119 protein-coding genes, 5 pseudogenes and 1 riboswitch (1 of these 125 cut by a window edge) are annotated in these 112,831 nt (G+C 70.4%); of the genes and pseudogenes, 67 read left to right on the top strand and 57 right to left on the bottom strand.

Features of this window, described 5'->3' with window-relative positions:
• The 4 genes in view from GKE82_RS25375 to GKE82_RS25360 are tightly spaced (at most 2 nt apart) and all read left to right on the top strand, a layout consistent with a single transcriptional unit that may run on beyond the window.
• Window positions 1-77 carry the 3' portion of a metalloregulator ArsR/SmtB family transcription factor gene (locus GKE82_RS25375; protein ID WP_154735702.1) on the top strand. 280 nt of this gene lie to the left of the window's left edge, so 77 of the gene's 357 nt are visible here — the last part of the coding sequence; the start codon falls outside the window, past its left edge; the stop codon is at window positions 75-77.
• Window positions 74-2,272 (top strand): cation-translocating P-type ATPase, encoded by a 2,199-nt coding sequence (locus GKE82_RS25370; protein ID WP_154735701.1) that lies wholly within the window; start codon window positions 74-76, stop codon window positions 2,270-2,272. The genes GKE82_RS25375 and GKE82_RS25370 overlap by 4 nt, the downstream gene beginning before the upstream one ends.
• Complete coding sequence (locus GKE82_RS25365; RefSeq protein ID WP_309233845.1) at window positions 2,245-2,877, top strand: cation transporter; 633 nt, start codon at window positions 2,245-2,247, stop codon at window positions 2,875-2,877. Before GKE82_RS25370 ends, GKE82_RS25365 begins: the two co-directional genes overlap by 28 nt.
• A 2-nt stretch (window positions 2,878-2,879) precedes the next feature.
• Window positions 2,880-3,572: an adenylate/guanylate cyclase domain-containing protein gene (locus tag GKE82_RS25360; RefSeq protein ID WP_154735700.1), complete on the top strand. Its 693-nt coding sequence runs from the start codon at window positions 2,880-2,882 to the stop codon at window positions 3,570-3,572.
• Here GKE82_RS25360 and GKE82_RS25355 read toward each other — a convergent pair.
• Genes GKE82_RS25355 through GKE82_RS25345 form a run of 3 tightly spaced genes read right to left on the bottom strand, consistent with a single transcriptional unit; the run spans window position 3,569 to window position 6,008 of the window.
• Entirely contained in the window at window positions 3,569-4,777 is a 1,209-nt protein-coding gene (locus GKE82_RS25355) for a cytochrome P450 (RefSeq protein WP_154735699.1), read from the bottom strand. The genes GKE82_RS25360 and GKE82_RS25355 overlap by 4 nt on opposite strands.
• Window positions 4,774-5,421 carry a class I SAM-dependent methyltransferase gene (locus GKE82_RS25350; protein ID WP_154735698.1) on the bottom strand — a complete coding sequence of 216 codons (648 nt, stop codon included), beginning with the start codon at window positions 5,419-5,421 and terminating at the stop codon, window positions 4,774-4,776. Before GKE82_RS25350 ends, GKE82_RS25355 begins: the two co-directional genes overlap by 4 nt.
• Window positions 5,418-6,008 (bottom strand): TetR/AcrR family transcriptional regulator, encoded by a 591-nt coding sequence (locus GKE82_RS25345; RefSeq protein WP_154735697.1) that lies wholly within the window; start codon window positions 6,006-6,008, stop codon window positions 5,418-5,420. The genes GKE82_RS25350 and GKE82_RS25345 overlap by 4 nt, the downstream gene beginning before the upstream one ends.
• 185 nt (window positions 6,009-6,193) lie before the next feature.
• Between GKE82_RS25345 and GKE82_RS25340 the strand changes: the two genes are divergently transcribed.
• The 6 genes from GKE82_RS25340 to GKE82_RS25315 all read left to right on the top strand — a co-directional run bounded on the left by GKE82_RS25340 (window position 6,194) and on the right by GKE82_RS25315 (window position 10,180).
• Window positions 6,194-8,023 (top strand): ParB/RepB/Spo0J family partition protein, encoded by a 1,830-nt coding sequence (locus GKE82_RS25340; RefSeq protein WP_196189465.1) that lies wholly within the window; start codon window positions 6,194-6,196, stop codon window positions 8,021-8,023.
• Window positions 8,016-8,183: a hypothetical protein gene (locus tag GKE82_RS25335; protein ID WP_154735695.1), complete on the top strand. Its 168-nt coding sequence runs from the start codon at window positions 8,016-8,018 to the stop codon at window positions 8,181-8,183. The genes GKE82_RS25340 and GKE82_RS25335 overlap by 8 nt, the downstream gene beginning before the upstream one ends.
• Window positions 8,184-8,307: 124 nt before the next feature.
• Window positions 8,308-9,285, top strand: coding sequence for an ArdC-like ssDNA-binding domain-containing protein (locus tag GKE82_RS25330; RefSeq protein WP_154735694.1), 978 nt, complete (start codon window positions 8,308-8,310; stop codon window positions 9,283-9,285).
• A gap of 122 nt (window positions 9,286-9,407) precedes the next feature.
• Window positions 9,408-9,608, top strand: coding sequence for a hypothetical protein (locus GKE82_RS25325; RefSeq protein ID WP_154735693.1), 201 nt, complete (start codon window positions 9,408-9,410; stop codon window positions 9,606-9,608).
• A 3-nt stretch (window positions 9,609-9,611) separates the two neighbouring features.
• Entirely contained in the window at window positions 9,612-9,977 is a 366-nt protein-coding gene (locus GKE82_RS25320; RefSeq protein WP_154735692.1) for a hypothetical protein, read from the top strand.
• Window positions 9,974-10,180, top strand: a complete 207-nt coding sequence (locus tag GKE82_RS25315; protein ID WP_154735691.1) for a hypothetical protein — start codon at window positions 9,974-9,976, stop codon at window positions 10,178-10,180. The genes GKE82_RS25320 and GKE82_RS25315 overlap by 4 nt, the downstream gene beginning before the upstream one ends.
• Before the next feature lies 1 nt (window position 10,181).
• Here the strand turns inward: GKE82_RS25315 and GKE82_RS25310 are convergent, their stop codons facing one another.
• Window positions 10,182-10,502, bottom strand: a complete 321-nt coding sequence (locus GKE82_RS25310) for a hypothetical protein (RefSeq protein ID WP_154735690.1) — start codon at window positions 10,500-10,502, stop codon at window positions 10,182-10,184.
• Window positions 10,503-10,551: 49 nt separating this feature from the next.
• Window positions 10,552-10,782 carry a DUF2188 domain-containing protein gene (locus GKE82_RS25305; RefSeq protein ID WP_154735689.1) on the bottom strand — a complete coding sequence of 77 codons (231 nt, stop codon included), beginning with the start codon at window positions 10,780-10,782 and terminating at the stop codon, window positions 10,552-10,554.
• 92 nt (window positions 10,783-10,874) lie between these two features.
• On the opposite strand from GKE82_RS25305, the gene GKE82_RS25300 reads away from it, so the two are divergent.
• Both GKE82_RS25300 and GKE82_RS25295 read left to right on the top strand, forming a co-directional pair.
• Window positions 10,875-11,177, top strand: coding sequence for a transposase (locus GKE82_RS25300; protein ID WP_154735688.1), 303 nt, complete (start codon window positions 10,875-10,877; stop codon window positions 11,175-11,177).
• Window positions 11,174-11,527, top strand: a complete 354-nt coding sequence (locus GKE82_RS25295) for an IS3 family transposase (protein WP_154735687.1) — start codon at window positions 11,174-11,176, stop codon at window positions 11,525-11,527. The genes GKE82_RS25300 and GKE82_RS25295 overlap by 4 nt, the downstream gene beginning before the upstream one ends.
• 424 nt (window positions 11,528-11,951) lie before the next feature.
• Here GKE82_RS25295 and GKE82_RS25290 read toward each other — a convergent pair whose 3' ends face one another.
• The 5 genes and pseudogenes from GKE82_RS25290 to GKE82_RS25275 form a co-directional block, all read right to left on the bottom strand.
• Complete coding sequence (locus tag GKE82_RS25290; RefSeq protein ID WP_196189050.1) at window positions 11,952-13,277, bottom strand: IS256 family transposase; 1,326 nt, start codon at window positions 13,275-13,277, stop codon at window positions 11,952-11,954.
• A gap of 96 nt (window positions 13,278-13,373) precedes the next feature.
• Complete coding sequence (locus GKE82_RS25285) at window positions 13,374-14,546, bottom strand: DUF4238 domain-containing protein (RefSeq protein WP_154735686.1); 1,173 nt, start codon at window positions 14,544-14,546, stop codon at window positions 13,374-13,376.
• Window positions 14,547-14,732: 186 nt separating this feature from the next.
• Window positions 14,733-16,664: a cation-translocating P-type ATPase gene (locus GKE82_RS25280; protein WP_309233844.1), complete on the bottom strand. Its 1,932-nt coding sequence runs from the start codon at window positions 16,662-16,664 to the stop codon at window positions 14,733-14,735.
• Window positions 16,665-16,775: 111 nt separating this feature from the next.
• A pseudogene (locus GKE82_RS31785) lies at window positions 16,776-17,057 on the bottom strand (cation transporter); the annotation flags it as partial.
• Window positions 17,058-17,077: 20 nt separating this feature from the next.
• On the bottom strand, window positions 17,078-17,431 hold the full coding sequence (locus GKE82_RS25275; protein WP_154735684.1) for a metalloregulator ArsR/SmtB family transcription factor: 354 nt from the start codon (window positions 17,429-17,431) through the stop codon (window positions 17,078-17,080).
• Window positions 17,432-17,523: 92 nt separating this feature from the next.
• On the opposite strand from GKE82_RS25275, the gene GKE82_RS25270 reads away from it, so the two are divergent.
• On the top strand, window positions 17,524-18,234 hold the full coding sequence (locus GKE82_RS25270) for a DUF3105 domain-containing protein (RefSeq protein WP_154735683.1): 711 nt from the start codon (window positions 17,524-17,526) through the stop codon (window positions 18,232-18,234).
• Here the strand turns inward: GKE82_RS25270 and GKE82_RS25265 are convergent.
• Window positions 18,231-18,833, bottom strand: coding sequence for an isoprenylcysteine carboxylmethyltransferase family protein (locus GKE82_RS25265; RefSeq protein ID WP_154735682.1), 603 nt, complete (start codon window positions 18,831-18,833; stop codon window positions 18,231-18,233). The two genes, GKE82_RS25270 and GKE82_RS25265, sit on opposite strands and share 4 nt — an antisense overlap.
• A complete protein-coding gene (locus tag GKE82_RS25260; protein WP_154735681.1) occupies window positions 18,830-19,282 on the bottom strand; it encodes a hypothetical protein in 453 nt (150 codons plus the stop codon). The genes GKE82_RS25265 and GKE82_RS25260 overlap by 4 nt, the downstream gene beginning before the upstream one ends.
• 91 nt (window positions 19,283-19,373) lie before the next feature.
• On the opposite strand from GKE82_RS25260, the gene GKE82_RS25255 reads away from it, so the two are divergent.
• From GKE82_RS25255 to GKE82_RS25240, 4 genes are all read left to right on the top strand, one after another.
• Entirely contained in the window at window positions 19,374-20,114 is a 741-nt protein-coding gene (locus tag GKE82_RS25255; RefSeq protein WP_154735680.1) for a hypothetical protein, read from the top strand.
• Window positions 20,115-20,180: 66 nt separating this feature from the next.
• The gene (locus GKE82_RS25250) at window positions 20,181-20,768 is read left to right on the top strand and encodes an isoprenylcysteine carboxylmethyltransferase family protein (protein WP_154735679.1); all 588 of its coding nucleotides are present in this window, start codon (window positions 20,181-20,183) and stop codon (window positions 20,766-20,768) included.
• Window positions 20,765-21,277 carry a TlpA disulfide reductase family protein gene (locus GKE82_RS25245; protein ID WP_154735678.1) on the top strand — a complete coding sequence of 171 codons (513 nt, stop codon included), beginning with the start codon at window positions 20,765-20,767 and terminating at the stop codon, window positions 21,275-21,277. The genes GKE82_RS25250 and GKE82_RS25245 overlap by 4 nt, the downstream gene beginning before the upstream one ends.
• Window positions 21,270-21,998, top strand: a complete 729-nt coding sequence (locus GKE82_RS25240; protein WP_196189463.1) for a cytochrome c biogenesis CcdA family protein — start codon at window positions 21,270-21,272, stop codon at window positions 21,996-21,998. The genes GKE82_RS25245 and GKE82_RS25240 overlap by 8 nt, the downstream gene beginning before the upstream one ends.
• 3 nt (window positions 21,999-22,001) lie before the next feature.
• Here the strand turns inward: GKE82_RS25240 and GKE82_RS25235 are convergent, their stop codons facing one another.
• The 10 genes from GKE82_RS25235 to GKE82_RS25190 form a co-directional block, all read right to left on the bottom strand.
• The gene (locus GKE82_RS25235) at window positions 22,002-22,610 is read right to left on the bottom strand and encodes an SCO family protein (protein WP_154735676.1); all 609 of its coding nucleotides are present in this window, start codon (window positions 22,608-22,610) and stop codon (window positions 22,002-22,004) included.
• Entirely contained in the window at window positions 22,610-23,170 is a 561-nt protein-coding gene (locus GKE82_RS25230; protein WP_154735675.1) for a TlpA disulfide reductase family protein, read from the bottom strand. Before GKE82_RS25230 ends, GKE82_RS25235 begins: the two co-directional genes overlap by 1 nt.
• Entirely contained in the window at window positions 23,167-23,664 is a 498-nt protein-coding gene (locus tag GKE82_RS25225; protein WP_154735674.1) for a hypothetical protein, read from the bottom strand. The genes GKE82_RS25230 and GKE82_RS25225 overlap by 4 nt, the downstream gene beginning before the upstream one ends.
• Window positions 23,652-24,866: a Tat pathway signal protein gene (locus GKE82_RS25220; protein ID WP_154735673.1), complete on the bottom strand. Its 1,215-nt coding sequence runs from the start codon at window positions 24,864-24,866 to the stop codon at window positions 23,652-23,654. The genes GKE82_RS25225 and GKE82_RS25220 overlap by 13 nt, the downstream gene beginning before the upstream one ends.
• Entirely contained in the window at window positions 24,863-25,558 is a 696-nt protein-coding gene (locus GKE82_RS25215; RefSeq protein ID WP_154735672.1) for an iron transporter, read from the bottom strand. Before GKE82_RS25215 ends, GKE82_RS25220 begins: the two co-directional genes overlap by 4 nt.
• Window positions 25,559-25,577: 19 nt before the next feature.
• Window positions 25,578-27,068 (bottom strand): PepSY domain-containing protein, encoded by a 1,491-nt coding sequence (locus tag GKE82_RS25210; protein ID WP_154735671.1) that lies wholly within the window; start codon window positions 27,066-27,068, stop codon window positions 25,578-25,580.
• A gap of 4 nt (window positions 27,069-27,072) precedes the next feature.
• Window positions 27,073-27,441 (bottom strand): copper resistance protein CopC, encoded by a 369-nt coding sequence (locus GKE82_RS25205; protein ID WP_154735670.1) that lies wholly within the window; start codon window positions 27,439-27,441, stop codon window positions 27,073-27,075.
• A gap of 102 nt (window positions 27,442-27,543) precedes the next feature.
• On the bottom strand, window positions 27,544-27,894 hold the full coding sequence (locus tag GKE82_RS25200; protein WP_154735669.1) for a hypothetical protein: 351 nt from the start codon (window positions 27,892-27,894) through the stop codon (window positions 27,544-27,546).
• Between the two features lie 49 nt (window positions 27,895-27,943).
• A complete protein-coding gene (locus GKE82_RS25195) occupies window positions 27,944-29,974 on the bottom strand; it encodes a heavy metal translocating P-type ATPase (RefSeq protein WP_309233843.1) in 2,031 nt (676 codons plus the stop codon).
• A gap of 39 nt (window positions 29,975-30,013) precedes the next feature.
• On the bottom strand, window positions 30,014-31,393 hold the full coding sequence (locus tag GKE82_RS25190) for a hypothetical protein (protein ID WP_154735668.1): 1,380 nt from the start codon (window positions 31,391-31,393) through the stop codon (window positions 30,014-30,016).
• 63 nt (window positions 31,394-31,456) lie between these two features.
• On the opposite strand from GKE82_RS25190, the gene GKE82_RS25185 reads away from it, so the two are divergent.
• Window positions 31,457-32,122: a thioredoxin domain-containing protein gene (locus tag GKE82_RS25185; RefSeq protein WP_154735667.1), complete on the top strand. Its 666-nt coding sequence runs from the start codon at window positions 31,457-31,459 to the stop codon at window positions 32,120-32,122.
• Window positions 32,119-32,736 carry a vitamin K epoxide reductase family protein gene (locus tag GKE82_RS25180; RefSeq protein WP_309233842.1) on the top strand — a complete coding sequence of 206 codons (618 nt, stop codon included), beginning with the start codon at window positions 32,119-32,121 and terminating at the stop codon, window positions 32,734-32,736. Before GKE82_RS25185 ends, GKE82_RS25180 begins: the two co-directional genes overlap by 4 nt.
• Before the next feature lie 7 nt (window positions 32,737-32,743).
• Here the strand turns inward: GKE82_RS25180 and GKE82_RS25175 are convergent, their stop codons facing one another.
• Together GKE82_RS25175 and GKE82_RS25170 are read right to left on the bottom strand one after the other, a co-directional pair.
• A complete protein-coding gene (locus GKE82_RS25175; protein ID WP_309233841.1) occupies window positions 32,744-33,616 on the bottom strand; it encodes a cytochrome c oxidase assembly protein in 873 nt (290 codons plus the stop codon).
• Entirely contained in the window at window positions 33,550-34,635 is a 1,086-nt protein-coding gene (locus tag GKE82_RS25170) for a M23 family metallopeptidase (protein ID WP_154735666.1), read from the bottom strand. The genes GKE82_RS25175 and GKE82_RS25170 overlap by 67 nt, the downstream gene beginning before the upstream one ends.
• Window positions 34,636-34,652: 17 nt before the next feature.
• Window positions 34,653-34,795: riboswitch (cyclic di-AMP (ydaO/yuaA leader) on the bottom strand.
• Window positions 34,796-34,827: 32 nt separating this feature from the next.
• On the opposite strand from GKE82_RS25170, the gene GKE82_RS25165 reads away from it, so the two are divergent.
• The gene (locus GKE82_RS25165; protein ID WP_154735665.1) at window positions 34,828-35,841 is read left to right on the top strand and encodes a hypothetical protein; all 1,014 of its coding nucleotides are present in this window, start codon (window positions 34,828-34,830) and stop codon (window positions 35,839-35,841) included.
• Between the two features lie 13 nt (window positions 35,842-35,854).
• Here the strand turns inward: GKE82_RS25165 and GKE82_RS25160 are convergent, their stop codons facing one another.
• Window positions 35,855-36,247: a BlaI/MecI/CopY family transcriptional regulator gene (locus GKE82_RS25160; protein WP_154735664.1), complete on the bottom strand. Its 393-nt coding sequence runs from the start codon at window positions 36,245-36,247 to the stop codon at window positions 35,855-35,857.
• A 52-nt stretch (window positions 36,248-36,299) separates the two neighbouring features.
• Here GKE82_RS25160 and GKE82_RS25155 point away from each other — a divergent pair, with 52 nt between their 5' ends.
• Together GKE82_RS25155 and GKE82_RS25150 are read left to right on the top strand one after the other, a co-directional pair.
• Window positions 36,300-37,733, top strand: coding sequence for a fenitrothion hydrolase (locus GKE82_RS25155; protein WP_309233840.1), 1,434 nt, complete (start codon window positions 36,300-36,302; stop codon window positions 37,731-37,733).
• 7 nt (window positions 37,734-37,740) lie between these two features.
• Window positions 37,741-37,899 carry a hypothetical protein gene (locus GKE82_RS25150; RefSeq protein WP_154735663.1) on the top strand — a complete coding sequence of 53 codons (159 nt, stop codon included), beginning with the start codon at window positions 37,741-37,743 and terminating at the stop codon, window positions 37,897-37,899.
• A 3-nt stretch (window positions 37,900-37,902) separates the two neighbouring features.
• Here GKE82_RS25150 and GKE82_RS31080 read toward each other — a convergent pair whose 3' ends face one another.
• The 3 genes from GKE82_RS31080 to GKE82_RS25135 form a co-directional block, all read right to left on the bottom strand.
• On the bottom strand, window positions 37,903-38,646 hold the full coding sequence (locus tag GKE82_RS31080; protein WP_154735662.1) for a CPBP family intramembrane glutamic endopeptidase: 744 nt from the start codon (window positions 38,644-38,646) through the stop codon (window positions 37,903-37,905).
• A gap of 114 nt (window positions 38,647-38,760) precedes the next feature.
• Complete coding sequence (locus GKE82_RS25140; protein WP_154735661.1) at window positions 38,761-39,615, bottom strand: M56 family metallopeptidase; 855 nt, start codon at window positions 39,613-39,615, stop codon at window positions 38,761-38,763.
• Window positions 39,616-39,634: 19 nt separating this feature from the next.
• On the bottom strand, window positions 39,635-41,035 hold the full coding sequence (locus tag GKE82_RS25135; protein WP_154735660.1) for a fenitrothion hydrolase: 1,401 nt from the start codon (window positions 41,033-41,035) through the stop codon (window positions 39,635-39,637).
• A 92-nt stretch (window positions 41,036-41,127) separates the two neighbouring features.
• On the opposite strand from GKE82_RS25135, the gene GKE82_RS25130 reads away from it, so the two are divergent.
• Window positions 41,128-41,562 carry a hypothetical protein gene (locus GKE82_RS25130; protein WP_154735659.1) on the top strand — a complete coding sequence of 145 codons (435 nt, stop codon included), beginning with the start codon at window positions 41,128-41,130 and terminating at the stop codon, window positions 41,560-41,562.
• A gap of 11 nt (window positions 41,563-41,573) precedes the next feature.
• Complete coding sequence (locus GKE82_RS25125) at window positions 41,574-42,212, top strand: cytochrome c oxidase assembly protein (protein ID WP_154735658.1); 639 nt, start codon at window positions 41,574-41,576, stop codon at window positions 42,210-42,212.
• Between the two features lie 53 nt (window positions 42,213-42,265).
• Here the strand turns inward: GKE82_RS25125 and GKE82_RS25120 are convergent, their stop codons facing one another.
• Complete coding sequence (locus tag GKE82_RS25120; RefSeq protein WP_154735657.1) at window positions 42,266-42,802, bottom strand: hypothetical protein; 537 nt, start codon at window positions 42,800-42,802, stop codon at window positions 42,266-42,268.
• A 9-nt stretch (window positions 42,803-42,811) separates the two neighbouring features.
• Window positions 42,812-44,977, bottom strand: coding sequence for a hypothetical protein (locus tag GKE82_RS25115; protein WP_154735656.1), 2,166 nt, complete (start codon window positions 44,975-44,977; stop codon window positions 42,812-42,814).
• Between the two features lie 303 nt (window positions 44,978-45,280).
• Between GKE82_RS25115 and GKE82_RS25110 the strand changes: the two genes are divergently transcribed.
• On the top strand, window positions 45,281-45,427 hold the full coding sequence (locus tag GKE82_RS25110; RefSeq protein ID WP_154735655.1) for a hypothetical protein: 147 nt from the start codon (window positions 45,281-45,283) through the stop codon (window positions 45,425-45,427).
• A gap of 205 nt (window positions 45,428-45,632) precedes the next feature.
• Here the strand turns inward: GKE82_RS25110 and GKE82_RS25105 are convergent, their stop codons facing one another.
• The gene (locus tag GKE82_RS25105; protein ID WP_154735654.1) at window positions 45,633-46,640 is read right to left on the bottom strand and encodes a site-specific integrase; all 1,008 of its coding nucleotides are present in this window, start codon (window positions 46,638-46,640) and stop codon (window positions 45,633-45,635) included.
• 209 nt (window positions 46,641-46,849) lie between these two features.
• Between GKE82_RS25105 and GKE82_RS25100 the strand changes: the two genes are divergently transcribed.
• From GKE82_RS25100 to GKE82_RS25080, 5 genes are all read left to right on the top strand, one after another.
• Window positions 46,850-47,410: a hypothetical protein gene (locus tag GKE82_RS25100; protein ID WP_154735653.1), complete on the top strand. Its 561-nt coding sequence runs from the start codon at window positions 46,850-46,852 to the stop codon at window positions 47,408-47,410.
• A 1,072-nt stretch (window positions 47,411-48,482) separates the two neighbouring features.
• Window positions 48,483-48,695, top strand: a complete 213-nt coding sequence (locus GKE82_RS25095) for a hypothetical protein (RefSeq protein WP_154735652.1) — start codon at window positions 48,483-48,485, stop codon at window positions 48,693-48,695.
• Between the two features lie 386 nt (window positions 48,696-49,081).
• Complete coding sequence (locus GKE82_RS25090; RefSeq protein ID WP_196189462.1) at window positions 49,082-49,645, top strand: RNA polymerase sigma factor; 564 nt, start codon at window positions 49,082-49,084, stop codon at window positions 49,643-49,645.
• A gap of 106 nt (window positions 49,646-49,751) precedes the next feature.
• A complete protein-coding gene (locus GKE82_RS25085) occupies window positions 49,752-50,318 on the top strand; it encodes a hypothetical protein (RefSeq protein ID WP_154735650.1) in 567 nt (188 codons plus the stop codon).
• Between the two features lie 304 nt (window positions 50,319-50,622).
• Entirely contained in the window at window positions 50,623-51,228 is a 606-nt protein-coding gene (locus tag GKE82_RS25080; protein WP_154735649.1) for a hypothetical protein, read from the top strand.
• A gap of 219 nt (window positions 51,229-51,447) precedes the next feature.
• Here GKE82_RS25080 and GKE82_RS25075 read toward each other — a convergent pair whose 3' ends face one another.
• The gene (locus tag GKE82_RS25075; protein ID WP_154735015.1) at window positions 51,448-52,683 is read right to left on the bottom strand and encodes an IS256 family transposase; all 1,236 of its coding nucleotides are present in this window, start codon (window positions 52,681-52,683) and stop codon (window positions 51,448-51,450) included.
• 338 nt (window positions 52,684-53,021) lie between these two features.
• On the opposite strand from GKE82_RS25075, the gene GKE82_RS25070 reads away from it, so the two are divergent.
• A complete protein-coding gene (locus tag GKE82_RS25070) occupies window positions 53,022-53,186 on the top strand; it encodes a hypothetical protein (protein WP_154735648.1) in 165 nt (54 codons plus the stop codon).
• Window positions 53,187-53,652: 466 nt separating this feature from the next.
• Here the strand turns inward: GKE82_RS25070 and GKE82_RS25065 are convergent, their stop codons facing one another.
• Window positions 53,653-54,306: a helix-turn-helix domain-containing protein gene (locus GKE82_RS25065; protein WP_196189461.1), complete on the bottom strand. Its 654-nt coding sequence runs from the start codon at window positions 54,304-54,306 to the stop codon at window positions 53,653-53,655.
• Window positions 54,307-54,990: 684 nt separating this feature from the next.
• Between GKE82_RS25065 and GKE82_RS25060 the strand changes: the two genes are divergently transcribed.
• From GKE82_RS25060 to GKE82_RS30260, 7 genes and pseudogenes are all read left to right on the top strand, one after another.
• Window positions 54,991-55,386, top strand: coding sequence for a hypothetical protein (locus GKE82_RS25060; protein ID WP_154735646.1), 396 nt, complete (start codon window positions 54,991-54,993; stop codon window positions 55,384-55,386).
• Window positions 55,383-55,556 (top strand): annotated as a pseudogene (locus GKE82_RS31780) (helix-turn-helix domain-containing protein); the annotation flags it as partial. The gene GKE82_RS25060 and the pseudogene GKE82_RS31780, both read left to right, overlap by 4 nt.
• Before the next feature lie 293 nt (window positions 55,557-55,849).
• On the top strand, window positions 55,850-56,452 hold the full coding sequence (locus GKE82_RS29435) for an ImmA/IrrE family metallo-endopeptidase (protein ID WP_309233839.1): 603 nt from the start codon (window positions 55,850-55,852) through the stop codon (window positions 56,450-56,452).
• Window positions 56,453-56,464: 12 nt separating this feature from the next.
• Complete coding sequence (locus GKE82_RS25045; RefSeq protein WP_154735643.1) at window positions 56,465-57,163, top strand: hypothetical protein; 699 nt, start codon at window positions 56,465-56,467, stop codon at window positions 57,161-57,163.
• Window positions 57,164-58,082: 919 nt separating this feature from the next.
• Window positions 58,083-58,382 carry a sigma factor gene (locus GKE82_RS25040; protein ID WP_154735642.1) on the top strand — a complete coding sequence of 100 codons (300 nt, stop codon included), beginning with the start codon at window positions 58,083-58,085 and terminating at the stop codon, window positions 58,380-58,382.
• A gap of 93 nt (window positions 58,383-58,475) precedes the next feature.
• A complete protein-coding gene (locus GKE82_RS25035) occupies window positions 58,476-59,801 on the top strand; it encodes an IS256 family transposase (protein ID WP_154732000.1) in 1,326 nt (441 codons plus the stop codon).
• A 142-nt stretch (window positions 59,802-59,943) separates the two neighbouring features.
• Window positions 59,944-60,075 (top strand): hypothetical protein, encoded by a 132-nt coding sequence (locus GKE82_RS30260; protein WP_255451166.1) that lies wholly within the window; start codon window positions 59,944-59,946, stop codon window positions 60,073-60,075.
• 402 nt (window positions 60,076-60,477) lie between these two features.
• Here the strand turns inward: GKE82_RS30260 and GKE82_RS25030 are convergent, their stop codons facing one another.
• The 11 genes from GKE82_RS25030 to GKE82_RS24980 form a co-directional block, all read right to left on the bottom strand.
• The gene (locus GKE82_RS25030; protein WP_230317257.1) at window positions 60,478-62,202 is read right to left on the bottom strand and encodes a type IV secretory system conjugative DNA transfer family protein; all 1,725 of its coding nucleotides are present in this window, start codon (window positions 62,200-62,202) and stop codon (window positions 60,478-60,480) included.
• Between the two features lie 14 nt (window positions 62,203-62,216).
• Complete coding sequence (locus GKE82_RS25025; RefSeq protein WP_154735640.1) at window positions 62,217-62,543, bottom strand: hypothetical protein; 327 nt, start codon at window positions 62,541-62,543, stop codon at window positions 62,217-62,219.
• 74 nt (window positions 62,544-62,617) lie between these two features.
• Window positions 62,618-63,742, bottom strand: coding sequence for a CHAP domain-containing protein (locus GKE82_RS27495; protein ID WP_196189459.1), 1,125 nt, complete (start codon window positions 63,740-63,742; stop codon window positions 62,618-62,620).
• A 14-nt stretch (window positions 63,743-63,756) separates the two neighbouring features.
• Window positions 63,757-65,436: a hypothetical protein gene (locus GKE82_RS25015; RefSeq protein ID WP_154735639.1), complete on the bottom strand. Its 1,680-nt coding sequence runs from the start codon at window positions 65,434-65,436 to the stop codon at window positions 63,757-63,759.
• A gap of 61 nt (window positions 65,437-65,497) precedes the next feature.
• Window positions 65,498-66,823, bottom strand: a complete 1,326-nt coding sequence (locus tag GKE82_RS25010) for an IS256 family transposase (RefSeq protein WP_196189050.1) — start codon at window positions 66,821-66,823, stop codon at window positions 65,498-65,500.
• Window positions 66,824-66,912: 89 nt separating this feature from the next.
• A complete protein-coding gene (locus tag GKE82_RS25005; protein WP_154735638.1) occupies window positions 66,913-67,569 on the bottom strand; it encodes a hypothetical protein in 657 nt (218 codons plus the stop codon).
• Window positions 67,570-67,835: 266 nt separating this feature from the next.
• Window positions 67,836-70,250 (bottom strand): ATP-binding protein, encoded by a 2,415-nt coding sequence (locus GKE82_RS25000; protein ID WP_154735637.1) that lies wholly within the window; start codon window positions 70,248-70,250, stop codon window positions 67,836-67,838.
• 47 nt (window positions 70,251-70,297) lie between these two features.
• Window positions 70,298-70,855, bottom strand: coding sequence for a hypothetical protein (locus GKE82_RS24995; RefSeq protein ID WP_154735636.1), 558 nt, complete (start codon window positions 70,853-70,855; stop codon window positions 70,298-70,300).
• 27 nt (window positions 70,856-70,882) lie between these two features.
• Window positions 70,883-71,341: a hypothetical protein gene (locus GKE82_RS24990; protein ID WP_154735635.1), complete on the bottom strand. Its 459-nt coding sequence runs from the start codon at window positions 71,339-71,341 to the stop codon at window positions 70,883-70,885.
• 26 nt (window positions 71,342-71,367) lie between these two features.
• Window positions 71,368-72,189 carry a conjugal transfer protein gene (locus GKE82_RS24985; RefSeq protein WP_230317256.1) on the bottom strand — a complete coding sequence of 274 codons (822 nt, stop codon included), beginning with the start codon at window positions 72,187-72,189 and terminating at the stop codon, window positions 71,368-71,370.
• A complete protein-coding gene (locus GKE82_RS24980) occupies window positions 72,189-72,392 on the bottom strand; it encodes a hypothetical protein (RefSeq protein ID WP_154735633.1) in 204 nt (67 codons plus the stop codon). Before GKE82_RS24980 ends, GKE82_RS24985 begins: the two co-directional genes overlap by 1 nt.
• Window positions 72,393-73,676: 1,284 nt before the next feature.
• Here GKE82_RS24980 and GKE82_RS24975 point away from each other — a divergent pair.
• Window positions 73,677-74,183 carry a hypothetical protein gene (locus GKE82_RS24975; RefSeq protein WP_154735632.1) on the top strand — a complete coding sequence of 169 codons (507 nt, stop codon included), beginning with the start codon at window positions 73,677-73,679 and terminating at the stop codon, window positions 74,181-74,183.
• A gap of 38 nt (window positions 74,184-74,221) precedes the next feature.
• Here GKE82_RS24975 and GKE82_RS24970 read toward each other — a convergent pair whose 3' ends face one another.
• The 7 genes from GKE82_RS24970 to GKE82_RS24940 all read right to left on the bottom strand — a co-directional run bounded on the left by GKE82_RS24970 (window position 74,222) and on the right by GKE82_RS24940 (window position 83,089).
• Window positions 74,222-76,054, bottom strand: a complete 1,833-nt coding sequence (locus GKE82_RS24970) for a hypothetical protein (RefSeq protein WP_154735631.1) — start codon at window positions 76,052-76,054, stop codon at window positions 74,222-74,224.
• Complete coding sequence (locus GKE82_RS24965; protein WP_196189458.1) at window positions 76,054-77,328, bottom strand: S8 family serine peptidase; 1,275 nt, start codon at window positions 77,326-77,328, stop codon at window positions 76,054-76,056. The genes GKE82_RS24970 and GKE82_RS24965 overlap by 1 nt, the downstream gene beginning before the upstream one ends.
• Before the next feature lie 194 nt (window positions 77,329-77,522).
• Complete coding sequence (locus GKE82_RS24960; protein WP_154735629.1) at window positions 77,523-79,322, bottom strand: thrombospondin type 3 repeat-containing protein; 1,800 nt, start codon at window positions 79,320-79,322, stop codon at window positions 77,523-77,525.
• A gap of 428 nt (window positions 79,323-79,750) precedes the next feature.
• A complete protein-coding gene (locus GKE82_RS24955) occupies window positions 79,751-81,148 on the bottom strand; it encodes an RNA polymerase sigma factor (protein ID WP_154735628.1) in 1,398 nt (465 codons plus the stop codon).
• Complete coding sequence (locus GKE82_RS24950) at window positions 81,145-81,369, bottom strand: hypothetical protein (protein ID WP_154735627.1); 225 nt, start codon at window positions 81,367-81,369, stop codon at window positions 81,145-81,147. The genes GKE82_RS24955 and GKE82_RS24950 overlap by 4 nt, the downstream gene beginning before the upstream one ends.
• Before the next feature lie 263 nt (window positions 81,370-81,632).
• Window positions 81,633-82,010, bottom strand: a complete 378-nt coding sequence (locus GKE82_RS24945; RefSeq protein WP_154735626.1) for a hypothetical protein — start codon at window positions 82,008-82,010, stop codon at window positions 81,633-81,635.
• 308 nt (window positions 82,011-82,318) lie between these two features.
• Window positions 82,319-83,089: a ParA family protein gene (locus tag GKE82_RS24940; RefSeq protein WP_196189457.1), complete on the bottom strand. Its 771-nt coding sequence runs from the start codon at window positions 83,087-83,089 to the stop codon at window positions 82,319-82,321.
• Between the two features lie 1,165 nt (window positions 83,090-84,254).
• On the opposite strand from GKE82_RS24940, the gene GKE82_RS27490 reads away from it, so the two are divergent.
• The 10 genes and pseudogenes from GKE82_RS27490 to GKE82_RS24895 all read left to right on the top strand — a co-directional run bounded on the left by GKE82_RS27490 (window position 84,255) and on the right by GKE82_RS24895 (window position 92,610).
• Window positions 84,255-84,794: a hypothetical protein gene (locus GKE82_RS27490; RefSeq protein WP_196189456.1), complete on the top strand. Its 540-nt coding sequence runs from the start codon at window positions 84,255-84,257 to the stop codon at window positions 84,792-84,794.
• 107 nt (window positions 84,795-84,901) lie between these two features.
• Complete coding sequence (locus GKE82_RS24930) at window positions 84,902-85,204, top strand: hypothetical protein (protein ID WP_154735623.1); 303 nt, start codon at window positions 84,902-84,904, stop codon at window positions 85,202-85,204.
• Window positions 85,205-85,366: 162 nt separating this feature from the next.
• A pseudogene (locus GKE82_RS24925) lies at window positions 85,367-87,523 on the top strand (replicative DNA helicase); the annotation flags it as partial.
• A gap of 37 nt (window positions 87,524-87,560) precedes the next feature.
• Window positions 87,561-88,165: pseudogene (locus GKE82_RS31775) on the top strand (DnaB-like helicase C-terminal domain-containing protein).
• Between the two features lie 287 nt (window positions 88,166-88,452).
• Entirely contained in the window at window positions 88,453-89,067 is a 615-nt protein-coding gene (locus GKE82_RS24920) for a hypothetical protein (RefSeq protein WP_154735621.1), read from the top strand.
• Between the two features lie 116 nt (window positions 89,068-89,183).
• The gene (locus tag GKE82_RS24915; protein WP_196189455.1) at window positions 89,184-89,987 is read left to right on the top strand and encodes a ParA family protein; all 804 of its coding nucleotides are present in this window, start codon (window positions 89,184-89,186) and stop codon (window positions 89,985-89,987) included.
• 3 nt (window positions 89,988-89,990) lie between these two features.
• Window positions 89,991-90,908 carry a ParB/RepB/Spo0J family partition protein gene (locus tag GKE82_RS24910; RefSeq protein WP_154735619.1) on the top strand — a complete coding sequence of 306 codons (918 nt, stop codon included), beginning with the start codon at window positions 89,991-89,993 and terminating at the stop codon, window positions 90,906-90,908.
• Window positions 90,909-91,414: 506 nt separating this feature from the next.
• Window positions 91,415-91,798, top strand: coding sequence for a single-stranded DNA-binding protein (locus GKE82_RS24905; RefSeq protein ID WP_154735618.1), 384 nt, complete (start codon window positions 91,415-91,417; stop codon window positions 91,796-91,798).
• A gap of 97 nt (window positions 91,799-91,895) precedes the next feature.
• Window positions 91,896-92,174 (top strand): hypothetical protein, encoded by a 279-nt coding sequence (locus GKE82_RS24900; RefSeq protein WP_154735617.1) that lies wholly within the window; start codon window positions 91,896-91,898, stop codon window positions 92,172-92,174.
• Window positions 92,175-92,229: 55 nt separating this feature from the next.
• Window positions 92,230-92,610: a hypothetical protein gene (locus GKE82_RS24895; RefSeq protein WP_154735616.1), complete on the top strand. Its 381-nt coding sequence runs from the start codon at window positions 92,230-92,232 to the stop codon at window positions 92,608-92,610.
• On the opposite strand, the gene GKE82_RS24890 is transcribed toward GKE82_RS24895, so the two are convergent.
• Window positions 92,607-92,879, bottom strand: coding sequence for a hypothetical protein (locus GKE82_RS24890; RefSeq protein WP_154735615.1), 273 nt, complete (start codon window positions 92,877-92,879; stop codon window positions 92,607-92,609). The genes GKE82_RS24895 and GKE82_RS24890 overlap by 4 nt on opposite strands.
• A 408-nt stretch (window positions 92,880-93,287) precedes the next feature.
• Here GKE82_RS24890 and GKE82_RS31770 point away from each other — a divergent pair.
• The 5 genes and pseudogenes from GKE82_RS31770 to GKE82_RS24865 form a co-directional block, all read left to right on the top strand.
• Window positions 93,288-93,638: pseudogene (locus GKE82_RS31770) on the top strand (relaxase domain-containing protein); the annotation flags it as partial.
• A 5-nt stretch (window positions 93,639-93,643) separates the two neighbouring features.
• Window positions 93,644-95,893, top strand: a complete 2,250-nt coding sequence (gene mobF / locus GKE82_RS24880) for a MobF family relaxase (RefSeq protein ID WP_196189454.1) — start codon at window positions 93,644-93,646, stop codon at window positions 95,891-95,893.
• Entirely contained in the window at window positions 95,890-96,393 is a 504-nt protein-coding gene (locus GKE82_RS24875) for a hypothetical protein (RefSeq protein ID WP_154735613.1), read from the top strand. Before mobF ends, GKE82_RS24875 begins: the two co-directional genes overlap by 4 nt.
• 54 nt (window positions 96,394-96,447) lie before the next feature.
• Entirely contained in the window at window positions 96,448-97,749 is a 1,302-nt protein-coding gene (locus GKE82_RS24870) for a hypothetical protein (RefSeq protein ID WP_154735612.1), read from the top strand.
• Window positions 97,750-97,785: 36 nt separating this feature from the next.
• Window positions 97,786-98,322, top strand: coding sequence for a hypothetical protein (locus GKE82_RS24865; RefSeq protein ID WP_154735611.1), 537 nt, complete (start codon window positions 97,786-97,788; stop codon window positions 98,320-98,322).
• Window positions 98,323-98,338: 16 nt separating this feature from the next.
• Here the strand turns inward: GKE82_RS24865 and GKE82_RS24860 are convergent, their stop codons facing one another.
• Both GKE82_RS24860 and GKE82_RS24855 read right to left on the bottom strand, forming a co-directional pair.
• Window positions 98,339-98,479, bottom strand: coding sequence for a hypothetical protein (locus GKE82_RS24860; RefSeq protein WP_154735610.1), 141 nt, complete (start codon window positions 98,477-98,479; stop codon window positions 98,339-98,341).
• A gap of 403 nt (window positions 98,480-98,882) precedes the next feature.
• Window positions 98,883-99,476 carry a TetR/AcrR family transcriptional regulator gene (locus tag GKE82_RS24855; protein WP_154735609.1) on the bottom strand — a complete coding sequence of 198 codons (594 nt, stop codon included), beginning with the start codon at window positions 99,474-99,476 and terminating at the stop codon, window positions 98,883-98,885.
• A 279-nt stretch (window positions 99,477-99,755) separates the two neighbouring features.
• Between GKE82_RS24855 and GKE82_RS24850 the strand changes: the two genes are divergently transcribed.
• Window positions 99,756-100,958, top strand: coding sequence for a hypothetical protein (locus GKE82_RS24850; RefSeq protein ID WP_154735608.1), 1,203 nt, complete (start codon window positions 99,756-99,758; stop codon window positions 100,956-100,958).
• 27 nt (window positions 100,959-100,985) lie between these two features.
• On the opposite strand, the gene GKE82_RS31075 is transcribed toward GKE82_RS24850, so the two are convergent.
• Window positions 100,986-101,888 carry a L,D-transpeptidase gene (locus tag GKE82_RS31075; protein WP_154735607.1) on the bottom strand — a complete coding sequence of 301 codons (903 nt, stop codon included), beginning with the start codon at window positions 101,886-101,888 and terminating at the stop codon, window positions 100,986-100,988.
• 92 nt (window positions 101,889-101,980) lie between these two features.
• Window positions 101,981-102,799 carry a prolipoprotein diacylglyceryl transferase gene (locus tag GKE82_RS24840; RefSeq protein WP_196189453.1) on the bottom strand — a complete coding sequence of 273 codons (819 nt, stop codon included), beginning with the start codon at window positions 102,797-102,799 and terminating at the stop codon, window positions 101,981-101,983.
• A 36-nt stretch (window positions 102,800-102,835) separates the two neighbouring features.
• Between GKE82_RS24840 and GKE82_RS24835 the strand changes: the two genes are divergently transcribed.
• The 11 genes from GKE82_RS24835 (at window position 102,836) to GKE82_RS29420 (ending at window position 111,024) form a co-directional block, all read left to right on the top strand.
• Window positions 102,836-104,986, top strand: coding sequence for a cytochrome c-type biogenesis CcmF C-terminal domain-containing protein (locus tag GKE82_RS24835; protein ID WP_154735605.1), 2,151 nt, complete (start codon window positions 102,836-102,838; stop codon window positions 104,984-104,986).
• Window positions 104,983-105,363: a BlaI/MecI/CopY family transcriptional regulator gene (locus GKE82_RS24830; RefSeq protein ID WP_154735604.1), complete on the top strand. Its 381-nt coding sequence runs from the start codon at window positions 104,983-104,985 to the stop codon at window positions 105,361-105,363. Before GKE82_RS24835 ends, GKE82_RS24830 begins: the two co-directional genes overlap by 4 nt.
• A gap of 3 nt (window positions 105,364-105,366) precedes the next feature.
• Window positions 105,367-106,314 carry a M56 family metallopeptidase gene (locus GKE82_RS24825; RefSeq protein WP_154735603.1) on the top strand — a complete coding sequence of 316 codons (948 nt, stop codon included), beginning with the start codon at window positions 105,367-105,369 and terminating at the stop codon, window positions 106,312-106,314.
• A gap of 46 nt (window positions 106,315-106,360) precedes the next feature.
• Complete coding sequence (locus GKE82_RS24820; RefSeq protein ID WP_154735602.1) at window positions 106,361-106,702, top strand: hypothetical protein; 342 nt, start codon at window positions 106,361-106,363, stop codon at window positions 106,700-106,702.
• Window positions 106,703-106,775: 73 nt separating this feature from the next.
• A complete protein-coding gene (locus GKE82_RS27485; RefSeq protein WP_154735601.1) occupies window positions 106,776-107,321 on the top strand; it encodes a DUF305 domain-containing protein in 546 nt (181 codons plus the stop codon).
• Entirely contained in the window at window positions 107,285-107,431 is a 147-nt protein-coding gene (locus tag GKE82_RS31765) for a hypothetical protein (RefSeq protein ID WP_375337066.1), read from the top strand. Before GKE82_RS27485 ends, GKE82_RS31765 begins: the two co-directional genes overlap by 37 nt.
• 10 nt (window positions 107,432-107,441) lie before the next feature.
• Window positions 107,442-108,140 (top strand): adenylate/guanylate cyclase domain-containing protein, encoded by a 699-nt coding sequence (locus GKE82_RS31070; protein WP_154735600.1) that lies wholly within the window; start codon window positions 107,442-107,444, stop codon window positions 108,138-108,140.
• A 36-nt stretch (window positions 108,141-108,176) separates the two neighbouring features.
• Window positions 108,177-108,467, top strand: coding sequence for a hypothetical protein (locus GKE82_RS24800; protein ID WP_154735599.1), 291 nt, complete (start codon window positions 108,177-108,179; stop codon window positions 108,465-108,467).
• A gap of 399 nt (window positions 108,468-108,866) precedes the next feature.
• Window positions 108,867-109,394, top strand: a complete 528-nt coding sequence (locus GKE82_RS24795; protein WP_154735598.1) for a class I SAM-dependent methyltransferase — start codon at window positions 108,867-108,869, stop codon at window positions 109,392-109,394.
• A gap of 1,042 nt (window positions 109,395-110,436) precedes the next feature.
• The gene (locus GKE82_RS31760; RefSeq protein WP_154735738.1) at window positions 110,437-110,688 is read left to right on the top strand and encodes a M23 family metallopeptidase; all 252 of its coding nucleotides are present in this window, start codon (window positions 110,437-110,439) and stop codon (window positions 110,686-110,688) included.
• A gap of 39 nt (window positions 110,689-110,727) precedes the next feature.
• Window positions 110,728-111,024: a hypothetical protein gene (locus tag GKE82_RS29420; protein WP_230317253.1), complete on the top strand. Its 297-nt coding sequence runs from the start codon at window positions 110,728-110,730 to the stop codon at window positions 111,022-111,024.
• 34 nt (window positions 111,025-111,058) lie between these two features.
• Here GKE82_RS29420 and GKE82_RS31755 read toward each other — a convergent pair whose 3' ends face one another.
• Window positions 111,059-111,505, bottom strand: a complete 447-nt coding sequence (locus GKE82_RS31755) for a CHAP domain-containing protein (RefSeq protein ID WP_375337061.1) — start codon at window positions 111,503-111,505, stop codon at window positions 111,059-111,061.
• Window positions 111,506-112,282: 777 nt separating this feature from the next.
• On the opposite strand from GKE82_RS31755, the gene GKE82_RS24770 reads away from it, so the two are divergent.
• Entirely contained in the window at window positions 112,283-112,528 is a 246-nt protein-coding gene (locus tag GKE82_RS24770; protein WP_154735596.1) for a molybdopterin-dependent oxidoreductase, read from the top strand.
• Window positions 112,529-112,831 lie beyond the last annotated feature (303 nt).

The following is a 112,831-nucleotide window of genomic DNA, read 5'->3' as shown; positions in this document are numbered from 1 at the left end:
GCATGGTCCTCTACTCCCTCACCGGGGTCGGGGAGAGCCTGCTCGACGACGTGATGGCGCCCGAGGTGATCGCATGACCCCCACAGCGACGCCCTCGCTGGCCGAAGCGCCCGATGCCCGCCGGTTCGTCGTCGCCGGCATGGACTGCGCGTCGTGCGCGCAAACGGTTCAGAAGGTTGTCGCAGGCCTGGACGGGGTCGACGACGCGCAGGTGTCGTTCGGCAACTCGACGCTCCTGATCCGCGGTGACGTTTCGCGCGACGCTCTGTCGAGCGCGGTCCGCCGGGCGGGCTACGAGGTACATGACCCGGGAGCACCCCGGCAACCGGCGGTCCCGTACTGGCGACGCAACCGGCGCACGGTCTCCACGACCGCCTCAGCAGCCCTCCTGATCGCCGCCGTGATCGCGTCACTGGCGGGCGCCGCCGAGAGGATCTCGGACGCCGCGTTCCTCGCCTCGATGGCTGTGGGCGGATGGCCGATCGGACTGTCCGCCGTCACGGCGTTGCGCCGCCGCGTCCTGGATATGAACGTGCTGATGGCCATGGCAGCCGTCGGCGCCGTCGCCATCGGCGACTTCGCCGAGGCGGCCTGGGTGCTCGTGCTGTTTGCCATCGGGACCACGCTCGAGACATTCGCGCTTGACCGCAGCCGCCGCGCAGTGGAGGGCCTCATGGACCTCGCGCCCCCGGAAGCCCGCGTCGTGACCGACGCCGGCGACGAACTGGTCCCCGTCGAGTCCGTCGCAGTCGGATCGTTGGTGCTCGTCCGTCCCGGAGAGCGACTTCCGCTCGACGGCGTCGTCGAAGACGGGCGCAGCAGCGTCGACGAATCACCGCTGACGGGGGAGTCCGTCCCCGTCGACAAGGAGCTCGGCGACCAGGTTTTCGCCGGGACCCTCAACGCGCAGGGAGCCCTCACGGTGCGCGTCACGGCGCCGGCGGCGGGCAGCACACTTGCCCGGATCGCCGAGCTCGTCGCCGAAGCACAGGGCAGCCAGTCGCCCGCCGAGCGTTTCGTCGACCGGTTCGCCCGCTTCTACACCCCGGCGGTCTTCCTCGCAGCCGTCCTGCTGACGGTCATCCCGACCGCTGCGGGGGCCGACTTCGACACGTGGCTCTACCGGTCGCTCGCGCTCCTGATCGTGGCCTGCCCGTGCGCCTTGGTCATCTCCGTCCCCGTCAGCGTCGTCTCCGCCATCGGCGGCGCCGCTCGCCGAGGAGTGCTCATCAAGGGCGGCCAAGCGCTGGAGGACCTCGGCCGCGTTCGCGTCGTCGCGCTGGACAAGACCGGGACCCTGACCAAGGGCCACCCGGAGATGGCCAGCATCACCGCCACCTCAGGTCTCTCTGAGGACCAGGCGCTGCAGCTGATGGCATCGGTGGAGCGGGGTTCTGAGCATCCGCTCGCCGCGGCACTGCTGCGAGCGGCGGACGCTCGAGGACTGCGAGCCCTCCCGGCGGCCGACTTCGCGGCGGTGCCCGGGCGCGGCGCCCACGCCACCATCGACGGACGTGCCCTCTGGGCCGGCGGCCCGCGCATGGCCGCCGACAACGACGCGGCGATGCCTGCCGCGTTCGACGAGGCAGAGCAGCGCGGCGAGACCGCGGTCGCGCTCGGCGAAGCGGACCGGGTGCTCGCCGTCTTCGGCCTCGCCGACGAGCTGCGACCCGAGTCCCCGGGCGCTGTCGCCCGACTGTCCAGTGTGGGAGTCACGCGTGTCGTCATGCTCACCGGCGACAGCGAGCGCGTTGCCCGCGCCGTCGCAGAACGAACCGCCATCAGCGAATGGCGCGCCGGGCTGCTGCCGCAGGACAAGCTTGAGGCGATCCGCGAGCTCGGAAGTGACCAGGCCATCGCGATGGTCGGTGACGGTGTCAACGACGCACCGGCGCTCGCCGGCGCAACGGTCGGCGTCGCCATGGGCGCGGCCGGCAGCGACATCGCGCTGGAGTCAGCCGACGTCGCCTTGATGGGCGACGAGCTCGACCGCCTGCCCGAAGCGATCGAACACAGCCGCCGAGCGGTGAAGATCATGCGGCAGAACGTGATCGTGTCGCTGGCAACCAAAGCGGTCTTCGTCGTCCTGGCGCCACTGGGCCTCGTCTCGCTGGTCGCCGCCGTCGCCGTCGACATGGGCGTCTCGCTGCTCGTCACGCTCAACGGCGTCCGCCTTCTTCGCGTCGCCGGTCAGCGAGCGGCAACGAACACCCCGGCGCAGAACAACGAGCCGTGCGCCGACGGGTGCTGCTCGCCGTCCACTCAGCCATGAACGCCTCGTCCCACGCGACCGAGGCGCTCCGCCGCCGAGGCCTCGCGCTGGCCTGGTTCATCGTCGTCTGGGACGTCATCGAAGGCGTCATCGCGATCACCGCCGGCCTCGCTGCGGGGTCGATCGCACTGATCAGTTTCGGCATCGATTCAGCGATTGAGGTCGTCGCCGCGAGCATCGTCATCTGGCAACTCAGCGGAGGCGCAAACGCACGCCAGAAGCCGGCCCTTCGCCTGATTGCCTACACGTTCTTCGTGCTGGCCGCCTACGTCGGCTTCGAAGCCACCCGTGACCTCATCACGGCCGACAAGGCAGGCGAGTCGCTCGTCGGAATCGTGCTGAACCTCGTCGCCCTCGCCGTCATGATCCCCGTAGCCGTGGCGCAACGCCGGACAGGACAGGCGCTCGACAACCCCGTCCTGGTCGCCCAAGCCCAGGAGACCTGGCTCAGCAACTACCTTTCCATCAGTCTCCTGACCGGACTGAGCCTGAACGTCCTCTTCGGCTGGTGGTGGGCCGACCCCCTAGTCGCGCTGCTCATCGCCGCCATCGCCATCCACGAAGGACGCGAAGCCCTCGAGGAATCACACAATCGAGAGCGCTGAACGTGTACCAGACCTTCGTATTCGCCGACCTCGCAGGATTCACCGCCATGACCGAAGCCCACGGCGACGAGACGGCCGCCGAGATCGCAACCACCTTCTGCGCCGAACTCAACCGACTGCTCCCACCCGGCGGCGAAGACCTCAAGTCCCTCGGAGACGCCTGCATGGTTCGCATCCCACACGCCGCCGATGCCGTGCTCTTCGGGCTACGGCTCGTCACCGAAGCCGCAGCCGACCGGCCGTTTCCGCAGGTACGCGTCGGCATGCACACCGGTCCAGCAGTCCGGCGAGACAACGACTGGTTCGGCAGCACCGTCAACATCGCTGCCCGAGTCGCCGCGCTTCCAGAAGGCGGAGAAGTCCTGCTGACCGCAGCGACCCGCGACGCAGCCGGACCCGCGACCAGCGTGACGTTCGACGACCTTGGACCCCGCGCTCTGCGCAACGTCCGCGCCCCGATCGGGCTGCTGCGAGCCCTCGTCGCACCAGGCCAAGGGAGTACTGGAAGCCTCACGCTGGATCCGGTCTGCCAGATGCGCCTTCCCGACGGCGCTGCGCACGTCCGGCTGCCCGGGATCCATGAGACGTTCTGCTCGCAAGCGTGCGCCCGGGAGTTCTCTACGCACGTCCCGGCTGAACCCGCTGCCGTCGGCGTGAACAACCACGCCCGACGCAGCCGGCGCGGTGGAGGCTAGCTCGCCACCGGCAGCGTCCGCAGGCCACGGAACACCGCGCCCGAGCTCCACTGAGGTTCGTCGGACACTCGCAGCCGAGGCGCGCGCTCGAACAGCGATGCGAGTGCCAGCTGCGTCTCGAGCCGGCCCATGGCGGCGCCGACGCAGTGGTGGATCCCGCCGCCGAAGGTCGCCGGTTGCGGTCGCTCACGCAGGATGTCGAAGACGTCAGGATCGGCGTATGCGGCGGGGTCGCGGTTCGCCGCGCCAAGACAGAGGTAAAAAGCCTCGCCGCGCCGGAACGTCTCGCCGCCTACCTCGACGTCCTCGAGCGCGGCCCTGGTCGTGAACTGGACCGGCGCGTCGAAGCGCAGTGCTTCCTCGACGGCGTACCGGACTCGCGACGGATCCTCGCGAAGGAGCGCGACCTGCTCAGGGTGCTCGAGTAGCGCCTTCGTGGCATTACCGATCAGATTTCGCGTGGTGTCAAACCCTGCGCCGAAAAGCGAGAACGCCGTCGCCAACAGCTCGTCCTCGTCGAGGCGGTCGCCCTCGCATTCCGCCGCTATCAACTGGCTCAGCAGGTCCTCGCCCGGGACCGCACGCTTGCGCTGCAGCAGTTCCGAGAAGTAGTCCTCGTACTCGACGATCAGTCGCTCCGCATGGTCGAAGGCCTCCGCCCCCGGAAGTGCTTCGAACATGATGCCCCAGTCCGTGAACCGCGTGCGGTCCTTCTGCGGTACGCCGAGCAGATCACCGATCGTGTCCACGGTCAGCGGCCGCGCGAAGTCGGCAACCACATCAAAATCCCCGAGGCCTAGCGCCCGATCGAGGTGCTCGTCGACCAGTACCTGGATTCGCCCCGCGCGCTCGAAGAACGCCCGCTTGGTGAAGACCTGCTGGACGAGACCGCGAAGCCTGCCGTGATCCGGCGGGTCCATGAACAGAAACCAGCGCAGACGACTCTGCAGCAACCGGCTGCGCTCGAGCTCCCCCGCGCCCCACAGAGCGCGCTGGCGTTCGTGGTAGAGGTGTCCGAAGCGCGGGTCGCGCAAGACGCTCACAACATCCTCACGGCGCGTCATGACGCAGGTCCCGTCGGGGAGGCGCAGCCGGGGATCCTTGGCGCGGAGCACCGAATAGTCCCCGTAGGGATCGGGGCTGCCCGCGATGATCCGACCAATCGCTGCGGCGACCTCCTGGTCGGGGGAGGGAGGCGTGGTCATGACCGCACCGACCGCAGAACTTCGAAGCTTCCCCAGACCGTCCGCAGGCGCAGCGACCGCTGCGGTGTCTGGAACCCTGCGGTTTCAATCAATCCGGGCACCAGGCCGGCGACATGGTCACGCGTCGTCGCACGACCGTCCAGCAGCTGAAGGCCGGCGAACGCAAACCGCATCAGCGCATCGTGGGCAGGTCCCCAATCGGCGACATACAGCGCGCCGCCGGGACGAAGAACGCGGGCTGCCTCACGCAGCGCGGCCAGCTTATCCTCGGGATGGAGATGGTGCAGCAGCAGGGACATAACGACGACGTCAGCCGTAGCAGCGTCGACCGGAAGGTCCGTCGCCAACCCGACACGCCAGTCCACCAAGTCGGCGTCCGGCTTCAAGCGCGCCAGGTCAAGGACGCGCTCGTCGCCGTCGACCCCGATGACTGACGCGACGCGGGGGCCCGCCAACGAAATGGCCAGGGTGCCCGTCCCGGCACCGACATCGACCACAGGTCCTTCCGCTACATCGGCAAGGACCCACGTAACGAGCTGTGACCGCCAAGCCGACTCGCGCATAGTCAGCGCGATCGCGCTGTCATAGGCCCTAAGGAACGGAAGCCGCCCGGTCGCCGGAACGTAACGCTGCTCAGTGCTCACGATCGTGTCCTGTCAGGTTGCGCGACAAGTCCGTGAAGCACCGGGTCAAGCGTGGCGGCCGCAGCCCGGCCCGGTGGCCAGCCGTGCCCGGTGCGTAGATGGATATAGGTCCAGCCGACGAGGTTGAACAAGACCGTCGCAGTCTCAAGCGCGTTGACCTCGCGCAACGTGCCGTCGGAGGCCCCGTCGTGCAGAAGCTTCTCCAGCGGCTCAGTGAAGACCGTGCGGGTCAGCACCTCCTCCTCGCCAGGACGGTGAAACACCGCGTCGGTCTGGGCACGAAGCGCGACCAGCATCGCCATGTTCTCCTCCGCTGACGCACACAACGTCTGCAGCGCCAGCCCGAGACGTTCGGCCCCGCTGCCGGTGGCCGTCAGCACCGGCCACATGGCCGCGCGGTAGGACTCCGTCGCGCGGGCGACAAGCTCCGCCAAGAGCCCGTCCTTCGTCGTTCCGCGACGGTGCAACGTCACGCGTGAGATCCCCGCCTCCTCCGCGATTCGCTCAAGCGTCGCACCCGCATATCCGTGTTCTGTAATCACGCGGCGGGCTGCCTCGACAACCTGGGCATGCTCTGCTGGACTCATGCGTCAATGTTACACGTATGTTGCGTAGATGCAACGTACTGTTGCGTCGCAGCCAGGGCGAACAGACGCCGCCTCAGCCCGGGCGGCAGTCCGATCCCGCCCACTGTTGCACGGGCTCCGCCCGTGCTGGTGGTTGGGGAACGGACCGCCACCCGGGCGGTCCACCGACCCGAAAGGGAGTGGGCATGAGCCCCCAGAACACCAGCACCCCCGCCGTCGAGCAGGCCACCGTGGCGATCGCCGACGTGCACCGCGCCGACGGCTTCAACCCGCGCACCGACGTCGTGCGAGACGACGACTTCACCCGCTTGGTCCTGACCATCAAAGAGCGCGGCGTGCTGCAGCCGATCCGCGTCACCGCCCACCCGCACGGCGGCTACGAGCTGCTCGCTGGCGACCGCCGGCTCACCGCCGCCCACGAGGCCGGTTTGACGGAGATCCCCGCGATCGTCGTCACCGAGGCCCAGGACGAGGAGGACCGCCTCGAGGACGCGCTGATCGAGAACGAGCTGCGCGTCGACCTCACCGCCCTGGAGCGCGCCCGCGCCTACCAGCGCCTGCGCCACGGCGGTCGCACCGTCAAGGCCATCGCCCTGCGGTTCGGGCGCTCCCAGGCCTACGTGCGCACCCATCTGCACCTCCTGGAACTCCCCGACGAGCTGCATGCCGGTTTCGCGGACGCCACCATCCCCGTGAGCGCTGTCACGGGCCTGCGCAAGCTCGCCCAGGCCTCCCGTACCGCCGCGGTCGCGTTGGCCGCCGAGGTCTGCCGCTCTCAGCAGCAGGACGAGGAGCCCTGGCGTTGGGAGGACGCCGTCGAGCATCCGCTCGACGTCCTGCTCAGCCTCCCGTCCCTCCCGGCCGGCGTCTACGACGCCAACGGCCAGTGCCCGCTCGAGCAACTCGACCTCAGCCCCAAAGCCATTAAGGGCCTGGACCGGATCGAAGCCCTCACCGGCAGCCGGCCCGCCGGGCTGACGTTCACCCGCGCCTCCTTCCAGACCGCCGCGGCGCTCAACGCCACCCTCGGTGAGGACTACCGCGGGCTGATCCTCGGCGCTGACGTCGCCGCCCAGCTCGCTGCCGACGCCATCGCCGACCACGTCAAGGACCTCAAGGCCCAGCGCCAGCGCACTGCCGAGCTCGCCCAGCAGGCCGCGACCGACGCGGCCAGCGAAACGCCGAGCCCGGCGCAGGGAGAGCCCGACCCGGCCGCCGCCGAGGCCGAGCGCAAGGCGCAGGCGGCCGCGGAGCGCGAGCAGCAGGCCGCCGAGCGCGAAACGGCGTGCGCGTTCAACGACCGGCTCGGCCGCGCGATGGTCGACAAGCTCTCCAGGGTCAAGCTCGATGTCGACGCCCTGCGCGTCGTGACCACGATCGACCTGGCCGCTGACCTCGGCGACCTCGCGCTGCGCGGTGCCCGCTACGGCTTTCCCGGCTGGGTGACCGAGGAGACCACCAAGGGCGGCAAGCTCAAGCGCACCTACCTGCCCAACAGCAGCGAGGCCGCCGCTCGCGCGCGCGACTACCTGAAGGGCGCGAACACCCCTGGGGAGCACGCCGGTCGCTGCATCGCCCTCGTGGTCATGGCGTGGTTCGCCGACGAGCGCGCCGTCGCCCAGAGCAACCGGTCCTTCAAGACCGTGCGCCCGAGCGGCACCCCGTGGGCCGCGGAGATCCCGGAGATCCTCGAGCGCTACGCCGAGACCGCGCTCCCCGGCGACGAGCGCCTGCAGCAGCTCATCGCCGAGCGCACCCGCCAGCGCGCAGAGGCCGCCGCGAACGCGGCCCGACGGGACGAGGCCCGACAGATCGTCGACGCCGTGACGACCGTCGAGGACCCGGCCACGGTGACGGCCGAGCAGCTCGACGCCGCGCAGGCCGCGATGACCGACGCGTTCCCCAGCTACTCGATGGAGCGCTACGACGCCGAACGCAAGCTCAAGCAGCTCCGCGAGCACCACCAGACCGGCGACCCCGCGCAGGCGACCGTGCAGCCCGGCAGCGATGGCTAGCCGAACGACGGTCGCTGCGACCGAGGGGGCCGTCGTGCGGCGGCCCCTGCAGTTCGTCGTCTACGCCCCGAACCACCGGACCGTCCTGGACGTCTTCGACGACGAGGACCCCACCGTAGGGGACCTCGAGAACGACGAGCTGGGGGAGAGGAGGAGCTAGGAGGCCGGCCCGGGCGCCGCGCCGACCCCCTTCCGAGAATGGCACGCCCTACGGGGCGTGCTGTCGGTCGGGGATCGGTCCGCCACCCGGGTGGGCCACGAGCCTCACAAAAGGACCAAACCCCATGGCCAAGAACAGCAAGCGCACCCGCCAGCCGCTGACCGAGGAGGAGCGCGCCGCCCGCCGCGAGCGCGACCGCAAGCTCGCCCAGGACGCCGTTCAGCAGCTCACCAGCACCGACGGCTGGAAGGCCTGGCTGAAGACCCGCGGCGCCTTTCGCGCCTACAGCCTCAACAACCAGCTGCTCATCGCGCTGCAGCGCCCCGACGCCACTCGCGTCGCGGGCTTGAAGCGCTGGCTGAGCCTCGGGTACTGCGTCCGCAAGGGCGAGCGGTCGCTGCTGATCTGGCAGCCCGTCCCCCCGAACACCAAACAGCTCAAGCAGTGGCGCGACGCCGGCGCCGACCCCGCCACCAAGCCGCGCACCCGGTTCAAGCTCGGCCCCGTGTTCGCGCGCGAGCAGGTCGACCCGCTCCCCGCACCCGCACAGCCCGCACCACTCGACCCGCCCATCGCCGACCTCACCGGCGAGGACCTCGCCGACGCCTGGGCACCCCTCACCGACCTCGCCGCGACCCTCGGCGTGACCGTCACGACCACCGACGCCATCCCCGGGGACGGGCGCTACACGCCCGCCCTGAAGACGATCGAGATCGCCCGCGACATCAGCGTCAACCAGCAGGTCGTCGCGCTCACCCACGAGCTCGCCCACGCCCTCGTGCGCGAAGACCGCCGCGACGACGACCCCACGCTCACCTACGCGCGCGAGGAACTCGTCGCCGAGTCCGTCGCCTACATCGTCGCCCGCGGCCTGGGCTTCGACCCGGCCGCGAACTCCATCCCATATCTCGCCGCCTACAGCGAACAGACCGGCCCCGACGCCTGGCAGCAGATCGCCGCCCTCACCGACCGCCTCGCCGCCCGCATCGAGAACGCCCTCCACACCGAACCCGGGCAGCCCGGATCGAGCGCCGCCGCCGTGCCCGCGATCACCCCGACCTCCGACGCCCACCCGCACGGCCGCGAAGCGATCGCCGCCTGACCAACCTCCAACCACGCGCGGCCGCCCGCTCCCGCCGGGCAGCCGCGCACCCACCTCCGGCCCGCCGACAGCGGGCGGGAAGGAGTGGCGCCGTGCGCCAGCAGATGCCACACTCGACAGCAGTGGACGACCTCACCATCCTCGACCTCCACGGAGACCTCGAAGGCACATTCGTGCTCGAGGAGACCCGCGCCGACGGCGCGCTGGTCATCCGACGCGAGCCCACGCTCGCCCAGGTCGAGACCCGCCACGGACTGACCCCGGTGCCCGCCGCCGAACAGCCCGCCTGGTTCAGTGAGCTCCCCACCGACGACGAAGGCTGACCCGTGCCGGACCCGATCCTGCCCGTCGTCTTCGACGACGAACTCCTCACGCCCGACCTCGCCCGCCTCACCGACCCCGCGCGCCTCGCGCTGCAGATCGAACGCCGCGACGCCGCCCGACTCGGCGGGATCCCCAGCAGTCGCCTACGCCGCTGCCGCCAAGACGGGCCCGACCGCCTCCCCGGCTGCGCCAAGGTCTACGTCCCCGAAGGCAGCACTGACCGCTGGGCCCTCGTCCTACGCCTCGAGCGCCGCGCCGACGGCACCCACGTCCTCTTGGCCATCGCCTACGGCGCACGCCACCCCACCGGCACCACCGCCAGCGTCTACCGCATCGCCCACGCCCGACTCACCCGCAACGACCAGTGACCGACCACGAGCGAGCGCTCCGCGACCTCACCGCGTCCGCCACCATCTACCTCACCGCCGTCGACGCCCCTGACGTGCTCGACCACACCACCCCCGAGCAGGCCCGCAACGACCTGCTCTACGCCGTCGAACGCGCCGAAGCCACCTTCGACCAACCGCCCCGCCCGGCGACCACGACGCACCCACGCCGCCGTCGGCGCTGACCTACCCAGCCCGGCCGCGCGACAGCACCGCGCGCAACCGCACCGCAAACGCCTCCGGCGCCTCAGGCAAGACCTCGACAAGCGCCAACACCCGCCGGCTCTCATCGACCCCGAGACCCAGCTCCGCGCTGGCCCGAGCCGCCCAACGCACCGCAGCCCGCTCGTACCGCGCGTCCTGCTTCTCCGCCATAACCACAAGGATCCGCAACGCGTCCTCAAGGCCGATCCGAGGGAGGGCCCGAGCGGCCGCGTCGATCTGCGTCATCGAGCGCATCAGCAGCGCTCGCCGGAAGAGTGCGTAATCGCTTCCGGCGTTTCCCATCCCGCGCAGCGTACACGAACATCTGTTCGCATTCGCTCAAGCGGGGTGATCAGCCGGGCGGGGGGTAGGGGTCGGTCTTGCTGATCGTGTCCTTCTGCCGGATCGCGCCGTGCCGGTCGTGAACGACCAGCTCGCCACCACCCGAGTTGCGAATCAACGGGTGCGCGGCCCGGATTGCCTGCGCCTGCGTGTCATGCACCGAACTCGCACGCTCAGAGCCCGCACGTCGCACGCTCCAACCCGTCCCGTCCTTACTCTCGACGACCCAGTAGTCCGCCATGCTCAGCCCCCTCAGCTCGATGAGGCAGGCTGGGTTTGACGGAGACTTCGAATGCCCGGATCCGTCCCGGGGAACGAGGAGTCTTCAGGCTGATGTCACGTCCGAGGAAGTATCCCAAGGAACTGCTTGATCGCGGCGCCAGGGTGGTGATCGAGAGCAACCGGCCGATCGCCCACGTGGCCCGGGACCTGGGCGTGCCGTCGGAGACGCTGCGCAAGTACGTGCGCCAGCTCGAGGCCGACGAGGGCTTGCGTCCGGATCTGCCGACGGCGGCGGAGCGGGAGGAGATCAAGGAGCTGCGCAAGGAGGTCTATGAGCTGCGTCGGGCGAACGAGATCTTGAAGGCGGCGAGCGTGTTTTTCGCGACCGAGCTCGATCAAGACCGACCGAAGTGAGCGCGTTCATCGACGAGCACCGCGCCCGTTTCGGGGTCGAGCCGATCTGCAGGACCTTGGGCGTGTCGGCGTCCGCCTACTACCACCGCGCGACCGGCCAGCGCTCCCAGCGGGTCGTGGATGACGAGAAGCTCCTGGCGCTGATCGAGGAGGTCGCCGAGCGCAACTACGGCGCCTACGGCTACCGCAAGACCTGGCTGACGCTCCGACGCCACGGCGTCCAGGTCGGCCGCGACCGCGTCCGTCGTCTGATGCACCAGCACGGCCTGCAGGGCGCCAAGCGCCGCGGCAAGCCCTGGCGCACCACGACCGCCGACCCGACGGCCGAGGAGGAGTCCGGATCTGGTTGAGCGCGACTTCAGCGCGACGCGCCCGAACGAGCTGTGGGTCGCGGACTTCACCCCCCTGCAGAGTTCGAGACTCTGCGCGACGAGCAGTACGTTCAGATCTCTCCCTCACCAAGTGAAGAGGGAACCTATTAACCCGGTCTCCGCGGAACCCAGCCCGCCTCACCGGCGAACGTTGTAGCGTGCTCGGTCAACGCCGTGCTCCGCCTCCAAGCGGGGGCGCTCAATCCTCCAAACGGCCGGACGGGCCGGAACGCAACGGACCGAGAGGTCGGCTGACAAGACGGCCAGAGACTGCTGCACCCGGAACCTGCGCTGCTTTGGAACGGGCGCGTTGCTCAGCGAGCGCGTCAGCTCGCTCACGCTGAGCGGCGTTGGGAGGAGGATGTCCCGGTCGCCGTGGAACTTCTCGGCGGCGGTTCGGTGATCAGTGAGCGGGTGCGAGCGTAGCGGCCGGCTCGGGGGTCGTGGTGGACATGGTCGGCGAGGCGGTTGCGGAGCGTCGGGCGGCGAGGTCGCGCTCGACGGCGATCGTGAGTGTGGCGAGGTGGTCGACGCCGATGATTTTCCGGAACTGCTGTTCGGCTTCGAGCATGCCGGCGGCGGTCCATCTGAGGCACATGTCGCCGGACTGCCAGCGCTTCACGTTCCTGGAGGTGCGGCGGACGAACTCGATCATCGACTCGATCGGGTTCGTCGAGGCGAGGGTGCGGCGGAGTTGCTCGGGGCAGCCGAGGCGCTGCAGTGTGAGCGTCTCGGGGAGGCCTTCGCGCAGCGACGCCGCGGCTCCGGGATGGGAGTGGGCGAGTTCGTCGGCGAGCCGGTTGAGGCCGTCGAGCGCGAGCTCGTAGTTGGACTGCTTCCAGGCGGTGCGCAACCTGCGCTTGACGAGGTCGCGATCGGCCTCGGGGAGGTGGTCCAGGACGTTCCTCTCCTTGTGGCGGATGCATCGCTGGACGGGGACCGGGCCGAGGACCTGGTCGACCGCCGCGCGCAGCGCCTTTCCGCCGTCCAGGACGACCAGGACGCCCTGGTCGAGGTCCAGGCCACGGTCGACGAGGTCGGCGAGGAGGTGCCGGGCGACCGTCTGGTTCTCGGTGCTGCCGTCCCAGAGGCCGAGCGGGACCTTCACCCCATCGGTCGTGACCCCGAGGGCGACGACGCAGCAGCGGCCTTTGAGCTCGATCCCGTCGAGCATCAGCGCCGCCAACCGCACGTCGCCCAGGTCGCGCGACATGAGCGCGCGCAGGTGCTCGGTCGTGCGCCCGACGAACTCGCGGCTGACCGCGCTCTTGGAGGTCGACCGCTCGGCCGCGGTCACGTGCTCGCCGACCGGCTCCCGGGTGCGCGCGAACCGTCGCGTGGAGACGCCGGCGAGCATCTGCTCGAGCACGACCCGGGTGAGTGGGTCACGGTCGGCGAAGTGCGCGTAGGTCTGAAGGCGGATCTCGCCGCTGCCGTCAGCGGCCCGCACCCGCGGGCGTTGCACGCCGACACGCCGGCCGCCCAAGGTGACCTCGCCCGGTTCGTGGCCGTGGCGCACCGCGACGCGGTCCGGGTCGCGTCGGCCTTTCGGGCCGACGACCTCGGTGACCTCTTCTTCCATCAGCGTGTCCAGCACGCCGAGCCCGACGCCGACGCTCAACGCCAGCAGCCCGTCCTTGGCGGCATTGACGAGCTCTCCGAGCGCCTCCTGCACAGCGGGCGGCAGCGCGAGCTCGCGGCCGTCGGGGTCCTGCTCTACGTTCCTCACGGCGGTTCTCCTGTCTCGGATGGACTTCAAGCACCCGTCACGCTCCCAACGGGAGCGGACGAGGCGGGAGAACCGCCGCCTACAAAGTTCTACGAGCTACGGGACAACCTCGTTGGGAGCGTCGGTCGGAATAACGATGTAGTCCCACATCTCGCCCGATGGGTGTTCGACCTGGGCTGGCCAGCCTCGTGCTGCGTTCTCATCCCTAAGTGAGAGGTCGCCAGGGTCAGGCTCGATAAGGGCCACCTCGCAGTAGGTCCGCGGCCGGGGTACCTGCGCAGGACTGCGTCGTGCGCTCGCCCGCACGGCCTCGAGCGTGGCTTGGCGTAGGGCGAAGAGATGACGGTCCGCCCAACCAAGAGTTCGCAGGTTGCAGACCTCGACCTCGTGCGCCGCCGCATCCTGAAAACGAAGCCCGCATCGTTTGCCGCGCGGGCGCACAAGCAGGCAGTAGCTGTCGCTCAAGGGGAAGATCGTCTCCGAGGAGTCGGAACCGAAGATGGTCTCGGCCTGCCACGGGAACGGTGGGGTCGGGTCAACGATGGCCATCCCTCGATCGGAGGTAATGAAGCCGCCAGTTGGCGCGTGGAGCAGAGTCCAGTCGCAGAAGATCAGCATCGGCATCGCCTCCACCGCGAGGCGTAGCGCCTCACCGAATACTCCACCTTCGGCGGTGGTGATTCGGATCCGCCCGTGCCGGATCGCGTCAAGCGTGTCAAGTCGCAACCGCTCAATCTCGGCGTGACTTTCGTTCGGGTACTCCGAGCGCCGACGCTCGGCGAAGCCCGCCGCGTCCGAAAACTCCGAGCTGGCGTAGGTTCTGAAGGCGGCGTTGGCAGCCGCCTCGACTTGTGCCGCTGCTGCGGGCGTACGCATTGTCTGAACTGCGAGGAACAACGCCACTGTCGCTCGATCGCCGATGCCGAAATCATCGGGCGATTCGCAGAGCCGCAGTAGCGCCGGGGCCGCCTCCTCCTCGATGAGCGCGAGGTAGCCCTCATTGCGGTTCGAGAGATTGCCCTTCTCGTCGCGAACGCGGTACAGATTGCGTCTCGACGCCGCCTCACGGGCGTCGACACGCATCGGCGCCCGTCGGGTGGTGATGTCGCTCTGGAACAGACGGTAGTTGCGACCGTCCTGTTCAGCGAACCCCCGGAGTGTGAACTGCGGAACGAAATGCTGACGCTTCGCGGATGCTTTCTCCAAGAGCTCGAAATCACCGCTCGTGCTCAGTTCCTGAATGCGCCTCAGCAGTGGGCTGGCGCGCATCGCCTCCACGATGTCGTCGAAGTCGCCGATGCACTTGACGTTAGAGACATCCGGTTCAGCTCGCGCTTGCTCCGAGCCGACGGCAGCACGCTACTCACGAGGTTCGGGTCCGACACCGTCGTGCTCCTATGCCCACGGGCGGCACGTCGACAGCTTCGCTCCTCGCCGGCCCGTGATGTACGGCCATTAGCTCCGGATGCCGACGGCAGGCCTCACTTCCTGCGAACGGTCCGACCCGGCACAGTGATCTGGGCACGCCCGGTCGTCCTTTTCGCCGGCCTCGAGCGGCCTCTCGACAACGGTGAGCGCAGCAGCGGCGGACGCGCCCGGGCCACGGAAGAGCCGGAGGCTGTTCGCCGTCACGCCGATCGAGCTCACCGCGTCTTCGAGGACTGCGAGCCACAGCGGTATGAGCCCGATCGGTGCGAGGACGGTGAAGGCGCCGTTGACGAAGATCGAGGCGAAGATGTTCTGCTTGATCATGCGCTGCCCGCGGCGCGAGAGGCGGACGGCTTCGGCGACCTTGCCGAGGTCGTCGGCCATGAGCGCGATGTCGGCCGCGTCGAGGGCGGCATCGGTGCCGGCGGCGCCCATGGCGAAGCTGACGTCGGCGGCGGCGAGCGCGGGGGCATCGTTGATGCCGTCGCCGACCATGCCGGTGGCTCCGTGATCGAGGGCGAGCTCGTGGATGGCGGCGACCTTGTCCTCGGGCAGGAGGCCGGCGCGGTACTCGATGCCGAGCTGCGTGGCGATACGCCGGGCGGGGGCCTCGGTGTCGCCGGTGAGCATCACGAGGCGCTCGATGCCGACCTCGCGGAGTTCGGCGAGCGCGGCGGCGGCGTCCGGCCGGATCGCATCCGCGAGGCCGAAGACGGCGCAGGCTCCGTGCTCGTCGCCGAGGATGACGGGTGTCTCTCCGGCGCGCTCGAGCGTCGCGAGGTGCTGGGCTACGGGGGCGAGGCTGACGTCACGCTCGTCGAAAAGCCGAGGGCTGCCGATGAAGTAGGCCTTGCCGTCGACGACGCCTTCCGCTCCGCGTCCGGCGATCGAACGGAAGCCTGTGACCTCGGGGAGGTCGGCATCCCCGGCGGCGGAGAGGATGGCGTGGGCGAGCGGGTGCTCGGAGCGCCGTTCCAGAGCGGCGGCGGTGCGAACGGCCTCGTCTGCGTCGATGCCGGACGCGGCGATCACGCGCTCGACGACGGGCCGGCCTTCGGTGAGGGTGCCGGTCTTGTCGAAGAACAGAGCCGTGAGTCTGCCGGCGGACTCGAGCGCCTCGCCGCCCTTGATCAGGATCCCCCGGCGGGAAGCCGCGCCGATTCCGGAGACGATCGACACTGGCGTGGAGATCACCAGGGCGCAGGGGCACGAGACGATCAGGAGGACAAGCGCCCGGTAGAACCAGGTCGAGAAGTCTTCGCCCAGGAGGGGAGGGAGGACTGCGACAAGGGCCGCGGCGGCGAGGACGATCGGCGTGTAGATCCGGGCGAAGCGCTCGACGTACTGCTCGATCGGCGCCTTGGACGCCTGCGCCTCCTCGACCATGCGCGTGATGCGCTGGAGGGTCGAGTCACCGGCGGACCTCGTGACCTCGACGACCAGGCCGCCGGCGCCGTTGAGGGTGCCGGAGAAGACCGACTCGCCCTCGTGCTTCTCGACGGGAACGCTCTCGCCGGTCACGGCAGATTCGTCGAGGGTCGACGCCCCCTCGGTGATCCTGCCGTCGACCGCGACCCGTTCCCCAGGTCGGACGATGACGATGTCGCCGAGCTGAACGTCGGCTGCAGCGCGCCGTACGTCGCGGCCGTCGACTCCCCGCACGAGGACGTCGCTGGGCGCAAAGCGTGCCAGGGCACGGACGGCGCCCTTGGTGCGTCCGACGGCGTAGACCTGCAGGGCGTTGCTGACCGAGAACAGGATCACGACCAGCGCGGCCTCGGCCCAGGCACCGAGGATGGCCGCGCCGACGACCGCGAGGCTCATCAGGACGTTCATGTCCGCGACACCCGCGCGCGCCGAGCCGAGCGCTGCGCGGTAGATGGGGAGGCCGCCGACGGCGCTCGCTGCGAGGTAGGTGGCGGCGTAGGCGGTCTCCGGTGCACCCGCGGCCCAGAGCACGACGCCGACGAAGAACAGCGCGAGCCCGGCGACCGTGCAGCGCACGCGGGGCTGGGACCAGAACGGGTCAGGTTGCGCATCGGCGGACGCCTCGATGCCGAAGCCCGCATGCTTGACGGCGGCCTCGATGTCATCTCGCCCGAGGTCGGACGAGTGCTCGGTGTCCAGGCGGCCGGCGGCGAAGTTCACGGTCGCCCGCGAGACCCCGGGCAGTCGGCCGACCTGCTTCTCGATCGTCACCGCACAGCTCGCGCAGTCCATCCCAGTAACCCGCACGACCGTGCGCTCGGTGGCAGCAACGGACCCCAGCTCCGAGAGAATGGGCTCGTCGACCGGTGCCGCGCAGCAGGCATCGGTGCACGGCTCGGGCTCCGCGGCCGGCGGGCCAAACATCGGGAGCGACGGGCCGCCGCTCATGCCTGAACGGGCTCCGGGAGCGTCGCGTCCAGCAGTGCCCGACCGACGGCGGTCAAGGAGTACATGACCATCTTTCCGTCACGGCGCGAGGACACCAGCTTGGCTGCCTTCAGCGAGCGGACGTGGTGTGAGACCAAGGTGTCCGAGCGCTCGACGATCCATGCGAGATCGCAGACGCAGAGCTCTCCGTCGGCGTCGCGGAGCGCGGACGCGATCAAGAGCCGGGTCGGATCGGCGAGGCCCTTTGCGCGCTCCGCGGCGGACTCCGCGTCGTCGGCCGTCGGGCGCGTGGCACGGAGCGCCTCGGCGCGCTCGAGGTCGAGACACAGCAGATCGCAGGAGTCGCTCATACGGACATCCTAATGCATGTTCGACTGTGAGTGCGTGGCGGAAAACTATTCTGAGTAGTAGAAACGGCGTGGCGACGGTAGTGTGCCGCGCCGTGTCCAGTCGTCAGGAGCAGAAGGAAGCGCGCCGACGCGAGCGCGAGGAGGGTGCAGCAGCCGCTGCGGCTGCGGAGGCCCGCCAGCAACGGACCCGGCAGGTCGCCGGGATCGCTGTCGCCGTCATCGCCGTCGGGGGAATCGCCACCGCCGTCATCCTCGGGGGCGCTGGGGGAGGCGGCCCGAAGGCCACCGGGAGCGGCGTCGCCGCCGTCGCGATCCCCGCACAGAAGACCACCGACCTCGCCGAGGCCGCAAAGCTCGCCCGGTGCGAGCTCCGGGAGCAACTGCCGAACGAGGGCAGCGACCACGTGCAAGGAGCGGTCGACAGCTACAAGACCAACCCGCCGACGTCAGGCCCGCACAGCGTGACGCCGGCGCAGGACGGCGAATACTCCCCGGGCAATGAGCCCGAGAAGGAGAACACGGTCCACACGCTCGAGCACGGGCGGATCATCTTCCACTTCGCGCCCGGAACATCGGCGGCGGACCAAGGCAAGCTGTCCAGTCTGTACGGCGAGGACTTCAGCGGCGGCAACGGCTACCACCAGGCCGTGATGCAGAACAACACCAGGATGCCGTTCAAGTTCGCCGCAGCCGCGTGGACAAACTACGTCGGCTGTCCCGGACCGCTCGACGCCGCCACCATCGACACCCTCCGCGCCTTCCGCGCGAAGTACGTCGACAAGGGACCGGAGCTCGTCCCCTAGGACCGTCTCATCGTCCCGATGCCCGGCAGGAAACGGCCGGCCCGCGAGGCGTACTCGCGATAGCGGTCGCCGTGCTGGGCGAGAAGGTGCGGCTCCTCGACGACCCGGACCTGCAACTCGACTGCAAACACCAGCAGCAGAAGCGCCGCGAACGCCAGGATGCCGGGCACCAACAACGCCAGTCCGAATGCGCTCAGCAACAACGCGCTGAAGAACGGGTTGCGGATCGTCCCGAACACACCATCGCGGACGAGGTCGGTCTGCTCGGTGGCCTCGACACCCACCCGCCAGGTCGCGCCCATCGCCTGCTGTGCGGCGACCGAGCCGATCCATCCGCCGAGGAACAGCGCAAGTCCCAGCCAGCGCGCCCCGGCGATGTCGAAGGCGTTCGACGCGCCGAGAAGCGCGGCGACCGGGGCGGCGAGACCAATCACCAGCGCGACGGCGAACAGCACCCCGCCCAGCCAGGCCGCGGACCCGGGCCGACCGGTGATGCCGCGCCAACCCGCGGTCCCGGTCCGGCGCTTGAGTAGCACCGCGCGACCTGCGAAGACCACGAGCAGGTACCCGAGGAACAAGACGAGAGCGAGCGCGCTCATCCTGCCGCCTCCGCGCCGGCCGGCGGGATGCGGACGTTTCCGTCGAGCGGGAACACCACGTCGAGCAGACGGCCGTCGTAGATCACCCCGACGTGCGTATCCGTGCCGAGCGCGACCAAGCGCCGGCCGACCTCCGGGGAGAATCGGAGCTCCTCCTGGTCGTCGACCCTGGACACTGCGCGGACATCGGCGCCGGTCGCGACCGGCCTTGATCCGACCACCGCGATCCAGCATTCCCGGCCGGACGGATGGTCGCGCGTGCGGACCGCGATCCGGCTAGTTGCGGCGCGAGCCTCGGTCTCCGACTGACACAGCGCCCGAGGGGCCGCACGCTTCCAGTCCACGACGACGAGCTTGTCCGAGCGCAGATCACGCTCGGGCGCGTCGTCGCCACACCCCGAGAACGCGAGAACGGGCGCCATCGCCGCGGGGAGGAGGAGTCGTCTCATGCACAAATGTATATCGCAACAGACGTTGGAATGTATGCGGAGCCGGTTCGCAACCGGTGAACGCGAGTCTATCTCCTAGACTGCGTAGTAGATGACCGGAAGGCTGGAGATCGAGCGCGCGTGGGAGGTCGACCGTTCGCGCGAGACGCCGGGTGAACCGTGGGTCGCCTATGGCTGGCTGCTCGGCGCCGCTCACCGGCTCGGCCACGACGAGATCAGCATCCTCGTCTCGGGCTTCCGCGTCTTCGAGCACCTCGGGCCGGCGCTCGGCATGGTCGAGGCGCGAGCGCTGTTCGAGCCGCCGCACCGCTACGCATTCGGCGGCGTCGTCGTTCAGGGCGTCTCGTGGCGCGGAGGGTTGAGCGCGCGTGGGCCGGTCCTGATGGTCGGTGGCGACACCGACCGTCTGACCGCCATCGAGGACGCCGGGGTTCCCGCGGTCGCCGCGGTCACCGCCGACCCTGCGGCGCTCGAGCTGTGGTGCCGGGTCCATCGGCCGCTCCCGCTCGGGTCGACGCGTCCCGTGCTGGAGGTTGCCCGAGACCCACTGCCTGCCGTCGTGATCGCGGCGATCCGCGCTGCGACCGACACGGTGAACGGGAGCGACATGACGCTCGGTCCTGTTCTGGCCCGACGGCTGGCCGGTGCGCTGATCGCGCTGCGCGCTCGCGATCTCCGCGTGCATCCCGAGGATCTCGCGACCTTCCTCATGACGCTGGGCTGGGAGGGTCGACTGGTGCTCGATGGCGTGGCGATCGGACGTCGCGTGTGGAACGGGGAGACGCCGAGGCATGATCCTTGGCGGCTTGGTCGGGACTCCGCGGTCGGGTGACCGCGCTCTACGCGCCCCTATCTCCTATGCTGCATAGTACATGAGGTCCCGACCGACACCAGCCCGATGATCGCGATCGGCATTGGCATCGTCGTCTACGCGGTGCTCGCGTCCTTCGTGTTGTGGCTCCGACGTCGAGGAACGGACGACGGGTCGGTCAGCCTCGCTGCGGTCATCGCGACGTGGCTGACCTATCTGGTGCATGCGGACACCGTGGTCGCCGCCGCCTTCGTCGACCCGTGGCGGATCCCGGTGGACGAGCACGCGGCGCTGGTGGCAGGCGTCGCGGTGGGCTGCGCCGGCGTCGTCCTCTTCGTGATCTCGAGCAGAGCGCTCCTGGTCGGGGCGGAACTCGCCGAGCTGCGTCCGTGGCGGCTGGTGACGAGTGGCCCGTACGAGCGGTGTCGTCACCCTCAGGACCAGGCCTGGATGATGCTGCTGCTCGCCGTGGCGGTGATCGGACGCTCTGCTGTCGCCGTGGCGGTCGTCGTGATCTTCTTCTGGTTCCTGACTCGGCTGTGGGAGCGGGAGGAGCAGCAGCTGAGCGAGTGGTTCGGTGACGATTGGGACACCTACCGTGCGACGACGCCGGGCTTTGCCGTGTGGCGTCGAGAGACGCCCGCCCGCGCGGTCTCCCACACGCATCCCGGATGAACCGTGCGGCGACGACGCGCCCGCGGCTGGCGACGATCGTCGCCGTCCTCGTCGCGCTCTGGCTGGCAGCCTGCGGTGGCGGCACTCCTCAGGGAGGGGACGGCATCCGCGGTGGGGGGACCACGGCCTTCAAGGCGCACCTCGCGACGCTGGAAGGCACGCCGGTCGTCGTCAACCAGTGGGCGTCGTGGTGCACCCCGTGCCGACAGGAGTTCCCGTACTTCCGCGACCAGGCGAAGAAGCGAAACGGGGAGGTGGCGTTCGTCGGGGTGAACTCGATGGACAGCACCGACGACGCGGCGAGCTTCCTGCGCGAGAGCCCGCTGCCGTTTCCGCAGTTCGCCGACCCGGACGCAGACATTGCCCGGACGTTCCGGGGCGGCCGCGCGTGGCCGACCACGGCCTACTACGACGCGAGCGGCGAGCTCGTCTTCACCCACCAGGGCGCCTACCGCAGCGAGGCCGACCTGGCGGCGGACATCCAGCGGTACGCGATCGACGGTGGTTGAGTCCCCGAGCATCGCGCTGGCGTTCCTCGCCGGCCTCGCCTCGTTCCTCTCGCCGTGCTGTCTCCCGCTCGTGCCGGGTTATCTGGCCGCCGTCTGCGGCCAGGGGCCGGACGACCGGCGGCCTACGCGCGCCGCGATGCTGAACAGCCTCCTCTTCGTCGCGACGTTCTCGTTCGTGTTCATCGCGTTCGGGCTGAGCGCGACCGCGCTTGGAGGGTTCCTCTTCGACAACCAGCCGCTGCTCAACAAGCTCGGCGGCGGCGCGATCGTCCTGATGGGCCTGTTCTTCATGGCGGCCCCGTTCATCACGCCGCTCAACCGGCAATGGCAGGTCGACGGTCTCACGGCACGGGCGGGCACCGGCGGCCCGATCGTGGCCGGCGCCGCGTTCGCGATCGCCTGGACACCGTGCGTCGGTCCGACCCTCGGGGCGATCCTCGGGTTGGCGGCGACCACGAGCGGCACGGCGGACGGCGCCGCGCTGCTCGCGGTCTACTCGGCAGGGCTCGGCATCCCGTTCCTGCTGTCGACCCTCGCCTACGAGCGGCTGGCGCGGACCTTCGCCTGGTTCGCGCGGCACCACCGCGAGGTTCAGGTCATCTCCGGCCTGTCGCTCCTCGCGATGGGAGTGCTCGTCTTCACCGGGGAGCTGTTCCGCGTGAACATCGAGATCCAACAGGCGCTCGACGCGCTCGGCCTCAACTTCTGGAAGAACATCTGAGCATCACCGCTCGCCCTGCAGGCGCCGGATGTCCGCGGTGATCCCGGCGCTGCTCGTGTCGGTGAGCGTGTATCCGACCCGCTGGAACCCACGGCGGTCGATGAGCACGAGGCGGGCGTGGTGCTCGGTCTCGGCCGTCTGGGGCTGGATGAAGAACCCCTTGTAGACCGGTGCCAGGCGAGCAGCGTCTCCAAGAAGGAATCGCGTGCGGCCGAGCATCCGCTGTTCGAGCAGGAAGCGGCGGGCACGCGTGGGTGTGTCCGTCCGCGGGTCGGCTGAGATGGCGATGCTGGGAATGTCCTCTCCGAGGTCGTCCAGCGCGTGGCGCATCAGCTGCAGCTGTGGTCCGCAGCTCTCGTCGCACGTCGAGTAGACGAACGTCGCGAGCACGACCTCTCCGCGCAGGCCGGCCATGGTGACCTCGGCACCGTTCTCGTCGGTCAGCCGGAAGTTCGGTGCGCGGATGCCGGGCGGTAGCTCGGATCCGGTGAACGCGCTCTCCGTCAGCCCGGCGTTGGGATCCTTGCGGTCGCCGACGAGCAGCGATCCGACGAGGACGACGTTCAGCCCGAGGAAGAGGAAGCCGATGACGATCTTCAGGCGGGGGGACATCAGGCGCCACCTCCCGCGCGACGCACCGCGTCACGGAGGAAGGCGTCGTCGGTCTGGCCGCGGCTGATGGCGACGACTCGTCCGTCTGGGTCGATCACGAAGGTCTCCGGGAGGTTGCGGGTGCCGAACTCCGCGGCGAGCTCGGTCTCGACGTCGCGGATGACCGGGAAGGTCAGCCGCAGGCGTCGGACGAACCGCTTGGAGTCGGTGATGGCGTCTTGGTAGGTCACGGCGAGCACCGTCCCGCGGTTGGTCGACGTGAGTTGGTCGTGGATTCGCTGGAGGGCCGGCGCTTCGACTTCGCAGGGTGCGCACCAGGAGGCCCAGAAGTTCACGACGACGACCTTGCCGCGGTAGTCGCTCAGGGATCGGCTGCCCAGGCCCTCGAGACGGGGAAGCTCGCGCGCGGCGCCGGGTGCCACCGGGCGCTCGCCGCGCTGCACGGCGTCGTCCAGCGTCGTGTCCGGTGACTGAAGGACCAGGCCGTAGACGAGCAGGCCGACGAACGCGGCGGCGAGTGCCGGCCACAAGGCCCGGGTGAGCCGCGCACGCGCGGTCATCCCGTGGGATCGTCGCGGCGACGGCGCATCCGGTTGACCGACCACCCGATGATCGCCAGGCCGCCGACGGCGGTGGCCGGGTACAGCCAGCCGGGTGGGCCGTCGCCCTGCTTGAGCAGCGGCGCGACCGCGAGCTGGATCGTCCCGGCCGAGCCGACGAGGGCGACGGTGAACGACTTGCGCTTCCAGTCGCCTGCCTCTTCGAGGGGGATCTCGACGTCGATTCCATCGCCCAGGCGCTTGCCCGTGTAGGTGCGGCCGCTCATCGTGATCGTCACGCGGGCGTCGAGGTCGGGGCTGCCGCTGGCTCGACGGATGGGATAGGCCGTGATGTCCACCGCCTTCCGGCCGTCAATAAGGCGGATCTCGCCGGCGGCGACGCTGAGCGCGTAGGCGGAGTTCTTCGTCGAGCCGACGAGCGTGCCGCCATGGGCGGCGGCGGTCACGGGCAGCACGCCGAGCACCGTCGCGGCGAGCGCGATCAGTCGTCCCATCCGCCGAGCCCGGGGCAGGTGCGTCGGGTGCGGGGCGGCACGAGGTAGTTCGCGCGACTGCGGGTGCTGAGCCATTCGTTGATCCCGTTGTTGATCTGTGGGGTGACGCGCTGGTCGGCGGCGACCGCGCGGGCGGCGGCCATCGCGCGCCGTGTCGCGACGAAGTCGTCGATGTCTCGCTGCAGCGAGACGAAGTGCACGAGCGGGTACCGGCCGTCGAGGCCGTTGAAGTCGCGGCGGATGATCAGCGGCCGGTCGTTTCGGCGGGCGGCGATCATCGACTGCGCGTGACCGACCAGGCCGTGCTCGCGGGCGGCCGCCGCGACGTCCGCGGGTGGGCTGAACCCCGCGCCCGGGTCGCGGACCTGCGCGATCGAGGTCTGCGGGGAGAACATCCGAGCGGCCCGCTGCTCGATCGTGAGGCTGCCGTACCAGGTGCTGAGCGCCAGGGCCAGGACGCTCACGTGCATCGTCGTGCCGCCGGCCCATGCGCCGTCGGCGATGGTGACGTCGGACTCCAGCGCCTGGTTGCGGCGGAACCCGGACGTGAACCCCATGAACAAGGGGGCGGTCCGTTCTGGCTGCCCCGCCGGGATGCCCTCGACCTTCCCGGAGAGACTGCGAGGGATCCCGGGGGCGGTGAAGCCACGCCGAGCGGCATCGACGACGAAGGGCGAGCGGATTCCCCGGCGGATCGTGCGCTCGGCGGTGTTCAGCACGCCGCGGCGGTCCGAGGCGAGATGGATGCATGCCGCGAAGGTGTCGAGGTCGGGCACCTCGTCCGGCGTCAGCGCGACCGGCTTGGGGATGGGAGACGCCTGCTCGAGCCCGGCGAACCACCGCGGTCCCCACCCGACCGTCATCAGCAGGCCGTCGGGGCCTGCAGGGAACTGCTCCTCCAAGGTTCGCAGCGCGTCCTCCAGGGCTGCGGCGGACGCCACCGTCGGCGTGCCGTCGAGGCGCAGGTGGAGCAGCCGGTGGTGCCGTGGGGCGCTGCGGTTGCCCGAGGCGTCGGCGGCGAGGAGGGAGTCCCAGGCGAACTGCTGCCCGGGACGTCCGCCAGGCAGCGCCCGGACCCGCGGGACCGGCGTCGACGAGGACCCGCAGCCGACCCAGCCGGCACCACCGGCCAGCGCGAGCGCGCCGGTGGTGCCGGCCTGCAGGAGCCGGCGTCGGGTCAGCGCTGGGCGCTCGTCGCTCACAGCGGCCCGAGGGTCTTGCCGTCGAACTTCACCTGCTGCGTGATCTTCCGCGTGGTGGTCCACGCCTTGGCGACCGCGCGGTGGCGGCCGACGCGGGGCGGCCCGATGGTGAGCTGCACGTCGTAGGCGCCCGGCTTGCCGAGCTTGACGTTCTCGCCGTAGTGCAGGCCCATCCCGCGGCCGACCATCGGATAGAGCGGGCCTTCGAACGCCGTGGCTCCGGCGCGGTCGGTGATCCGGACCGTGACGGTCGCATCGGGCAGCCGGACACCGGACTGCTGGTCGGCGAGGGTGACCATGAGGTGGGCGTCGTCGGTGCTCGCGGGCTTCTGCTCGCGCAGGGCGTCGCCTTCGGAGACGAAGAACCGCTCGGGGGGCATGGCGTGGAGCTCGGTCTCCAGGTCGCCCTGCTCGGAGGTGGCGAGCGTGACCATGCCTTCCATCTCCGAGGCGGCGCTCGTGGCGGCGGCGTCAGTCTCGGTTGCGCCGGTCGTCGATGTTCCTCCGCCGGCGGTGCCGGAGTGCTGGCTGTGCTTGCCACCTCCGGCGCTTGCGGGCGCCGCGGAGGCCTGGGTGCTGGTGCCGCCGCCCGGGAGGTCGGCGGCGTTGTCGTCGGCGGTCGTGCCGCAGGCTCCGACGACGAGTGCGATGGCCGCGAGGGCGGCGGGGACGGTGATGTGGTGCGGTCGCATGTGTGGTTCTCCGTTCAGGTCAGGCGCCGAGCGCCCGGCGCAGCGGCGGGATGCGCCGGATCACCAGGAGGTCGAGCAGGATGAGGGCGATCAGGGACAGCCCCAGGAGGGGGAGGAACACGCCGAGCCCGGCGGTGATCGCCAGGACGCCGATGCCCAGCCGACGGTCCGCGGGCCGCCGTGGAGCGCCGATGCCACGAGGGCGCCGCTTGCGCCACATCACGACGCTCGTGGCCATCGTGAGCAGGAGCGCCAAAGTCGCCGTGAGGGTCAGGAGCTGGTTGACGAGCCCGAACTGCCGGCCCTCGTGCAGGGCGATCCCGAGGTCCATCGTCTTGGCGTAGATGCCGAACTCGGCGTACTCGTAGTCGCTGATCGGCTCGGCCGTGTACTGGTCGATGTAGGTGACGCGCTGGTCCGTCGCCTTGACGTTGGGCTGTGCATCGCCGTCGGGCATGGCGGTCAGCGTGTAGGCGCCCGCGGAGTCCTCCGGGAACGAGACGACGTAGCCGTCCGCGAGTCCCATTGACTCCGCCTGGCCGACGATCGCGTCCAGCGGCGCGCCGTCGGCCGGGTTCCAGCGCAGCGTCCGGTCGCCGTCAGCGCTGGGGGAGCGGAGCACCGGCAGCTTGCCCATCGACCACGCCGCCGGCCGGCCCTGCGTGATGTCCTCGATCGTCTTGGACGCCGCACCGTCGTAGGTCCCGGCGGGGTACGACAGCGAGCGGTCCGTCGCGAACGAGGTCGCCCGCTCTCCCCAGACCCCCGTCCACGCGAGCCCGGTGAGGAGGAAGAAGAGGAAGACGAACGAGAACAGCACCGCCGTGGTCGCGTGCAGGTCCCGCCAGAACGTCCGTCGGTCCCGGCCTCCCCGCGGGCGTTGCATCGCGGTTCGCCAGCTGCGCTTCCGCCCGCGGGGCCACCAGAGGTACATCCCGGTGATCAGCACGACGACGGTCCACGACGCGGCGAGCTCGATCACGCGATCGCCCCACTTGCCCTCGTCGTCGAACAGTCGTGCGGAGAGGAGCGTTCCGTGCAGCTCGAGCGCGAGCGCCGTGAGCGTTGCCCCGTCGTCACGCGAGCCGGTGACCTTGCCCGAGTACGGGTTGACGTAGACGGTGACGTCGCGTCCGTCGGCGTCGAACGCCTCGAACTCGGTCGCGCGGTCGCGCGCCGCCAGCGGCGTCATGCCGAGCACGAGTCCCTCGTCGCCGAGGTAGCGCTGCGCTGCGTCGCGCTGACGGTCGTAGGACACGGTGGTGCCCGACGCGGACGGCGTGACGTCGCGGAGGTTGCCGTAGGCGATGGCGTCGATCTGCGGCTTGAACAGGTAGACGATCCCGGAAAGGCACAGGATCACGAGGACCGGAATGACCAGCAGGCCGGCGTAGAAGTGCCAGCGCCAGACCGTGCGGAAGAGCCGGCCCTGCTCGGCCGACCGCAGCTCAGTCCCGCGGGCTTCGAGCGCCGGGTCCAGAACCTCGCCGGGGGTGTCGGTGACGGACATGCCTCTAGCGGACGCGGAAGTTGAACGAGCCGCGGAGCGTGTGACCGTCGGTGTGCCGCATAGTCCAGCGCGCCGTGTAGGAGCCCTTGGCGAGCTTGCTCACGCGGACGCGGAGCCGGCGGCTGTTGCCGGGGTCACGCTCGGCGCGACCTCGCTGGTAGGTGCGCCCGCGGGGGCCGGTCACCTTGATCGTCCCGGCGCGGATCTGGGATTTGAACGTCACGCTCACGAACCCGACCTGGGAGGCGCGGACGGTCTTGCCGGCCGCCGGGAAGGTGGCCTGGACTTCGGTGTGGGCGATCGCGGCGGCGGGAACGAGCAGCGCGGCGCTGATCGCGGCGGTGCCGAGAGCGGCACGACGACGAGTGGTCATGTGGAGGGTCCTCCTGCGCCGCGTGCGGCGCGAGGTCGAAGTGGGGATGGCGCGCCCGGGGCCGGGCAGCGGGGACGGTGGAAGTCGACCGCGACGGGGACGTCAGGCGGGGCGCGGCGGTGGCCGCATGGCCAGCGACGAGCAGGCCAGGCTGCGGACGGCCCAGTGCACCGGTGCGCGCCGGGGGAACCGCTGCGTCAGGCGCGTACGACGGCGTGCGGGGCGTCGGGCGGTCGCGGAGCGCAGGCGGTCGAGCAGCTCCTCGCCGGGAAATCTGCCGCACAGCAGGAACGCCAGAAGCAGGAGGGCCGGGGCGAACGCGACGACGGCTCCGTGGTCGCAGACCACCCCCGCGGCCACGACCGCGGCGAACACGGCGACCCGCAGCAGCGTGGGCCACCAGGTTCGGCGCGGGAGCGGTCGTGGCTGCAGGTGGTGGAGACGTTCGTCCACAGGCACAAAATACTACGCGCAATAGTATTCCGCGACCCGACCCGTGCGCTCAGGTCTTCTCGCGGTAAGCGAGGAGGCGCAGGGCGTTGCCAACGACGATCAGCGTCGAGCCCTCGTGGACGAACACCGCGGGGCCGATGCCCAGCCCGAGGAGCGTCGCGGGGATAAGGATCGCGACGATCCCGAGGCTGACGATCAGGTTCTGCCGGATGATGGCGTTGGTCGTCCGGCCGAGCCCGACGGCGAACGGCAGTCGGCGGAGATCGTCGCCCATGAGCGCGATGTCTGCGGTCTCGAGCGCCACGTCGGATCCGGCGGCGCCCATCGCGATGCCCACGGTCGCGGACGCGAGTGCCGGGGCGTCGTTGACCCCGTCTCCGACCATGCCGACGGTGCCCTGCTCGCGCAGCGTCGTGATCTCGGTGACCTTGTCTGCTGGCATCAGGTCGCCGCGTGCCTCGTCGAGCCCGACCTCGGCGGCGATCGCCTGTGCGACGCGCTGGTTGTCGCCGCTCAGCATGACCATGCGAGCCACGCCGAGCGTCCGCAGCTCGTCGACCACCTCGGGCACGCCGTCTCTGGCGGTGTCCATCACGCCGATGACCCCGAGGTACTCGTGGCCGTGGCGGACGACCATGGTCGTGCGGCCCGCTGTCTCGAGGCTGTCGACGAAGGCCTCGATCTCGGGTGGTGGGGAGGGGCCGTCGATCTCCGCGAAGAGGTCGAGCTTGCCGACGTGGATCGGGGTGCCGTCGAGGGTGGCCCGCACGCCGCGCCCGACGATGCTCTGCAGCTCGGTCGCCGTCGCAGGCGCGTCTGTCAGGCGCGGGGCGGCGCCGCGGGCGATGGCCCGGGCGAGCGGGTGGTCGCTGAGGCGCTCGACCGCCACGGCGGCCCGCAGGAGACGGTCCTCGGTGATGCCCTGCGCGGTGACGACGTCGGTGAGTCGCGGCCTGCCTTCGGTGATGGTCCCGGTCTTGTCGAAGGCGATCGCCTGGAGCGAACCGAGGATCTCGAGCGGACCCCCGCCCTTGACCAGGATTCCGCTGCGACCGGCGCGGGCGACGGCGGAGAGCACGGCGCTGGGCGTGGCGATCGCCAGCGCGCACGGGCTGGCGGCCACCAGGACCGCCATGGCCCGGTAGAAGGCGTCGCTGAAGTCCTCGTTCGTGAGGACCGGGGAGACGATCAGGCCGAGGACGAAGAGGATCACCGCCGGCACGAAGTAGCGCTCGAAGCGGTCGGTGAACCGCTGGGTCGAGGACTGTCCGGTCTCCGCTTCGCTCACGAGCTGGACGACGCGCGCGAGCGTGTTGTCGGCGGCGCGGCGGGTCACACGGATGTCCAGCGCGCCGCTGCCGTTGATGGTGCCGGCGAACACGCGGCTCTCCGGCGCCACGCCGTCAGGCGCTTCCGCGGCACGCGCCGGATCGTCCACCGGCTGCTTGTCGACCGGCACGCTCTCCCCGGTGATCGGGGCCTGGTCGACGCTGCTGGTCCCGCGCAGGACGAACCCGTCGGCCGGGATTCGCGTGTCCGGGCGCACGATCACGGTGTCGCCGACCGCGAGGTTCTCCACGGCGACCTCGACCTCGAGGCCGTCACGCCGAACGAGGGCGCTCTTGGGAGCCAGTTCGGCGAGCGCCTCGATGGCCCGCTTGGCGCGGCCCAGCGCGTAGTGCTCGAGCGAGTGCCCGAGGCTGAAGAGGAACAGCAGCAAGCCACCCTCGAAGAACTTGCCCAAGGCCGCAGCGCCCGCCGCGGCGACGAGCATCAGGAAGTCGATCTCGAAGCGGCCCGCGCGGACGCTCTGGTACGCCTCACGGACGGTCAGCGACCCACCGAAGGCGTAGGCGGCGATGAACAGGCTCGTCGGCAAGGCGCTGTCCACATCGCCCACGTTCTCCAGGAGCCAGCCGCCGAGGACGGCAGCGCCGGCGAGGAGCGCGAACACGATCTCCGTCCGCGCCCCGAAGACGTCGAGCACGCCGTCGTGATCATGGCCGTCGTGCCCGTGACCGTCGCCGGGCTGGTGGCGGTGGTCATCGGTCGGCGGTGGGGAAGTCAGGCTGGTGGGCACCCCGTGAGCGTAAACTACTACGTTACATAGTAATGAGTCTCAGCACCGTTTGAGAAGCACCCACGATGGGGTCATCGCGACCGGCCTGCTCGCACCGGGTTCGCCTCCGGCCGTCGGCCGGACCGACCGGTCGAGAGCGGCGAGTCGTCGGATCCGGTCGGTCGCGGCGAGAATGACGAGCCCTTCGGTCGGTCCGCGGTACAGGCGGATCGCGGTGGCCCGCACGCCGAGTTCGCGCGCCACTACCGGGACCTGCCGGTGCCCCTCGACCGTGATCGGGCGGCAGGCGTCGAACCGGTCGGCGGCGCGCGCGATCATCTCGAGATCGCGCTCGATGGCCGTCTGGGCGCGCAGCGACGCGCGAACTCCGGTCAGGCGGTCGACCTGGGCGGGGGTGGCGAGAACCGTCACGCCGAGGACCGCGGCCGCCGCCAGGAGCACTGCGGGACCGTCGCCTCGGCCGACGCGTCCGACAGCACCGCTGACGAGCACGATCAGGACGACCGACGGCAGGAGCAGGTACCTCCCGATGACCGGGGACCCGGCGAGCACGAGGCCAGCGAACGAGACCACGCTCACCGCGCCGAGGGCGACCAGCGCCGCAGTCTGGCGGTCAGGTCGCGGCCGGCCGAGGAGGAGCGTCGCGAGGACGCCGCCGGCCAGCACGGGCTCCCTGACGATCTCTCCGATCCGCCGCGGTGCGGTCGTCACGAGTGCTCCCAGGCCGGTGTCGCGACCGAGCGCCTCGACGTTTGCCCGGGTGCCCGTCAGCGACCACAGCGGGTCACCCGTGACGACCAGGTCACAGAGCAGCCAAGCGGCGACCGGACTCGCCGCGACGGCCAAGACGACGCGCGGGGCCCGGCCGTCCCGCCACACGATCCAGAGCACATGGGCCGCTGCGAGGGCCCACGCCTCCGGGCGGATGAGCCCGCCGACGGCGAGGGCGACCGTCGCGTGGTGATCGGGCGCGTCACGAGCCACGCACCAGGCGGCAGCGAGGGCCAGGGCCACGAACAGCACGTCCAGATAGCCGCGCGTGCCGAAGGAGAGCAGTGGCACGGAGGTCAGGACCAAGCACGCTGACAGCACGCCGGACCGCCGTCCGCCGACTGCGGCGGCGCACGCGAACGCGGCGACGGCGAGACCGCCGAGCGTCAGGAACGAGAACACCCGCAGTCCGGTCGCCGCATCGTCTCCCAGTGGCGTGAGGACCAGTCCCAGGATGAGCGCCAGCGGCTTGGGTGTCGGCGCGAGCGGCACGACGAACTCCGGGGTGCTGCCGTGGGCGACCTGGTCGCCCCAGAGCAGGCCGTAGGCCGCGTCGTAGTTGACCGAGCCGCCGTCGAAGAGGAGCCAGAGGGCGCCGGCGACGAACGCCGCCGCCGCGGTCGCGCGGGCGATGGGGCGGGCGTGCACGGCGCGGCAATCTACTACGCTGTATCGGAGATCAGCGCGCTCACGCCCTCGCACAAGGACCCAATGAGCACCAACCTGAAGATCAGCGGCGCCCTCGTCGCATTCGCCCTCGCCGTCATCATCGGCCTCGCCATCGCGAGCGGGGACTCCGACGAACCCGCGGCCGCAAAGCCCTCACCGCAGGCGACGGCGTCGACCCCGGTCGTCCGCGCGGACACGCACAAGCTCGACGTCGCGGCCGACGGCAAGGTCACGCTCGTCGAGTTCCTGGACTTCGAGTGCGAGGCCTGCGGCGCGGTCTACCCGCTGATCGAGGAGTTGCGCCGGCAGTACGACGGCCGGCTGACCTTCGCGATCCGCTACTTCCCGCTGCCCGGACATCGCAACGGCAAGATCGCCGCGCAGGCCGTCGAGGCCGCGTCCAAGCAGGACAAGCTCGAGCCGATGTACAAGCGGATGTACGAGACCCAGAAGGAGTGGGGTGAGTCCAAGGACTCCAAGAAGGACGTCTTCATCGGCTACGCCGAGGACCTCGGGCTCGACATGACGAAGTTCCGCGCGGACCTCGAGTCGCCCGAGACGATCGCGCGCATCGAGAAGGACATGCAGGACGGCGCAAACCTCGGCGTGGTCAGCACCCCGACCCTGTTCCTGAACGGCGAGATGATGAACCTCGAGTCCGCGGAGCAGCTGCAGGCGGACATCGAAGCGGCCTTCACCGCCGAGTGAGCACGCAGCCGGCCCGCAACGCCCCGGCGTTCCTCGACCGGATCGTCGGCTGGGTCCTCCTCGTCCCGGGGGCGATCGCGCTCGTCGCGGCGATCGTCCTCATGGTCGAGAAGGTCCGGGTCCTCGAGGACCCGACGCACGTGCCGGCGTGCACGATCGACGCGGTGCTGGCCTGCGGGTCGGTGCTGAGCTCCGACCAGGCGGAGGCGTTCGGGTTTCCCAACCCGCTGATCGGGATTGCCGGCTTCGGCGTCCTCGTCGCGTTCGGGCTCGTGCTGGTCACGGGCGGCCGGCTGACCCGCGCGGTCTGGCTGACCGCGCAAGCCGGTGCGACGTTCGCGGTGGTCTTCGTCCACTGGCTGATGTTCCAGAGCGTCTACCGCATCGAGGCGCTGTGCCCCTATTGCATGGTGGTCTGGGTGATGACGATCTCGATCTTCGTCTACCTCACCCTCGCGAACGTCACGTCGGGACGGCTTCCGATCCCGGCGCGTCTGGAGGGACCGGTGGCGCGCCTCACGGGCCTGCACGGCGTGGTGCTCACCGTCTGGTTGCTGCTCGTGGCGGCGGTCGTCGCGCAGGGGTTCTGGGACTACTGGATGGACAAGCTCTAGGGGTTGTTCATGGGCCGTGGCGTTCGGCGCGCTCGTCGGCCCGGTCCGCCTCGCCCAGCGCGCGGATGATGAGGAAGGCGAGGGCGATCCCCATGACCACGGACTGCTCGATCGCCATGATGGCGCCGGCCAGGGTCTGGTCGTCCAGCGCACTGAGCCCCCAGTAGCGCGGGCCGTCGGCGTACACGTCGTAGAGCGGTCGCGGCGCGAAGGTCAGGAAAATCCCGAGGATCCCGACCAGGACCTTCGTCACCACCATGTAGACGACCGGCCCGAGCCCGCCGAGCGCGTGGCGTGAGCGGATGGGGGACAGCAGGTGCCACCAGTACAGGATGCCGCCGAAGGTGAACGACAGGTGTTCGAGGATGTGGATGGTCGACGACTCGACGGCGGCGTCGTAGAGCGCCGGGATGTGCCAAATCCACATGACGCCGACGTAGAGCACGATCGCGAAGGACGGGCCCGCCCACCAGCCCGCCTGACGCTCGAGGGGTTGCAGCAGCCGCGTCACCGGACGCAGCAGCACCTTGGTCAACCCGAGGGTCAGCAGGATCGGGACGATGTCGAGCAGCAGCACGTGCTGCACCATGTGCATGGCGAAAAGCTGCTCGCCCAGCGGATCCAGCGGGGAGAAGAGCGCGGCGCTGAGCGCGGCAATCCCGGTCAGGAAGACGAGCAGCCGCCAGGTGGGCGCGTCGCGTGGCCCGGACGGTGTGCGACGGACCGCGCGCCAGCGCCACAGGTAGCCGCCGAGCAGCAGGAGGACCAGCAGCAGCGGGCCGGGCGTCGCCGACCACGAGGCGTCCGGTGCGGTCAGCTGAAGCTGTCCCAGCGGCGCAGCTCCGGCAGCGGGTCGATGCCCTCGCCGCCCTCGTACCACCCTGGGGCGGTCCACAGCTCGAAGTGCAGGTGGCAGCCGGAGGCACGGCCCGAGTCTCCGACGTAGCCGATGCGCTGGCCGGCGCGGACCCGGTCGCCCTTCTTCACGAGCGCGCGATCGCGCATGTGCATGTAGGTGTACGAGGCGCCGGTCTTATCCTGTAGCACGACGTAGTTCCCGGCACGGGACTGGACGGCCTCGAACTGCACGGTCCCGGGACGTGCGGCCACGAGCGGCACGCCGCAACGGGCGAACATGTCCTGCCCGCCGTGGCCGCGGCCCCCGCCGAAGTCGTTGGTGGCCGACTGCCCGAGGTCGTGCTTGCCGCGGATCGGGAAGATCGCGTCAAGGACCTGGACGGCCCCGGAACTGGCCTGCGACGCCGTCGGCTGCCCGGCCAGGCGCAGCACGTAGCGGCCCGCCGTCACCACCGACCCACCGACCGTCCCGTCCCAGCGAACCTCACCCTGGCCAGCGTCCACCGGCCAGGACCGGACGACCTGGCCGGAGTCCACCCGGACGGCCTCGACGGTTCCCGCAACGGTCGCCGTGTACTGCAGCAGCATGCGCTTGCGCGACCCGGCGATGAGCGCCTGGCCGGGCGCGAGGTCGGTCGTGGCGCCGGTGACGTCCGCCTGGGGGACCGGCGAGGTGAGGATGCGCAGCCGCTGCGTACGGCTCGAGCCGCCGGCCGGGCTGACCAGTCGCAGCGCGCCGCTGCGGGCGTCGCGTGGAACGGTCACCTTCAGCGACGTCGCCTCGGCGGATGACGGTGCGGTGGCACGGTCGTCCTTGGTGCCCTTGCCGCCCTGGAAGATGACGCGGGTCACGCCGTCCATGCCGGTACCGGCGATCGTGAGCGTCTGGCCGCGCCGGCAGGCCCAGCTCTCGCCCGACGCGCAGGACGCCGCGCTCGCGGCGGCCGGGTCCGGGATCGACGCACCTCCGGTGCTCGAGGCGCCGAGCGCGCCCGAAGGCACGAGGAGCAACACGGTGGGGGCCAGGACGGCGAGGGACAACCGGCGGTAGGTCAACGCGAATCTCTTTTCGTCTGCCTACGGGGTTAGCTGACGGACTCGCGCGGAAAAGTCGCGCTACGACACTGGGTCGATTCGCCCCCGGAGTGGGTCCCCCGCTCGCCTCGACCCCGGGGTCTCGACGATTCGGCGCTGCTATGACGGCGCGCATCATACTACGATGCGTCGTAGACAATGCGCCGACACCTCCTCATCCTCGGACTCAGTGCCGCGACCCTCGCCGGCTGCGGCGGAGATTCGTCCTCCGACGGCGCGTCCGTCGAGCCCCGCGGACCGTCGTCCGCGGCCCTGCGTGCGAAGCTGGCCGAGGCGACGTCGGTCGATCTCGCCCGCTTCCCCAAGCCGGCCGGAAAGACGCTCAACGAGTTGAGCCAGTCCCTCGACGGGACCGGGCCGCAGGTCGCGCTCGGGACGAGCGTCTTCCCCGACGCCCGGACGCGACTGGCGTTCGGGCTCATCGACGAGCAGACCGGGTTCGTCTACGCCCCGTCGGTCGTCTACCTCGCCAAGGGCGAGAGCGCCCGGGTGCTCGGACCATTCCCGGCGCCGGCAGACCTGCTGGTGACGGACCCACCGTTCCGCTCACGGCAAACGGCCAGCGAGAAGGACCCGTTCTCCGCGATCTACGACTCGCGGGTCACGGTCGACGGACCGGGGACCTACAACGTCCTCGTGGCGAGCGACATCAACGGGAAGCTCATCGGCTCCGGCACCCAGATCAAGGTCGTCGACGCGAAGGCCGATGCCGTGCCCGACGTCGGGGAGCGCGCGCCGAGCGTGAAGACCGACACCGTCGCTTCCGCCGGGGGCGACCTTGCGGCGATCGACACGCGGCTCCCGCCGGACGACCAGCACGAGGAGAGCCTCGACGACGTGCTCGGCAAGAAGCCAGTGGCACTCGTCTTCTCGACCCCGCAGCTGTGCGAGTCACGCGTCTGCGGCCCGGTCGTCGACATCGCCGCGCAGCTCAAGTCCACCTATGGCGATCGCATGACGTTCATCCACCAGGAGGTCTACGTGGAGAACTCGTTCGACAAGGGGCTGCGCGAGCCGCTCAAGGCCTTCAACCTGCCGTCGGAGCCGTGGCTCTTCACGATCGACGCACGTGGACGCGTCGCCGAGCGGCTCGAGGGGTCGTTCGGCTTTCGGGGCTTCGAAACCGCGATCAAGAAGGCGCTGGAGGCCTGAGCCGGCTGCGCCGTCAGGCGCTGGGCTTCTTGCCTGCGAGCCGGCGCAGCTCCTTGCGCCGCTCGGGGTCCAGCTGCTGGATCGAGCGCGCGAAATGCACCAGGACCGTGTCGCCGTAGGCGTCCACGAGATCGGCGACCTCGCCCGCGGCGCGGCGCTCCTCGTAGTCGTCCTGCGACATGGCGGCCGAGTAGTGGTCGGTCTTGCCCGAACGACGACGGACGAGCAGTTCCTTCTCCGCGAGTCGGCTCATGACGGTCATCACGGTCGTGTAGGCGCGGGTCTTCTCCGCGCGGGCGTTCAGCCCGTCGAGGACGTCGCGCACGGTGGACTCCCCGCGGGACCAGATCTCGGCCATGACCTCGCGCTCGAGCTCGTGCAGTTCGGGGAGTCGCTCCTGGGACACGCGCGGAGTCTACCGCGCCGCCAGGAAACACTACGCTGCGTAGTATTGACGGGTGCTCGTCCGCTCTCGTCTGCGCGTCCCCGCCTTGCTCGCGGTCGTGCTGCTCCTCCTGCTGCCCGCCTCGTCGGCGGCCCACGGTCTCGTGATCCGGGCCGACCTTCCGATCCCGGAGTGGCTGTTCGGCTTCGGCGCGGCGGTGGTGGTGATCGTGACGTTCGTCCTGCTCGCCGTCGCCTGGCGGACACCGCGCCTCGAGGAGCCGCCCACGCGCTGGCTGGCGGAGCCGGTGGCCCGAGCCATCACCAGCCGCGGTGTCGAGGTCGTCGCCGGCACCCTCGGCGTGCTCGCGCTGGCGCTGGTCGTCTGGGCGGGCGCGACCGGGACGGAGACGCCGGCGGCGAATCTCGCGCCGACCTTCGTCTACGTCGGCGTGTGGCTCGGCTTCGTACCGCTGAGCATCGTGTTCGGGGACGTCTTCCGCCTCTTCAACCCCTGGAGAGCGATCGGTCGCGGCTTCGGCGCGCTCACCGCACGCCTGGAGATGCCGGAGCCGCTCACGTACCCGGACCGGCTGGGCAACTGGCCCGCGGCGGCCGGCCTGCTGGCCTTCGCCTGGCTCGAACTCGTCGCCTCCAACGGCGATCTCCCCACGAACGTCGCGACCGCCACCTGCATCTACACCGCATTGCAGCTCGTCGGCATGTCGCTCTTCGGCGTGCGCCAGTGGTGCGACCGCGCCGAGGCGTTCGGCGTCTACTTCAACCTGCTCTCCCGCATGTCACCGTGGGTCCGCGACGGCCGACGCATCGGGATCCGCCGGCCTCTCGCCGGTCTCGCGAGCCTCCCGGTCGGATCCGGAACGGTCGCGCTCCTCGCGGTGATCATCGGCTCGACCTCGTTCGACGGCTTCAGCGGCGGCGCCACGTGGCAGGACTGGACGCGGTGGCTGCTCGATCTCTTCGGTGGACTGGGGCTGAGCGCGCGCTACGAGCTCGAACTCGCCTACGGCGTCGGGCTCGTCGGCGCGGTGCTGGTCGTCGCGGGGTTCTTCCTCCTCGGTTCCGCGCTGACGCGTCGCGCGGCCGGTGACGCCCGGAGCGCGGCAGAGATCGCACGCCTCTTCGTCCATGGCCTGGTGCCGATCGGCGCGGCCTACATCGCCGCCCACTACGTCAGCCTCCTTCTCCTGCAGGGGCAAGCCCTCGCGTTCCTCGCCAGCGACCCGCGCGGCGACGGGTCGAACATCCTGGGCACGGCGAACTGGGGCATCGACTACGGCTGGATCAGCCCCGAGGCGGTCTGGTACGTCCAGGTCGGCTCCGTCGTGATCGGGCACGCCGCGGCCCTCGCGGTCGCGCACGATCGCGCGCTCGTGCTCTACCGGGAGGTCCGGCGTGCGACCCGTTCGCAGATCGGGATGCTCGTCGTGATGGTCGGGTTCACGATCCTCGCGCTCTGGCTGCTCTCCGAAGCTGCGAAGGGCTGAAGCGCCCATGGTCCTCGCCCACGTCGGCAACTGGCTCGCGTCGCTGATCTACCTCGCACCTGTCGTCATCCTCGTCGGCGCGCTCGGCGTCACGCGTCGGCGCGACCTGGACGATGAGGCCCGCGACTGGGACGAGGACGACGACGACCTCCTGAAGCTGGACTGAGCGTCAGACCCGGGCGCTCGCCGGGATCGGACCCTCGCCCTCCCGAGGCGAGCTCCGGACTCCCTTCGTGGCCACCAGCCAGACGGTCAGCAAGGTGAGCGCCCCCAGTGGGAGCCCGACCGCCTCGGGGGCGTCGAGATCGGCCGCGAAGCTGAAGGCCAGCATGTTGTTCACGACATGTAGTGCGATCGGGGCGGCGAGCGACCCGGTCCGCTCGTACAGCACGCACATCAGCGCGCCGAGCAGGGCGAGCAGCGGGATCAGCGGAAGCACGTCCGGGTCGCCGAGATGGACGGCGCCGAACAGGACACCGACGAAGAGCGCCGCACCGGCGGGACCGAGGCCGTTGCGAGCAGCCCGGTAGACGAAGCCGCGGAAGAAGAACTCCTCCACGACCGGCGCGATCACGACCACCATGACCGCCGCGGCCACCAGGCCGGCGCCACCGCGCTCCGCTCCGAGACGCTCCAGCGTGTCCTGGCTGCCACCGTCGCTGATGAGCAGGCCGTACACCCAGCTTGCGCCGTAGAACACCGCCGCGCCCAGGGCGACCGCCGCGGCGAGTCGCCGTCCGGTGATGCGGACCAGGCCGAAGTCCGCTGCGCGCGGTGGGACGTGCCGCAGCGAGAGGGCGAGCAGCAGCGGTACGGCGATGAACAGCAGGTCCTGCCACAGGGTGGCGAGGAGCACACCGTTCGCGGAGAGCTCGCCGCCAGGCTCGCTCGCGCCGGTCGCTACGACGATCACCGCGCCTCCCGCGCCGGCGAAGGCAAAGGTCGCGAGGGGTGCGATGACGCACCACCACGAAGGCCACGAGTCCCGGTTCACCAGGACCAGCGTACTACTACGGTGAGTAGGAGATCAGCTCGAGCTGATACGGCGCCGTCGCGGCCAAAGTGCGACCACGCCGATCGCGCCGGCGACGCCGGCGATCACGGTCGGGTGGAGGTGGCCGTCGCAGGAGATCCCGGGCGCGCACGCCGTGCTCGTAGTGATCAGCACGGACGCTGCGACGAGGCTCACCACCGCGATCGCGATCCGCAGGAGCTCGGACGCCGGGAGCGCGCGTCGGCGCCGTCCCAGCAGCCCGTCCACGCGTGCCTCGTGCACGCCGCCGCCCGGCCATGTCTCGCCTTCCAGAAGGGCGCCGGCAAGGTCCTGGGGGCTCGCGGTTAGGAGCGCAGCACGGTCCGCGGCGAGCTCCCGGCGGACCTCGCAGGCGTCGGCGAGGCGGCGGGCGCTGCCGACGGCGAAGCCCTCGACGAGCGCGCGGGCGAGCATTGCGCGCGCGGGGTCGCGGCGTCGGGCGTGATGGCGCTCGTGCTCGAGGACCGCCGCGAGTTCCTGCGCGGTGAGCGCACTGATCGTCCCGGTCGAGAGGAGGACCTTGGGGCGGAGCACGCCGACGCATCCGACGAACGGCCGGTCGTCCTCGATCAGGCGCACCTGGTGACCGCCGACGACCTCAGGCTGCGACCCGCGTTCCATGGCGCGCAACAGCGCGTGGGCCTCGCGGGTGCAACGGACCAGTTCGCGGCCGGCGCGGATCAGCACGACGCCGCCCGCGGTGGCCAGCGCCGCGGCCAGGATGCGTACCGCCGTCGACGGATGGTGGAACGCGACGGCGTCGAGCGCGAACGCGACCGCCGCGCAGAACGAAGCGAGGAGCAGGACCGCGGCGGCGCCGGGACGGAGGAGGACGCGCGAGCCACGCACACCCCGAACTGTACGGGGTCTAGGTGCCGACCGCGGACAGCAGCCAGAGGCCCAGACACGTGTACCCGACCATCACGGCGAGCATCCAATACTGGGAGCGGACGGCGTCCTTGTGGCTGCGGAAGATCACCAGCGAACGGTCGTGGGCGAGGACCAGACCGGCGACGTGACCGAGGAGCAGGGCTCCGACCTGCACGTACCAGACGACCGAGGTGGAAACCGCGTTCAGGTCGATGCCCGCCGTCGCCGTGCCGAAGTAGTCCGATCCGTTGGTCAGCGGGTCCGAGACCATGAAGCCCAGCGCCTGACCCTGGAAGACCAGAAGGCTGAAGTAGTGGGCCAGGAGGTAGGCGAGCGCGATCGGGACGAGGCTGTGCGCGAAGCGCTCCGCCAGCTTCGCGCGGTCGATGCCGGGGCGGATTGACGCCATCCCGGAGATCGCGACGCGGTACAGCCCGATGATCAGGGCGATGCAGAGCGCGATCCCGAGCGTGTCCACGCTGGCCCGCCCCGTCTCGGCGCCGAGGCCGAGGTCACCGATCGACGAGCCGAGGTCGGGGGCGAAGCTGGTCCACAGGCCGCCCTGCGACGCCCCGTCGAAGCTCGTCGTCCCGATCATCACGCAGAGCACCGCGAGCGTCCCGCGCGGCGTCGCAACCGCCGCGAGCCCCGCGAGCAGGGGTTGCGTGGTCACCCGTCGGCCTTCCCAGCGCAGTGGTGCCATCGCGGCGATGAGCGAGAACGCCACGGCGAACCCGTCCGCCTGGTTCGACCACGTCGCGATCCCGTAGCGGCGCATGCCCCAGAGCTGCGCCGCGAAGTACCCGATCGCGAGCACCGCGATGACGCGTGGCTCGTCGCCGAACGGCGCCACCAGCTCCACCCAGGCGAAGAGCACGATCGTCGCGGCAGCCGGGAGACGCCCGGCGCGGACTGGATACGGGCGATCCGGTCGGGACTCCGGGAACCCCAGCGCCTTGGCGGTCGTCCGCCACGGGTTGATGACGCGGAACACGTCGCCCAGGAGCAACGAGAGCAGCGGCACGGCGACCCAGAAGGCGACGTAGACAAGGGTCGGCGCGATGTTGCGCCCCGGATCCTGCTCGCCGAACAGGCCGGCGACGACGACGAGGACGAAGACGGCAATGCCAAGCACGCCGACCGTCGCGGCCGGCCAAGTCGGCAACGTCACGCCCTTCGTGCCGGCCGGGCGTTCCCGCTCGAGGCGTGGCTCGCTCCAGCCGATCGAGAGGCCGATGAACGAGACCACGAGCACGACCGCTGCGGTCCATGCGAACAGCCACTGGGGTACGGGCAGGTCGAGCCGGCCGACGAGGCCGTGGGCGGAGGCGGTTCCGGGGAGGACGAGCGCGAGCCCGAGAACGAGCGTCACTGCCGCGCCGACGCGTCTGACGGTCACCGGGCAAATCTACTATGCAGTGTCGTTGATCACGTGACGGGCGGCGTTGGCGCGACATCCCGATTATCTACTACGTATCGTAGGAATTAGCCGTGAGGTCGTCGCCGGACATCCGACTCATCGCCATCCTCGGTGGGCTGGCACTCATCATCGGGGGCTACGCGATTCTCGTGCCTCCATCGGAGCGCGCGGCGGCGCGGGCCGAGAGACATGTCGTTGGCGACGCCGAAGAGTCCCGCGTCGCGACGCGGAGAGCGGTCCTCGTGGTCCGGGGATATCGGCTAGTCGGCGGCTCCAAGCGCATTCGCGTAGTCGAAGGCGATCGAGTCGTGCTGAAGATCGACGGCGATCGGGACGAGGTCGCGCATCTGGACGGGTACGACCTGAGCGCGCCCATCGGGCCAGGACAGTCCGGTCTCATGAGGTTCGACGCGACGCAGCGCGGGAGCTTCGCGCTCGAGCTGGAGGGGGCCGCCGAGCAACTCGCCGAGATCCAGGTCCAGGCCCGGCCCGAGCCCTCACGCTGAGGGCCGACGACATGCGCAACATCGCTTCCGGACGGGCGCTCTGGTGGGTGGCGCTGATCGCCGGTCTAGTGCTGGGACTTGCGCCCGTCACCCAATCGGTCGCTCCGCACGTCCTGCAGCACGTCATCCTCATGATCTTCGTCCCGCCCGCACTGGTGCGGGTCGCTCCGGTCATCACGTCGGGGTCACAGCTCGGCGCAGCCAGCGGCGTCGGGCTCGTGCTCGCCGGGACGCTTGCCATCTACGCACTTCACACGCCTCCGACCTTCGAGCTGGACGTTCGCAACGCCGCTGTCGGACTCCTCGTCCACGGAGGACTGATCGCCGCAGGCCTGCTGCTCATCGTCCCGGTCGCCGGCAGCCGGTCGGTCCGAGGGATGGCAGCCGTCGGCCTCGTCGCTCTCGCCGAGCTGGGGGTCGGTGCGCTCGGGATGTGGCTCGCCTGGATCCCCGAACTGGTCTACGACGCACCCGTCGGTGACCGCGCGTTCGGCCTGGATCCGCAGTCTGATCAGGCGGCCGCCGGCGCCATCATCCTGGTCGTCGCGGAGCCGCTGTTGGCGATCGAGGTGGCCACGCTGTTCTTTCGGGCGCTGCGGGAGAGCGACGAGGCAGAAGAGCACGCGGACTGGTCCGCGCCGGCGGACTAGGCCGGAGCGCAGTCGACGGCGTCCCTCGATCAGGGTCTCGATACCCCGACGATTCAGTAGCTCGTCCACTCCGGGTCGACGGGTCGCTCACCCCTCGAGGCGGCCTCGAACTCGGCGTACATCCCCATCAATGTCGGCTCGTCGATACCACGCTCCTCCAGCTTCGCCCGAACGTGCCCTTGGAGTCGGCCGTCCACATCGTGGAAGAAGCCGATCAGCTCTTCCAGCTCAGAGACGAGCTCTTCCCGGCCCGTGGTCGTGCCCATCTTCAGGATCCGGCGCCGCCAGAAGTGGTGGATGAGGTCGTTGCGACGCTGGACTGCTTCGAGCAGGACTTCCGCGTGCTCGAAATCGTCACCGATCAGGTCTCTGACGGAGCCGACATTTGTGCCGAGCGGTTGGCGGAACAGCTTGGAGAAGACGTCATCGACGTCGAACGGCCGCCTGTGCCGGTGGCGGTCCGCTCTCGCGATCAACAGGACGTTGACAACCGCTGTCTCGAGCGTCTGCGCGAGGTAAGCGGCGAGACCGAACTTTGCGTAGACCTCCCGAGTCTCCCAGTCGTGATCGTCGACGATGTACCGGTCCATCGGGGCTCCCTAGTCGGTGGTTTGGGCGCGCGCCACCCGGATCGAGCGCACCGTGGTGTCGTGCAGGAACCCCAACACCACGACGTCGACGTCTGGCGACTCGGCGACTCGCTGCGCCAGCGCGTCGTCCAGGTGCGCGCCGAGCTCGTATCGGCCCTGGTCCGGGACGACCATCGCCACGAGCACGATCGGCCACGGGTGGTCCTGGAACTCAAAGCGCAGGCGTTGGACTTTCTGACGCGACTGGGCGCGGGGGACCGCCTCCTCGATCGCATCCCAAATATCGGCCATGGCCGTCCCGGCGCCGCTCATCAGCGCCACGCTCGCCAACATCCACCCGTCCGGGCGCCGCGCGTCCAGCCGGGTGAGCGCCGCGCGAGAACGATCGTCCAACGGCATTCGCGACTTCGGGGCCGGGGTCTCCCGCAAGCCGCGCTCGTAGAGCATCCACGCGTCCAACGGACCGGTCAGCGATGCGAACCGGACGCGGGCCGCCGCGTCTTCGTCCTCGAAGTACAGGCCACGATTCAGGAAGTGCATCCACCAGTCGAGCTCGTCCGAGGCGAGATGACGGGCGAGCTCGTTCAGTCGCGCGCGGCGGCGCAGGAACAGGATGAGCTGCGCCGGCCACTCGGTCGTCGCGCAGACCTGCTCGAGCTCGTGAAGCGTCAGGACCCACGGAGGCGCGCTGCCCGCGGCGAGCAGCTCCGTTCCCTCGAGTTGCCACACGACGGGAGCCACCGCCGAGAGGTCGTCCAACGTCACCGCGACGGTATGGACCTCCCGAACATGACCGGCGAGCGCGATCGGCCGTCCGGCCTCGTCGACGAGTCGCCCGTCCAGGACGGCCGCCCGAGCACGCGCCGACTGCTCGACGGCCTTCGTGAAGTTCTCGGCAAGGAAGCCGCGCAGGGCGTCGCCGCCGCGGCGGGCAGACGGCCTCATCGTCGCGCTCTTGGCCTCGACACAGATGACCGTGTCGTCGAGCTGCAGGATCGCGTCGACCTCGCCGATCCTGCTGCCCGTGGCATCCACGATGTAGGCGTTCCGCACATCCTGCGTCGGGCGCAAGACTCCCGCGAGGAGCCCTGCTGCACGCTGCTCGAGCCAGCTCCCGCGGTGCTTGGCGTACGACTTCCCCTTCACTACCGATTCGAACAACGACCGCAGGGCCCAGAGATCGTTGCCGGGAACCGTCGGCATGTACTCGCCACCACCCAGATCGATGAACGGCTTCCACCGCACCATGTCGGTGGCCTGAAACCAGTCGATGTCCGTCGCCTCGCCGAGCTTCAACGAGAGCGCCTCCAAGTAGCAGCGCGCGTGCTCGACGCTCACGCCGGAGGCGCTGGCGAGCCGCTCCGGCGTGAGCACCAACGCTTCGCCTTCGGTCGACCACGCCCAGACCATCGGCAGGAACTGCGCCTGCTGCTCGATCGGCTGGTCACGCCACGGGCCTCCGACGTGGGAGTCGGCCCAGTCATACACCGGGTGGCCGGGGCCGAACGCTCGATCGTCTGCCAGCGCGTTCGCGAGACGATCGGCTGCCCACCCGCCGGCCTCGACAACCCAACCATCCGCGCACGCGATCGCCTCGTCCACGCCCAGACCGACCTCTGCGCGCAGACGGGCCTCGAACCGCTCCTCACCGAACAGGCCACGAAGGGTCTCGTGCTCTTGCCAGACCCAGCCAGGGGCGCGCAGCATCAGGTCTTGCGCTGCGGCCCGGCCGCGGGCGGCCGATACTCCGCTGACCGGTGATCCCGCGCCGAGCGCACGGCGCAGCGACTCGAGGAAACATGCGTCGCCGGTGACCTCGCGAACCTGCGTCGTGAACGCGCCGTCCAGGACCCTTGCGCCGTTGGGCGCGCGCGCCGAGCGCGCAAGGAGCGCCGCAGCCGTCATCTCCACCACGTACGACGAGCCTGGCGTTTCGCTCTCCGAGTAGGACTCGGGATCAAGGGCCACCTCGCTGCGGATGAGCGCGCCTAGCGCGTGCACGGTGTCGACACCGTCGAGCAACTCGTCCAGGGCCCGGCGGCGCTCGGCGATCGCCACGACGACGTCCTTGCCGGCAGCGATCTCCTCGAGCAGACGCATCGCGCGCTCCATCCCGAGAACGAAGTTCGTCGGGAGTCCGGCGAGCGGATCGTCGGGCGGATCGGGAGAGGGCACCGACGCAGAGTAAGAACGCTCTCGGACCCCGCGCTCCCGTCTTCTCCCAACAGGCGCCCAGGCACGCCCAGGGTTCGGTTCCGGGCGCACCCGACCCGTCGGTACGCACGATGGAGGAGCTCTGAGCCCGGGTGGGCGGTCCGACCCTTCCCACTGTGGCACTCCCTCTGGGCGTGCGGGTGGTTGGGATCGGACCGACACCCGGGCGGTTCCCAGACCCGAAAGGGAGTGAGCATGAGAACTGCGCCTCCCGACCTGATCGCAGAGGCGCTGACGTCTCCCAACGGGCTCCCGCGTGCGCGCATGAACGCCGCGCTCAACGAAGCCCTAGCCGCCGCGGACGACGCCGCACAAAGCGGTCGCGAGAGCCTGCTCGAGTTCGACGGCCACTGGCGAACGGTCGACGTCGAGCGCTTCGGCTCATTGGGCCGGCTCGTATCGGGCGAGTGACGACAGAGCCATCAGGACGACCCACCAGAGGAGGGGCCGGTCCGGGTGCTGGCCGGCTCCCCGAGCGACGGCCGCAGTAACTAGCGTCCGTCGACGTACTCGGCAACCTCCGAGATAGGACGCACCTTGCGCTGTCCCACGAGGGCGGCAGCGCGGGCCGCGGGGCTATCTGAACTCAGAGTCGGTCAGGAGTAACCGCCGGCGCCTACAGGACGGTTGCGGTTCCGGCCTTCCCTTCGCCCGCGTGGATGTACTCGGCGAGGGTCCGTTGATCAGCGTGTCGCGTCGTCGCGGCGATCACGTCCGTGCGGTGGCCGTCGCGCGCGGCCTGCGTCGCGTAGCCAGAACGAAGCGAGTGTCCGGCGAACTCGCGGGGTTCTTTCCCGACAGCTCCCGCCCGGCGCTTCAGGATCAGTGCGACGGACCGGTCCCCGAGCGGGCCGAGCACGGTGCCAGACTTGCTTAGCCGACGGAAGATTGGGCCACGGACGATCTTGGCGTGCGCGATCCACGCGCGGAGCGCCTCTACCGGGCACGGGTTCCCACTGTCGGCATACGCCAGGAGAAGAGTTGCTCCATGGCCGGCCTGGTCGGTCTTGGAGCGCGGGAGCTGAACGAAGAGGCCGTCCGGGGAGGAACTGAGGTCCTCGGCGAGGAGAGAGACAAGTTCTGTTCGCCGCAATCCGAGCGCGAATCCGACGAGCAGCAGTGCCCGGTCGCGGAGTCCTGCGGGCGTCGAGACGTCGATCCCCGAGACGATTTCGAGCAACGGATGACGTAGGAGCGCGGTCTTCTTCTTGGCTGGCGCACCGTGTTGCCGAGCGATTCCCTCGAGGACCGTCAGAACATCGGGGTCTGCCGTGGGGGTCGCGTGGCCACCTTGCCGGTGCGCCCGAGCGATCGCGGCGGCGCGGCGCCGTACGGTGTTGACGCTCCGGCCGCTGCGCGCGAGCGCGGTTAGGTGCAACGCGACCACGGCTGGAGCGGCAGGAAGCGGGTCGAGGCCGAAGCGAGCCGTCCACGTGGCGAACTGCTCCCAGTCGCTGTTATAGGCGCGGATCGTGTTCGAGCTGATGGACGCCGCCTGATACTTGCGCGCGGCGTCGGCCAAGTCGGCGAGTTCCAGGCGGAGCGCTTCGCTGAGATCGGAAGAAACACCAGCGATAGGAGCCAGCAGCGCCGCGTTCTCTGCTCGGCGTTGGAGGCCGCTCATCGCTGGCGCTTGGTCTCGAGGTCGACCGCACTCCAGAGCGATCCGGCGTATACCTGCGCCATCGTCTGACCGTACGCAGTAGCGCCGGGGCGATACACCGCGCAGCAGGACCCGAGGGCTCTGGCGCGCGCAAGCCAGGCGGCCGCGTCGCGGCCCGTGAGGTCCTCCAAAGTGTCGGGATCGCCGGTCCCGCCCCAATCGACCTCAGCGTGGTCGCCGGCGACGGTGAGCTTGGCAAGAGCGGTGGCCGGGGTCGTTCCACGCCGATACCGGGCGAACCCTCGCGAGAGCAGAAGCTCGTTGATGAGATCTCCGAAGCAGCATCGCTCAGAGACGACGTGGCCGAGCAGCGAGCCCTACGCGCAGCGGCCGAAGGCCACGCCGAACGGCTGGCCGCTGATCTCGCAGACCAGCGGACAGCACTCGATGAAATGCGCAGGCAGATCAGTGACTTGAAGGGCGAGGCGGCGTCGGCGCGCGCTGATGCCGACGCAGCGCGCGCGGCAACGCTCGCCGCAGAGAACATATCCGCATCGACGACAACGGAGCGCGACGCCGCCGCGCTCCGGGTCAACGAGCTCGAAGGCGCTCTGTCCGGCGAGCGCCACACGAGCGCCGAGCTCCGGGGCCGCGCCGAAGCCGTTGCCGGTGAGCGCGACCGCCTGTTGATCGAGCGCGACAAGGCGGCCGAGGAACTTGCGCGCCTGAAGACCGCTGTTATCGAGAATCCGCTCCGCCGCGAGGTGGCGCCTGACTCGAAGCCCGACTAGCCCGTCCACGCTGACTAGCGGTCCGAGCGGCTACCGGCACGCGCGATGGATTCGTCGCATCGAGTTGCCCCTTGTCGTCGCGCGAGCTGACCGTTGTCGTCGCGATGGCGACCCGAAGCGTCGCAATGGCATGAACGCCTGCGATTCCTGGCGGGCGACGACCGAGGCGGCTTCATAACACCGCTCGATAATGGTCGTTATGACGCCTTAGACCTGCGGCTGCCCGTCGTTACATCCGCCCTTCGCGGACACGCAACAGTTGTACGCCGGCGAGCTCTGCAGCCTTCAGGCCGCGGCCTATCCTGCGGGTGCCCTGGCAGCTGAAGCGACCCGACCACAGATTAGGGAAGGCTTGGCGGATCGCATCGAGAGCAGCGCTCACGCACCCGGAGTCGCGCTCCGCTGCTTGATGGAGGAGGCCCGTGGTGTGTCCTTGGTCGGGTACCGCGTGTGGCCGATGCCGAGACATTAGCGTCGGCTAGCCATACACAGACTCTACCCGGCGGAGCGGGCGCTGATCCAGATACGGGACTACTGGAGGCGACGGAGCCTGCGCCTCCATAAGCGCGCTCAGTTCGCCGACCGGCTTTCCAGCGAGTGACCTTGCCAGCGCATCGTCGCGCCCGTCAGCTCCGGGATCGGCGATCCGACCTTCGAGAACGTGGAATTGGCTCGCTTGGCTCAACGGACCCCAAAAATACCGATTCTCGTAGGCAACGATCGGAGCGACGATCGTGTCACCTACCTCGACTCGCTGGCTGTCCTCGAACCGGAGCGGAACCTTGCGACCGTTCTGTTTGACCCAGCCCGCTGCGATGGTGGACCAACGCTCTGGTACTTCCGGGGCTCCGGTTGCGCTCCAAAGGAGCCGATCCACTCTGAAGGTAAGACTTCGGCCGATGGGACCCTCATCCTGAGGCAGGTCGGGCTGCGGGGTAGCAGGCAATTCGCGCTGCGAGACGGCCGTGAGCACGGCCACGTGATCTGCGTATGAGCGCCAGTCGCCGAGTGAGGAGTCCGGGAAGATTCCAGACCCTGAGGCCGCGATCGGCGCGTTACCACGCTCCCCGCGGTGCCCTTGACGCTCGACAGCGGTGGCTTCCCGTACGGGGTCGGCGTGAACTGGACGTCGACGATCACGCACACGCCGTTGCCGACGTTTCGCACCGGAGCCATCGCGGCTGCCACCCGGCCCGATTCCGTGTGGTGCATGCCGGCGGAGATCGTGGCGGCGTCCTGCGGCGTCCCGATCTTCGCGTACTCGCGCGCGACCTCCTCGACGTAGAGCCCACGCGGAACCGACGCCAAACGGATCAACGAGGCGGTCTCCAACGCCTGCTGAGCGATGTTGCGCTGCGCGAACGCCGTGCGCACCGACAAGACCGCGACGAGAACGACGACCACCGAGAACAGCACGCCGACGATCTGGAACACCTCCGACCACCCGCCCAACGTCAACCCCAGCCACTCAGCCGGCTCCGACGGAGCGCCGGACGGGGGGCTCGCGGCGGCCGCGATCACTGAACCTACGCGCTCACCCATCGCGCCATCGTCCCATGCGCCTCTGACCCAACAGCCACGAGACGGTGCCCGGGCTGAAAGCCCGGAGCCCATCAGCGGCGACGCGCCAAGAGCGGTCACGCGGCTGTGGTCCGCTCGATGGTAGTGGTGATGCTCGTGCACGACGACGCACGTCTCTTGGCTGAGACCGCAACGGACCCGGAAGCCTTCGGGCGGTTCTACGACCGCTACGAGGAAGCCGTGCTCGTCTTCATGCTGCGGCGCACCCGTGACCCGGAGGTCGCCGCTGACCTCACCGCGGAAGTGTTCGCTGGCGCACTCGCTGGAGCGGCGGACTTTCGCTACACCGGGGCGCCGCCAGCCGCGTGGCTGTTCCAGATCGCCCGCAACGTCTTGGCCGACAGCTATCGCGCTGCGCGCGTGCAGAACGACCTCCGCCAGCGCCTGGCCATGCGTCCGCTCGAGATCCACGACGAGACAGTCGATCGTCTCGAACAACTTATCGCGCAAGACGACGGAGCGATCGCCCTTCGCCTGCTGCGCCACCTCCCCAGTGAGCAGCGCGCGGCGATCGTCGCGCACATCCTCGAGGACCGCTCCTACGACGAGCTCGCGACCGAACTCGACTGCTCTTCCAACGTCGTGCGCAAGCGCGTTAGCCGGGCCCTCTCGGCCCTACGCCGCGAAATGAAGACCGGAGGCCACCATGTCTGAGAACTACCTTCCGCAGCTTCGCTGCGACCTCGTCGCAGCCGCGCGCGCGGCCACCCCGCGCACAACGCCGACGACTCCCCGGCGCTGGGCCATGCCGCGGGCCGCGATGGCGACCGCAACCGCCGCCGCCTGCCTGGCCGCGTCGATCGCGTTCTTCATCGGCGCCGGCAGTGACCCGACCGCAACCGCCAACAATGTGCGGTCCGGCGAGACCCTCCTGCGCTCGCAGTTCGCCGTCTTCGGAACCGCATCAGAGGCCAGCGAGCCCGGCAACCTGCTCACGCCGGAACGCCTCGGACGCCTCGCCCTCAAGGACGCCAGCATCCAACGACTGGCCGTCCCCGTCGGCGTCGTCTGGGTCGGCGCCGACGACGAGCGCATCTGCATCGCGGCCCAGCTCAACACCACCGCCGCCGATCGAGGCGCCTGCGTCCGGACCGCCCAAGCCCTCGACACCGGCGTCTACACGCTCGGCCAGGACCGAGGGACCAGCCAGGCCGAAGTCGCCGCCCTCATCCCCGACGGAGTCACCGCCGTGACCTTCGTGCTCGCCAACGGGGACCGCCAGGCCGCCGAGGTCACCGACAACGGGGTCTTCGCAACGCTCCCCGCCCTTCCCGAGCGGGTCACCTTCCAGGACCGAGACGGGGCCCAGCGCAGTGTGCGCCTGTAACCGCTCGAGACCCTCAACGTACAGCCGCACGTTCCGGCTGCCCGCCGACGAATAAGAAGGCGGCGCTCAGCACAGTGAACATTGATCCGGAGGTTGGATAAGGGCTTCCGGACCATAGGGGCTGAGCGCCGCCCCGTCGGTTCATAGCGGTTTTTCGCGACCTGGGTTGACGCTGCAGTCGACGCCGCACTAGGTTCGGTCGTGGATAAGGGCATCGACCGCACCCGCGGTCGGCCGCAATACGTGCACGATCGACAGCCCCAGGGAGGGGACTCGAGCGTGCACCGCACATAAGGAGTTCCCCTTGGAAACAGGCCATCCTCGCCTGGCCATCGGCGCGTTCGCGCTTCTGGTCGGCGTGCTCGCCGCGCTCTGCGCGCTGGCGTTCTCCGGTGGCGGCACGAATGCCGCCACCGCCGCAGGTGACACCACGCAGTCGTCCGAGTCGTTCGGGGTCCTGCGCTCGCTGCCCGACGCTTCGGCGACGGGCGCGTTCGCCCAGTCAGACCGTGTTGCTCCGGGCATCGCGACCGCGCCTGTTCACACTGTGAACGCGCTCAACGGCGACCGCTTCGCCGTCGCAGCGACCACGGACACCGTCTGCGTCCAGACGACCCATGCCGACGGCAACTACGCCACGGGCGCGTGCGGTCGCATCGCGGACGCCCAAGCCAACGGGTTCTTCCAGTTCTCGCGGCCCGCACCGGGCACCGCGAAAGCCGGTGAGGTACGTCTGGCCGCTCTGGTACCCGATGGCGTCCAGAACGTGAGCGTCACGCTCACGACCGGGAAGTCCGTAGACATCCCCGTCGCGCAGAACATCGCCGCGGCCGATCTCGACGCCGCGCCCGCCACAGCTCGCTTCACGCGCGCCGGCGAACCGACCGTCACCAAGTTCCACGGAGGCTGACCCATGACGATCGATCACTCTCCTGCCGTCGCCGACCGACGGACGCTGGAGTCAAGTCGCGTGTTGTGGTGTAGCTCGCTCGTCGGGTACATCGCGGCGTGTCAGGCCGTGTGGAGGGGGCTCTTCTCCTCTCGGATCGCGTTGGGGGTGTCGCTGAGGTGAGCCCGGAGGGCGAGCCGAGGCGAGACCCCCAACGCGTGCAGCCTCCAGCGGAGGGGGTCAGGCCGCAAGGCTCGCGACCTCCAGGTCGTGGACCTCGTCGGCGTCCTCGATGGGGCCCGCCAGGACGACCGCCATCGACTCTTCGGAGAGGTAGCGCCGGCAGGTCAGCCACTCGTCGTTCTGCTCGATCAGGACGGCGCCGCAGAGCCGGATCGCGGACGCGTCGTTGGGGAAGATCCCGACGACATCCGAACGCCTGCCGATCTCCTTGTTGACCCGTTCCAGCGGGTTGGTCGAGCGCAGCTTGCTCCAGTGCGCTTTCGGGAACGCGTAGAACGCCAGGAGGTCCTCTTCGGCAGCATCGAGCAGCTCGCAGACCTTCGGAGCGACCGGTGCGAGGCGATCGAGCAGTTCGCCGACGCGGCGGCGCGCCTCGGTGCCGTCGGCGGCCTGGAAGACCTCGCGCAGGCCAGCGCTGATCAGGCCGCGCTCGTTGCGGCGGCAGTGGCCGTGCATGTTGCGGACGAAGTGCACGGTGCAGCGCTGCCACGGCGCGTCCAGGACCTGCGCGATCGCCGCCTTCAGGCCTTCGTGGTGGTCGCTGATCGCGAGCTGCACCCCGTGCAGCCCACGGGCTTTCAGCGAGCGCAGGAACGCCACCCAGAACGGGCCCGACTCGACCTGGCCGATATCCAGGCCGATCACCTCCCGCACCCCGTCCTGATTGACCGCGTAGGCGACCACCAGCGCCTTCGAGACAACCCGGCCGCGCTCGCGGACCTTGACGTGCTTGGCATCCAGCCACAGGTACGGATAGGCGTCCGTGAGCTCGCGCTCACGGAACTCGGCCACCAGCTCGTCCAGATCACGACAGAGCCGGCTGACGCGGTCCTTGCTCATCGCCCCGATCCCCAGCTGCTCCACCAGCCGATCGACCTTGCGGGTGCTGACGCCGTTGACGTAGGCCTCCATCACCACGCTCACGATCGCCTGCTCACACCGGCTCCGAGGCTCCAGGAAGCTCGGGAAGTACGACGGCCCGGACCGCGTCCTGGGGATCGCCAGCTCGATGCTCCCCACCCGGGTGTCCCACGCCCGCTGGCGGTACCCGTTGAGATTCGCGACGCGGTCCTCGGACCGCTCACCGCGGCCCGCCCCGGTCAGCTGCGCGACCTCGGCCTCCATCAACTCACGCACGACCAGCGCGACCGCGTCGCGCAACAGATCTCCGTGCTCGCCGCTCATCGCTCGCGCAACGACATCGGCAGGGGTCATCATCCGGTCCTCGGCCATCGTGGTGCTCCATTCATCGATCCTGTGGAAGGGACCGACGAGCATGGACACCACGGTGGTCGGACTACGTCCGGACCCGGTGTCCTCCTACACCACTTCTACCGACGTGACCGACGCTGGCCTCAACGCTCGTAATCCTGATCGCTGTCCTCAGCGTCTCTCTCACGACGTTCCTCACCCAGGCCGAGCCCGCCTCGGCCTGGACCTACTACGAGAAGTGGGCCGGGCACGTCGGCCCGATCTACGCCGGGAACAACCGCCGCGACGGGACCTACCGTGGCAACATCGGCCGCCTCGACGGGTACTCCACGGGCACGGCGTACTCCGGCGTGTACGTCGTGAACTCCTCGAACGCCCGGATCTCCGCGGATGCCTACTGCAACTCGCCGGGATGCTCGGTCTACATCAACTGGTACGGCCCGTATCCGAGCGGATTCGCGTCGATCCACAACCACGGCAACGCCAGCCCCAGCTACTTCGACTCCTGGGTCTACTGGGGCTAGCAACCGAATCGTATGTCGGGCCGGCGCTCGTGAGCGCCGGCCCGTTGTAGCTCGCGGCTTAGGCGGCGAGGGCCAGGCCGAGGGCCAGGCCCAGTCCGAAGGTGGTCGCTGCGAGACTCGCGATTCCCACCAGCAGCCCCAGAAGCGCTACGCTGGACGGAGTCATCAGTCGCGTACCTCCTCGAGGTCGTGATTTCCGGCCTCCCGAGTTGGCGCTCGGGGGGCCGCTTGCTTGTTGGGGTTCTTCGTTTCGTTCTCCATCGGTTCGGGGTCCTAGGATCACTGTATCCGCCGTCGTGCCACTTCCGACAAAGCTGTGATCTCGTCTATTACGTCGGCGAACTCCGGTCTTTGTAAGGGCCGGTTCGGGCACTCCGCTGCATCCTTCGGTATCCGGCACGACCCACCGTAGGCGCGCGCACGAAAGGACTCGTACCGCCGCCTATTAGTAGTCGCAGAGAAGGGGTTAGAAGACCTCGAAACGCTGCCCGGGAGACTGCTCGGCGGGGACGTCGGCTTCGGCGGAGCGCTCGCGCAGTGGGCGGCGACGGCCGAGCCTCCGGTAGCCGCGGGGACCGTCGAGCTCCTGCGAGATCAACGCCGCGAGCTCGCTGAGCGTCGTCGGTGGCGGCTCCTCATCGAACGGGGCTCGGCGGTAGCGCGCCCGCCGCTCCGCGTCCCGCCACTCGAGTTCGTCCAAGGCCACCGCGGTGCTCTGCCCATCCGCCACGGACATGGACGGCGGAGGCTCACCGTCTCGCGCTGCGCGGGCTCGTGCAGCGGACTGACGGGCCGCTCCGGTCGCGCCACCCGCACGACGTCGACCGCCATGGCCCAAGCGCCAGCCCGCCGGCGTGGTCCGGTACGTGCGCTTGAACGCAGCGGCGAACGAGGTCGGCGAGTCGAAGCCACACGCACGAGCGACCACCGCCACCTTCACCGACGGCTGCTCCTCCAGCATCCGGCGCGCCTCCCGCATCCGCACACCGCTCAGGCGCCGCCGCCACCCCTCGCCCTCGAGCGCCCGCCTCAAGGTCCGCTCATGCACGCCGAGTTGTTCGGCCGCGATCGCCGCAGTGATGCTGGGGTCGCCGAAGTTCTCCTCGATCCAGCGATCCACTCGCCGAGAGAGGACCTCCGACGGGGAAGGGCTCATGGGTGGTCGGGCTGAGGCCACACCCCATGAGTACACGCCGTCCGCCTGCCCGCCAAGACCGATTCAAAGAGACATGGTCGGGGTGCACTACGTGCACCCCGGCGAAAACACTTTCAACCGGCAAACCTCAACGCGCCAGAGGCGCCGGCCGGGAACCGTGGTGTCATCGCGCAGTCGTTCGCGCCTAGAAGTCGACGGTGGACTCCACACGCTCGCCGCACGGGTGACGAGTCGCTGGTGACGTCGTCCCGCACCCGTAGCGTGGGAGACGATGCAGCTACAGACCATCCTCGCCGCCCTCCCCGGCGACGAGCGGAGCGCACATGCGCGCCGCAGGCCTGGACGTCCCGGAGTTGCGCGCGCTCTTGAATCTCTAGGAGGGCCCCATGGCACGGATCTTGGCGTTATACGCCCGAGTCGCCGCTGAGGACGAGGTTCGGCCCCGAACCGCGGGGCGGTATTTTCTGCTGGTATATTCTCGGCATGGTCAGTCGAGAAGCCGTTGCCGACAGCATCCAGCCCATCGCGGCAGCCCTGTCGCATGCACACGAGAACGCTGTCGCTCATCGGAAGGCGATCGCTTCACTGCCGACGTCCGCCACCCTTGACCCGCGTCTCGCGCCCAGCCAGGACGGCACCGCGGAGTGGGTGCGCTTCGCAACTGACGCCTCCCCGCACGTCGACACGATCGGCACCCCAGACCTCACCGCGCACCCGCTCAGTCGCATCTGGACGATCCCCACGCCCGAAGGCAGCTTCAGGCTGCAGCTCAAGTCCGACATCGACGACGTTCGCGCTGAGCAGCGCCAGACCGAGCTGCTTCCGCGTTCCCCCGCCGAGAACCGCACGTCGCTCGTCCTGCTCACCTGGGCCACCGGCTCCCCTCGGCTCGTCGCGCTCGAGCGCGGCGTCGTCCTGTGGTGGATCGACGTCGTCGCGCTCGCGACCGCCGCGCCCGTCGAGGCGATCCGTACCACCGCCCGGCGAGGCGTCCGTAGCCGTACCGAGCGCCAGGAGACCGGCGAGCGCCGAGAGACGTCGTGAGCCTCAACCCGCTGCTCCTCCGCACCAGTAGAGAGGCGCTGGGCCTCACCCAGACCGAGTTCGCCGTGCGCGGCGGATTCGCCCAGGCCGAGATCTCTCGGTGGGAGAAGGGCATCCGCGACCCCACGCCCGAGCAGATCGAGCGGCTCGCCGCCGCGGCCGAACTACCTGTCGCGCTCCTCACCAGCGAGAAGCGCGTCGGACAGCCCGTGCACCGCTCGCAGAAGCGCGAACGCCGCACAGTGAGTAAGACCGTCAACGCGCGACTCGAGATCGCTCGATTCGCGCTCGAGGACCTCCTCGACACGGTCGACCTCGACGAACCCCCGCTCGCCTTCGCCGACCCCGACGAGCTCATCGCCCAGAGCCCGGAGACCGCCGCAACCCTGCTGCGCCGCGCATGGGGTGTCGGTTCCGGACCGCTCCCCCTATCGGCGAACTCATCGAGGCCGCCGGCGGCGTCGTGGCCCCGGTCAAGTTCGGCTCGACCGACATCATCGCCGCCTACTCGCGAATCCGCGGCCAACAGCGCTGGTTCTGGGCCAACACGCAAGCCACGGATCCCGCACGACTGCGCTTCTCCCTGGCACACGAACTCGGCCACGCCGTGCTGCACTGGGAACGCATCGCAGATCCGGTCGTCGTCGATGCCGAAACTGAAGCCCACCACTTCGCCAGCGCGTTCCTCATGCCCGCGGACGAGATCAAGCGTCAACTCAACCGCGTGACCCCGAACCTTGCGAATCTGACCCGCGTCGCGACCCAGTGGCAGGTGAGCGTCCAGGCGCTCGTCATGCGCGCCAAGCAGGTCGGCTCGCTGTCCGCAGCCGAGCACGCCGGCGTCTGGCGCATGCTCAACGCCCGCGGACTTGCGAAAGCGGCGCTCGTCGACGTTCACCCCGAACCTCCTGGTGTCCTTGCGTCGCTGCTCGCTCTGCACCGCGAGGAGCACGGGCACGACGACGCGGCGATAGCTGAGATGACCGGGCTGCCGCTGGCACGCCTACAGGACCTCATGCCGTCCCTCTTCCCCATCCGGCAGACCCGCCGGCTCCGCGCCGTCTAACCGGAGCGCCCCGTGCTCGACGTCACGAATCGCTCGCCGGACCCTGACGTGGGCGAGGCGAGCGCACACGGAGATCTTGGACCGATGGCTGCTACCGCTGGCGCCGTGGTCGTCGCCGGCGTCGCAGCGATCGCGTTCGACGCGGTCGCCGCAGCCCTAGCGTTTCTCGCCGCGATCATCGTCGCAGCGATGACCTGGGTTGGGACAGAGCGACGACAGCGGGAAGCCCTCGCGGCCGATGCCGCCAAGCAGGAGCGGCAGCTCGCTCACGATCGTGCGCTGACCGACGTAGCAGACATTCGGGCGCTGCTCGACGAGGCCGCCGTCAGCCTCCACATCGCGTTCTACGCGCTCATGAACGCGCAGGCCGCCCTGACGAGCTTCGGGACAAAGCTCCACACCACAGCCCCAGAGGCTGGGGAAGCAGTCACGGACGCCGGCACGACTCTCGACTCGGTCGCAGCACGTCTGGCTGTACGCCTCGGCCGGGACCACGCGGTTGCGGCTGCCTTTATCCGCGCTGACGAAGCTCTCTTGGAGGTGAACCGTGCGTTGGGACTCGTGTTCGGCGACGAAGCGGGATCCCCTCAGGGCGCCGAGGAAATGAAGAAGGTCCGCGACCGCATCCGCGATGCCGCCAAGAGCTTCGGAGAAAGCCGAGCCGCCTTCGAGGCGGCCGCGATCGCCTACGTCGGCACGCGCCTGGACTGAACCCATCTCACCGCCGCCGAGGCAGGTCGTAGCCCTGCCGCCGGAGCCTGGTGACCCGCATGCTGACGGCCGCGGATGTGAGGTCGAGCGTCTCGCCGATCTCCGCGAGCGACGCGCTGGCCGCCCACATCTCGACAAGCGGTCCGCATCGGCTGCGGCGGTGCCAAACGTGTCCTGCGGACGCCGAGGCGACGCACGCGGTCGTCCGCCAACCGATCCCAGGCCTGGCAGCGTCCGCCTCGTGCGACGCTCCAGGCGCCACGTCTGCTCACCCATGGGGCCGCTGCACACGGTGTACACCCGCCGCGTGCGCTGGCCTCTTCCGCTCGCGCTCGAGCGGTGTCTACCGAAATCTTCGTCGTAGATCCCACCTCGACGAGCGGCGACTCGTTGGCGACGGGCCCGCCGTTGCCCTTGATCACCAGCTCTTCTTGTTGACCTCGCGCGTCAAGGCTCAAGTCGCGCAAGCGCATCGAGCCGTCCTTGATCTCGCTCGACCGGACCGCGCCGGCTCGGATCTGCCGGTCATCGACGCGGAGCGAGAGAGCTGCGTTTCGAAGTCCCGTCGGGTGTCGGCGTAGGTCGCATGGCAATGCTCGAACGCCAGCCTTCGTGCCTGATAGGTCGCTGTGGGCAGGCGCCCGAAACTGGGCTTCGGTATGTGCGGGAACAGCCGGGCTTCGAGTGGATGCGTCTCGTAGCGCGCAGACTCTGCCCCGAGGCAGCGCCGTCGACGGCGCGCCGACTCTGACGGCTCCCGGTCGCAGCAGGTGGACATCGCCTGCGCTCGGACTTTGCCGGCAAGACGCCAATCCGCCGCGCCCAGTCCTCGCGACTGGGCGCGTGCGTTCGACGCCGTCCCGGCTTCTTCCGCCTGGTCAACGACCACCCGCCAGCGAGCGGGAGAACGGAGAACCAGATGCCTCTGGCGACGCGCGACGCGCAGCTCACTGCCGCCTACCGGGCCCTCGCCGACGACTTGCATCGTCTGCTCGAGCGCAAACTCAACATCGACGCCCACCTCGTCGAGGACGGACTAGCCTTCGCGTGGCACCGAGCCTACGAACTCGAAAACGTGGACCTCACCGACCACCAACGCCTCGGCGGCTGGATCTACATCACCGCCCGACGCCGCGCGCTTGAGCTCCACCGCCGCCATACCGACCCTCGGCTCTGCCTTCTCCCTATGCAGCTCGCGAGGTTGTCCCGTAGCTCGTAGAACTTTGTAGGTGGCGGTCCTTCCCGCCTCGTCCGCTTCCGTTGGGAGCGTGGCGAGTGCGAAGTCATCCACGACGAGGAAGGAAGAACCGCCATGAGGAACGTAGAGCAGGGCCGCGACGACCGCGAACTTGCGCTGCCCCCGGCTGTGCAGGAAGCGCTCGGCGAGCTCGTGAACGCTGCGAAGGACGGGCTGCTGGCCCTGTCGGTCGGGGTCGGGCTCGGCGTGCTGGACACACTGATGGAAGAGGAGGTCACCGAGGTCGTCGGACCGAAGGGCCGACGTGACCCGGACCGTGTCGCGGTTCGTCACGGCCATGAAGCGGGCGAGGTCACGCTCGGCGGCCGGCGCGTCGGCGTGCAACGCCCGAGGGTGCGGGCCGCCGACGGCAGCGGCGAGATCCGTCTTCAGACCTATGCGCACTTCGCCGACCGCGACCCGCTCACCCGGGTCGTGCTCGAGCAGATGCTCGCCGGCGTCTCGACCCGGCGGTTCGCCAGGACCCGCGAGCCGGTCGGCGAGCACGTGACCGCGGCCGAGCGGTCGACCTCCAAGAGCGCGGTCAGCCGCGAGTTCGTCGGCCGCACGACCGAGCACCTGCGCGCCCTCATGAGCCGCGACCTCGGCGATGTCCGGCTGGCGGCGCTGATGCTCGACGGGATCGAGCTGAAAGGGCGCTGTTGCGTCGTCGCGCTGGGCGTCACGACCGACGGGGTGAAGGTCCCGCTCGGCCTCTGGGACGGCTCTACGGAGAACGCCACGGTCGCCCGCCATCTGCTCGCCGACTTGGTCGACCGCGGCCTCGATCTCGACCAGGGCGTCCTCGTCGTCCTCGACGGCGGCAAGGCGCTCCGATCGGCGGTCGACCAGGTCCTCGGCCCGGTCCCGGTGCAGCGGTGCATCCGTCACAAGGAGAGAAACGTCCTGGACCACCTCCCCGAGCAGGATCGCGACCTCGTCAAGCGCAGGTTGCGCACCGCTTGGAAGCAGTCGAACTACGAGCTCGCGCTCGACGGCCTCAACCGGCTCGCCGACGAGCTCACGCGGTCGCATCCCGGGGCGGCCACGTCGCTGCGGGAGGGCCTCCCGGAGACGCTGACCCTGCAGCGGCTCGGCTGCCACGAACAGCTGCGCCGCACGCTCGCCAGCACGAACCCGATCGAGTCGATGATCGAGTTCGTCCGGCGCACCTCGAGGAACGTGAAGCGCTGGCAGTCGGGCGACATGTGCCTCAGATGGACCGCCGCCGGCATGCTCGAAGCCGAGCAGCAGTTCCGCAAGATCATCGGCGTCGACCACCTCGCCAACCTCACCCTCGCCGTCGAACGAGACCTCGCCGAACGCCGCGCGACAGCCACGCCACCGACCCCGTCCACCACGACCCCCGAGCCGGCCGCTACGCTCGCACACGCTCACTGATCACCGGACCGCCACCGAGAAGTTCCACGGCGAACGGGACATCCTCCAGCTCGCGGACCGCTCCCCTAGCCCTGAGCAGCACGCGCTCGCGCGCGAGGCCCTCGAGGAGATCGAGTCCGCTGTCAGCGACCGGCAGCTCGAGGTGCTGCGGCTGCTCGGCGAGGGCTACGAGCCCGCCGACATCGAACGGATCACCGGCCAGTCCAAGCGCACCGTGCGGCGCCTCGTCGACGAGGGACGCGCCCGCGGCCGAGCCGCCCGCCGGAACCGCTGATAGCGAGTCCCGCGAGATCGCGGACGTCGCGGTCTCGCCGTCGGGCCTCGACGACGTCGACGGGCACTCCGCACAAGCAGGCGAGGTGCCGAGAATCCCGGCACCATCGCAATGCCGCCGCGAACAGCTGTGCGTCAAGCACGCGCGCACGCGCTGCTCTTGCGGCGATCTCCAGATCCCACGTCACGCCCTGCGGCCAGTCGAGCGCCTGGTCCGCGAGCGCTGCAATCCACACGACTTCTGGATCGTCGTCGGGCTTCAGTGCGAGGTCGTCGCTGACCTTGACGGTTTCCCCGACGACGATGGCTCGGACGCGGCCCCGCCAGCTAATGATCGCGCTCATGCCGCTATTAGGCAGGAGCCAGCACGTCCTCACCCCCCCCGGGAATGCGCCAGGACTGCTCAGTCTGATCGAGCGACCGGGAGCCCGTTCGCGCGCTCGCGGCGTCCTGCGAGGTACGCGTCGCCGACCGCGATCGCTTCTTTCAGGTCGCTGCGCTCCCAGTAGGGCTGGACGCGGCCCTTTGCGGGCAGGTCGCGGCCGTGAAGGTAAACGCCTTCGCCGCGGCCCAGCTGCTGGAGGGTCTGTGCGGAGGCCTTGTCGCGTTCGCGGTCGTGCTGCTGACGCGCGGTGCGACCGAGGGGACCGGCGACGTCGTAGCTGGTCTCGACGTGGCGTTCCTCATCCAGGAGCTCGACGAAGTAGCGACGGGTTTCCTCGTCCTGCAGCGGGCCGAGGAGGAGCTTGGCGAGCGAGTTGCCGAGGACCTCGTCGGAGGCCTGGCCGTAGCGCTGCTCGATCTGCCCGAGGCCCTGCCAGACCGTCGCGACCCGAACCCCCCACGACCGACAGACGGACAGCAGCCCAGGAAGGTCGTCGACTGCCGCAAGGCGCCGCGTCTCGTCCAGCACGACTCGCAGCGTCGGGTCCAGGGGGCCTTGGCGGTTGGCGCGGAGTTCGCATTCGCGGAAGACCGCCGAGAGCAGGCCGGCGAACAGCGGGCGCGTGATCTCCTGCAGCGACTCCGGGGCGATCATGTACAGCGTCCCGCAGCCCTCGAGCAGGCGCGCGGGGTCGATGTCCGGGCGCTCGACGCGCTGGACGCTGGGATACGAAAACGCGTCCAGGAGCTGCCGCGCAGTCAACGTCGTGAGCGACCTCGCGCGGTCGTCGAGGTTCCAGGTCTCCTGCACCGCACGAGCCGCCGCGTCCGCGTTCTGGGCACGGAGGATGTCGATCGGTTCGAGCGACCGGCCCTCCACCCACTGCAGCACCTCCCCCATCCGCCGGTCGCCGAGCGCCGCGGCATGCAGCAGCGGGCCGATCAGCTGCGCGGCCGCGTGCCGGTAGAACCGCGCACCGTCGGACTGGCCGTCACCGCCGCTCTCCGCAGCAGCGAGCCACCGGCCCATCAGCTTCGCGTACTCCCAGTCCCCGCAACCCGCCAGCGGCGTCCAGCCCGCCGCACGGACCGGCAGCGAGTCCGCAGGCACGAGCGGGGCGTAGACCCAGACCGGCCCGCGAGCCAGACGGGCGCCGAGCGTGAGCGCGAGCACGTCGGTCTTGCTGCTCGTGACAAGCGCCGGCCCGTCGTGCTCAAGCAGCCACGTGGTCACCGGGCCCGTCGTCTTCCCCGCCCCGGTAGGGGCCACCATCAAGACGTGCGTCTGCGGCTCAGTCCCGATCAGTCGCCGATCCAAGCGCAGCATCGTCCAGGAGTCCCCCACCCCCGTCCGCAGGTGAGCGAGATCCCGCGGCCGCGCCCACGAGCGCGGCCGCACCCAGCGGCGCGGGTCGTACGAACGCAGCCCGATCCGACGCCGCGCCCGCAGCCCGTCCACGCCCACCCAGACACGCAACCCGAGCGCAACGCCCGCCACCCAAACCAACGCGACGACGAGCCACCAGGCCGCAGCACTCGGCATGAGGCGGGCGACCTCCGGATCGAACGCCGCCGCCGGGTCGTTCAGCGTTCCCGGCAGCCGAGCGGCGCCCTCGAGGACCGCCAACACTCGGGGGAGCTCGCCGCTTGCGACCCACGCCGGTGCGGCACAGAGCGCGTAGATCGCAGCTGCGACGGTCACGAGCGCCCCCACGACCGCCGTGACGCCGGCCGCGAGCGCCATCTCGTCGTCCCGCCTCACCCGCGCGCCCCCGAGCTGCGCTGCCCCGCCGTCCAGCGGAACAGCGGCAGGTACCGGCGCCCGGAGTCGCCGAAGCGACGAAGCCATCGACGGTAGCCGCGCCGGGCCTGCCTCTCACCCGTGCCGACGACGCGGAGGACGAGTCGCTCGTCCCGCGCAACGTCCACCAGCTCGATGCGGACCCCGCGCCCGCTGTACGGCAGCGTCTGCAGGCCCGGCATCTGCTCGAGGTCCGTGCGCTCCTTGCGGGCCTGCGCGGGCGCGTAGCGATCCTGGCCCGCAGGGTTCGCCGGCGCCCGGACCTGCGGTGCTGCGATCACCACCGGCTGCCGGTCCGCGGGCTCGGATCCGCAGCCGACAAGGACAAGGGCCGAAGCGGCGAGTAGTCCGCGACGTCTCATGTGCTCGCCTCCTGGTTGTCGCTGGGTGTGCCGCCGGGTGGGCGGGCGTAGCCGAAGACGGGTCCGGGACGTCCGGAGGACTGTGCGCGGGCGGGCAGGAAGGGGGCTTTGCGGGAGACGGCGCTGTCGCTGCCGTTGCCCTCGATGGTGGTGATGCGACCGTCCGGGAGGACCTGCTCGACGAGGCCGATATGAACGCTGGCTGGGCAGGTCGGGCCGGTCCCGTAGACGATCGCGTCCCCCGGGCTGGGCGTCGCGTCGGGTCCGAGCCGCTTGCCGCCGTTCGCGGCGGCCCACGCGAGGACGTTGCCGGAGCACGGGATGATCGGGACCCGGACGCCGGCCTTCTGCCAGACCCAGGTCGTGAACGCCGAGCACCACGCGTAACACCCCGGCGCGTTGTACTTCGTGCAGTTCGACCCCAGCGGCCGCTCCCGTTCGCCGAGCTCGCCGCGCGCAACCGCGACGATTCGCCCGCCAAGCTCCGAACCGCCCGCCACATCCGTGAAGGCCGTGCAGCTCGCAAGCACCGTCTGGGCGTCCTGGCCGGCGACGGCGCCAGCCCCAAGGGCGCGGTACTCGCGCGCCCGGGCCAGCACGTCGTCGACGTACCACTGGGCGTGGTTGTAGGCGAACAGCGCGCGCTGCCAGCTCCCGGGCGCCCCCGAGGCGCGCAAGTACCTTGCGGCCCCGGGAATCGCGTCCTGCGGGTCGTAGATGTCCCGGAGGCCATCGCCGTTGCCGTCAACGCCGTAGGCGGCCCAGGTCGAGCGGATGAACTGCATCGGCCCCGCCGCCCCCGCGCTGTTGGTCCCTGAGTGCACGCCCGGAAGCGGGCTGCGTCCGTGGTCAGTCTCGATCGAGCCGACCGCGGCAAGGGTCGCCCACTCCCCGAGCCCGAACTGGGCTGCCGCGCGCTGGTAGAGCACGGCGTACGCAGGCGGGATATCCCCGACCGCGCCGCCCGAGCTCAACGTCCGAAACGCCCGCGTCTCGGCGATCGCGCCGCCCTGGATCAAGCCGGTCGGCTGCGCCATGGGGCTGCAGGCGACAGCAGCGGGCAGCGCCGCCCCGAACAGCGACAGGAAGGCCATGGCCACCACGCACAGTGCGGCCGCCATGCCCGCGACCAGCTTCACGACGCGCGCCCGGGACGCCGGTCCGTCTGACGCCCGGCGTCCTTGCGATACCCCTGCCGACTCGCCGCGGTCGGCGGTGCGCCGCGGTCGCGCTGGTTGCGGGCGAGGTCCTTGGCGATGACGCGGCCGTCCTGGCGGTGGCGGGTCAGCTCGCGGTCGACCTTCGCGCGGATCGCCGCCTGCTGCAACGACGTCGCACCCCGGTACTCCGCGACGCTCGAGCCCGCCACCGCGGCGAGCACCGGATAGTTGCGACCCCCCGCCCCCGCAGTTGCGGGCTGCTGACCGGACGGCAGAGTGGCCTGCTCGCGCAGCCACTGGTTGGCCTGCCTGCGCCGGGCCGCCGCCGGCTCGCCGGCCCGTCGGGCGGCGGCGTCGGACTGCTCCAGACGTCGCTGCGACGCGTCGATGCGCCGCTGCAGGCTGACCTCGCGCTTGCGCATCGCGTGCCGCTTTCGCGGGTCGCGCTCGACCGCGCGCAGCTCCGCCGTGCGCGCCAGGTCACCACGCTGGCGAGCCAGGCGCGTGCGCTCGGCCGCCTGCCCGTCCGGGGTCAGGCGACGCTGCGCGATCAGGGCGTCGCGCTCGTCCATGACCGCCCGAACCCGCCGCGCCCGATCAGCGCGGGCCTGCCCCAGCCGGTCCGCCGACGCCGGAACCTCCGCCCGACGAGCCATCGGAACCACCCCGGCCCCCGCCCGGTCGGGAGCGCGACCAGACGCCGCCGGCACCGCCGTCGCCGCGACCTCGCTCGAGGCCACGGGCGTCGCGGGCGCGGCGTGACGGTTGCCGGCGGTGGCTGCGAGGTGGGGTGCCATCGGGCCCGCGGTGGCCGCGCGCAGCAACCGGCCCGCACGGCCGCCGCCGCTGCCGCTCCGGCGACCTGTGCCGCCGCGGCCGAGCGCCTTCATCGCGACCCCCGGAACCGCGCTGGCCCCGCCGGTCGCCGATCGCGCCGCGGAGCGAACGGCCCAGGCCGCGGCCATGCGGGTGGCAAGTGCGGCGCCGGCGTTCTGCTGCGGGCGGTTGCGCGCGAACCCCCACAGCGCCTCGCGCTTGATCAACAGCACGACCAGCGCGACGGCCAGGACCATCCACTGCCCAATCGCCCCGGTCCCGACCTCGGCGGAGAACAGCCGCCAGACCACCAGCACCAGCGCCAGGAACGCGGCGTGCTTGAACGCCGCAAGCAGATCGCCCAGGAGCTCGCCGGCGTAGGAGACCACGCGCTCGGTCCCGGCCTTCCCGGCCGTGCTCAGCGCCGCAACAAAGAGCAACTGCACGGTGCGGATGACGACCATCACCTGGGCGGCCATCATCAGCACCGCGGTGACCGCGAGGATCACCCACAACGGAACCATCGGCACCAGGACGACGATCAGGCCGACCATCCGATCCCAGGTCCCGGACTCCGTGCGGAACTCGGCAAACCGGGCCATCGGGCCCTCGCACTTCTCCGTGTCGTCGGCGCCGCACATCACCCGCAGCAGGCTGTCCTCGTCGTTGATCGAGTTCCGCGCCCCGGCACCGACCGGCCAGGCCGTGAACAGCTCCAGGTTCGTGCGCGCAGCCCGGACCGCCTCGATCCGCTTCGGACTCCGCTCCTTCAACGCGCGCGTCGATGCCGCCTTCTTCAGCTCAGGGGAGAGCCGGTCGGGATCGGTGCCGAACGCCACGTCGCCGAACTGCAGGAGGATGTCCCGGTCGCCGTGGAACTTCTCGGCGGCGGTTCGGTGATCAGTGAGCGGGTGCGAGCGTAGCGGCCGGCTCGGGGGTCGTGGTGGACATGGTCGGCGAGGCGGTTGCGGAGCGTCGGGCGGCGAGGTCGCGCTCGACGGCGATCGTGAGTGTGGCGAGGTGGTCGACGCCGATGATTTTCCGGAACTGCTGTTCGGCTTCGAGCATGCCGGCGGCGGTCCATCTGAGGCACATGTCGCCGGACTGCCAGCGCTTCACGTTCCTGGAGGTGCGGCGGACGAACTCGATCATCGACTCGATCGGGTTCGTCGAGGCGAGGGTGCGGCGGAGTTGCTCGGGGCAGCCGAGGCGCTGCAGTGTGAGCGTCTCGGGGAGGCCTTCGCGCAGCGACGCCGCGGCTCCGGGATGGGAGTGGGCGAGTTCGTCGGCGAGCCGGTTGAGGCCGTCGAGCGCGAGCTCGTAGTTGGACTGCTTCCAGGCGGTGCGCAACCTGCGCTTGACGAGGTCGCGATCGGCCTCGGGGAGGTGGTCCAGGACGTTCCTCTCCTTGTGGCGGATGCATCGCTGGACGGGGACCGGGCCGAGGACCTGGTCGACCGCCGCGCGCAGCGCCTTTCCGCCGTCCAGGACGACCAGGACGCCCTGGTCGAGGTCCAGGCCACGGTCGACGAGGTCGGCGAGGAGGTGCCGGGCGACCGTCTGGTTCTCGGTGCTGCCGTCCCAGAGGCCGAGCGGGACCTTCACCCCATCGGTCGTGACCCCGAGGGCGACGACGCAGCAGCGGCCTTTGAGCTCGATCCCGTCGAGCATCAGCGCCGCCAACCGCACGTCGCCCAGGTCGCGCGACATGAGCGCGCGCAGGTGCTCGGTCGTGCGCCCGACGAACTCGCGGCTGACCGCGCTCTTGGAGGTCGACCGCTCGGCCGCGGTCACGTGCTCGCCGACCGGCTCCCGGGTGCGCGCGAACCGTCGCGTGGAGACGCCGGCGAGCATCTGCTCGAGCACGACCCGGGTGAGTGGGTCACGGTCGGCGAAGTGCGCGTAGGTCTGAAGGCGGATCTCGCCGCTGCCGTCAGCGGCCCGCACCCGCGGGCGTTGCACGCCGACACGCCGGCCGCCCAAGGTGACCTCGCCCGGTTCGTGGCCGTGGCGCACCGCGACGCGGTCCGGGTCGCGTCGGCCTTTCGGGCCGACGACCTCGGTGACCTCTTCTTCCATCAGCGTGTCCAGCACGCCGAGCCCGACGCCGACGCTCAACGCCAGCAGCCCGTCCTTGGCGGCATTGACGAGCTCTCCGAGCGCCTCCTGCACAGCGGGCGGCAGCGCGAGCTCGCGGCCGTCGGGGTCCTGCTCTACGTTCCTCACGGCGGTTCTCCTGTCTCGGATGGACTTCAAGCACCCGTCACGCTCCCAACGGGAGCGGACGAGGCGGGAGAACCGCCGCCTACAAAGTTCTACGAGCTACGGGACAACCTCAACTGCAGCAACGCCAGGGGCTGGTCGATGACGCTCTTGCCCATCGCCCCCAGGCCGCTCTGCGCCGCGCGCTCGCCCCCGCTGGGCTCCCCCGACGCCGCACCGATGACCGCGAGCCCGAGCTGCTGCCCGGAGGTCGCCAGCGTGTTGATCGTGCTCACCGGGTTGTGCAGCACCACCACGCACAACGCGCCCAGGACCGCCATCAACGCCAGCTGCTGCAGCGCCTCCCCCTGCCGGCGGCGCTGCACCCCGGTCCACGCAAGCCACACCGCCCCCACCGGCGCAAGCAGCAACGCCAACGGTCGCGTGATCGTGTCCGCCGCGGAGTCCAGCCGCCGGGCGAGCCCGGCCTCCCCGGAGGCGTCCAGCGGCTGGTAGCCCAGCGCGAACTCCACCAGCCAAAAACAGCCGCGGGTGACCGCGACCAGCAGCCCCCAGAAGAACCGCATCAGCTCCAAGAGCATCGCGATGAACGTGTCCCCCGGCCGCGGCGCCCCGGTCCACGACTGCGTGTCGACGTGGATGTCCCACGACCACCGGTTCCCCACCGCGCCCGTCGAGGCCTGGCCGCTGAGCTCGCAGTTCACCCGGGCCTGCGCCGACCACGGCCGCACGCACCACGGCGACTGCAACCCGTTTGAGGCCAGCAGGTCATCCCCCCCGCGCGCCGCGTACCACCCCCGTCGACCCCGCTGCGCCGTCGCCCGCTGGCCCGGGCGACGGCACACTGATCGACGGCGTCGGCGCAGGCTCAGGCTGTGGATCCGCCGGCCGCCGCTCCACCGGCGCCGGACGCTCCGCGGGCAAGCCCACCGTCGGACCACTGCCCGGCCCCTGCCCGAACGCCGGCGCGACCCCCCAGACGAGCAGCGCCACGAGGACGAGCACGGCGAGGCCGCTACGCAGCATGCGTGGGCTCCGGGCGCGCGCGGCGAAACGGGTTGGTCTCCACGCGCCGGCGCAGGCTTCCGGGGAGCTCGACCTGGATCGTCTCGACCTGCCCGCGGTGGTCGCGCACCGTGGCCTGCCCCCGCTGCAGGCTGGTCTGCAGCCGCAGCGTCTGCGGGTCCGGCTCGATGCCCAGCAGCGCGCACTGGCCGCGCGCGTCCGTCTCGTCGACCGCGCGAAACGCCCAGACCGACCCGAACAGTCCGCCCACGGATTCCCGCTCAAGGCCGACGTCGGCGGCGTACTGGGTCGCGACCACCGGGACGACGAGCTTGCTGCGCCCCAGACGCTGGGCGCTGTCAATCATCCGCCGTCCCGCCGGGTCGTCCAGCAGCAGCCGGGCCTCGTCGAAGCACATCAGCTTCGGGCGGTCCGGGAACCGGCTCATGACGCCCATCCCCAGCAGCGCGATCAGCTTCGTCAGCGCCGCGCCCTGCCGCTCCAACGGCTCGTACTCCGACCGCGCCACCCCACGCGCCGGCACCGGAAGATGCTCCGTGACCACGCAGGTGATCTGCCGGTCCCCCAGGGCGCGGACCGACCCGTCAAACGGCGCGAACCCCAACTGCGCCAAGCCGTTGGTCGCGTGGGTCTCCAGGTGCTCGGCCAACGCGACGGCCGCCTTCCCGCCACGCGCGCGCAGAGCGGCCAGGACGTGGGAGTTGGTCGGGCGGTCCTCGTGGTCTCGGACCGCGCTGACCGCCTGCTGCAGCTCGGTCTCCCACCCCACCGGCACCACCCGGGGCATCAGCGACGTGAGGAAGTCCGTGGCGGCGTCGCTGCGCAGCTCCGGCGGCGCGTTGCGCCACGGATCCAGCAAGCCACGCAGACCGTCGCTGGCGCGCAGCGTGACGAGGTCCATCCGGTCGGCGAACGCGGGATCGGACTGCCAGTGGTGGTCGTCGTGCTTGCCGGTCGAGTCAAAGACGATCGCCTCGTCCAGCGCGCTCTCCATCGCAAGCTTCGCCCCCGCGGTCGTCTTGCCCGCCCCGGAGTCACCGACCATCAGCACCCCGGCCGCCTTGTCCAGCCGCGAGCCGTCCTGCGGGCTCCACCGCACCACCGCCGGCGCCGCCGACATCGTGCGGCCCCACACCCACCCCGACCGGCCCCCCAGACGGCGTGTCGCGGTCGGAGCGAACGCGCCGATCTGCTCGGCGCTCATCCGCCGCGTGAAGCCGCGCACCCACGGCCGCTGCCCCGGCAACGCCCCGAACCAGCCGTGCAGCTGCTGGCCGACCGGCACCCGCAACCGCACCCCGTGCGCGGCCCACGCCGCCTTCGCGTCGCGGACCCGACGGCGCAACTCCTCCCGCGACCCTGCGGCGACCGTGACCTGCAGCACCCCGGCAAACAGCGGCTCACCGGTCGCCAGATAGGACTCCGCGTCGCGGGCGACCTGCGTGCGGTCATGCGTCACATCCGACACGCCGCGCGCGGCAAGGTGCTCCTCATCAGCCGCCTCGTCCGCTTTGGCCATCTCGGCGCGGACCTGCTGCTGCGCGCGGGCCGGGGACACGTACCGCGTCGACAACGTGACGTCGACCGCGAACGGCAGCCGGTCCCCCGGCCGCCACATCACCTCAAGCGCCACCGACGGGGCGACGTCATCGACCGGCAGCGACTCCGCGACCAACGTCGTCTGCCAGCTCTCCCCCAGCTCCCCCGCGACCAGCACCCCGTCGCGGTGATGGGTGACGTGCCCCGCCCACGCCAGCAGATCCGCCGAGCACGGCTCCAGCCGCGCCCGGCCGCCCCGCCGGGCCAGCACTGCCCGCGGGTGATGCAGCCCGTCGACGACCGGCTCCCCCAACCCCCGAGTCGAGGCGCGACGCACCAGCCACTCAACCTCCGCAAGCGTCGCCGGCCGCGCACCGCGCACCGCCCCGGCGACCCGGTCGAACATGTCCTCAGCCAGCTCGTGATCGCGCTCGACCTCGTCGAGGTCGCGCGCCGATCCCAACGACAGCCGCGACAGCCGCGAACGCCACCGGTCAAGGCCCGAGCGCGGGTCCTCCAAGAGCTCCGCCGCGACCTCGCCACGCGCCCGGCGGGCCGGGGTCAGCGCGACCGCCACGAACGCCTCCGCAGGCGCGAACGCCCCATCAAGCTCCGCCGCCTGCTCCGCGCGATACGCGGCTCGCACCCGACCGAGCGCCTCATCCCCTAGCCCGGTCTCGGTCGCCTCGTCGGCCGAGGCATACGCCTCGGCGTCCCACCAGCGCGCCACGCGCAACACCTGGACGTCCGCCTCGACCTCGCGGACCAACGACGCCACCTGCTCGACCAGGTCGAGCCGGTCCGTCAGCGTCCGCAACGCATAGTTGCGCCCCGGCAGCCGGAACACCGCCCACGGGTCATCCATCCCCCGCGCGTACACCACGTTCCCCGACACCCACGTCAGCGGCTGCATCACACCCCGCCCCGCACGACCCGAACCACCAGCCGCTCCCCCACCCCGACCTCCACCGACCCAACCCGGCCAACCGCAGGGCGGACGACCAGCTCTTCCCCAGTCCGTTCGACGGCCCCCACGATCCGCAGACGGCCGGGACCGCGGTAGCGGATCGCCTCACCGCCCGGGCTACCGTCACCAAGCAACGGCAACGGGCGCGGCGACCAGGAGCCCTCCAAGGGGCCGCAGGGCTCCCAGCCCAACCAATGGCGCGGCGCGGCGAGCGCCTCGAGCACGATCGGGAGGAACTCGTGCATCCGCAGCCCGTTGGGCTTCACCGCCGCGCCCGCGGCCGCCAGCCCGACGATCGCGGGCATCCAAACCCACCACGACACCCCGCCGGCCAGCCAGCTCACCGGCGGCAGCACACGGCCGAGCCAGGCCGACGCGAGCCCGGCGAGCACGTACAGCACCATCGCCTGCGACACGCCGCGACGGCCCAGCGACACGTCGTCGCCCAGCCGATACCAGCGCGGATCCGCGCCCCACAGCCGATCGAAGTTGACGACCTGCACGCCCACCCGGCCCCCGCCGGCCGACACCTACGCCCCCCTCCCCACCACCGCCGGAGGTGCGGTCACAACCGACCCAGTCGTGCCGCCGAGGTCCTTGCCGGTGTCCTCCGCCGCGGTCCACAGCTTCCCGCTGATCGCCATCGACGCGAGGATCGCCATCAACACCGCGAACCCCAGCGTCTTCACCGACGTCTGCGCCCACGCCACACCGATCGCCACGATCAGCGCGATCCCCGCCAGCACCGACGCCACCGTCTTCACCGTGCCGCTCGTGTTCTTGGCGATGTCCCCGAACCCCGCCGACCCCGACTCCGCCGACGGCCGCGACGGCGAGGACCCCGCCTTGAACCCCGACCCCGACACCACCGACCCATCAGTCCCCTGCGCCGAGGCGCCCACCGGCGCCACCGCCGAGACCGCCAGCACCACCGCCACGAGCATCGCCACCCACCGCACGACCTCGCCGCCCGTCACCGAACCGAACATCCAACCGACCTCCTCTCCGCGCCGGCTCATCCGGCCGCGGGGTTGTTGTGAACGCCCGAGACGAACCAGCGACCACGCTGCTCCACCCCGAGCTCGTAACCGAGCGTCAACGACGCCCCGTGCCGATCCGCCACGAGCACCGTCGCCCGCACCGATCGACCACGCTCGCTCCACCGCGCCTCAAGGACCCGGTCCAGCCGCAACGCGACCGTCGGCAAGCTGACCGTGGCGCTCGGCGCAAGATCCGCGCGCAAGTTCGCCCCGTCGCCCGCCAGAAAGTTCCCCAGCGCCCGCTCCACCACCGCACGGACGTCCTCCGGCACCTCCGCCCCCTCACCAGCGACATCGACCGCGCCCCCGGACAACGGCGCACCGACCAACGCCGGATACCCCACGACCTCAGGGCCCCGCGGGCCGCGACGAACCGTGACCGCCAAGAACATCGACCCATCCACATCGGTGTCCGCTTCGATCACGAACCGCCGCCCCGACGGGACGTCCAGGTCCTGCGCCACCCGAGACGACAGCACCCGGCGGCGCCCGTCCGACGGGATCGACAACGCAGCAGCCCCAACCGGCCCGTCACCTGCGATCGCGCGAAGCCGGTCCTCCCGGCCTTCCGGCGACGCCGCGTCATACGCGAGAAACGCGACCGCAAACCGCTCCGCCAACGCCGCAGCCACCGGGTCGGCCGTGCGACCGACCGGCCGCTCAACAACGACCGTCCGGGGCGGGTCGACCGCCCGCCACACCCCCACGCCCCCGAGCAGCACCAGGACCGCGCTCAGCAACCAGCGGTTGTACGCCTCGCGCCACCGCAGCCACCGCACCGACACACGACGGCGCATCACCCCGCCGCCACCAGCCCGGACACCCGCAACACCACCAGCGCGGCGATCGCCACGAACGCCGTCAGCTCGCACGCCCGCCGAAGTGGGAACGGCGGCCGCGGACGCTCCACCCGGATCGCCGGACGAGGCAGCGCCGGGCGCGGCGCCGCGGCCCGCGAGCGGAACTGCGCCTTCGCATCCTCCAGGCGCTGCGCGCTCATGGGACGCGCACCCCAAACGCGGCATCCGCCGACGCCGACCCGGCCGGCGCCCGGTAGACGCGTGGCGGCGCCGCCGCCGTCACCGGCCCACGCACCGCAGACCGCGACGGCGATGACGCGACCGGCGTGACGGGTCGCACGCGAGCCGTGCGCCGACGCTCCGCGGGACGACGGACAGCAGTCGGAGCAGCGGGACGTCGCAGCGCAGGCGCTCGAACGGTGATCGTCCGCGTGACAACCCGCTCCACCGGCACAGGGGCCGACCCCGCCACCACCCGCTCTCCGCCTCCAGAGCCCGCTGCCAGGACGACCGCGCCGGCCACCCCGACAAGTCCAAGCAGCGCCACCGCCGCGGCCGCTGCCGCTGCCGACCGTCCTCTCGGCCTTTTGGCCGATTCCGCTTGATCGGCCGGGCGCCGGACGGTCGCCGACGGTTCGCGCTCCGCGAGCCTCTCCCTCTCAGGCTTCGCAACGTCGTCCGAGGCCGCAGGGACGTGGTCTTCGACGAAGAGCGGCTCGGTTCGCTCGGCCAGCCCGTTCGCCGTTTCGGCAGCCAGACGAGCGGCCTCCTGGAGCCGCGGGGACAACGCTGACGAGCGTCGAGGCGAGTTCGGCGGTCGCTGCGGCGCCACGTCGTCGCCAAAGAGCAGCGCGTCCTCTTCCGCGAGGTCCGGGTCGTCACCAAAGGCGTCCATGACGGACACCCGACACCCGAACGACCGAAATGACCCCTACCGACTCAATCGCTTATCGCGCGTTGCGATAGTCCGACGGCCGGGCGGATGTGACGCCATCCACGACTACGACGCTCGACGAAACGCCGGAGGTGGCGCGATTTGGCCGTCAGAACGGACGGCCACATCGAGCCACGTCCACCGTGCGGCGCTCGTTTCCACGCGGGAGCGTGCGTGCGCCAGCGGGAGCCCTCAGCTATCGCTTTGCGCGAAAAGCGCTAGCGGCTAGGGACCACGCGACTCCGTCGTAATCGCTAGTCCGTCGGCGCCCGCAGTCCTGTGCGTCGGTCAGTTCGCGCACGATGACGGACGTGCTCGCGATCGCAGCGCCGGGCCAATCCGCCGCGCCAGCTCGAGCGCCTGCAGCAGGCAGGCGGCCCCGCTTCGCGGCCGCCCTTACGGGCTGCCGTCCGCCGCTGCCCGGCTCCGCCGGCCGGCGCTCGAACTAGCGCGTGCGTTCGACCCCAGCGCCACGCCCGCTGCGCGCGCCCGTCGTCGAAGGCTCACCGCCCGGCACCCAGGACCAGGCACAACCCGAAGGAGCCACACCGTGACCGCACGATCCGCCACTCCCCGCCAGCGCCGCTACCTCGCCCAGCTGGCCGAGGCCAACGGCCGCACGCTCCCCCGCCTGGACGACCTCAGCCTCTCCGACGCGTCCAAGCTGATCCGCGAGCTCAAGGCGCAGCCGCGCCGTCGCGACCTGCCCACCGACCGCAACCTCCAGCGGCCCACGCAGCTCGCGACCGCGCCCACCCAGGACGAAGCGCCCAAGCGCGACTACCCCGGCAAGGACGACGCCCCCCGCGGCGATGGGACGCGCAAGCTGATCGCCAGCTACGACCTCGACGGCCACGACCGCCAGATCGTCGGCCAGACCACCCACGGCGGCATGCGGCGCATCTGGGACCAGGGCCTCACCGGACCCCAGACCACGCTGATCTGCGCCAACTACCGCGGTCGCTCCCTCAGCGAGCTCAACGCCCGCATCGCCGCGTACATCGACAATGCCCGCGATCACTACGCCGCAACCGGCGACCTCCCCCAGCTCGGGTAGCCCGGCCGAGCCGGACGAACCCGTCCGGCTCACGCGCCTCAGCGCCTGATCCTTACGGACCGCGTCGCGACCTTCACCGCACCGGTCGCGCTCAGCCGCACCGAAACCCGCGAACCAGCAGCGCGGACCTTCAGGTCCAGCGACACGCGACCCCGGACGGCGCGGACCGACCGGACAACCACGCGACGACCGAGCTGCACGCGGACACGCGCACGGCCGGACGACACGCTGTGCCTCCCGCGCAGACGGACCGTGACGCGACCGTCACGGCCACGACGCCCGGACAGCGACGAGATCCTGACCACCGGTCGCGCCGACGGCGGGCCCGGCGAGACCGTCGGCACAGGCGTCGCGGCAGGGGTCGGCACTGGCGTGGCGGTCGCCGTAGGAACCGGCGTCGGCTCCGGGCGCCGGACCGCGGTGACCGACTCCGTCTGCACCATTGCGGTGTTGCCCGCGACATCGGCCGCGACCGCGCGAAACCGATACGTCCGGCCGGACTGAGCCACCACGCCATCCGCGGCGGCAGTCCACTGGCCCCCATCGATCTGCACCTCGCGAGAGACGGTGGCGACACCGCTCAACGCGTCTTCGGCGCCCACGGTCGGGCGCACGAGGTCGCCGTCATAGACCGTGCCCAGTCCGTCGATCCTCGGCGACGGCGAGGTGCGGTCGCGCTGCACCGAGACCGAGGCGTTGCCGCTCTCGTTACCGGCCTCGTCGACCAACCTGACCCGGACCTGCGACGTGCCCTCCGGGAGCCCAGCAACGGACACCGCCGTCGGGCTCCCCGACGCAGCCGTCGTCGTGGATACCGCGCACGTCGGCGTGCACAGCTCCGTTCTCACCTGCGCGATCGGAGCGAACGGCTGAGCTGGATGCGGCACCGAAAGCGTCACGCCGTCGGCGGGTGACCAGTCCGCGTCGCCCGTCACGCCGACCGGCGTGTCCGGTGCGGTGCGATCGACTCGCACCGTCACCGGTGTCGAGAGCAGGGACTCGCCGCCCGCGTCGACGACGCGGCCGCGGACCTGACGTTCGCCGTCAGCCAGCGCGGACAGGTCGCCGTTGACCGCGGCCGAACGCGACGCCGGGCAAGGACGGGCGAGCACGAACGAGCAGCTAGACCCTGACGAGCCCAGCAACTCGCCGCTCGGCCCGACCAGCTCCAACGCGCCGACGCCGCCGCCCGAGTCCGTGCCAGACACCGTGCCGGTGAGCGAGCGCACCCAGCCAGCCGGCGTCCCGGACAAGACCGCCGATCCCGGTGCGACGGTGTCCTTGATCGTGAGGGTCGCGCGATAGAGGTCCGCCTGGACGTCGTTCACAGAGAAGCCAGTCCCGCACCCCGTATCGGGAGCGACCGGACGGCAGAACGCGCCCCACTCGACATACGGCGCGTCGATACCGCTCAACGTCACATCGAACTGGCCAGCGAACTGGCAGAAACCGCCACCCGTGATCACGCAGTCCTCGTACTGACCCGCTCCAGGTCCACTCGGGACGTTCATTCCCATAACCCAGTTGGTGTCGTACTTCTTGACAAAGTCCCTCATGACCACGGTCGTGATGCTCGTGCCGGTGGGGGGCTCGAATCTCCATGCCGTGGTGGTGGTTCCGATGACATCGGGCGATGGCAGGACGTCCGCGGCGCGCAGCCCGTCGCCGGGGTTGGTGCCGCCGCAGGCGCTGCTGGTCAGCATGGAGCTTCCCGCGGTGTTCACGGCCGACCACCCGTCGATAGAGCCCGTGGAGCCGCACGACTGCACGGTGTACGTCCCGGCAAGCGCGGTAGAGGCGCCGACCATCGCGCACGCCTGCAGTCCGCAGGTGAGCAGCAGCGTGATTCGTCGGGTAGTGCGGTCGAGCATCAGCGAAAGCGGTTTCGGCGGTCCAGGTACAGATACTCCCTCGGGCCGCCGGAGGACTTCGCACCGACAAACCGGACCAGGATGCGATCGGGTCGGCGCGTCACGCGAAAGCTGACACGAGAGCTGCGGACGGTCACGCGGCGCAACGGGCGAACCCGAAAGCCACGGAACAACTGCGCGCTCACCTCAACGCGGGCACCCGTCGGCCGGTTGCGGACAACCACAACCACGCGACCGCGGACCCACCTGGCCGACGCCAGGCGCACGTCGGGCAGGCGCGGCGTCTTGGGGTTCGTCGCGGGAGTCGGCGTTGCCGCTGAAGCTGGCTCCATGATCGTCTGGTCCGGTTGGGGCGGAGTCGTCGTCGCGCTCGGTGCGGGATCCTGAGGCTGGGCGGCGCGGCGCGCGGTGGCGCGGTCAACGACACCGCCGAGCCCCGCCGCGCGGAAGGCTCCTGCGACATCGAGGACCGGGCGATCGGCGACGGTCCGTGCGCCGGTGCGAAGCCAGCCCTCGACCTCAGCCGGGGTCGCCGCCGGGCGCCATGACCGCAGCGCAGCGACGATCGCCGACGTGAACGCGGCCGCCGAAGACGACCCACCGTTCTCCGTGGTCACCGGTGCCTCGCCATCTGCCGTGTCGATCCCGCACCCCGGGCCGACCAGTGTCCCCGGGCTGTACGAGGCGTAGCCGCACAGCCCGCCCGCCGGCGTACCCGCTGCGACCGCGATGACGCCATCGGCGGTGGCGGGCCACCCGTTGGGCGCACCAGCGGTGTTGCCGGCAGCTGCGACGACGGAGACGCCGTTGCCGCGGGCCTCCCCCACTCTGCTCTCGAGCGTCGTGCGCTCATCGGTGGTCGGGGAGTTGTCGGAGCCCAGTGAGAGGTTGACCGCCGCGACCGGCCAACGACCGGCGATCGAGGACGTTCGGGCACAACGCGCCACGCCGCCCTCGTAGTCGGTGGCGCGGAAGGCGGACTCGCCGGGGCGAGTGGCGCGCAGTGACACCATGCGCGCGATCGGGGTGGCGCCGATCGTCCCGACTCCGTTGGCCTGCGCCCCGATGATCAGCCCCATCCGTGATCCGTGCTGACCCTGAGTGGTCGGCTCGCCGGAGGGATCGGCCCCGGAGTACAACGAGAGTCGCTCCACCACCGGGCCTGCCGGCCGGTCCGATGGCAGGTCAGCGGAGACCGCGACGCCAGTGTCCACCAGGCAGACCACGCCGCGCGATGTCTCCCCGGGGAGATCGGCTGGGTCGATGAACGGCATCCACTCCGCGCCGAACGCGCGCTGCTGAGCTGTGGGCGATGAGGACTCCGCCGCGTAAACCGTCCCTGGCCCCAGCGTGAGAGCGGCGATCGCGACAGCGAGAATCGTCCTACGGCCGGGGGCCGGCCGCCCTGGAGGGCGGCCGGCCGCGGACATTCCGTTCTCGGAGCGGTGGATCCGCTCCCCTCGCCGCATCAGAAGCGCACCTTCCGGGTCGGGCTCGCGCCGCCGATGTGGCTGGTGGCACTTCCGATCACGGCTCGGAACTGGACGGTCCCGCTGAGCGGGGCGGCCAGGCGGTAGCGGCCGGAGAAGGCGCCTCGGGAGGTCGACCGCAGCGTCAGGAACGGGCGCCAGGCTCGACCGGCGGTGCGGTACTGGATCGTGACCTTCCGGCCGCCGAGCTTCCCCGGTGCGCCGATCTTGCCGCGAAGGCGGATCGCGCCGGGACGCTTGGCGACGCTGAGACGTGCCGTCGCGCGGACCGTCAGAGCGAGTTCGACCTTGGAGGTGACGTCCTGCTTGCTGAGGTCATAGCGGTAGCGCAGCTGCAGCTTGCGGGACGGGCTGTTGCTCGGGAGCTTGATGACGAACGAGCCGTCCTTGCGCGTGCGGGCACCGCCCATGTCGCGGACCGTTCCAGCCTCGAGGTAGACGAGCTCGATCTTTGCGTCGTCGACCTTTCCGCCGTCCGGACGGGCCAGCTGACCGCGGATCGTCGCCGAGGTCCCGTACCGCGTCGTCTGTCCACGGGTGCGGCCCTTCAGCCACACCGCCGACAAGACCGCCTGCGGATGACCGTTCTCGCCGTTGACCTTCAGGCCCGCACCCTCTCCCCCGGTCCCCGAGGAGGCTGCGACGCCCCCTGCCGAGGGCGAGCTCGAGGACGACGCCGGGTCCTTGCCCGCCTCGCCGGGCACCTTCGGGTCAAACGGAGCCGGATCGGCTGCGTCCGGAACGCCATCCCCGTCGTCATCGCTGTCCGCACAGTTCGGGATGCGATCGCCGTCCGCGTCCTCAGTGGGACCGTTGCCAGTGCCGGTTGGGGCCGACGGGCAGGCAGTGCCGGATGGAGCGGGCTCCGTGGGGGCGGGCTGGACGGTTGCGCCGTTGTCGAACGGGCCGCTCGTGGTCGTCGAGGTCTTCGTGGTCGACCCGCCCCCATCGGTTGCGGTCACGCGGCAAAGGAGCTTCTTGGACTGGTCCGCGGCAGCGGGCGTGTACTTCGCGCTGGTCGCGCCGGGGATCTCCTGCTGGCCCGAGCCGTCCGCGTTCGCGCGCAGCCACTGATAGCTCACGGTCGGGCTCTGTCCGTCGATCGCACCCGGCGAGCACGTCAGCTCCGTGCCGACCTGCGCAGACGAACCGGAAACGGTCGGCGTCCCGAAGCTCGGCGCGACGTTGTCGACCTTGATCGTCCACGCGGCGGTCTGCGCCTGGTTGGTGTCGGTCGCGTCGGTCACGCGCAGCGAGATGTCGTGCGTGCCGTCGGTGAGCGTCGCGGTGTCGAAGCTGAACGTCTCCGACGCCGAGAGCTTGCACGGGACCTTCTGCGTGAACGGGGTCGCGCACGCCCCGCCGTTGCCGTCGACCGTGGCGAGCGCCTGCGGGACATCGTCGATCACCAGGCGCCGGCGGAAGACCCCGCCGCCTTGGTCGGTCGCCGAGAACGCGAGCTGCCGCGTGCGGATGGTCGTCGCGGTCGACGTCAGTGAACCGCTGAACCCCGAGATCGCCGGCGCGAGGCCGTCGTTGATCTGCAGCCGCATCCCGCGCATCGAGGCCGACACCGTGTCTGCGGGGCAGCCGTTGGCACCGGTGCACTGCACGCCGAACGTCACCGAGGACGCGCCACCCAGGCCGTAGTTCGCCGGTCCTGACCGGGACCCGCACGCGTACAGCTGGACGCAGTCCTCAAGGACCGTCGATCCGTTCTTGAGCACGAACCCCGACGAGTCGCCAAATCCGTTGGGGTGCGGGCGGCCCGCGCGCATCTGCCGCGAGTCAACAGCGAGGTGATGCAGCGAAGTGTTCGCCGGCGCCGTGAACGTCCACTGCGCGACGTTCCCAGCCGTATGTCCCTGGCCGCTGTCAAACGCCGTCGACAGCCCACCACCGGACGGGCAGTCATCGCCCACGTACACCCAAGCGCCCGCGTAGGCGCTCTCCCACCCCGACGTGCCGGGGCGCGCCGACGTGCACTGCTCCAACTCGTAGGTGTCCGCCGCAGCGACCGCGGGCGCGATCGATACGCCGGCCGTCGTTGCGAAGCCCAGGGCCACCGCGTAACGCAGAAGCCGTCCCCCAACCTGTGTCTTGAACTGCATGCTTCTCCTACTTCCGATCAGTTCGCGCGACTGGCAATGCCCCCGCGCCCATACCGCGCGCTCCCAGCACGCGGCCCGTCCCTGGTCTGCGAACCTCACCCACCGTCGGTGGACAAGCCGAACGCCTTGTCCGCACTCGTCGGCGCACCGCCTGCGCCCCCGCCGCCGGACCCCGACGAGCCCGAAGACCCAGCCGGAGCCGACACCGGAGCCGCACGCGGCGCCACGCCGAATGCCTTGTCAGACCCCGTCGCCGACGCAGAACGCGTCGCCGAAGCGGCCGAAGAACTCTTGAACGCCACCTCCGCACTGGCACGCTTTTCCCGACGCGCCGCGCGCCGAGCGCGCTGCGACGACCGGTTCAGCGCACTCGACTGGGACCGCACCAGAGCAGGTGACGGCGTCGCCGTCACGACCGGCGCGACCGACGCCACGGGGGCCGGCCGGGCGGTCCGCGCCGTAGTTGCGGCGCGCTCCGCCGGCTTGACCGGTTCGCGGTCGACCTTCTCGATCACCACGGGCGTGGCCACCGCCACACATCCGACCGCAGCAAGACCAGCGCACGCCTTCACCGCCGTCCCGCCCGCCAGCAGGCCGCCAGACGCTGCCGTACCGCCCGCGGTGACGGTGGCGCCCTCGCCGCTTGAGAACCAGTCCCCCACCCGGGCCGCGACCGACGCCAGCAGACCGGCTCCGGCCAGCGCGGGCACCGGCGGCAGCACCGCCGCGGCGCGGTCGTGCATGCCGGCCATCACGTGCAGCACGTAGTCGTTGCACCGCTCGCAGTGGCGCAGGTGCAGCGCCTCCACCCCATCGGAATCCTGCAGCGTCCGCTCCAGAACGAGCTCGGCGATCCCCGAACGATGCTCCGCACACCAGGCGCCGGCAGCCATGCCCTCGACCTCGACCGCCAGCGCGGCCTTCAGCCGGGTCGCGCGCTTGCGCCACCCCTTCGGGGTCAACCCGAGATGCTCGCGGGCCTCCTCCATGCTCATCCGCGACTCCGGCGCCCCTCCCATCTCGACCAGCCGCACGCGCGCGAACTGCCGCAGATCCTCCGGAAGACGCAACAGCAGCTCCTGGAAACGATCAAGCCACTCCGAACCGCCCGCCGTGTCCAGCTCCTCGAGCTCCAGGCCGGTCTCCGCGGGTACGCCGATCGCCTCATCGAACGCGACGAACGACCGGGGCCCACTCTTCTCGCGGCCCTCGACGTGCTTCTTCGCATCGCGCGCTCGGTCGTAGGCCTTCGTGACGACAAACGCCATCAGGTCCTCGCTCGTCGGGCGACTGCGACCCTGCGCGGTCGCGTAGCGCTCGAGCTTCGCCGGATCTCCGAGCACCTCAGCGAACGCATCGGACGTGGCGTCCTCCGCCCATTCCGGGCCGACCTTGCGCGCCACCATCCGGACGATCTCGTCCTGACGCCCGTGGACCTCGCGGACCATCGCGTCAAACCGCGCGGCATCGAGCGGGCTACGCATCGTGCTCACGCGCCCGGCCGCCCGGCGTCGTCGAGATCCGCCAGGACACGGCCCATGGCCCTGGCGCCAGCGAGGCGCTCGTCTCCGCTGCGCAGGCGTTCGATCGCGTACTCGCGAAAGCAGCCGGCAGCGGTCGCGCCCGCGCCGGTCAGGACCGCCGCTTCGAGCACTCCGAGGTTCGGGTGGACGTCGACGATCTCGAGCCAGTGCTGGTCGGAGATCGGCGCCATGCCCTGAACCAGACACCGGGCAGGGCGAAGTGACCCCCCTTCGGGCCTCGTGGCGCATACGCGCTCACCGGGCGTCCCCTGCCCGGCGCAACGTCCTTCCCTGCGGTCCCGCATCCGTCCCCGCAACCTACGCGTCCCGGCCCGACAGTCAAAGCCGACGCACCGAAACTCGTCGCACGGGCACCAGAAAGCCGTGCACGACTGAAGTTTTCTGGTTGGACGCCGCCCACCCGTCCGGGGGCGGTCCACGTTGCGACCGCGGCCTACGCGGCCAGCTCGTGACGCATCGAACGACTCTCGTACTCCGTGACCTGGCGGTAGGCCGCGTCCGCGTCAGCGGCCAGATGAGCATCCAGGACCCCGCTGATGAGGTGGGCGCGCTTGATCTTCGCGCCAGCCGGAAGGGCGCTGATGAGCTCGTCCATCCGTACGCGCAACTGGGTCGGCAGGCGCAGGTTCATCTCCGTGGTCTGGATCGCCGCCGACCCGCGACGCGGTCGCGCGGTCGCCAGGACCAGCTCTCGCACCTTCCCGGTCTCCAGCGGCAAATGCCGCTCCAGCACCGCGACCGCAAGCGCCGTCATCGAGACACCCGCCGCACGAGCCAGCTCACTCAGGCGGTCCGCCGTCTCGTTGGGCAAGAGCACCGCAGTCTGAACGGGCCGCCCCGTGCCCAGGAACGGCCTCTCCCCCACCTCCGCCTTCGCCCGCGGAGCGCTCGTCGTGCCGGACTCGCGACGCTCCGATCGCTGCGCGCGCGCCCGCCGCGGCTGCGGCCGGGCCGGCGACTCCCGCGGCTCCGGCTCCAGGGCGGCGACCGGGGGCTCCGGGAGCGACTCCGCTGCTGGACGCTGCTCCTCCGCAGCGGGTGCGTCGTCGGCCGTTGGCAGAGGCGCGCTGACGTCGGTGGGCCGACGCATGCCGATCCGGCTGAGGCTCGGGCGCGAGCTCATGCTGCGGCCTCCGCGACGACGCCGGCTTCGAGGATCTCCGTCGTGAGCTCCCGGACCTTGGACGCCGCTACGTGGTCCGGTGCGAACAGCACCAGCGGGACCGACGACGCGCCGGCGTTGTGGAACGCGGCCGCGAGCGGGATCTCGCTGCGGAACATCGGCAGGTCTTCCTCGGCCATCTCTTCCTGCAGCGCCTGATAGGTGAGCCGCTTGCGCTCGACCTGCGTCTTGGCGATCCCCGCCAGCCGCACGTCGATGCGGTTGCTGCGCAGCTCCTCGAGCGTGTTCATCAGCGCGAGCACGCCCTTGTAGGCGTTCAGGTCGACCATCGACACCACACCGACGACGTCGTTGGCCGCCACGAGCGCGTTGATCGTCAGGAGCCCCAGGTTGGGTGGCGAGTCGATCAGCACGAGGTCGTACTCGTCCACGTGGTCGAACAACGCCTTCAGCAGAAACTCCTCGCGGCGCATCTGGCCGCTGAGCTGGATCTCCACCTGAGACATGTCCGGATGCCCCACCACCACGTCGACGCCCTTCACGACGTCGCGCGCGGTCGCCTCGGGGATCTCGCACTCCCCCAGCATCACGTTGAACAGCGTCTTGCGACCTTCGGCGAACGGGTCGACCCCGAGCATCGTCGAGGCGTCCGCCTGCGGGTCGACATCGACGACCAGGACGCGCTGCCCGCGCTCCCCCGCCGCCGCCGCGACGTTCGCGGTGACCGTGCTCTTCCCGGTCCCGCCCTTCTGGTTGGCGAAGGTCACCACTCGCGTATTCGGTCGAAGCATCACTCACCCATTCGACATTGCGGTCAACAGTTCCTGCAATCACGCCAACGGTCACGTGCTCGCACGAGCGCACACACCACGGCTCGCACACTCGCCCACATAACCTAGCACCCTCTCTAGCACTCTACCTAGCACTCAACCAGGTGACCGGCCCACCGCTCGTCTGACCTATCGTACCCTCGACCTACGCGCGGCTCGATCTGAGCGCCAGGGAGCGTCGACCCGGGCGAGACCGCGAAATCGTCACGCCTTGGCGCCAATTGGAGCCAGAGAGGCCCCTCGAGCGACGTGCGAACCGCTCGCCGGACGGAACGTGGCGCCCGTGAGGGGGGGAGGCGCGCCTCTGGCGACTGGAACAGGCGACCGGCGAGCGGCCGCGCATCGCCGACTGCCGGGTCGGGGGCCATCGCGCGGGCGCTGATTCCAGCAATCCGTCCGTGCTAGGCAGTGACTGCATCGTTTCGGCGAAGCGCGAAGAGCCCAGGGAGGACCCGGGCCGGCGCCGAGAGTCCGGACGGAGCAGACATGTCCGGCGCCAGCTTATGCACCCGGAGCGCGGCCGGCCCCATGTCGGGTTATGGCACTTCTCGACCGCTACTCGAGGGTTGCTCCGTCCGACCAGGTCACTGCTGGATCCGAAAGCCGGTCGACGATCGAGGCATCGCACCCAACCCTCGAGTGCTGGTCGAGGTTACCGATCGCCCGGATTCCGTACACCGGACGTGTCGACATAACGACCCGGTCGCAAAGCGCCGCGCGACCGGGCCGTTTCCCGGGGAACGGCAGAGCATCGTTCTTGCCGGCGGGGACCCTCCGGCAAGGCGGGAGCTATCCCACCCTCGGGAGCAGATCCACCGTCGGGAGCTATCCCACCCTCGGGAGCAAATCCACCCTCGGGAGCTATCCCACCGGCTCCATCCGCCCCGAAGCAGACACTTCCCGCATGCCGGGAGCTATTCCACCCCCCGAACCACCCTCGTTTTCCGCCCGATCACGCGCCGAAGGGGGACTCCTGCTGGTCCGCGGAACGGTTGAGGTGGTGGACAGCACTCCCACTTGGCGGTGGACAGCACTCCCGTGCGGGTGGACAGCACTCCCGAACGGGCAGGAGCCGTCCGCAGCCACGACAAAGGTGGCGCGCGTGACCGACTCCGCCGTCAGCCCCGACCCCTACCCGCTGCGCCGCAGCTTCCTGGAGCAGGGACTCGGAAGCGCCGTCGGCCTGGTGCAGTTCAACGCCCAGGAACTCGTCGACAAGGTCTCCGCCAGCACCCTTGCCGGCGCGGTCGTCTCCTCCGCCAACGCGCCGATCGGAACCCTGGAGTTCGACGCGCTCACCGTGATGGCCCTCGACTTCGCCGAAGACGGCGACGACACGACCTACGAACTGCGCTTCCAGCTCGGCGCGCTGCTGCGCAAGCTCGGCATCACGCCCGGGGATACCAGCGCCGAGACCTCGTCATCGCGCTCAAGCGCCTCTACGACGTCTCGCTCGAACTGCCCGAGTTCGACGAGGACGGCAACGAGATCGGCGTCCGCCAGCGACGCCTGTTCAGCGAACTCGCCGTCTACGCCGACTCCCGCACGCTGCAGGAAGTCGACGGGCCCCGCGACAAGGCCGGCAACCTCAGCTTCGTCAAGATCGCCGACGCCGAGGGCGCCCACGCCCAGGTCACCCTGACGCCGTGGTTTGCCGAAGCCGTCCTGGACCGCCGCGGCCGAACCCTGGACCTCGAAACCCAGCGCGCCCTCGACGGAGCCGCCAAGCGCATCTGGGTCACCCTCGGGATGCTCCCCTACGTCCAGGCCGCCGACGGGCAGTCCGAGAGCTACACGATCGCCCTCGACGACAAGGTCTACGAGGCGCTCAAACTCCGCGCCAAGCGCCCAACCGACAACCGCAAGGCCCTGCGCGCCGCGCTCGAGCGCATCCTCGAGCGCGACCCCTCCTACACCCGCCTGGAGGTCGTCAAGAGCCGCAACACCTGGAGCCTGGTCGTCGAGCGCCTCGCCGGCGACGCCAAGCAGGCCGCCCTGCGCTCCCGCGAAGCCGACCGCGACACCCGACCCAAAGGACGGATCGCCGCCTAAGCACGCAGCCCGCTCCGAAACGACGAAGCGCCGCCCGGCCAGGGGCGGCGCTCCTCAAGCACAGATGCCTGATTGCCCCTCACATCTTAGACGTGCGCCGGTCGCCTCCTGCCCGCAGGCGGCGCGACCCGCCCCGTCACTCCTCTTGGCGGCGTCCTCGCGATGACCGAGCGGCTGCTCATCGAAGACGGCCGCGACGGCTTCGTGATGGTCTCGTGCGCCGTCATCACGGCCTGCCGCAGCCGCCTCACCGGGGCCACGCTCGCCCAGAGCCTAGGCGCGACCGTCGTGCTGGCCGCCGCCGCTCTGCGCGACGGGCGCGCCAACGACGGACGGCAGATCTGCGACCGCACCATCCGCCAGCTCTGCCAACCCGACCACTTCGGCACCAGCAAGGAGCTCGGCCAGCGGATCCTCACGCACCTCCAGGACGCCGGTGCCATCAGCTGCGACACCACGCGCCGCGACGGAGCCCTGCGCCTGCCCTCACGCATCGAGATCCTCGGCGACCCCGTGCCGTTCGCGCGCGTCGACATCCCCGCCCTCGCGGCGATCGGCCGCCACGCCAGCGGCCCCGCGCGTCTGCGGGCGTTCGCGATGTACCTCACGCTCGTCGACCTCGCCGGCGCCCAGCGCCACGGGGGAGACCGCCAGACCGTCCAGACCACCTACACCGAGCTCGCCAAGCTCACCGGCGTCAGCGTCCGCTCCGGCAAGGACCTCATCACCCTCCTAGTCGCCTCCGGCGTCATCGAACGTCACGCCCAGACCAGCGACAACGGCATGGCCCACGCCAACCGCTACCGCCTCATCCAGGTCCCCGCGACCACCACGCACACGACGCCGACCACGATCGATCCGGGAGTGCACCAGGTAGGACGAGGGCGTGCAGCAAACCCGTTGGTGGGGGTGCAGCAGGCAGGACATGACAGTGCACAGGCCAGGACAAGGCCGGGCGAGAGCCAGGACATGGGCGTGCAGCATCCGGTCCAAGGCGGTGCAGACCGCACGCCCTACGCGCACACGCGGGAAGGACAGACCCAGCAGACCGCCCAGAACATCCCCAGAGACCAGCCGGGGGAGAGGCTCATCACCAATCCCGTGGAGATCCTCATCGAGCGCTTCATGGGGCACCTCGCCAGCGGCCTGAGCGCCGCGCGGGTCGCCCGGCTCTACGCCCCCCAGCGCGACAGCTGGCTCCCCATCGCCGCAGAACTGCTCGAGGACTTCCCGCTGGACCAGCTCCTGGCCGGCGTCGACTACCTGCAGACCGACACCATCCTCAGCAGCAAGGCCAAGACCCTCCCGGCCTTCGCCGAGCTCGTCGACGACATCCTCCTGCGCGCCCGCGCCGCCACCACCAACGCCGCGGCACGCGGACCCGTCGCGGACGCGAGTGGGGGAGAGGCCGCACCGTCCTGGGCCACCGCCTGGAACCACCTGCGCCGAGCCGTCAGCGCCCACGGCCGCTCCGGCGAGACCAAGGCCCGCGCCTCCCCTCGCCACCGCGTCGCCGGTGCTCGAGGAGTTCGTCGACCACCTCGGCTGGAGCTCGATCGCCACCGCCAGCGACGAGACCGACCTGAAGTTCGCCTACCTGGACTTCTGCAAGACCGCCGGCCGAAAGGCAGCATGAGCACCCCCGCCCAGACCCTGCCGCACAACCTCCAAGCCGAGGAAGCACTCCTCGGTGCCGCCATGCTCTCCGGCGTGCTCTTCGACCGCCTCGCGTTCGTCGAGCGCCTCGAGCCCCGCCACTTCTACCGCGGCCGGCACGCCGTCGTCTGGCAGGCCATGCTCGACCTCACCCGCCAAGGCGAGGCCATCGACGCCGTCACCCTCACCAACGAACTCACCCGCACCGGCAAGCTCGAACAGGCCGGCGGCGCCGTCGGCGTCGACAACCTCGCCGGCGCCGTCCCGTCGGTCGCCAACTTCGCAAGCTACGTCGGCATAGTCCGCGACCTCGCCACCATCCGCGACGTCCTCACCGCCACCTACGAGATCCAAGCCGCCGTCAGCGAACCCGGCGCCACGGGCGAGAGCCTCGTCGCCGACTTCCAGACCCGCGCCTTCGCCCTCGGCACCGTCGCAAGCCAAGACCGCGCCGTCGCGCTCGACGTCGCCGTCGGCCGCGAACTCCAACGACTCGAAGAGGCCTCCAAGTCCGACCGAGACATCCCCGGCCTCACCACCGGATTCGACGAGCTCGACCGCATGCTCGGCGGCTTCCAGCCCGGCAACCTGGTCATCCTCGCCGCACGCCCGGCGATGGGGAAGACCGCGATGGCCATGAACTGGGCCGAGCACATCGCCTTCTCTGAGCGCGCCCCCCGTGCTCTTCGCCTCCCTGGAGATGAGCGAGACCGAAGTCGTCCAACGCCACCTCTCCGCCCACGCGCGCATCAGCACCCAACGCCTGCGCAGCGCCGACCTCAACGACAAAGACTGGGCCGCCCTCATGCGCGCCGCCCAACACGCCGACGGCGTCCCCTACACCCTCCTGGACGAAGGCTCACTCACCGTCACCCAGCTCCACGCCAAGGCCCGCGCCATCAGCGCAAAGACCCCCTCGGCGTGATCGTCGTCGACTACCTGCAACTCATGCAGCCCGAACGATCCAACGGCAACCGCACCGAAGACGTCTCCGCCATGAGCCGCGGCCTGAAGATCATGGCCCGCGACCTCAACGTCCCCGTCGTCGCCCTCTCCCAGCTCTCCCGCAAAGTCGAAGACCGCGCCGACCGTCGCCCCCAACTAGCTGACCTCCGCGAATCCGGGCAGATCGAAGCCGACGCCGACGCCGTCCTCATGCTCTACCGCGACGACTACTACGAACCCGACTCCGAACGCCCAGGCGAAACCGACGTCCTCGTCCGCAAGAACCGCCACGGACCCACCGGCGAATTCATCCTCGGCTTCGACCCCGGCCGCGTCCGCTTCCGCCCCCACAACACCTGATCCAGCACGGGCGCATCTCTCAATGCAGATGAGGGCCGCTCCGCGTCCCCGACGCGAGCCCCCCAGCCAGCATGACCAAGAATCGCGCCTTCGCCAATCCAGAGGTCGACGTCTTCGACTCCCCGCGCAAAATCGGCACAGGACGAGTTGTTAGCCCGAACGTTCTTCATCCCCTCCGTAGCGGGTACAGACTTCCCAGCAGGCCAGACGATCGCCTACTCGCCACTACCGTGATCCGCCTTCGACATTTCGTAGTGATCGCTCTCGGAAGCGTCTCGGGGGGCCTCATGGCGGCGACCCAGGCCAATGCTTCCCCCAAATGGGAATGTGGGCAGGGCGCCGGGGTCACCAGCTTCGCTCGCTCGCCCGAAGCCCGGGTGTACCTCCGCTCGCGCTCGGGGGTCCTCGGCAACGAACCGAAATCGGTGGTGGGATGCTGGCGGCCCACCGGCAAACGCACGCGGATCGGCTTCAATGACAACGGCTTTGACTTCGAGCGCGACCGAGTGCGCCACGTCATCCTCTCAGGCCGCTTCGTTGCCTATACGCAGCGGCACGCCGACGGCAACAATCCAGGCGCCGGCACAGAACGCGCACTCGGCGTCGACCTCGAAACAGGCAAGCTCGTCGCCTGCGGCAACGCAGAATCGTCCATCGACGAAGTAGCTCTCACATCGCGCGGTGCGATCGCCGTCCTCAGCAGCAACCGCTCGCTGCTCCAGGTCTTCGACGTCCGCGGCGCCACGACCTTGGTGCGACGTGCCACTTCCCCGATCTCGCGACTTCGGGTCAACGGAGACCGGATCGTGTGGCGACGCGGGGACCGAACCGGAGCTGCCCGCGCCATGCCGGCCTCACCGGTAACCGCGGCATGCGAAGGTGTTCAGATCCGGCCGTTCTAGCCAGACCACCCGTCTGAACCCACACGGCTCGACCCTTTTCGGCGGAGCCGCCACGTCGTCGCGCACGCGAGATGCGCCAAGCGGATCCGAGCGGACCGCGCCCTACCCTCCCAGACATGCACCGCACGCTCGTTTGGACAGGGAAGGGCGGGACCGGCAAGACCACCAGCGTCGCCAACCTCGGCCCAGAACTCGCCTACCTCGGCGCCCGCGTCCTGCTCGTCGGCTTCGACCCGCAAGCCGATCTGGAAGCCTCGTACGACATCACCCCTGACGCGCCGACGATCGCCGACGCACTCACCGGTCACCGGCCCGTGACCGACTGCCTCACCGAGATCGCGCTTCCCGGCACCACCCACGGCGGCACCCTGCACCTTCTCCCGGCCAGCCCGGTCCTCGACGACCTTCTCGGAGCCTTCGCCGACGGCGGACATCAGAGCCTGGACCTGCTCCTGGGGCAGCTGGACGAGGCGTTCGACATCGCGCTCATCGACACGCAGGGTGCCATCACCCCGTTGAGCGACACCGCCGCGCACGCCGCCGACACCGTGCTCTTCGTCATGGAGCCCGGCGCCTACGAATCCCGCGCCCTGGCCAAGCGCCTCGGCGAGATCCAGGCGAGCCGCACCGAGACCGGCGGCTGGCGGATGAAGCCACTCGGCGTCGTCTTCATGCGCACGCCCGCGCGCTCGAGCAGCCTGCGCCTGCTGCGCGAGCAGCTCGCCGACACCGAGACCTACGGCGCCGAGATCTACGTCTTCGAGCACCACACCCGCCCGCAGACCAGCGTCCAGCTCCACCCACTCCACGGCCGGCCGACCGTCATGGTCGAGCCCGACAGCAACGTCGGCCGCGACTACCGCCGCATCGCCGCCGAACTGCTGCAGCAGCTCAACGCCCTCTACCCGGCCGCCGCCTAGAACATGACCAAGAAGCCCGCCTTCCCGACGATCAAGCAGGTCCGCGCAGGCCAAGAAGACCGCACCCCCAGCCGCACCTTCAACGCCCTCGGCCACGGCGGCCGGATCAAGACCGTCCCGCTGGACCGGATCGCCCCCAACCCCGCCAACCCGCGCAAGGCGTTCGACCCCGACGCCCTTCAGGCGCTCGCCGACTCCATCGCCGCCCGCGGTATCCTGCAACCCCCAGTCGTACGCCCCGCCGGCGCAGACGGGGTCCACACGCTGATCATGGGGGAGAGGCGCACCCGCGCCGCCCGGCTCGCCGGCCTGACCGAGATCGACGTGCTCATCGGGGGCAAAGACGACGCCGGCGCCGACCTCGAGGACGCGCTGATCGAGAACCTCGACCGCGAGGACCTCAGCCCCGTCGAGATCGCCCGCGGCTACGCCACCCTCATCGAGGACCTCGGCATCACCCGCGAAGAGCTCGCCCGGCGCATGGGCCGCAAGATCAGCCGCTCCACCATCAGCAACCACATCCGCCTCCTCGACCTTCCGGCGCCGATCCTCGCCGCCGTCGACGACGGCCGCCTCAGCTTCGCCCACGGCCGCGCGCTGCTCAGCGTCGAGGACCACAACCACCAAAAGCGCCTGGCCCGCCAGGCGATCGACCTCGGCTGGTCCAAGCGCACCCTCGAGACCGCCGCCGCCGAACTCTCCTCCCGGCCCGCCCGCAAACGCGTCAGCCCCGCCGACCGCGCCGCCATCGCCGAGAACCGCGACGCCTCCGACCGGCTCACCGACCAGCTCGCCCTCGCCGGCCACGCCGCCACCGTCAAGGTCACCCAGCAGGGCGTCACCATCAGCCTCAAGGACCTCGACGCCGCCGACCAGCTCGCCGCCGCACTCACCACGGCGAACACCACCACGCGCCGCTGAACCCGCCGTTCCCCGGGGAACGCGCACAACCGCCACCCGACCGCTCGGCGTGACCACCGAGGCGTAGGGGTCACCACCGACACGGACGCGTCGGGTGCAGGGCATGAACGCCCACGCACCCCAGACGCCAGGACGCGCCAGTCGCCCGACCGCCGGTGCGTGCCGTCCCGAGGGTGAGCGCGGGGAGGGACCTCCTTGCCGCGGCCCCGGGGGCGCGGTGGGCAGCAGGCGGCGAGCATGGCCGACGCCGGACGGGCGGTGCGCAATCCGCCGCTCCAGCTTCCCCGCTCCCGCCCCGCGGCGCTCGGGCCGGGGCACCGCCGCTGCGCGACGGCCAAGCGGCCCTGACGGGCCGGCCCCTCGGCGCTCACGGCCTCGGGCGGGTCGGCTGCGCCGACCGCGGCGAAGCCGGCGCGTGCGTTCGCGCACGACCCGCCGGTCGCCGACCGAACTCGACACCAGCAACCACCACAGCCCCGGGGACCACCGGGAGAAGGGAAGTCCACATGCTCACCATCACCGGAAACGGCCGCCTCACCCGCGACCCCGAGCTCCGCGCCACCAAGGCGCAGAAGAGCGTCACCACGATCAGCGTCGCCTGCGACCAGCGCGGCCGCGACGGCGAGACCGTCTACGTCGACCTCGTGCTCTGGGAGCGCGCCGCCGAGGCCGCCGTCGAGCACCTCGTCAAGGGCCAGGCCGTCGCCTTCGCCGGCGGACTGCGCGTGCGCACCTGGGCCGACCGCGACGGCAACAAGCGCCACACCGTCGAGGTCCACAACGTCGACCTCGAGTACGGGGCCAAGCCCCACCGCACCGACGACGACCTCGTCGCGGTCCCCGACGGCGAACGCGACCACGAGCCCACCGACGACGAGATCCCCTTCTAGGACCTCCGCCGCCAGAAGCACCAACGGCCCGTCCGCCACCGGCGCGGACGGGCCCCGCCCAGTTCCAGACCGTCCAATTTTTCGCCAGGGAGACCCGATGAGCCACCAGGACCCGCAGATCACCCAGATGACCGCCGTCGACCCGCTGCTGGAGTTGCTCGCCGTGCTCGACGCGACCCGCGCCGAGGAGCGCGCCGAGCTCGACGCCATGACCACCGAGCAGCGCCAGGCCGCCTACGCCACCGGCCTCATGACCGCCTACCAGTGGCGCGACTGGTACCAGCGCTACCCCCACGAGACCCCGCTGACCAGCCTGACCGGACCGGGCGAGTTCTTCCACATCCTCTGCAAGACCCCCGAGTACCTCGGCGAGTAACGAGCCCGAGGTGGGGGAGGGCCGCCTCCGGGCGGCCCGCTACGGTCACCAGACCGTGTCGCAGCGTCCCCTGGAGCTCCACATCACCCTCGACGGCCAGCCCGTCCACGCCGCCACCGCCGTGGCGGACCAGGGCCCGCCGTGGGTCGTGACGATCACGACCTCCCTGCCCGACCAGGCGCTCGAGCTGAGCAGCACCTACGTCGGCCGCCGCGGCACCCCGACCCACATCGTCCGCGTCGCCCTCGCCCCGGGCCGGCAGATCACCACCAGCACCGACGAGCGCCCCCAGGGCGCGCTCCCGGTCACCCACGCGCGCGAGCACCTCCTGCACGACCACCTCGCCGCGCTACACACCCACGCCGCCACCCACCACGCAGGCGCCCTCGCCGCGAACGTCGACGACGCGACCGTCGCCGCCGTCGCCCTCGCCTAGATCCCGCGCGCACCGCCGCGGGGCGGCTTCTGCTTGCGGACGCCGGGCGCGTGGTGTTGCTCGACGTCGGCCGCGAGCAACCCGGTCAACACCTCCGCGTCCAGGCCGTCCACGCCTCGGGCCCACAACCCCGAGGCAGCGCCACGGACGATCGCCAACGTGTCCGGACCGAGATCCACCGAGCCCGCCACGCGCTCCACCGCCGCCAGCAACGCCGGCGGCGCCGACCCGTCCGCGATCGCCGCCGCACGAGCGCGGGACGCCCGCATCACCGCGACCATCCGATCCTCCGGCGTCAACACCGGCCAGACGCTACCGGCAGCCCACCAAGCCACGGCACCGAACAAGTCGACTGCCCCCCGAGACTCCAATCCCAGCAGCTGACCACCTGACGCTCACCGTCGCCAGCGTCAACGATCCACCACTAGAACGACCGACTGGCGCCTTCGGCACCAGAACAGCAGGGTTCTCCGAACCCCACATCGACTTTGCTGCGCAAAGTTTCAGAACAGACTAGATGCACTACGTGCCAACGCTGCGCGAACGCAGCACGCCGGTGACGCCGCTCACGCTCCTAGCGTCACGCGCACCGTGATGACCGTGCACAGCATCAGCGCCGACGGCGCGAGCGACTACGTCGACTACCTCGACGGCAAGGCCGTCGCCAAGGGGCCGGCGACTACTACCTCGGCCGCGATGGCGCTCCCGCCGAGGCCCCGGGGCGTTGGCTGGCCAGCAGCCAGTCGCTCGAGGCGCTGGGCATCACCCCGGGGGCGGACGTCGACCGGGCGGCGCTCGAGGCGCTCGTCGCAGGCCGACGGCCCGGGGGAGAGGCCGACCAGTGGCTGCGCCGCGCCGGCCCCGACGGCACCCGCTCAAGCGGGCTGGACGCGACGTTCAGCGCCCCGAAGTCCGTCAGCGTCCTGCACGCCCTCGGCGGCACCGAACAACGGCAACTGCTCGAGGGCTGCCACAGTCGCGCAGTCACCGCCGCGGTCGAGCACCTGCGCCGCACGGTCGAACTCACCACAAGGTGGGAGGGGGAGAGGCCGGATCGGTTCCGGACTCGGCCGGTGACCTGCTCGCCGCGGAGTTCATGCACACCACCGCCCGCGGGGTCGAAGGCCGCCTGCCCGACCCGCAGCTGCACTCCCACGTCTGGATCACCAGCGTCGTGCGCAAGGACGGGCAGGTCGCCGCCGTCCGCTCCCGCCCGGTGTTCCGCGCCGCCCGCGAAGGTGGGGCCTACTACCGGGCAGCACTCGCGCGGGAGCTCGTACAAGCCGGGTATCGCCTCGAGACCGGCACCGGGAAGAACGCCCGGTACTTCGAGATCGCCGGAATTGCGCCCGAGACGCTCGAGGCCTTCAGCGCGCGGTCCCGCGAGGTCCGACACGCCATCGACGCGTTCCGCGCCGCCCATGGCCGCGACCCGCGCGAAGACGAACTTCGCACGCTCAAGGTCAGCTCCCGCGAAGCCAAGAAGGCCCAGACCCGGCCCGAACTCGAGGCCCACTGGGAGCACGCCGCCAAGGACAGCGGCATGACTCGCGGCCAGGCAGAGGAGATGCGCCCACGTCGCGGCCGCCGTCTGGCCGGCGCCGATGACGAGTGGGCGTGCCGCGTCCTGGACCAGGCGACCGCCGACCGCGCGATCGTCGGCGCCGACGTCGTGCGGGCGGTCGCGCTGGAACAAGCCGCAGGCGTCATGGACCCCGACCGCGCACTGCGCGCCCTGGACGAGCTTTGCGACCACGGGGCGCTCATCGAACTCCAGGACGGACGCATCACCACCGCTGCCGTCCGCAACCGCGAAGAACGCCTCGTCGCCCACACCCGCACACTCGCCAACGACCTAACCGTCACGGTGCCCGAGGTCGCGCGGGAGACCGCGCTGCGCCGCGTGGCCGAGCAGCGCGGCATCCAGCTCAGCGACGAGCAGCAAGCCGCCGTCCAAGTCCTGACCGGACCCGAGCGGATCGCCGCACTCATCGGACAGGCCGGCACCGGCAAAGGCGTCGTCATCGACACCGCGGCACGCGCCGAACAGGCCGCCGGACGCACCGTCCTCGGGGTCGCGGTCGCCGGCGCGACAGCGCAACGCCTGGGGGAGGACTCCCCGAGCCTCGCCGGCCAGACCCAGACGATCGACGCGCTCATCTCGCGTGCCGATCACGGACACCAGCCCATCGACGCCAGCACCACCGTCATCGTCGACGAGGCAGGCATGGCCGACACCCAGCGACTCGACGCGCTCACCGACCTGGTAGTTCGCGAGGGCGCAAAGCTCGTGCTCGTCGGCGACGGCAGACAGCTCCCGTCCATCGGGCCCGGCGGCATGTTCGACCAACTCACCCAACACGCCCCCACCAGCGAGCTCACCCACGTCCGCCGCACCCAGGACCCCGCCGAACGCGCCGCATGGCGACACCTGCGCAACGGCGACCCCGAACCCGCCATGGCCCACTACCTCGCCCGCAATCAACTGCACCTCACCGACACCCGCACCCAAGCGATCGAAGCCGCCGTCAGGCGCTACGACGCCCTCAGCACTCAACTCGGGCACACCGCCATCGCACTCATGACCGACGGCCCCAACACCGAGATCGACGCCATGAACGCCCGCGCCCAACACCTCCGCCGCGCACGCGGCGAACTCGGTGCACACGCACTCGCAATCCCCGTCGAAGACGACACCACACCCACCTACGCACTCCGGCAAGGCGACCGGATCACCTGGACCCGATCCCAACCCGTCCCTAACGGGGACCGCGTCGAGAACGGCACGCGAGGAACCGTGGCCGCGATCGACCCGCACGGACGCGCACTCATCACCGTCGACGGCTCCAGACGCCACATCGAGGTCGCCGGCGACCAGGTCGGGGCGCTGCGCCTCGCCTACGCGAGCCACGTCTACCGCCAGCAGGGCGCGACCGTCGACCGCGCCGTGACCGTCACCGGCGGCTGGCAGACCAGCCGCGAGACCGCCTACGTCGAAGCCTCGCGCGCCAGAGAAGGCAGCGACTGGCACGTCAGCCGCGAAGACCTCGGCACCCACGGCAACGACCCCAACCGCATCGAGCGCCTCGCCGACGCGATGCGCATCACCGGCGCCCAGATCCCCTCCACCACCGTCCCCGCAGCGCCGACACCCACACGCTCGTTCGCGCCCGCCCACCTGGCACCCATCGCTCCACGCCTGGAACCGCTAGTCGAACACAGCCCCTTCCCGGACCCCACCAGGCCCCACGTACCGACGCCCGCGCCCGGAGTCACGCGATGAGCACCAACCGCAAACGCATCACCGTCAACCTCACTGCCGAGGCGTTCGCTCGCTTGGAGCAGCTTGCCGCCCAACGCGGCAAGCGCTACGGCTCGGTCGCCAACGAAATCCTGACCGGCCTCCTCGAGCACGGTCAGCTCCCCGACAACCCCGAACCTCCCGTCGACGGTGCCCCACCAGACTGGCTGGAACTCGGCCGCGGACAGCCATGGCGAGCAAAGGCCTGGGAGCAGGCCCAACACCTGCGCGAGGCCTACCCCACCGAACTGCACCTCCTGCCCAGCACCTGGACGACCGACCGCTTTGCCCGCGACGGCCTCCTCGCCCTCGCCGCATGGCGAGCCCAGATTGACGCCGGCACCAGCGACGACCCTCGCATCGAACTCGCCTGGCTCGACAGCCTGCGCCGCTTCCGCACCTGGCTCGAACTCCGCGCCCGGGAAACCCCCGACCGCCTCCCCGACCACTCAGCCCCGACGGGATGGACGCCCACCAGCTGAGCGCGCAGACATCCCCAGCACAGACAGATCGCCCGATCACCTAGCGTTGCCGGCGTGTCGCTCACCACCCACCTCGGAACCGAGCGGCGCGTCTGGGACACCGCCCTGCTGGGCATCGCCTACTGGGAAGCCCAACGCACCGCGCCCTCCGTCGTCCACACGCCACTGCTGACCAAGCCCCGAGCCACGGCCTGGACCGCAGCAGTCAAGGACGCCCACGACGCTCTGCGCTGCACCGACACCGGACTGCTCAGCGACAACCAGATTCAATGGCTCGTGGCCCGCACCAACGACGGCCAGGACCTCGACGAACTCCACGGCTGCCTCTGGGGCCTCGACCACGCCAACGCCGACGCGTTCATCACCTGCTGGCGCGACCGTCACGACGAAGAAGTGCTCCTCACCCCCGGCGACATGATCCCGGTCCCGGAAGTGATGTGGCCCGCCCTCGCCGACCAGCCACTCGTCTCCCGCACCACCTCGATCAACCAGCCTGCAGACGGCGAGCTGCCGCACGCCCGCCGCTACCAGCCCATCACCCTCGGGGACCGGCAACTGGAGATCGTCATCGACTTCGAGTTCGAAGCCGAGCTCCAAGAGGTCCTCCTGCCGGGCTTCACCGCGGCCGCGGTCCACCCCTATCGCGACCTCGCGGACTTCGCCAACGCCACGGGCACCGCGAACTTCCCGATCCGCCCACGCCGCCACAAGCCCGCCGTCACCCACGTCACCGACGCCCTCGACACCGGGGCGACCGTCGTGATCGTCCCCGAACTTCACGTCAATGCCCAGGCGCTCGAAAAACTCGCCGAGATCATGGCCGGCCACGACAGCGGACCGTGCCTCCTGATCGCAGGATCTAGGCACGAGAAGATCGGCAAGCGCAAGCTCAACATCGCCACCGGCCTCCTTGCAGGCGTCGACGAACCCCTGCTGCACACCAAGCTCTCACGGGCGATCTCCCCCTACACCGCAGCCGGACCGGCATTCGAGCTCATCGACCAGCCAGAGCCCCTGCGGCTCCGCCTCTGGCAAGCCGGTTCGATCCGCATGGCGATCGTCATCTGCAAAGACGTCCTCGACGGCCGCATCGCCGACCACCTGGTCTACCTCGGCGTCAACGTGCTGCTCGGCCCCGCGATGTCCGGCCGCACCGACGGCTTCCGCGGCCACGCCGAAACGATGGTCACCGACGCCCAATGCGTCTCAGTCATCGTGAACGGCCCGCTGCACTGGCAGGCCGCGACCCCGGCACCCAGCTCGCTCATCACCCGACCGGTCGCCGGCAGCCAACGCACCGACCACCACCGCACCGAACCCGGCATCGACCTGCTGCACCTCAACCCCGAAAAATAGGTGACAAGTAGGGGACAGGCGCGCTACGCTACGCGCATGGACCAGGCAGTCATCGCCCTCAAGCCGGCGCTGGTCAACGCCCTCACCGGCTGCGAACTCGAACGCTCCCAGGAGCTCCTGGGCACCGTAGAGGAAGCCGTCTCCGTCGCGCTCTCCAGCGGGGACGTGTCGCACCTGGTCTCCGTCCGCGGCCAGACATCGCGTCTGCGTCGCGCCGCATCGGCAGCCGCACCGGAATGGGACGGCCTGGCCCAGATGGTCACCTACGACCGTCTGCTGGCCGCCGCGATCACCGGCCTGCAACTCGCGCTGCGCCGCGAGCAGGGAGCAGCGGTCCCCGAGGACGTCCGGCGAGCCGCCCGCAGCGCAGCCCCGAAACTCACGATCCGCGAACAGGTCCTCAAGGCCCTCGACGACAAGCCGCGCCGGCCGCTGGAAATCATGCAGCGCACCGGCGTCGGCAAGCGCCAGACCCAGCGCGCACTCGGCGAACTCGTCAAGAGCGGCCAGGCCCGACCGGTCATCGCCGCAAGCGCCGACGACCGCTCGGCGTTCTACCAGCGTGTCGCCTGACCCAGCCGTCCCACCCTCAGCGCACCAGCGCCGCCAGCAGGGCATAACCGTGGACGACCGCGGTCGGGACGTACACCGCCATCACGCCGGCCATCCGCGCCCGCGTCTGCGGACCGGCGACCACCGCGAAGCCCGAAGCCACAGTCAGCCACAACATCCCCGTCAGCAGGAACGCCTGCTCCCGAGGGTGCGGGGCATCGCCCGAGAGGAAGGCCGACGTGTCGGGTCGGCGCCACCGCGACCAGCAGCAGCGACGCCAGGACCGCCAAGGCGGCGAGCACCGTCAACGAGCTCTGCCACCGCGCCCCGACCACAACGATCGCCACGCTCACCGCGACCAGCAGCCACGGCTCGCCCTCCTCTCCGGCGTTGCCAGGGATCGTCGCCGGGGCGATCCCGGCGAGGACCAGAACGGTTCCCGCCACGTTCGAGCGCGAAGCACCGGTGGCGGCCGCGTGCAGCAGCAACAGGGCTCCGGGGAGCACGAGCAGGAACACCAGACTCGTTCCCTTGTCGTGCGGGAGGAGCGTGAACGCAAGTCCCGGCACGCGGCGAACGTATCAGCGCTCCGGGCGCGTGGGCTCCTGCTGCAAGATGCCGTGTAGAACGAGCGCGCGAACCGCAGCGGCGGCCCGCTCGGGACTCCACCGGTGGCCGGTGCGCAAGTGGATGTAGGTCCAGCCTGCGGAGTTGAACAACACCGTCGCGAGGTCCGGGTCCTGCTCCGGACGCAGGACCGCTTCCGCCCGGGCGTCGTGCAACAGGCGCTCGAGCGGCTCGGTGAAGACCCCGCGAGTCACGTCGCCCTCAGGGTCGTCGTCGGCCTCGTGGAAGACCTCATCCGAGATCGCACCGAGGGCGACCAGGAGGGGGAGGTGGCGTTCGGCCTGCTCGAGCAGCACGTCCACCGCAGCCGAAAGTCGCTCCCCCGCCGGAAGCGAGGACGTCAGCAGCGGCCACATCGCGTCCCGGTACTCCGTGGTGGCCCGAGCGGCGAGCAGGCCCAGCACGTCGCCCTTCCCGATCTCGTGCCGGTGAAGCGTCACGCGGGACACCCCGATCGCGCTCGCGAGGTCCTCCAGACGCAACCCGGCATAGCCGGTCCGGCCCATCGCCGCGGCGGCCGCGTCCAACTGCTCATCACTCAACTTCATACCCGTGAACTATACGCACCACTTGCACAGATGAAACATCTGTGTTTCACTCTAGAACCATGAAAGGTTCACGGTTCATCGGTCAGCTCGCACCGGCCGCGTTCTCGTTCGCGGCCGCGACATACTGCGGGCGGCTACTGGGACGATGCGTGGCACACAGAACGCGGTCGCGACACGTTCTTCATCGCGCCCCACATCGCCATCTACCTCGGGATCGCCGTCGCGGGCCTGGCCCTCGCCGCCGCACTCGCCTCCCGGACTCGGGACCGGCGCACCGACGTGCTGCTCAGGATCGGACTGCTGACCTTGATCGGAGCGCTTCTCTCAGGGCCGCTGGACAACGCCTGGCACGAGGCATTCGGCCGCGACTCGGTGCTCTGGAGCCCACCGCACATGCTCGGAATCGTCGGCTCGCTCGGCCTGGCCTACATCATGCTCCTGCACCTCAGCACCACCCCGCAACATCACCGCGTCCTCGGCGCCGCCACCGCCGGGCTCGTCGTCGCCGCAGCCGCCTTCAGCGTCGCCGAGTACGAAACCGACGTACCGCAGTTCGCGCCCGTCTGGTATCCGATCGTGCTGGCGTTCGCCGCGACCGTCGCACTGCGCCTGATCACCAACACGACAACGGCCCGGTGGGCAGCCACCAACGCCGCAGCCGTTCAGTCCGTCTTCGTCGCCGTGACCGGCGCGCTGCTGCTCGGCCTGGGCTACGACGCACCTTGGTTCTCGCTGATGCTCGCGCCGGGCCTCGCCATCGACCTCGGCGTCCGCCGACGGTGGGGGTACGCACGCTGCGCAGGCGCCATCACCCTCGCTGTCGTCCTCGTTGTCATGCCGCTCCGCGAGATCGCCGGTGGCGTCGGGCTGACAGCCTCCGACATCGGTCCCGCCGCCGCAGGGGTCTACGTGACCTCGCTCCTCGCGCTGTGGCTCGCCGACGGTGCACCACGCCGCAGGGGAGGCCTGCTGACCGCGGCCACCGCACTCGCCCTGCTGCTGCCGGGAGCCGCGTACGCCCACGACCCCGGACAGGGCAACCCCGCGGGCACCGTCGCGTGGCGAGCCCAGACAACCCGTCAAGACGTGACAGCCACCGTTCGCGCCGACGCGTTGTGCGGACGGACGCCGGCCCGTCTGGTCGCCCGGCGAGGGGGACGGCTCATTCGGGGCTCGGACCTGCGCGGGGACTGCCGCCGAACCGGTCGCCTGAACCTGGACCGCGCCGGGCGCTGGTTCCTCTACCTGGAGATCGATGCTCCCGACGGACGGATCGAGAGCTGGGTCCCCGTCACGGCGGGGACATCGAGGACCTCCGCGCAGCCGCTGCGGTACGCCTACTACCCGCGAACGCCAGGGCGCGCTTCCACGATCAAACTCGGAGCCGGCCTGCTGCTGTACTCCCTGGTCGCCGCCTTCCTCGTGCTCCTCGCTCGCGCCGCGCGGGCCCTGCAACCGACAACCTCAGCCAAGCCGGCGTGACGTCCGTCGGGACCTCGCCATGGTCGATCAGCCGATGACCACCGGCGTTCCTACGCGAACCCGTCGATAGAGCCGCACGACATCGCGCACGCGCATGCGCACGCATCCGTGGGACGCCCGACTTCCGATCGACCCCTCCTCGGACGTCCCGTGGATCCCGATCCCCCCGGCGAGGCCCATCCAGCGGGCCCGCAGCGGGTTCTGCGGCGAACCGCCCGCGACGACCGAGCCACCCAACTCGCCCGCCCACGGAGCGTTGGGCACGTACCAGTCCGGGTTGACCTGCTTGGACCGGATCCTGAACCGACCGCTCGGCGTCGGATAGGCCGGCTGCCCATGAGCGATCCGGTAGCTCGAGACGCGTCGCAAACCGACGAACAGCCGCAGCGTGAAGGTCCGCTTGTCGACCGTGACGATCGACGGATACATGCGCCGCAGCGCACCATCTGTATGAGCCGGGCGGATGCGGCGCACAGCGACCGTCACGCGACGCCCCTCCGGCTGCGCGGCAAGGGTCGCGATCGTACCGGCGAGCCGCGACGCGTCCACCTCAAGCCCCACTCGCGCGCGTCGCCACGACACACCACGACTCGTGATGCGGACCAGCCGCGCAGACCGAGCGCTCCGACGCACCGCGAGACGCACCCTCTCAGCCTGTGCAGCGACCCGGCTGGGATCGGTCACCACCGTCAGGCCCACATCGACCGGGCCGGTAGGAGCCGTCACCGCCGCGGCGCGCTGAGCCGTCCCGGGAGCGTCCAGCTGTGCCCCGAGCTCTGCGGGATCGATCGCGAAACGGCGCCCAGCGACCATCAGGACCAACGGCACCTGCAGCCGGGGACCCAACCGGTCCTGCAGCCGGGCCGCAGCGGCCTGCACCGTCAAACCGCCGAGGTCGACACCCCCGGCGCTGACCCCCGCGGCAATCACCTGATCGCCAGACGCGCGCGCCCAGGGGCGAAGCCGAGAACGACCACCGCCACCGCCAGGATTCGCAACATGCCCGGACGGTACCAGCACTCCTACGTAGCGTCGGAGATTTGCGGCGAGGAGCGACCGGACGCGACAGCGAACCTCCTGGCACGCCGGCGCAACGCCCAGATCCCCACGAAACCGACGGCGACAAGCGCCAGGCTCGTCCACTGCGCCTGCCGCAGGCCCAGGCCGACCACCGGACTGTCACGGATTACGAAGAAGATCACGAACCGCGACGCGGCGTAGCCGGCGACCACTGCGCACAGCAGAGCGCCAGGGGGCCCGAAGGTCCGACGCAGCCGCCAGGCGACGATGAACAGCAGCCCCGCAGCGATGATCTCGTAGAACGCCCCGGACTGATAGGCGACGTCGCGCAACGGGGTCTCGGAATCGGGATGCGGATAGACGAAGCCCCACGGTGCGTCGGTCCGGGGCCCGTAGTGCTCCCCCGACAGCAGGTCGCCGACGCGCCCGACGGCCATACCGAGCGGAAACGTCAACGCGTACAGATCCAGATACCGCAAGACCGCTCCTGTACGCCGCAACACCACCCACGCCGCCAGCGGGGCCGCCAGCATCGCGCCGTAGAACGCAAAGCCACGCGTCCCCAACCACGAGCCGGGGTCCAAAAGGGCGGCAGCGTCGTCCTGTGCGAGAAAGAAGAGCCGCGATCCGACGATCCCGGCGATCGCGATCGCGACGATGCCGTCAGTCGCGCGCGCGGGATCGAGTCCGTAGCTCGGAGCCAGTCGCACGACCAGCGCGCTGCCGACGGCGATCCCGACCGCGATCATGACCCCGTGCCACGCCAGTTCCACCGGACCTAGGGAGAACGTGGGGGAGAGGTCGAGGGTGATCGCCGCCATTCGCATGTCCTACGAAGTGTAGGACATACTGTTGGGGTGATCCTTGGACGCGCCATCCTCGTCCTGCTCCTCCTCGTCGCGCTGGCCGGACTGGCCAGCGCACTGCGCGCCGCACGCCGCGGAGACCGACGCTACCTCGAGGTCGCCCGGCGGTCGGTGATCGCCAGCGCCGGGCTCGCCGCGAGCGCCATGCTGCTCCTGGAAGCCGCCTACGTCCGAGACGACTTCGACTTCGCGCTGGTCGCAGGGAACTCCAGCACGACCACGCCGCTCTACTACAAGCTGACAGCGGTCTGGTCCACGCAGGCCGGGTCGCTGCTCCTGTGGCTCTGCGTGCTGGGAGCGATGAGCGTCGTCGCAGTCCGCAACTTCCGCGACGAGCACCGCGAGCTGGAACCCATCACCGTCGCGGTGCTGCTCGCCGTCAGTGCGTTCTTCGCGTTCCTCATGGTCTTCTACGCAAGCCCGTTCGACGCCAGCCCCGTCGGCACATCGCAGGGAGCCGGCCTGCAGCCGCTGCTGCGCTACCCCCTGATGGCACTCCACCCGATCGCCCTGTACCTCGGGTACGCCGGGGCCACCGTCCCGTTCGCCTACGCCGTCGCAGCTCTCGCGCGTGGACGACTGGACGCCAGCTGGCTGACCGCCGTGCGCAGGTACGCCATGCTCGCCTGGATGTTCCTGGCAGCCGGCCTGGTCCTCGGGTCGCGCTGGTCCTACGCGGAGCTCGGCTGGGGCGGCTACTGGGGCTGGGACCCGGTCGAAAACGCGGCGCTCCTTCCCTGGCTCACCGCGACGGCCTTCATCCACAGCTCCGTCATCCAAGAACGGCGCGGCATGCTGAAGATCTGGAACGTCTCGCTCGTCGCCGCCACCTTCGTCCTGTCCCTCGTCGGAACGTTCCTGGTCCGTTCCGGGATCCTTGACTCGATCCACGCCTTCGGAGCCTCAACGCTGGGCGTCCCGTTCCTCCTGCTCATCGCCGCGACGATCGCACTATCCGTCGGGCTGATCGTCTGGCGCGTCCCGCAACTGCGATCAGAACACCGGCTCGACGGCATCCTCTCGCGGGAAACCGTCTTCCTGCTGAACAACGTCATCCTGGTCGGCCTCGCATTCGTCGTCTTCTGGGGCACCTTCTTCCCCCTGATCAGCGAAGCAGTCACAGGCACGAAATCCGCTCTCGGGCCACCGTGGTTTGAGCTGTACGTCACACCGCTGGGCATCGCGCTCGTGCTGCTGCTCGCCATCGGCCCGAACCTCGCCTGGAAACGCACCCGGCCGCGCGCCCTCGCCCGCGTCCTGCGCGTCCCCGCACTGCTCGCAGTAATCGCGGCCGCAGCAGCGGTATCGCTCGGAACGTCCTCCACGAGCGCCGTCCTCACCACCCTAGGTGCGGCCCTCATCGTCGCCGCCAGCACCCAGGAACTGGCCCGCGCCGCCACCGCCAGAGCAGCCGCCACCGGAGCCGGGCGGCGGCGATCGGCCCTAGACGTCGTACGCCGCAACCGCCGCCGCTACGGGGGCTACCTGACCCATGTCGGGTTCGCGACGATGTTGCTCGGTGTCGCGATCTCGGGTGCGTCGAAGTCCGGGCGCGACATCACCATGCGCCCCGGCGACGAGGTGACGGTCGCCGGCTACCGCGTCGCCTACGAGCGTCCAACTACCAGCGTCCGAAGCGAGAAGATCGCGTTCGGCACCTCACTGTCGATCTGGCGAGGTGGGCGGCGCCTGGGGACGCTGAGCCCTGCACGCGAGTACTACCCGTCGCTCGACCTCGGGGGGTCCAAGGGCACCTTCGGTCGATTCTTCGACGGGGAAGCGACCAGCGAGATCGGCATCCGCGCAAGCTTCGGTCGCGACCTCTGGATCTCAGCCGCCCCCGACCTCGAGACCCTCCGCAAGCCGATCGAGGAAGCGAACCGCCGCTTCAGCACCGTACCGCCGGTCGCCCAAGCACTCATCATCAACGCGATCGCCGAACGGTACGTCGTGCAGGCCCCGCCCGTCGCCTTTCGCGTCATCGTCCGGACCGGCGTGACCTGGATCTGGGTCGGCGCAAGCGTCATGGCGCTCGGCGCGCTGCTCGCCCTGCGCCGGCCTCGACGCCGACCGGGCGCTCGCCGCGCAGCCCTGCCCGCTCCGGAGAACCCGGCCCGGATGCCATACTCCGGCGTTCAATGAGCGCTATTGCCCCGTTGCAGGGTGATCTCCAGGTCCAGGTGATGGCCGTCATGTGGCGCCTCGACGAGGCAGCGGTCGACGACGTCCGCCAAAGCCTGCCGCCGCGCTACCGTGGCGCCTATACGACCGTGCAGACCGTCCTGAATCGACTCGCCGACCGCGGCCTGCTCAAACGCCGCAAGCAGGGCAAGCTCGTCCTCTACCGCGCCGCGATCACCGAGACCACCTACGTCGCCTCAACGGTCGAGCACGCCCTCGCAGGAGCATCCTCCGGCACCCGCGACGCCGTCCTGGCGCACCTCCTCGGGTCGATCGACGACCAGCAGATCGACGACCTCCGCCGCCTCCGCGAAGAGCTCGAGAGCAAGCGCAAGTAGCCCATGCTGGTCTCGCTCGCCGCGCTCCTGATCGCCGCCAGCCTCGCGCTACCCCACCGCGCCGCCCTCGATCGCGCACGCCCGGAACTCGCCATCGCTGTCTGGGGCGCCGCGCTCGTCCTGCGCGCAGCGCTCGCCCTCGGCGCCGCCGTCTTCGCCTTCCGGTTCATGCCGGCCACTGACCTCTTCGGCGCGCTGACCCACTGGTGCTGGCACACGGCGCTTCCCGGGCTCAGCACCCACCTGGGCCTCAACGGTCACGCCGTCGGAGACATCGCCGTGCTGATCCCCATCGCCGTCCTGGCGTTCTCGCTGCTCACGGTCGGACACGGCCTCGTGCGCGCATCGCGCGCAGTCACCCGTTTCGTCCGCCGCACCGCAGTCGGCCCCGGACCGGAAGGGTCCGTCATCGTCGGCCAACCCGGCGTTCTCGTCGCCGCAGCAGGCCTCACCCGCCCCAGAATCATCGTCAGCCCCCTCGCGCTCGCAGTGCTCGACGAACCCGAACTCCAGGTCAGCCTCGAGCACGAACGCGGCCACGTCGTACGACGCCACCGCTACGTCCTGCTTAGCGCCGAGATCCTCCGCGCCCTCGGCCGCGTCGTGCCCGGATCCCGACATGCAGTCCGCGAGATCCAGTTCCACCTCGAGCGAGACGCTGACCGCTGGGCCCTGGCCCGCGGAGGCGACCGCCTCGCCCTCGCCTCCGCGATCTGCAAGGCCGCCGAACTGCGCTGCGCCACCAGCCCCGCGCTCACCGCGCTGTCCGGCTCCTCGGTGACCACCCGCGTCCGCGAGCTCATGGACGGCGACCGCGACCGAAACGACCGCGGCCACCTCCTCCTCGCCAGCTGGCTCACCGGCCTTGCGCTGGTGTTCGTCGCGCTCCTTCCCGCCGCAGCGCTCTCGCCGGCCTCCGCAGCCGTGATCGTCGAGCACTGCCCCTTCTAGACGACGACCGCCAGCCCAACTCCCACGCCCTGTAGGATTCAGGGGCGTGCTCGTCGCCATCAACCGCACCCTCCGCCGCGCTCGACGCCGCATCGCCCTGTCCGTGGCCATGCTCTTCGTCGTGTTCGCCGTGATCGCGGCGCACTCCGCGCTGGGCGGCGGGCACATGGACCACGAGCAGGGCATGGCCACCGCCCTGGCTGTCTGTCTCGCCATCAGCGAGACCGCCGCAGGGGTCTTCATCGCCGTCGCCCTCAGTCAAGCCGCGGGACGCGTCGGACGCTGGCGACCCAGAGCCGAGCGCGCACTCTCCCAGATCACTCCGTGCCCCCGGACCACGAGCGCCCGCGCCCGGGCGGGCCCAGAGCTGCAGGTCTTCCTGACGTGATCGAGCGCTGCGTCACCTCACCGGTGCGCACCCACACTCGATCAGCTAACCCAAACAGGAGAACGACAACCTCATGCAGCACATCCTCAAGACCCGCCCGCTCACGCTGGCGGTCGCACTCATCGCCGTGCTCGCCGCGCTCGTCGTGGCCGGCTGCGGCTCCGACGACGACTCCGGCACGTCGAGCTCAAAGACCGGCAACGGCGTCGACCTCGCCTTCGTCGAGGAGATGGTCCCCCACCACAACTCCGCCGTCGCCATGGCGACCATCGCCAAGGAACGCGGCGAGCACGACGAGATCAAGACGCTGGCCGACAACATCATCAAGAGCCAGACCGCGGAAGTCACTCAGATGGAGACGATCGCCAAGACGCTCAAGGCCGACGGCGTCACCTCCGGCGACCTTGGTGTTCCGGAGGCGATGATGGGCATGTCCGGCGACGAGATGTCGCTGGAGACCGCCGACCCGTTCGACCGCGAGTTCATCGACATGATGGTCCCGCACCACCAAGGCGCGATCGTCATGGCGCGTGCGGTGCTCAAGAGGGGGAGAGCGCCGAAGTCAAGAAGCTCGCCGAGGCGATCATCGCCGCACAGTCCAAGGAGATCGGCGAGATGAACAGCTGGCGCAAGGAGTGGTACGGCGCGGAGTCTCCCGCAGGCGGCGTCCCCGCCGACACCGGCTCAGAGGACTCCTCCTCGGAGAGCATGCCCGGACACTCGATGTAGCCCGACTGCCGTGCCGGCCGGGACACCAGACCAACGGCGCCGGGGAGACCCGGCGCCGCCGGCCGGCCGAGCGGCGTTCGTCTTCGCCGACCTCGTCGGCTACACCGCGCTGACCGCCCACCACGGCGACGAGCTCGCCGCGGACCTCGCGCTCGCACTCGCTGACCTGGCGCGCACTGTCTTCCGTACCGCCACGTTCGTCAAGACGATCGGGGACGCCGTCATGGTTCGCGTTCCCGCCGCCAACGACGCCGTCGACCATGCCCTGACGCTGTGCGAGGTCGTCTGCGCACGCGTCGACTGGCCACAACTCACCACCGGCATCGCGTACGGCACCGCGGCGCAGCGCGGCACCGACTACTTCGGCGCGACCGTCAACCGCGCCGCCCGACTGTGCGCCCACGCCCAAGCGGGCCAGGTGCTCGTCGATCAACCGCTGCGCGACGCCGTCGGCCGGCACGACGGAATCCTCTGGGAGCCCGGGGGAGAGGTCGTCCTGCGCAACCTCGCCGAGCCCGTCACGGTCCACCAGGCCACCTGGCGACGCGCCGCACCTCGGGCCGTCCCGGCGATCGACCCGGTCTGCCGCATGCGCATCGACCCCGCGACCGCGATCCGCTCGACGCACCATGGCCAAGAGCTGTGGTTCTGCTCCCCGGAGTGCACGGCGCGGTTCCACCGCTCCCCAGAAGCCTTCACCAAGTCCTAGGACCCGTAGGAAGAACACGCAGAGGCCCAGTAGGGCATGCTGTACCCGGTGCTCGCCGGAATCCTCATCGCAGCGCTCGCCGGGCTCTTCGCCCGCCTCATGGTCCCGGAGCCCAAACCGCCGCGGGCGGCCGCCGTTCTGGCCGGCTTCCTCGGCATGCTCTCCGGCGCCCCGATCGCTCATAAGATCAGTGCCGATCACGAGTTTCACGCCTTTCGCCCCGAGAGCACGATCGCCGCCGTCGCCGGCGCCTACGTTCTGCTCGTCCTCCTACGACTGGTCATCCGCCGCTTCGGTGCATCCGAGGAACGACGCCTCTTCTCCTGACGCGCCTCGCCGAACCCTGGGCGGTCGCACGCCCGCACCACTTTCTCCTACACTTCGTCGGAATGCGAGGCGTGCGAGACCCAGACATGCAGTTCAGGATCAGAGCTGCCGTTCGTCACGGCAACCGAATCCGGTGGTTCGCAAAAGCCCGGAGCCTGCGGGCCTACGGCGCCAACGGTGCCTCGCTCGCTTCCCGGATGCGATACGTGCTCTGGGACCCGGAGGTAGGGGACTTCTCCTTCGACCTGGCCGACCTCGACGCCGCAGCGCACTTCCCTCGCCGCGAACTTCGAGGTCACGCCCGAGGTTGCCCGCCAGCTGCTCGAGGAGCCCGCCCAGGACGAGCGACTGCAGCGCGACTACGCCGCCCTTCGTCGGCCCGCGCTCCTGCGACCTCAGATGGCCCTCGGGCACCGCCCGCTGCTCTGGGCCCTGATCCGGCTACGGCGCCCGCACGTCGTGGTCGAGACAGGCCTGTGGTACGGACTCGGAGCCATGGTCATGCTGCGCGCACTCGAACGCAACGTCGAGGACGGAGGTCACGCCGGACGGCTGATCAGCTTCGACCCCGACCCGACCGCGGGATGGATGGTTCCCCAGCGCCACGCCGACCGCTGGACCTGGGCGCGGGCCACCACCCAGGACGCACTCGCCGCCAACCTCGCCGGCATCCGCGTCGACCTCTTCGTCCACGACACGCCCTCAGAGCCCGACCTCGAACGGTACGAGTTCACCACCGCGGCCGACGCGGCCGCCCCGGGCGCCGTCCTGTGCTCGGGCAACGGGCAGAACACCCCGGCGCTCCGCGAACTCTGCGACCAGCGCGGCTTCCCGTTCATGCACCACGACTACGCCGCCGCGGGCCACTTCTATCGCGGAAACGGGATCAGCTTCGCCACCGCGACCCGCATGACCAAGACCCTCTGAACCGTCACGGACCGGGCGGTCCTTGCAGAACCGCATAACGCGGCGAACCAGGTCGAGACCAACTCCTACGATACGTAGGATAAACGGATGGTCCCTGTCTTCCGGGCGGGAGCAGCGCTCCTCGCCGGCATCCTCATGGCCCTTCTTGCCGGCCAAGGCACCTCCGGCGCACGCCTCCCCGATCCCGCCGACCTCGCCGCACGAGCGGAATCCACCCGCGCAACGATCGTCCGAACCCGGCTGCGTGAACGCCGGCTGGCGCTGAGCATCAACTCCTTCCAGCGCCGGATCACCAAACTCGGAGCGCGCGGAGCGGTCCTCGAGCGCCGACTACAGACCCTCCGCACCCGCTACGCCGCCCGCGCAGCCGCCCTCGCCACGACCCGCAGAACACTGCGACGTCAGCGGCGGCGGACCGCCCGGCTTCGCAGCCGGCTCGGCCAGGTCCGAGACCTGCTCGCGGTCCGGCTCGTCGCCGAGTACAAAGCAGACCCGCCGGACCTCGTCAGCGTCGTCATCGGCAGCGACGGCTTCGCTGGCCTCCTCGAGCGCCGGGAGTTCCTGCGCCGGCTGCAGCGCAGCGATCAGGAGCTCATCCGTCAGGTCAGGCGCGCACAGACCGAAGCCGGGACCGCGATCGCCGCCCTCAAGCCACTCCAAGACCGCCAACAGACCGCCGCTCGCCGGGTCCGCCAACAGGCTGAGACCGTCCAGGCCGCCCGCAACGACGTCGCACTGATCGAGCTACAAATCGCCGCGGCACGCGACACGCGCCGACGCTCACTCGCCCTGGCGAAGGTGTCCCGTCGTCGCCAAGAACGTCACCTCGTCGCACTCCAGCGCGAGCAGCGCCGAGTGAGGGCGATCCTCGCGAAGTCCGCCCGGCAGGCACCAGCCAGTGCTTCGGCCGCGCCGACAACGACCGCAGGCGGAGCGCTGCAGATGCCTGTCTCCGGACCGCTGACCAGCCCGTTCGGCCCGCGCTGGGGACGTCTGCACGCCGGGATCGACATCGCCGCCCCGGGCGGGACGCCGATTCGAGCTGCAGAGGCCAGCCGCGTGGCCACCGCCGGCTGGATGGGGGGGCTACGGGCTCTACACCTGCATTCAGCACACCGCCTCCAAAGCCACCTGTTACGCCCACCAGTCGCGCCTGGGTACCCGGACAGGCGCGACCGTCCGCCGCGGGGAGATCATGGGCTACGTCGGCAACACCGGCAACTCGTTCGGGGACCACCTGCATTTCGAGGTAAGAATCAACGGACAGCCGGTCAACCCGCTCGCATACCTCTAACTCCCTACTCCTACGAGATGTAGGATAAAGGATGTGATCGTGACCGCCTTTCGAGCCTGGCAGCTGCGTCAGTGGGTGGCAGCCGCCGCGGGGACGGCGCTGGCCGCCGCGGTGATCGGCATCCCGACCGGGATCATCCAGACGTCGTACTACACGCGAATGACCCCGGTGCTCTGGTGGAACTGGCCCGTCTGGGCGGCCTCGTCGCTGCTGCTCGGGCTGACGGCGGCGACCTATCTACGGGCAGCCCCGCAGAGCCCGCGGGGACGACCCGCAACGCCGGTGCGACGCTGCTGTCGACCTTCGCGGTCGGCTGCCCGGTCTGCAACAAACTGATCGTCGCGCTCGTCGGCGTCTCCGGCGCCCTGGACTACTGGGCACCGGTCCAGCCACTCCCTCGGTCTGGCCGGTGTTGCGCTCCTGCTCGCCGGGCTGCGGATTCGCCTGCGGGGCCAGATCTCCTGCGCCAGCCCGCAGGTCGTCGGCGTCCCCGCCGGCTAACGCGCGCCAGGCCGCACGAATCCCAAGCGCCCCCGGCGTCAGGCCCATAGTTCCGGCGTGACACCGCGTCCGATGAGTTCCCTTCAACGACGGTCAGCTCGCCCCGCGGACCGACCTTCTCCACCACACCCATGTGCTCGTCCCACAAGATCAGGTCGCCGGGCCTCGGGACGTCGCTCCTCTTGAGGGTCCGGCCGGTCCGCGACGCCCACGACCATACGTCGTCAACACGCGCAAAGCCCTGACCCGCGTCGCCAAGAGGTGTGCCGGCCCGCGCCGACACCCACGAGGCGAAGTACGCACACCACGGGCCCACGGGACCCCCGGCACAGAGCGACGGTACTCAGCGATCCCTCGGCGAGTCATTGGAACCGGGAGGCCTCGCGCCGCCGACCTCGGCAGCGGCGAACGTCGCCGCCGAATCCCCGCGTTCGAACGCGATGGGGGAGACGCCGTCGCGCTGGCCAGGACCGACGAGAAGGCGACCGGCGAGTCGGTCACCTGGACGGGAACCGGCCCGGGGACGTACTGGCGGATCTCAGCGATCCGCGCCACGACCAGCTCAACGCTCATGAACCGGTGATCGGCAGACACAGCATCTCCTACACTCTGTAGTGATGACGAGTTCGTCGGACGATCCGGCTTCACAGGAGACGACGCCCATCGGGCGCCGCGCGTTTCTCGGAACACTCGCGGTCGGCGGGGTGACGCTGGCCACCGGAAACGCGCTCACCGACGCCCTCGCACGACTGGCCTCACCCATCACCGGCCGGCTTCCGCAGGGCGCGACGTGTCCCCGCGTCATCGTCGGGATGGCGGATCTACACCGTCTCGCGCCCCATGCCGCAGTTCGAACCGTCGCGCTGGCGGCTCGATATCGACGGCGACGTGACACAACCAATCCGCTACAGCTACGACGAGCTCCCTCACCCTTCCTCGCACGACGCAGACCTCCGACTTCCACTGCGTCACCGGATGGAGCGTCCAGAACGTGCGCTGGGAAGGGGGTGAGCGTCGCAGCGATTCTTGACCGAGCCGGGCTCCTCGCGGGCGCCCCTGATAAGGTCGGTTCGTTTCCGCCGAGCGCCCCTACGTGGACTCACTGACCCTCGCTCAAGCCTGCCTCGACGACGTCCTGCTGGCCTACCGCATGGACGGACGAGCACTTTCTCCCGCGCCGCACGGGCCCGCTCAGACTCGTCGTGCCGAAGATGTACGGCTACAAAAAGGCGTCAAATGGGTCGACCGCCTGGAGGTGACCGGCGACCAGTCGCCGGGATACTGGGAGCAGCGGGGGTACGACGCCGACGCGTGGATCGACCCCGACGATGCGGTCTGAGCTCGTCCCGCGGTTCCAGCGCCACCCGCGCGCGCCCTGCATTGGATCCACGCAACGGGGTTCCTGGCGATGACCTCTACCGGCCTTGCCCTGTACGTCCCGGCCTGAGTGGACTCGCCGGCGGCCGGACAGCGCTGAAAGCCGTCCACCTCGCGGCCGCCGCACTCGCGGTTTGCGCCGGCATCGCGCGGCGACCGTGGCCGTTGCCGACCGCAGGGCCCTTCGGTCAGCCCTTCACGACCTCGAGGCACTTCGACGTCGACGATCGCCGCTGGTTCAGAAACCGCCGGGTCCCCAAGGACG

Source organism: Conexibacter sp. W3-3-2, from assembly GCF_009707605.1.
GTDB lineage: Bacteria > Actinomycetota > Thermoleophilia > Solirubrobacterales > Solirubrobacteraceae > Paraconexibacter > Paraconexibacter algicola.
The sequence above is the reverse complement of the archived record's forward strand: the minus strand, read 5'-3'. Positions and strand labels throughout refer to the sequence as shown.

Coding starts and splice junctions, on each gene's coding strand:
- GKE82_RS25370 (WP_154735701.1), top strand. CDS start 74: ATGACCCCCACAGCGACGCCCTCGCTGGCCGAAGCGCCCGATGCCCGC.
- GKE82_RS25355 (WP_154735699.1), bottom strand. CDS start 4,777: ATGACCACGCCTCCCTCCCCCGACCAGGAGGTCGCCGCAGCGATTGGT.
- GKE82_RS25345 (WP_154735697.1), bottom strand. CDS start 6,008: ATGAGTCCAGCAGAGCATGCCCAGGTTGTCGAGGCAGCCCGCCGCGTG.
- GKE82_RS25340 (WP_196189465.1), top strand. CDS start 6,194: ATGAGCCCCCAGAACACCAGCACCCCCGCCGTCGAGCAGGCCACCGTG.
- GKE82_RS25335 (WP_154735695.1), top strand. CDS start 8,016: ATGGCTAGCCGAACGACGGTCGCTGCGACCGAGGGGGCCGTCGTGCGG.
- GKE82_RS25330 (WP_154735694.1), top strand. CDS start 8,308: ATGGCCAAGAACAGCAAGCGCACCCGCCAGCCGCTGACCGAGGAGGAG.
- GKE82_RS25310 (WP_154735690.1), bottom strand. CDS start 10,502: ATGGGAAACGCCGGAAGCGATTACGCACTCTTCCGGCGAGCGCTGCTG.
- GKE82_RS25305 (WP_154735689.1), bottom strand. CDS start 10,782: ATGGCGGACTACTGGGTCGTCGAGAGTAAGGACGGGACGGGTTGGAGC.
- GKE82_RS25300 (WP_154735688.1), top strand. CDS start 10,875: ATGTCACGTCCGAGGAAGTATCCCAAGGAACTGCTTGATCGCGGCGCC.
- GKE82_RS25285 (WP_154735686.1), bottom strand. CDS start 14,546: ATGCGCGCCAGCCCACTGCTGAGGCGCATTCAGGAACTGAGCACGAGC.
- GKE82_RS25275 (WP_154735684.1), bottom strand. CDS start 17,431: ATGAGCGACTCCTGCGATCTGCTGTGTCTCGACCTCGAGCGCGCCGAG.
- GKE82_RS25265 (WP_154735682.1), bottom strand. CDS start 18,833: ATGAGCGCGCTCGCTCTCGTCTTGTTCCTCGGGTACCTGCTCGTGGTC.
- GKE82_RS25260 (WP_154735681.1), bottom strand. CDS start 19,282: ATGAGACGACTCCTCCTCCCCGCGGCGATGGCGCCCGTTCTCGCGTTC.
- GKE82_RS25255 (WP_154735680.1), top strand. CDS start 19,374: ATGACCGGAAGGCTGGAGATCGAGCGCGCGTGGGAGGTCGACCGTTCG.
- GKE82_RS25250 (WP_154735679.1), top strand. CDS start 20,181: ATGATCGCGATCGGCATTGGCATCGTCGTCTACGCGGTGCTCGCGTCC.
- GKE82_RS25245 (WP_154735678.1), top strand. CDS start 20,765: ATGAACCGTGCGGCGACGACGCGCCCGCGGCTGGCGACGATCGTCGCC.
- GKE82_RS25235 (WP_154735676.1), bottom strand. CDS start 22,610: ATGTCCCCCCGCCTGAAGATCGTCATCGGCTTCCTCTTCCTCGGGCTG.
- GKE82_RS25230 (WP_154735675.1), bottom strand. CDS start 23,170: ATGACCGCGCGTGCGCGGCTCACCCGGGCCTTGTGGCCGGCACTCGCC.
- GKE82_RS25225 (WP_154735674.1), bottom strand. CDS start 23,664: ATGGGACGACTGATCGCGCTCGCCGCGACGGTGCTCGGCGTGCTGCCC.
- GKE82_RS25215 (WP_154735672.1), bottom strand. CDS start 25,558: ATGCGACCGCACCACATCACCGTCCCCGCCGCCCTCGCGGCCATCGCA.
- GKE82_RS25210 (WP_154735671.1), bottom strand. CDS start 27,068: ATGTCCGTCACCGACACCCCCGGCGAGGTTCTGGACCCGGCGCTCGAA.
- GKE82_RS25205 (WP_154735670.1), bottom strand. CDS start 27,441: ATGACCACTCGTCGTCGTGCCGCTCTCGGCACCGCCGCGATCAGCGCC.
- GKE82_RS25185 (WP_154735667.1), top strand. CDS start 31,457: ATGAGCACCAACCTGAAGATCAGCGGCGCCCTCGTCGCATTCGCCCTC.
- GKE82_RS25165 (WP_154735665.1), top strand. CDS start 34,828: ATGCGCCGACACCTCCTCATCCTCGGACTCAGTGCCGCGACCCTCGCC.
- GKE82_RS25150 (WP_154735663.1), top strand. CDS start 37,741: ATGGTCCTCGCCCACGTCGGCAACTGGCTCGCGTCGCTGATCTACCTC.
- GKE82_RS25125 (WP_154735658.1), top strand. CDS start 41,574: ATGCGCAACATCGCTTCCGGACGGGCGCTCTGGTGGGTGGCGCTGATC.
- GKE82_RS25120 (WP_154735657.1), bottom strand. CDS start 42,802: ATGGACCGGTACATCGTCGACGATCACGACTGGGAGACTCGGGAGGTC.
- GKE82_RS25110 (WP_154735655.1), top strand. CDS start 45,281: ATGAACGCCGCGCTCAACGAAGCCCTAGCCGCCGCGGACGACGCCGCA.
- GKE82_RS25105 (WP_154735654.1), bottom strand. CDS start 46,640: ATGAGCGGCCTCCAACGCCGAGCAGAGAACGCGGCGCTGCTGGCTCCT.
- GKE82_RS25090 (WP_196189462.1), top strand. CDS start 49,082: ATGCTCGTGCACGACGACGCACGTCTCTTGGCTGAGACCGCAACGGAC.
- GKE82_RS25085 (WP_154735650.1), top strand. CDS start 49,752: ATGGCGACCGCAACCGCCGCCGCCTGCCTGGCCGCGTCGATCGCGTTC.
- GKE82_RS25075 (WP_154735015.1), bottom strand. CDS start 52,683: ATGGCCGAGGACCGGATGATGACCCCTGCCGATGTCGTTGCGCGAGCG.
- GKE82_RS25040 (WP_154735642.1), top strand. CDS start 58,083: ATGCCTCTGGCGACGCGCGACGCGCAGCTCACTGCCGCCTACCGGGCC.
- GKE82_RS25035 (WP_154732000.1), top strand. CDS start 58,476: ATGAGGAACGTAGAGCAGGGCCGCGACGACCGCGAACTTGCGCTGCCC.
- GKE82_RS25030 (WP_230317257.1), bottom strand. CDS start 62,202: ATGGCGCTCGCGGCCGGCGTCACGGCGGTCGTGGGGGCGCTCGTGACC.
- GKE82_RS27495 (WP_196189459.1), bottom strand. CDS start 63,742: ATGGCGGCCGCACTGTGCGTGGTGGCCATGGCCTTCCTGTCGCTGTTC.
- GKE82_RS25000 (WP_154735637.1), bottom strand. CDS start 70,250: ATGGATGACCCGTGGGCGGTGTTCCGGCTGCCGGGGCGCAACTATGCG.
- GKE82_RS24990 (WP_154735635.1), bottom strand. CDS start 71,341: ATGTTCGGTTCGGTGACGGGCGGCGAGGTCGTGCGGTGGGTGGCGATG.
- GKE82_RS24985 (WP_230317256.1), bottom strand. CDS start 72,189: ATGCGCCGTCGTGTGTCGGTGCGGTGGCTGCGGTGGCGCGAGGCGTAC.
- GKE82_RS24980 (WP_154735633.1), bottom strand. CDS start 72,392: ATGAGCGCGCAGCGCCTGGAGGATGCGAAGGCGCAGTTCCGCTCGCGG.
- GKE82_RS24970 (WP_154735631.1), bottom strand. CDS start 76,054: ATGCTCGACCGCACTACCCGACGAATCACGCTGCTGCTCACCTGCGGA.
- GKE82_RS24965 (WP_196189458.1), bottom strand. CDS start 77,328: ATGCCGTTCATCGACCCAGCCGATCTCCCCGGGGAGACATCGCGCGGC.
- GKE82_RS24960 (WP_154735629.1), bottom strand. CDS start 79,322: ATGCGCGCGGGCCGCCCGCACCCCAACGGATTTGGCGACTCGTCGGGG.
- GKE82_RS24950 (WP_154735627.1), bottom strand. CDS start 81,369: ATGGCGCCGATCTCCGACCAGCACTGGCTCGAGATCGTCGACGTCCAC.
- GKE82_RS24930 (WP_154735623.1), top strand. CDS start 84,902: ATGCTCCCCTACGTCCAGGCCGCCGACGGGCAGTCCGAGAGCTACACG.
- GKE82_RS24920 (WP_154735621.1), top strand. CDS start 88,453: ATGGCGGCGACCCAGGCCAATGCTTCCCCCAAATGGGAATGTGGGCAG.
- GKE82_RS24915 (WP_196189455.1), top strand. CDS start 89,184: ATGCACCGCACGCTCGTTTGGACAGGGAAGGGCGGGACCGGCAAGACC.
- GKE82_RS24910 (WP_154735619.1), top strand. CDS start 89,991: ATGACCAAGAAGCCCGCCTTCCCGACGATCAAGCAGGTCCGCGCAGGC.
- GKE82_RS24905 (WP_154735618.1), top strand. CDS start 91,415: ATGCTCACCATCACCGGAAACGGCCGCCTCACCCGCGACCCCGAGCTC.
- GKE82_RS24900 (WP_154735617.1), top strand. CDS start 91,896: ATGAGCCACCAGGACCCGCAGATCACCCAGATGACCGCCGTCGACCCG.
- GKE82_RS24890 (WP_154735615.1), bottom strand. CDS start 92,879: ATGCGGGCGTCCCGCGCTCGTGCGGCGGCGATCGCGGACGGGTCGGCG.
- GKE82_RS24875 (WP_154735613.1), top strand. CDS start 95,890: ATGAGCACCAACCGCAAACGCATCACCGTCAACCTCACTGCCGAGGCG.
- GKE82_RS24865 (WP_154735611.1), top strand. CDS start 97,786: ATGGACCAGGCAGTCATCGCCCTCAAGCCGGCGCTGGTCAACGCCCTC.
- GKE82_RS24860 (WP_154735610.1), bottom strand. CDS start 98,479: ATGTTGTGGCTGACTGTGGCTTCGGGCTTCGCGGTGGTCGCCGGTCCG.
- GKE82_RS24855 (WP_154735609.1), bottom strand. CDS start 99,476: ATGAAGTTGAGTGATGAGCAGTTGGACGCGGCCGCCGCGGCGATGGGC.
- GKE82_RS24840 (WP_196189453.1), bottom strand. CDS start 102,799: ATGGCGGCGATCACCCTCGACCTCTCCCCCACGTTCTCCCTAGGTCCG.
- GKE82_RS24830 (WP_154735604.1), top strand. CDS start 104,983: ATGAGCGCTATTGCCCCGTTGCAGGGTGATCTCCAGGTCCAGGTGATG.
- GKE82_RS24825 (WP_154735603.1), top strand. CDS start 105,367: ATGCTGGTCTCGCTCGCCGCGCTCCTGATCGCCGCCAGCCTCGCGCTA.
- GKE82_RS27485 (WP_154735601.1), top strand. CDS start 106,776: ATGCAGCACATCCTCAAGACCCGCCCGCTCACGCTGGCGGTCGCACTC.
- GKE82_RS24800 (WP_154735599.1), top strand. CDS start 108,177: ATGCTGTACCCGGTGCTCGCCGGAATCCTCATCGCAGCGCTCGCCGGG.
- GKE82_RS24795 (WP_154735598.1), top strand. CDS start 108,867: ATGGCCCTCGGGCACCGCCCGCTGCTCTGGGCCCTGATCCGGCTACGG.